We start from the raw sequence: 111,270 nt of genomic DNA on the forward strand, positions 1-111,270 counted from the left end.
GCCGGAGCAGCAGCAGCGCCGCCGCCGGCATCGATCGTCACCAGTAGCGCGCCGACCTGGACGGTATCGCCCACCTGGACGGCATGTTGGCCCATCACGCCCGCGACCGGCGAGGGCACCTCGACCGAGACCTTGTCGGTCTCGAGGCTGGCGATCGGCTCATCGGCCTTCACCGGGTCGCCGGGCTGCTTCAGCCACTCGCCGACGGTGGCTTCGGTGATCGATTCGCCCAGAACGGGGACGGTGACTTCGGTTGCCATCTCTCAATCCTTCTACCCCGATACCAGGGGTTCAGTCGGGTAGGTGTGTTAGCTGCTCGGCCCTTGGACAGGGCGAGCCGTGGTGGTCGAGCCCTCGCTGCGGGTGCGGCGGATCTCTTCTCGGACGTTGTGGCCGAGCGCATCGGCGACGAGCGCCCCCTGCTCGGCGGTGTGACGCTTCATCAGCCCGGTCGCGGGTGATGCCGCGGCCGACCGGCCGGCGTAGCGCGCACGCTTCACCATGCACTCCGCCGCGTGGAGCGATTCCTCGATCAGCGGCTCGACGAAGAACCAATAGCCGTTGTTCTTCGGCTCTTCCTGCGCCCAGACCACATCCTCGAGGTTTGACATCCGCGCGATCCGGCGCGCGAGCGCGTCGCCGGGGAAGGGATAGAGCTGCTCGACACGCACGATCTGCGTACCGGTATCGCCTGCCGCGTTGCGCGCCTCGATCAGGTCGTAGGCGACCTTGCCGGTGCACAGCACCAGCCGCTTCGTGTCCGCGTCGGCCGCACCGTTGGTGTCGGAGAGCAGGCGCTTGAAGTGGCTGTCGCCCTGGAACTCCGCCGCCGTCGACACCGCCAGCTTGTGGCGGAGCAGCGACTTGGGCGTCATCACGATCAGGGGTTTACGGAAGTTGCGGTGCATCTGCCGGCGCAGCAGGTGGAAGTAGTTCGCCGGAGTGGTGCAATTGGCGACCTGGATATTGTCCTGCGCGCACGACTGGAGGAAGCGCTCGGGGCGGGCCGAGCTATGCTCGGGGCCCTGACCTTCGTAGCCGTGCGGCAGCAGCATCACCAGGCCGTTGGCGCGCAGCCACTTGGACTCGCCCGAGGTGATGAACTGATCGATCATGATCTGCGCGCCGTTGACGAAGTCGCCGAACTGCGCCTCCCACATCACCAGCGTCTTGGGATCCGCCAGCGCATAGCCATATTCAAAGCCGAGCACGCCATATTCGGACAGCGGGCTGTCGAGCACCTCGAAGCGGCCATGCTCCACCGTGGTCAGCGGCACATACTTATGCTCGTCGGTCTGGTCGACCCACACCGCATGGCGCTGCGAGAAGGTGCCGCGGCCCGAATCCTGGCCCGACAGGCGGACGCCATAGCCTTCGGAGAGCAACGAGCCGAACGCCAGCGCCTCGCCGGTCGCCCAGTCGAAGTTCTCGCCGGACTTGAACATCTGCCGCTTGGCATCGATCACCCGATTGAGCGTCTTGTGGATCTGGATGCTGTCGGGCACCGTGGTCAGCGTGCGGCCGAGCGCGTCGAACAGCTTGAGCTCGATGCCGGTCTCGACGTTGCGGCGCTCGGTGCCGCCATCGGTCGGCGCCGACAGGCCGGACCAGCGACCGGCGAACCAGTCCGCCTTGTTGGGCTTGTAGCTCGCGCCGGCCTCGAACTCGCCTTCGAGCAGCGTGTTGAACTGGTGGATCTTGTCGTCCAGCCACGCCTGATCGATCACGCCTTCGGTGATCAGCCGCTTGCTGTAGATCTCGGCGACACCGGGGTGCGAGCGGATCTTGTTGTACATCAGTGGCTGAGTGAAGCCGGGCTCGTCGCCCTCATTGTGGCCGAAGCGGCGATAGCACCACATGTCGATCACGATGTCGCGATGGAACTTCTGGCGGAACTCGATCGCCATCTTGGTGGCGAAGGTCACCGCTTCGGGATCGTCGCCGTTGACGTGGAACACCGGTGCCTGGACGCCCTTGGCGACATCCGACGGGTAAGGCGACGAGCGCGCGAACTGCGGGCTGGTGGTGAAGCCGACCTGGTTGTTGATGATGAAGTGGACGCAGCCGCCGGTGTTATAGCCGCGGATGCCCGAGAAGCCGAGGCACTCCCAGACGATCCCCTGCCCCGCGAACGCCGCATCGCCGTGGATCAGCACCGGCAGCGAGCCGGTGTGCTCGGTGAGATCGTTGGCGATGGTCTGGATCGCGCGGGTCTTGCCGAGCACCACCGGGTCCGCCGCCTCGAGGTGCGACGGGTTGGCGACCAACGACATGTGGACCTTGTGACCGTCGAACTCGCGATCGGTCGAGGTGCCGAGATGGTATTTGACGTCGCCCGAGCCGCCGATGTCATCGGGGTTGGCCGAGCCGCCGGCGAATTCGTGGAAGATCACGCGCAGCGGCTTGTTCATGACGTTGGCGAGCACGTTAAGGCGGCCGCGATGGGCCATGCCGTAGACGATCTCGCGCACGCCATCCTGGCCGCCGTACTTGATCACGCTCTCGAGCGCCGGGATCATCGATTCGCCGCCGTCGAGGCCGAAGCGCTTGGTCCCGACATATTTCTTGCCGAGGAACTTCTCCCACTGCTCGGCCTCGATGACCTTGGTGAGGATCGCCTTCTTGCCGTCGACGCTGAACTCGATCGCCTTGTCCTTGCCCTCCATGCGCTCCTGCAGGAAGCGGCGCTCCTCGACATCGACGATGTGCATGTATTCGAGGCCGACGTTGCCGCAGTAGTTGCGGCGCAGCGTGTCGACGAGCTCGCGCACGGTCGCCCATTCGAAGCCCATCGTTCCGGCGAGGTAGATCGGGCGATCGAGATCGGCGTTGGTGAAGCCGTAATATTCGGTGCGCAGGTCGTCGGGCATCTCGCGGCGCGACAGGCCGAGCGGATCGAGGTTGGCGGCCAGGTGGCCGCGGACGCGATAGGTGCGGATCAGCAGCTGGGCGCGGATCGCGTCGCCGGCGGCCTTGATGATATCGTCCTTAGACGGCGCAGCGGCGGCCGCGGCGGCGGGCTTGCCGCCACCCTTGGCGGGCTTGGGCGCGGGCTCCATCTGGGTGGGGTCGAGCGCGGCGGTGAGGTCGTCGGTGCTGGTCAGCGGCCAGCGCTTGTTGGTCCAGCTCGGGCCACCGGTGCCGGCTTCCAGCCCCTCGAATAACCCGCGCCAGCCGAGATCGACCGACGACTGGTCCGCCTGGTATTTGGCGTAGAGCGCTTCAATGAACGCCGGGCTGACGCCCGACGCGATGTCGCTGAAATCCTGACCTTCGTAGCCCATTATTCGTCTCCGGCCGCTCGTCTTCGTTCAGGCGTCACCCCGGCCTCGAGCCGGGGTCCAGAGCAGCGAGCGACCCGCCGGCCGCTCTGGATCCCGGGTCGAGCCCGGGATGACGGTACAGGTCAGCCCTTCAACACTTCCAGCAGCGTCGAGCCGAGCTCGCTCGGGCTCGCCGCGACCTTGATCCCGGCCGCTTCCATCGCCGCGATCTTGTCCTCGGCGCCGCCTTGGCCGCCCGACACGATCGCGCCGGCATGGCCCATGCGGCGCCCCGGCGGTGCGGTGCGGCCGGCGATGAAGCCCGCCATCGGCTTGCTGCGGCCGCGCTTGGCCTCGCCGCGCAGGAACTGGGCGGCTTCCTCTTCGGCCGAACCGCCGATTTCGCCGATCATGATGATGCTCTCGGTGGCATCGTCGGCGAGGAACAGCTCGAGCACGTCGATGAAGTTGGTGCCGTTGACCGGATCGCCGCCGATGCCGACCGCGGTGGTCTGGCCGAGGCCGGCGTTGGAGGTCTGGAACACCGCCTCATAGGTCAGCGTGCCGGAGCGCGAGACGACGCCGACCGAGCCCTTCTTGAAGATCGAGCCGGGCATGATGCCGATCTTGCACTCGCCCGGGGTCAGCACGCCCGGGCAGTTCGGGCCGATCAGGCGGCTCTTGGAGCCCGACAGCGCGCGCTTGACCTTGACCATGTCGAGCACCGGAATGCCCTCGGTGATCGCGACGATCAGCGGGATCTCGGCATCGATCGCCTCGAGGATCGAATCGGCGGCGAAGGGGGGCGGCACGTAGATCACCGAGGCATTGGCGCCGGTCTTGCTGATCGCTTCGGCGACGGTGTCGAAGTTGGGCAGGCCCAGCTCCTCATGCGTGGTGCCGCCCTTGCCCGGGGTGACGCCGCCGACCATCTGGGTGCCGTAATCGAGCGCCGCCCGGGTGTGGAAGGTGCCGGTCTTGCCGGTCATCCCCTGGGTGATGACCTTGGTGTTCTTGTCGACGAGGATGCTCATGGGGGCTCCCGAGTGGATTACCCCGCACGGCGGGGTGGAAAACTAGCGCGCGGGCCTGGGCCCGCGCAGCGACACATGGATCAGGCGAGGCTCTCGTCGATGCCCTTGCAGGCTTCCAGCAGCTCCTTGACCGCGTCGACCGAGACCTGGAGGTTGGCCTTGGCTTCGTCGTCGAGCTTGATCTCGACGATCTTCTCGACCCCGCCGGCGCCGATCACGACCGGCACGCCAACGTAGAGATCGTTGAGGCCATATTCGCCCGAGACATAGGCGGCGGCCGGCAGCACGCGCTTCTGGTCGTAGAGATAGGCCTCGGCCATCGCGATGCCGCTGGTCGCCGGGGCATAATAGGCCGAGCCGGTCTTGAGCAATGCGACGATCTCGCCGCCGCCGCCGCGGGTGCGCTTGACGATCGCGTCGATCTTCTCCTGGGTGGAGAAGCCCATCTCGATCAGATCGGGCACCGGGATGCCGGACACGGTGGAATAGCTGATCACCGGCACCATGGTATCGCCATGGCCGCCGAGCACGAAGGAGGTGACGTCCTGCACCGAAACGTTGAACTCGTCGGCAAGGAAGTGGCTGAAGCGCGCCGAATCGAGCACGCCGGCCATGCCGACCACATTGTGATGGGGCAGACCGGAGAATTCGCGAAGCGCCCAGACCATCGCGTCGAGCGGGTTGGTGATGCAGATCACGAACGCGTCGGGGGCGTTGTTCTTGATGCCCTCGCCGACCGCCTTCATCACCTTGAGGTTGATGCCGAGCAGGTCGTCGCGGCTCATGCCGGGCTTGCGCGCGACACCGGCGGTGACGATGATCACGTCGGCGCCGGCGATGTCGGCATAATCGTTGGACCCGACGATCTTGGCATCGAAGCCCTCGACCGGCGCGCACTGCGACAGATCGAGTGCCTTGCCCTGCGGCACGCCCTCAACGACGTCGAACAGAACGATGTCACCCAAGCCCTTGAGTGCCGCGAGGTGCGCGAGCGTGCCGCCGATATTGCCGGCGCCGATCAGCGCGATCTTCTTGCGAGCCATTCCAATCCGTCTCCGTCTCAAAACATTCGGTGATTGGTCATGCCGCATAAGCTCATCCTCGGGCCGGCACAACCGCAAAAGGCCACCCTCGACGTTTCTTATTGCATGTTGTTCGCAATAGCGTTAAGCAGGTGCAGGTGCTCCGCCGGAGTATGGCCGCCGCGGATGACGACGAGCCAGCTTCATCATCGGCCGCTCGACGAGGCTTGAGATCGAAGCACCGACCATGATGCAGATCACCGCGGCCAGCGGCGCTATCGCTCCCTGCGGAACCCCGAAGAACGGTAGCAGCGGCCGTGCAACGGCCGCGATGCTGGCATGCCAGATGTACAGTGGATAGGCGATGAGCCCCAGCCAAGCGAGGCATCTAGCTGGATGCAGCAACAGGCGGGGAATGCGGCAATCTTCCAAGGCCAGGATGAGGGCGCCGGAGGAAAGATAGGCAATGGTAAAGCCGGGTCCGTGCCGAAATGCCCCGTCGCCAAACACGGCAAGAACCGAATAGCCGCCAAGGGCAATGCCGATCAGCGCTGCCCGATGCCGCGAGAGTGCCACGTAGAGCGACGGTCGGTGGCGCGCGATAGACGCCATCAGCACGCCAAACGCGAGCGAGTCGAGTCGGTACTGCGTTTGCCATTGAAGATGGAGCAGCGGCTCCCCCCACTCCAACGCGGCCAGGCGGAGCAGCAGGCACGCCACCATTGTCGCTATCAGCAATCGCTCGATAGCACGATGACCGCCCGCGCGCATCACGGCCGGCAACACCATGACCATCAGCAAGTAGAAATGCTCCTCAACCGCCAATGACCATAAGTGACTCGGCGCCCGATCATCGTAATTCTGAATGTGGAGCAGGACCGGCCAGATACTGCGCCAGCTGTCGGCGCCGCTGATCAGCATCATCGTCGCGAGATATACGAAGAGCACTGGCCAAAGGCGCAACACCCTGCGCGCGAAGAAAGCTCGGCGATCGAGTCCCGTCGGCGTTGCGACAGCAGTCAGGATGATCCGACCGATCAGGAAGCCGCTGAGTACGAAGAACAGATCCACCCCGACCCAGCCGACCGCGAATATCGGTGCTACGATGGCGTCAAAGGATGCCGCGCCCGTGGGCATGCGCAGGTGGAAGCCGAGAACGAGCAGGATCGCGATCCCGCGCACGACGTCCAGCGTCATCCGTCTGCGATAATCCTCACGCGGCATATCCGTGCCTACCGTGACGGTGATTAAGATTGCCCTGCCGGAGGCAACCTCAGATCATCAGCAATTGGTGTTGTGGCCGGCCGACAGATAGTCTTCCGAGCGCATTTCCTCCAGCCGGCTGACCGTGCGCTCGAACTCGAAACGGCCATCACCGGTTTCATACAGATGGTCCGGCTGGGCATCCGCCGCGGCGAGCAGCTTGACCTTGTGCTCGTACAGGGCGTCGATCAGCGCGACGAACCGCGCCGCCTCGTTGCGGTTCTCCGGGCCGAGTTTGGGAATGCCGACCAGGATCACGGTGTGAAAACGCCGGGCGATCGCCAGATAGTCCGCCACCCCGCGTGCCTCGCCGCACAATCGTTTGAACGAGAAGACCGCGACGCCCTTCAGGCTCTTGGGCACGTGAAGTGTGCGGCCCTGCACCGTCAGCTCCTCGGACGGCACATGCGCCCGATCCTCGACCGGATAGTCGGTCAGCCGGAAGAAGGCGGCAGAGAGCTGCGCGGTTGCCTCGGCACCGTTGGGCACCAGCCAGGTATCCTGGCTGCCGAGCCGGTCTCGGCGATAGTCGACCGGGCCGTTGAGCGCGAGCACGTCGAGGCGGCGCTCGATCAGCGCGATGAAGGGCAGGAAATGCTCGCGGTTGAGCCCGTTCTTGTAGAGATCGGCCGGCGCGCGGTTGGAGGTGGTGACGATCGTCACCCCGGCCTCGATCAGCGCGGTGAACAGGCGCGACAGGATCATCGCATCCGGGCTGTTGGTGACCATCATCTCGTCGAATGCGAGCAGCCGTGCTTCCGCCGCGATCGCGGCGGCGACCGGCGCGATCGGGTCGCCGGCCTCCTTGCGCCGCTCGATGGCGATACGGCCATGGACCTCGAGCATGAATTCGGAGAAGTGGACCCGCCGCTTGGGGCTGGCCGCGATATGGGCGTAGAACAGGTCCATCAGCATCGACTTGCCGCGGCCGACGTCGCCCCACAGATAGATGCCGCGCGGCGCGGCCCGCTTGCCGCCGGTCAGCCGCGCGAACAAGCCGGTCTTCGCCGGCTGGTCGAGCACGCTGGCCAGCCGATCGAGCTGCTCGGCCGCGGCGCGCTGTTCCGGGTCCGGGCGAAGCTCCCCGGCCGCTACCAGCGCTTCATAGGCAGTCAGAACCTTGGTCATTGATGATGCTCCTGAGCAGGCAGGAGCCCAAGGCCAGGGCGATGCACTGCGTGACCCGGTGCTGCGCCCATCACGGCCGCACCGGAAGATATCAAGCCGGGCGCGGCGTCGCCTTGCGCAGCGTGCCGGTGAAACTGGCAACGGTCGGCGCGCCCTCCTGAACGATCAGCCCGCGCATGAACAGCATCCGCCCGGTCTCGCGCAGCAGCTCGACCCGCGCCTCGAGCGGGAGGGCCAGATTGCCGGCACCGATGAACTGCGCGGACAGGTCCAGCGTCACGCCCCCACCCGCCCCCAGCGCGCCGAACCCGCGTGCGGCGGCAAACAGGGCGACGTCCATGAAGCCGAGCAGCGCGCCGCCGTGGATCGCATCATGGGTGTTGGCATGCTCGGGACGGGGCGTGATCCGCACCCGCGCGATGCCATCCTCGAGCCTGACATGGTAAGGCTCGAGGAACGCGTTGAACCGGGCACGCCCGGCCTGCCGCCACACCTTCCATCCCGGCGCGGTAGGATCGTCGTCATAGGACGCGAACGGATCGGCGGAAGGGTCGCTCAACGCTGCGGCGCCGGCGAGCGGATCAGAGGACCCGCTCGACTTCCATCTTCTTGATCTCGGCGATCGCCTTGGCCGGGTTAAGACCCTTGGGGCAGGTGTTCGCGCAATTCATGATCGTGTGGCAGCGGTACAGGCGGAACGGATCCTCGAGCTCGTCGAGCCGCTCGCCGGTCATCTCGTCGCGGCTGTCGGCCAGCCAGCGATATGCCTGGAGTAGGATCGCCGGCCCCAGGAACTTGTCGGCGTTCCACCAATAGCTCGGACAGGACGTCGAGCAGCAGGCGCACAGGATGCACTCGTAGAGACCGTCCAGCTTGGCGCGATCTTCCGGCGACTGCCGCCGCTCCTTGCCCGAGGGCGGCGGCGACACCGTCTGCATCCACGGCTTGATCGAGCTGTACTGCGCGTAGAAGTGGGTGAAATCGGGGACGAGATCCTTGATCACGTCCATCGACGGCAGCGGCGTGATCTTCACGTCGCCCTTCACGTCTTCGATGGCGGTGGTGCAGGCGAGGCCGTTGCGCCCGTCGATGTTCATCGAACACGACCCGCAAATGCCCTCGCGGCACGACCGACGGAAGGTCAGCGAGCTGTCTTGCTCGCCCTTCATCTTGATCAGCGCATCGAGCACCATCGGGCCGCAATCGTCGAGGTTGATCTCGAACGTGTCGTAGCGTGGGTTCTCGCCGCTGTCGGGATCGTAGCGGTAGACCTGGAACTTCTTGATCCGCTTGGGCCCGCCCTCGGGCGTGCTCGTCGCCTGGTGGACCTTGCCCTTGCTCTTGATCTTGCTGTTCTTGGGCAGGCTGAACTCGGCCATTGCCGCTTCGCTCCTCGTGATATGCTGCGAGTGCGGCTATGCCTTTCGCCGCCCCTGCGCAACCCCTGCAGCGATCAGATCACGTCCAGCACCAGCCCGAGCCGCTTGGCTTCCTCGGCCTCGATGTACCAATTGGACGGTGCCTTCTGCTTGAGCTCGTCGAGCGACACCTGGGTGCCGGCGACGAGATCGCGGAAGCCCTCGTCCTGGATGCGGATCGAATCCTCGATCTCGTGGAGCTTGGCCTTGAGCGTATAGCCGAGCGTGATCAGCGGCCCGTTGAGGTGGATGGTGCTGTTCATCAGCCGTTCGTGGATCATGATCCGCGACTCCCGCGTCAGGAACCGCTTCTCGGCGGGAAAGCCGGCCATGAAGGTCGCGCCGGCCGAATAGACTGCGACCTTGCCGAGGAACAGCGTCTCGCGCCCGGTATATTCGCGCAGCAGCCGGATATCGTCCGCCATCGCCCGCGCCATCTCGGGGTCGCCGCCGAGCGTGGTGATCGACACCACCAGCGGGCCATCCTGCGGCGCGTTGATCAGCTGGCCCTTGAAGTTGGTGTACATCGCCTCGTCCACCGTGCCGTGGAGCTGGATGTGGGGATGGGCCAGCAGGGGATAGCTGGCGGCGCCGGCGCGCTGGGCGATGGTGTCTGCAGTCATGACGCCGCCAACCGCGCGGCCGCCGACCCGTTCCCGGCGGCGCAAATAAAAGTAGCTGCTGCGCGCCCCCGCCGCGCGCGAACACCCCGGAACAAGCGCGGCCATCCGCGCGCTTGGCCACCGACTCGCGAGAAAGCTGCCCCGATGAAATTGACCCTGAAGCCATTGAATGAACAAGTGATCGTCATCACCGGCGCCAGTTCCGGCATCGGCCTCGTCACCGCCCGCGCCGCCGCCGCCAAGGGCGCCAAGGTGGTGCTGGTGTCGCGCAGCGATGACCAGTTGCGCAGCCTGGTGGCCGAGATCACCGCCGTCGGCGGCGTGGCGGATTCGTTTGCCGCCGATGTCGGCGATGCCGAGGCGGTGAAGGCCGCCGCCGCGCACGCCGTGGAGCGGTTCGGCCGGATCGACACCTGGGTGAACAATGCCGGGGTGACGATCTACGCCAAGCTGATGGACACGCCTAACGAAGAGCATGAGCGGCTGTTTCGCACCGACTATTTCGGCGCGGTCAACGGCGCGCTGGCGGCGGTGCCGCACCTCAAGGGCGGCGGCGCGCTGATCACCGTCGCCTCGATCGTCTCGGACATGCCGAGCCCGCAGATGGGTGCCTATGCCGCCGCCAAGCATGCGGTGAAGGCCTATATGCAGTCGCTGCGCATGGAGCTGCACAACGATGGCGTGCCGATCGCGGTGACGCTGGTGAAGCCATCCGGGATCGACACCCCTATCGGCCAGCATGCCACCAACCACGTCCGCGGCGAGGGCCAGATCCCGCTGCCGCCCTATGATCCCAAGCTCGTCGCCGACGCCATCCTGTTCTGCGCCGAGCACCCCAAGCGCGACATCACCGTCGGCGGCGCCGGCCGCGCCCAGGTGCTGTTCGCGACCCATTTCCCCGCGTTGCTCGAGCGGCTTGCGCCCAAGGCCGCGGCGGCCTTCACCGATCCGACCAAGCGCCAGCCCAAGCCGAGCAACCTGTTCGAGGGCGGCATCCGCACCGGGCAGGAGCGCTCGGGCGAGATCCCTGCGCGTCAATCGAGCCTCTACACCGCCGCGTCCAAGCACCCCAAGACGGTTGCCGCGATCAGCACCGGCCTTACTGCGAGCGCGATCGCGCTGCTGCTGATGAAGAGCCGTCGGCAGTCGTGATGGTGACGCCCCCCTCTCCCCTCGCCTTCGGAGATCCCATGGCAGACATCGACTGGAAGATGAGCGCGGCGCTCGAGAACGTCAGCCGCGGCGGCAACGAACTGCCCGAGGTCACCAACCTCGCCGCAGCGGTGCGCGCGTGGACGACGCTCGACAATGAACTGCAGAATGCGGCGGTGTTGACGCCCGAGCATGCGGTGACCGTGGATGGCGAAGCGACCGCGGCGTTCAGCGGCCAGGCGATCCGGCAGTTGGCCGCGCTGCTGCCGGCGTAACCGGGCCGCTTTTGCGGCACGCCCGGCACAGCGACGGCACGGGGGCGAGCGACCGCCCGCCCCCCGTTTGCTCAATAGACCCGCTTCTTGGGCTTGATGTACTCGACGTCGTCGGTGAGCGTATAATCGTGCACCGGGCGATAATCGATCGCGGTCGCGCCACCGACGCCACCCCAGCCGGTGAAGGTGGTAATGGTGTGCTTCATCCACTCGCCGTCGTCGCGATCAGGATAATCCTCGTTGACGTGGGCGCCGCGCGATTCCTTGCGGTTGGCCGCCGAGTCGACCGTCACCACCGCCTGGGCGATGAGGTTGTCGAGCTCGAGCGTCTCGACGAGATCGGTGTTCCAGATCATCGAGCGATCGTTGATGCCGATCTCGGCCATCTTGCCGTAGGTCGCCTTGATCAGCGTCTGCCCCTCGGTGAGCAGCGCATTGTCGCGGAACACTGCGCAATGCTTCTGCATGGTGCGCTGCATCTCGAGGCGGACCTCGGCGGTGGTCAGGCTGCCGCTCGAGTGGCGGACCTTGTCAAGCCGGCCCAGCGCCAGCTCTTCCGATCCCTTGGGCAGCGGATTGTGCGTGGTGTTGGGCTTGGTGATGTCGGCGATGCGCTTGCCGGTGGCGCGGCCGAACACGACCAGATCGATCAGGCTGTTCGAACCGAGGCGGTTGGCGCCGTGGACCGAGACGCAGGCCGCCTCGCCCACCGCGAACAGGCCGGGCACCACCGTGTCCGGATTGCCGTCCTTGAGGTGGACGACCTCGCCGTGGAAGTTGGTCGGGATGCCGCCCATGTTGTAATGCACCGTCGGCGTGACGGGCAGCGGCTGGCGGGTGAGGTCAACGCCGGCGAAGATCTTGCCGGTCTCGGTGATCCCCGGCAGGCGCTCGTGGAGCACCTTGGGATCAATGTGATCGAGGTGCAGGAAGATGTGGTCGCCGTTCTTGCCGACACCGCGGCCTTCACGCATCTCCATCGCCATCGAGCGGCTGACGACGTCGCGCGAGGCGAGGTCCTTGGCGCTCGGGGCATAGCGCTCCATGAAGCGCTCGCCCTCGGAATTGGTGAGATAGCCGCCCTCGCCGCGCGCGCCCTCGGTGATCAGCACGCCGGCGCCGTAGATGCCGGTCGGGTGGAACTGGACGAACTCCATGTCCTGTAACGGCAGGCCGGCGCGCAGCACCATGCCGCCGCCGTCACCGGTGCAGGTGTGCGCCGAGGTCGCCGAGAAATAGCAGCGGCCGTAGCCGCCGGTGGCGAGCACGGTGTTGTGCGCGCGGAAGCGGTGGATCGAGCCGTCTTCCATGCACAACGCAATCACGCCGCGGCACTCGCCATTCTCCATGATCAGGTCGAGCGCGAAATATTCCACGTAGAAGTCGGCATCGTAGCGCAAGCTCTGCTGGTACAGCGTGTGCAGCATAGCATGGCCGGTGCGATCCGCGGCGGCGCAGGTGCGCTGCGCGGGCGGGCCCTCGCCCATGTTCTGCATCATGCCGCCGAACGGGCGCTGGTAGATCCGGCCCTCGTCGGTGCGGCTGAACGGCATGCCGGCATGCTCGAGCTCATAGACCGCGGCCGGCGCCTCGCGAACCATGTACTCGATCGCGTCCTGGTCACCGAGCCAGTCGGAGCCCTTGACGGTATCGAACATGTGCCAGGTCCAATGGTCCGGGCCCATGTTGCCGAGGCTGGCGGCGATGCCGCCCTGCGCCGCCACGGTGTGGCTGCGGGTGGGGAACACCTTGGTGATGCAGGCGGTCTTGAGCCCGTTCTGCGCGCATTCCATGACGGCGCGCAGGCCCGAGCCACCCGCGCCGACGACCACGGCGTCATAGGTGTGATCGATGATCTTATACGCGGCGTCAGCAGAAGAGGCGGGCATTATGCGGCGGCTCCGAAGGCGATCTTGAGAATGGAGAAGATGGCGATGCCGGCGGTGCCGACCGTGAAGAAGTTGAGCAGCAGGATCGCGGCGACGCGGCGCTGCTCATGCTCGTAATCCTCGATCACCACCTGAAGACCGAGGCGGAAATGCCAGAACACCGAGGCGATCAGCAGGATCATCGGGATGGCGACCCAGGCCGACTGCATCCAGGCGTGGGTGTTGGCGTAATCATAGCCTGGCCGGCGCGCGATCGAGATCACGAACCACAGCATCAGGAACAGGTTGGAGCCCGCGGTGACGCGCTGGCGCCACCAGTGATGCGCGCCTTCCTTGGCGCTGCCGAGACCGCGGACGCGGCCGATGCTGGTGCCCGAACCCATCACTTCACCCCCATGACGAAGATCCAGAACAGCGCGGTGAGCACCACCGCGCCGATCATCACGCCGAGCGCGAACATCTTGTTGCGCTTGAGCTCGAACGCCGCGCCGGCGTCCATCACCAGATGGCGGATGCCGTTGAGCGCATGGACGAAGAACGACAGCGTCAGCCCCACCGCGACGATCCAGCCGAGGATGTTGAGATGGCCGGCATCGGTGGTGAACACGTCGACGAAGGTCGCATAGGCCTGGGCGCCGGCGGCGAGTGCGGCGAGCCACCAGACGAGCAGGATCGTCCCCACCGTCGCCATGCCGCTGCCGGTGGCGCGATGCAGGATCGAGACCAGCATGTGCGGGCCCCAGCTGTAGTGAAGCTTGAGTGGGCCGGCGAAAAGATGCGGGCTGCGCGGGCGCGCCGGATTGCGGGATGCCATGAATGGTCCTCGGGGAGCTTTGAATTGCTCTGCCTATTAGGCTGACGAGCCTTGGATGCAAGCGATTGCCCGCATGCTGGAGACCAACACCCTGTTAACCAATGCGGGTTAGATCGGGGATCACCACCGGTCGGGGAGCTGGTGACAGGGTAAAGGGAATGCTGTGCCGCAGAAGCAGTTGCCGCCGCCGGAGAGCGTAAGCAAGACGATCAATCTTGCCGAGCGACTGCGCTTGTTCGACCTCTCGCCCGCCGATGTCGAACTATCGCGCGAGCTGTGGACGGTGATCGAGCAGGACGCGCGCTCGGTTTCCGAGGCGCATTGGAAGCAGCGCCAGCGCCTGTACGGCGATGGCGGCAATTGGGCGCCGCACGAAGCGGACCGGATGATCGACCTCGGCGTCAATTACCTGCGTAACCGCTTCACCAACCTGGCCGGCATCTCCTGGGTCGAATCGGCCGAGCGGACGGTCGCCAGCGCCTATTCGCTCGACGTCGGGCTCACCCCGATCCTGGCGATGACCGATGCCGGCGCGCGCCGCACCTTCGACATCCTGCGCCGCCGCCTCGACGCCACCGACGAACGCTATGTGCAGCTGACCGACCTACTGCTGCGGTTGCGCTCGCTGGAATGCGACATCTATTGCACGCTCTATTCGGCCTATCAGCGCCACAACGACAAGTTCCAGCGCGACCAGCTCGCCGAGGAGTTCCGCGAGGGCATCGCCACTGCGGTCGAGACCGCAACCGATGAGGGCCAGGTGCTCCGCGGCCAGGCGGCGCGCAGCTCGGGTTCCGCACGCGGCATGCTCGGCAAGGCGAGCGAAGTCGCCGCCGCCGCCGAACAATCGGCCGTCGCGATGCGCGAGGCGGCGCAGACCGCCGCCGGGCTGATCCGCGCCATCGAGGACGCCCGCACCGAAGTGGAGGCCGCCGCCGAGATCGCTCAGCGCGCCAGCGTCCAGGCGAGCAACGCGGTCGGCATGTCCGAGGCGCTGTCCGATCACGCCAAATCGATCGAATCGATCCTCGGGCTGATCCGCGACATCGCCGGCCAGACCAATTTGCTCGCGCTCAACGCGACCATCGAGGCCGCCCGCGCCGGCGATGCCGGCCGCGGCTTCGCGGTGGTCGCCCAGGAGGTGAAGAGCCTCGCCAACCAGACCGCGCGCGCCACCGACGACATCGCCGCCAAGATCGCCTCGATCCAGTCGGCGACGCGTTCGACGGTGGAGACCAACGCCAGCATCAAGACCACCGTCACCGAGGTGCAGGAATCCGCCGAGCGGATCCGCTTCGCGATGGAGGCCCAGGCGCAGACCGTCACCGCGATCACCGCGGCGGTGGACGAGACCGCGCTTGCCGCCGATTCGATGTCGTCGACCATCGCCGCGATCCGCGAGGATACCGAGACGGTGGCCGCCGAGATCGACGGCGTCGGCCGCGGCTTCGACCTGCTCGATGGCCGGTTGAACAATCTCAAGAACAGCGCCGGCGATTTCATCGCCAAGGTCGCTGCATAAGCCGCAGAGGATGACCGTGTGGGTAAGGTGGCCGCTGTAAGCGACGGCATGCAGGCGCGACGCGGGATCGTCGAGCATCTGGGCGATTACGACTGGGATCATACGATCGCGGCCGCGTGCGCCGATATCTGCGCGCTGTTCTCGGCCGACGACTTCCGCAGGATCTCCGAGCATTTCTGGCAGCATTATCTGGCGCTGCCGGCGACCCAGCCGATCCGCCACTTCTTCCATGGCGAGCGGCTCGAGCGGCGGCTGCGCGAAAGCGCTGACTATGCGCAGCTCAAGTACAGCGAACCGTTTGGTGATCGTTGGGTGAGGATCGCCACCCGTCATGCCGAGCAGGCCCGCGCCTCCAACATCCCGCTGCCGACGCTGCAGGCGGCGCTTGCCTATTCGCACAGCATCACGCTGGCGATGATCGAGCGCCATGTCGCCGGCGATACCGCGCGGATGCTGCGCCTGGTGGATACGGTGCAGCGGATCTCGCTCGTCGAATCCGATCTGATGACCGGCCACCTAGCCGCACGGCAGGCGGCCGCCACCAGCGTCGAGCGTCAGCAGCGCTCCACCGCGTTTCGCGACAGCATCGCCGGCTCAATCGAGGGCGCGGCGACGCTCGGCGCGCGAATCCAGGTGCAGGCGAGCGGGGCTTCCGCCTCGACGCGCGACGTACTCGGCAAAGCGAGCCAGATGGCCGCCGCCGCCGAGCAATCCGCCTTCGCGATGCGCGAGGCGGCGCAAACCGCCGCCGGGCTGATCCGCGCCATCGACGAGACGCGCATGGAGGTGGACGCCGCGGCGGCCATCGCCAACCGCGCCAGCGACCAGGCGAGCGACGCCGTCCAGGTCAGCGAGGCGCTCAGCGAACATGCCAAGTCGATCGAATCGATCCTTGGCCTGATCCGCGACATCGCCGGCCAGACCAACCTGCTCGCGCTTAACGCCACCATCGAGGCGGCGCGGGCCGGCGACGCCGGCCGCGGCTTTGCCGTCGTGGCGCAGGAGGTGAAGAGCCTCGCCAACCAGACGGCGCGCGCCACCGACGACATCGCCGCCAAGATCGCCGCGATCCAGCAGGCGACCCACAGCACCGTCTCCACCAACGCCTCGATCCGCGCCACCGTGGCGGAGGTGCAGGGATCGGCCGATCGCATCCGGCTGGCAATGGAGGCACAGGCGCAGACCGTCACCTCGATCACCGCAGCAGTCGACGAGACCGCGCTTGCCGCCGATTCCATGTCGTCGACGATCGAGACGATCCGCACCGATACCGACGCGGTCGCCAAGGAGATCGACGCGCTTGGCGCAGGCTTCGACGAGGTCGGCGACCGTCTCGGCCAGCTGCGCCAATCGGCCGAGAGCTTCTCCGCCAGCGTCGGCTAGGCGCGCAGCATCCAGTTTCCGCTGTAATCAGGGCGGACGACGTGGCCTTTCAGTCACCCGCCTTCCTGTTCTAAGGCGGGGGTCATGACCATTCTTCTCACTGGATCGAGCCGCGGCATCGGCGCGGCCATCCACCAGACGCTGGCCGCTACCGGCGCCACCGTGATCGGCCATGGCACCCGCAGCGGGATCGCCGCCGATTTCGCCGATCCCGCCGCCCCTGCCGCTTTGTGGGAAACAGCGCTGGCGCAGGCGAACGGCACCATCGACGTGCTGATCAACAATGCCGGCGTGTTCGAGGCGAGCCCGCTCGATCAGCCGCACGGCGACTGGGTCGCGGATTGGGAGCGTACCCAGCGGATCAACCTCACCGCCGCCGCCGAACTCTGCCGCCTGGCCGTGCTTCACTGGCAGCAGCGTGGCTCGGGCGGCCGCATCGTCAACGTCGCCAGCCGCGCCGCCTATCGCGGCGACAGCCCGGCGCACTGGCATTATGCCGCCGCCAAGGCCGGCATGGTGGCGATGACCAAGACCATTGCCCGCGGCTATGCCCGCGACAACATCCTCGCCTTTGCAGTCTGCCCCGGCTTCACCATGACCGGGATGGCCGAGGATTACCTCTCCAGCCGCGGCGGCGAGCAATTGCTCGCCGACATCCCGCTCGGCCGGGTCGCCGCGCCGGAGGAGATCGCCGATGTCGCCCGCTTCCTCGCGCTCGACGCACCGCCGTCGATGACCGGAGCGGTGCTCGACGTGAACGGAGCAAGCTATGTCCGCTGATTCATGGAAGGTCACCCTGCCCTGCACCCGTGCCGAGGCCGAGGCAATCGATGCCGCGGACGATCTCGCGATCGACGCGGTGCTGATGACCACCGAGGAGGTGGAGGATGACGTCGAGCACTGGCGGCTCGACGCCTATCTGGAGGCCGAACCCGATGCGCTGACCATCGCGTTGATCCATGCGCTGGTGCCGAGCGCTTCGGGTCACGAGCCGGTCGTCGAGCATCTCGCCGCCGCGGATTGGGTGGCGATGAGCCAGGCCGGGCTGGAGCCGATCCAGGAAGGCCGCTTTGTCGTCCATACCGCTACCCACCAGCGCGAGGCACCGGCGAGGGGCCGCGCCTTTCTGATCGATGCGGGCCAGGCGTTCGGCACCGGTCATCATGGCACCACCGCCGGTTGCCTGGCGATGCTCGACGGGCTGGCCGACCGGCCGATCGCCAATGCCATCGATCTCGGCACCGGCACCGGCCTGCTTGCCTTCGCAGCGCGCCATCTGTGGCCGACCGCGCAGGTGATGGCGACCGATATCGATCCGATCGCGATCGACGTCACCCGCGACAATGCCGCGATCAACCAGGTCGAGGCGGTCGATCTGGTCGTCGCCGATGGCGCATTGTCGGATGCGATCACCGCGCGCGCGCCGTATGACCTGATCATCGCCAACATCCTTGCCGGGCCGCTGGTGTCGATGGCGCCCGAGGTGGCGGCGATCGCGGCCCCGGGGGCGACGATCGTGCTCGCCGGGCTGCTCGACACCCAGCGGCAGATGGTGGTCGATGCCTATGCCGCCTGCGGCTGTTCGCTCGTCGCGATCGATCGGCGCGGCGACTGGACGGTGCTGCGGCTGGCCGCCGGCGCGACCCGTCATGTGCCGAACGCGCCGGTCGATCCGAAGGGTCGTGACGGCTGGGCATTGGATCTGTAAGGGGCCGGCGTCTTCATTTCTGTTCGCACCTGCAAAATATCGTTACGCAGGTAGAACTTTCCAAGCGCCGGCTGGTTGGCGCGATCGAGACGCCAACGAGCGATAGGGGCCGATGACAATGTCTGTGTTGCGTAAAAGCATGTTGCCCGCGCTGTTGGTGTACGCCGCGCTGCCTAGCGCGGTCCAAGCCCAGGCGGTGGATCTCGGCGCGCCTGCCCCCGCTCCCGACGCCGCGGCCGAGCAGACGCCGGATACCAGCCAGGGCGACACTCAGCACCGCCCACGCACCCCGATCCGCAGCACCCGCGACACCTCGCCTTCGGCACTGATCGGCGACACCCAGAGTTCGCCGCCGCCCGGCCTGTTTGGCGACTGGCAGAAGATTCGTACTCGGCTGGGTGAGCGCGGCATTGGCCTCACCGCCCGTTATGCATCGGAAAGCGGCTACAATTTCGCTGGGGGCGAACGTAAACTGTTCCGCGAGACGGGACAGTTCGACGTCGGCGCGCTGCTCGACCTCGACAAGCTGGTAGGGCTGAAGGGCGGCGCCTTCCAGGCGACGCTCACCTGGCGGCGGGGTCTCAACCTGTCGGACGCGGCCGGGCTCGGCACGCTGCAGCAGGTGCAGGAAGTCTATGGCCGCGGCCAGACCGCACGCGTCACCCAGCTCTGGTACGAGCAGCGGATCGGCGACAAGGTTGAAATCAAGGTCGGCCGCACCAACCCCGGCGAGGATTTCGCGGTCTTCTCCTGCCACTTCCAGAACTTGAGCTTCTGCGGCGCGCAGCCGGGCAATCTGGTCGGCGATTACTGGCAGAACTGGCCGGTCGGCCAATGGGGCGGGCGCGTCCGCGTCGACCTCAACGACCATCTCTACGTCCAGACCGCGGCCTATGAGATCAATCCGCGCAACCTCGACGACCATTTCTTCGTCGCTCATTTTCACGGCGCAACCGGCGCGCTGGTGCCGATCGAGGCCGGCTATTCACGCGGCGGCGATGATGGTCATGTCGGCTCGTACAAGGTTGGCGGCTGGGTCTCCACCGCCGATCGCGCCGACGTATTGCTCGACATCAACCGCCAGCCGATCGTGATCACCGGGCTCGATCCGCTCCAGCGCTCCAGTGCATACGGCGTCTACATCGCCGTCCAGCAGCAGCTCACCGGCACCTCAAAGGACGGCAAGTCGGTCACCGGGCTCGGCATGTTCGCCAACATCACTCAGGCCGACCGCAAGACCTCGGTTACCGACAATCAGGTCTCGATCGGCCTGTTCTACAAGGGGCTGGTGCCCGCGGTGCCCGGCGACGTGCTCGGCTTCGCGGTGGCCCGCACCAACGTCAACGGGCGCGCCGCCGAGGCCGACCGGCTGGTTCCGGGCACGCCGGTGCGCGACGCCGAATATGCCTCGGAAATCTATTACAGCATCCATCCGGCCGACTGGCTGGAGCTGCGCCCGAACGTCCAGTTCATCCACCATCCCGGTGGCGTGAAATCGGCGAACGACGTCGGCGTGCTCGGGCTGAAGGCGGCGATCACGCTGTAACGGGTGCGGGCTCCTGCGCCGTCAGAAGCCCCGGTTGCGCCGGACACGGGCCGGCCTTCACCGTGCCAGATCAGGCGCTCGCCTTGCCTCGCGCATAGGCCTGCGTGCCCTCGGTGATGATCTCGTCACCCGGCACGATCTGCGCCACGGGGATGTCGGGCCGTGCCTTGAGCTCGGTATAGAGCGGCGCGAAATCGGTCTCGACCGTGATCCGCAGCAGCTCGTCGAAGCTCGGGATGACGAAGTAGTTCTGCTGGAAGTCGTCGATCCGATATTCGGTGCGCATCACCCGCGCGATATCGAAGCCGATCCGGTTGGGGCTGGGGTCGTCGAGCGCGAAGCGGGTCTCGGCGAAGCTGGAGACGATCCCCGAGCCATAGATGCGCAGGCCCTCGGGCTCGGCGATTAGCCCGAACTCGACCGTGTACCAGTAGAGCCGGCCGAGATACTTCAACGCGTCCATGCTGAGCGCACGCTGGCCGCCGCGGCCATAGGCCGCGAGATAATCGGCGAACACCGGATCGGCGAGCATCGGCACGTGGCCGAACACGTCGTGGAATACGTCCGGCTCCTCAAGATAGTCGAGCTGGTCCGGCCGGCGGATGAAATTGCCCGCGACGAAGCGGCGGTTGGCCATATGGTCGAAGAACACGTCATCGGGCACCAGCCCGGGCACCGCCACCACCTGCCAGCCGGTGAGCTTCATCAGCCGGTCGGACAGCTCGGCAAAATCGGGAATGCCGGGCTTGGAGAGCTTGAGCACGTCGAGCCCACGCAGATAGGCCTCGGAGGCGCGCCCCGGCAGCAGCGCCGATTGCCGTGCGAACAGCGTGTCCCAAGTGGCATGTTCCTCGGGGGCGTAATGCTGCCAATCCTGCGCCACCGTCCAGTCGGCGCCGGCGCCTTCGGGAGGCGACTCGTGCACGTGCGTTTCCTCAACCATGTCTGCCGTCTAGCATGACGCGGCTATGACACGATACGCCACAATCCTACGCGCCGCCCTGCGCCGTACCGCGCTGGCGCTGGCCGTGCTGGCCTGCGGCTATGCGTTGCTCGGGCTGGCCGGCGGGGCGATCCCCGCCAACCGGGGCTGGACGCCGCCCTCGAACGGCGTCCGCATCTTCGTCGAATCCAACGGCATCCATGTTGGGCTGGTGGTGCCCAAGGTGGCCGCCGGGGTGGACTGGCGCGGCTGGGCACCCGCGCGCGACCTCGCCGATCCACGCTATGCAGGCTACGATCATCTCGCGATCGGCTGGGGCGAGCAGGACTTCTTCCTCGGCACGCCGCGCTGGTCCGACGTCAGGCCCGGCACGATCATCGCCGCCGCGACCGGCAGCGACCGGACGCTGATCCACCTCGAGCATGTTCCGGTGCCGGAGGCCGGCGGCACCGTCCGCGCGATCGTGCTGCGCCCCGCGGAATACCGCCGCCTCGCCGCTTATGTGCAGGCAAGCTTTGCGCCCGGCGGCGCCCGCTACCGGGGCTATGACATGAACGACGCCTTCTACCAGGCACGCGGCCATTATGACGCGTTGCGCACCTGCAACGCCTGGACCGGCGACGCACTCCGCCACGCCGGTGTTCGGGTGGGCTGGTGGACGCCCTTCCCGCTCGGTGTCATGGCCTGGTTCTGAGCGCCCGCCCGGCGACGGCATCCAGCCGCGCGACCAGCGCGGGATCGCGCGCGCCGGGCGCGGTGATGATCGCGCTGTCGAGGCAGCGGTCGATCGGCGACGCGGTCCGCACGGCCGGCAGCGCGGTGAGCAGCTGCATCACCAGCGCACGGGCATGCGCTGCGTTGGCGGCAAGCTGCCCGATCACCTGCGCGACATCGACCGCCTCTTCGCCCTCGCGCCAGCAGTCATAGTCGGTGACCATGCCGACCAGCGCATAGGGCAGCTCCGCCTCGCGCGCGAGCTTGGCCTCGGGCATCGCGGTCATCCCGATCACCGCGCAGCCCCATTGCCGGTAGAGCAGGCTTTCCGCGCGGGTGGAGAATTGCGGCCCCTCCATCGCCAGATAGGTGCCGCCGCGGGTGATCGCCGCCCCCGCCGCCTCGCCCGCCGCGGCCGCGAGCGCGGATAGCCGCGGGCACACCGGATCGGCCATCGACACATGGGCGACGAGGCCGGTGCCGAAGAAACTGGCAGGCCGTTCCTTCGTGCGGTCGATGAACTGGTCGACGATCGTGAAGCTGCCCGGCGGCCGCTCCTCGACCAGCGAGCCGACCGACGAGATCGCGAGCAGATCGGTAACGCCAACGCGCTTCAGCGCATCGATGTTGGCGCGCGCGTTGAGCTCGCCCGGCGCGATGCGGTGGCCGCGGCCGTGGCGCGGCAGGAACGACACGCGGGCGGCTCCGACCCTGCCGGTGAAGATCGCGTCGGACGGCGTGCCCCAGGGGCTCGCCACCTCGACCCACTCGCCGTCTTTGATCCCGGCGACATCGTACAGGCCCGAGCCGCCGATGATGCCGAGGTGCCATCCGCTCACGCGCGGTTTTCCCAGATCCGCCGATCGGCCATGCCACGCGCAAACAGGAAGTAGATGATCAGGCCGAGCGCGTTCCAGCCGAAGAAGGCGACCTGCGTCACCACCTGCAGGCTGGTGAACAGATAGCAGCAGCCGATGATGCCGAGCGGCGCGACGATCCAGGCGAGCGGGGTGCGGAACGGCCGCCGCGCCGCCGGATCGCGTCGGCGCATCACCAGCACGCACGCCGCCACCGCAACGAACGCGCACAAGGTGCCGGCATTGGCGAGGCTGGCGATCACGTCGAGCGGGGCGAGGCCGGCGATCACCGCGACCAGCACCGCCGTCACCGCGGTGATCCGCGCCGGCGTGCCGCGCCGCGACACCTTGGCGAGACTCTTCGGCAGGAAGCCGTCGCGCGCCATGACGAGGAAGATCCGGCTCTGCCCGTAGAGGAAGGCGAGCAGCACCGTCGGCAGCGCGATCGCCGCGGCGGCGGCGACGATCGTCGCGATCCGCCCCTGCCCGATCTCGCGCAGGATCAGCGCCAGCGGCTCGGGACTGTCGGAAAAACGGGTGAAGCCGATCGCGCCGACCGCGGTCGCGGCAACGATCATGTAGATGGCGGTGCACGCCACCATCGAGCCGACGATGCCGATCGCCAGGTCACGGTCGGGGTTCTTGGCTTCCTCGGCCGCGGTGGAGATGGCGTCAAACCCGTAGAAGGCGAAGAAGATGATCGCCGCGGCGCCCATCACGCCATATTTGATCCCGCCGGCATGCTCCTCGCTGCCATAACCATAAGGCGCGAACGGGTGAAGATTGGCCGCGTCGAAGTGCGGCAGCGCGACCGCGACGAACAGCGCCAGCGTGACGATCTTGAGCACCACCAGGGCCGTGTTGATCCGCGCGCTCTCGCGCGTCCCGAGCATCAGCAGCCCCGCCACCACCGCGATGATCAGCACCGCCGGGAGGTTGATCACGCCGCCGAGCGCGGGGCCGTTGGCGAGCGCCGGCGGCACGACGATCCCCAACCCCTTGAGGAAGCCGACCGCATAGCCCGACCAGCCGACCGCCACCGTTGCCACCACCAGCGAATATTCGAGGATCAGGCTCCAGCCCACCACCCAGGCGAACACCTCGCCGAGCACCGCATAGCTATAGGTATAGGCCGATCCCGAGGCGGGGATCATCGTCGCCATCTCGGCATAGCAGAGTGCGGCGCAGGCGCAGATCGCACCGGCGATGACGAAGGAGAGGATCACCGCCGGGCCGGCGCGATCGGCGCCGACCCCGATCAACGTCAGGATCCCGGTGCCGACGATCGCGCCGACGCCGAGCGCGACGAGATGCGGCCACGACAGCGTCCGCGCGAGCTGCTGCCCGGGCGGCTGCGCGGTGATCGTCTTGCGGCGAAACAAACTCATCGATCGGGCTCCCCTTTGCCCCACGGTTACGGGGTGGGGAACGGCGGTGTAAAGGGGCCGGGCTGCTGTACGTTACGGCTTCATTCCACGCTGCGAAGCCGTCATCCCGGTGGAAGCCGGGATCTCGGGCGGCGGCGCAGGACAAGGGCCGCTACAGACTTCAGGTCCCGACGTCACAGGCAGCTTGGGCGTTTCGCCCGAGCGGAAAGCTCAGAACCGCTTGGCAATTCCCGCGACCAGCTCGACATCGGGCGCTGCATGGTTGAGCCCGGCATTGCCCTGGACGTCGAACTGGAGATCGTCCTTCGCCTGCCAGGCTACCGACAAGGCGGCGAGCGCCTGGGTGGCATGGTCCTCGGGATCGTTGTCGCGGATCACCTGCCCTTCGCCGGTCAGCGTCACCGCCTTGCTGAGCTTGTACGAGAGCCCGCCGACCGCGGAATATTGCAGGTGCCGGCCATCACCGTCCTCGTCCACCGCGGCGTCGACCTCGGGCACTGCCTCGAGCGACAGCGCGTCCGTCAGCTCGTAGGTGACCGGCAGCACCAGACCCGCGCCCCAGTCGCCCGCGCCGATCGGGCTTCGCCCCACCGGCAGCGTCGCATAGGGCAGCACCGCGATCGACAATTTGTCACCATCGGGGTTGAGCAGGTTGATCTTGGCGCCGAAGCTGACGTCACCCACCCGGTCGCGGCTGTCGATCGCGCCGGTGATGCGGTCGCGGGTGCGCTCATGGCCGAACGGCGTCCAGCCGACCCTCAGCTCGACATTGTCGGCGACGCCGACGCGCACGGTCGTGTCGCCGATCAGCAGCGTGTCGGTGCGGCTGTCCGCCTGCTTGTCGAGCGTCCAGTCGGCCACCGAGGTCTCGACCGAGACATGGCCCTTGTCGATCGTGCAGGCCGGCGTGCCGAGCCCGGGACGGTCCGGGCAATAGTCGCGCAGATCCTGCGCCGCAGCAGGCGTGGCGACGACCAGCGCCGCGGCGGCGATCGGCCATTTCATCGCAGCCGCACCCAGGTCGGCGCATGGTCGCTCGCCTTCTCACGCCCACGATATTCCTTGTCCACGCCGGCCTCCTGCAATCGATCCGCCACCGCGGGGCTGAGCAGCAGGTGATCGATCCGGAACCCAGCATCGCGCTGCCAGCTGCCTGCCTGATAATCCCAGAAGGTCCACACGCCGCCGGTGGGGTGGCGCGTGCGCAGCGCATCGGTCCAGCCCTGCGCCAGCAGCCGGCGATAGGCCTCGCGGCTCTCCGGCTGCATCAGCGCATCGTCCTGCATCGCGCGCACCGAGAAGGTGTCGTCGTCGTTGGCGATGACATTGTAGTCGCCGCACAGCACCGCCGGCACCTCGGCCTCGAGCAACGCGCGCGCGCGCTCCGCCAGCCGCTCCATCCATCGCAATTTATAGTCGAACTTGGGGCCGGGCTGAGGATTGCCGTTGGGCAGGTAGATTGACGCGACCACCAGCCCGTCGACCTCGCATTCGAGATAGCGGCTGTGCTCGTCCTCGATCTCGCCCGCGAGCCCGCGCTGGCGCTCGACCGGGGTCTGCCCCTTGGCGAGCACGGCGACGCCGTTGAAGCCCTTCTGCCCGTGCCACACCGCACCATAGCCCGCTGCCTCGATATCGGCGGCCGGGAACGTCTCGTCGCTGGACTTCAGCTCCTGCAGGCACACCACGTCGGGCTGCTGCTCGGCGAGATACTCAAGGAGCCGCGGCAGCCGCGCCTTGATGCCGTTCACATTGTAGGTGACGATCTTCAAGCGTCAGATCGCAAAGCTGGAACCGCAGCCGCAACCGCTCGCCGCATTGGGATTCTCGACGCGGAACGCCGCGCCACCCAGCGACTCGACATAATCGACCTGGCAGCCGCGGACGAGATCGAGGCTGACGCTGTCGACCACCAGCCGCACCCCATCGGTCTCGGTGATCGAATCATCGCCCTCCGGTGCGTCGGCCATGCCGAACTTATACTGGAACCCCGAACAGCCACCGCCATCCACCGACAAGCGCAGGATCGCCGGCTTGTTCTGCTTGGCCGCGATCGCCGCGACGCGCGCGGCGGCGGAGGGAGTGAGGGCAATGTCTTGAACTAGGGTCGCCATCAGGGGGAGATAGGCGCTCGGCGGGGCGGCGGCAACAGAGCTACACCGTCATCCCAGCGAAAGCTGGGATCTTCCTGAGGCGCGCGCTTCGCCTGTCTACAACGAAACCCCAGCGTTCGCGGGGTGACGCTTGGTTTACGATCAGAGTTCAATCCTGCGCGGCGGGCCCGTCGGTGGACACTGGGATCGCATGCACCGAGCGGTCCTGCGCGGCGAGCAGATAGTCGGCGGTGGTCAGGAACGGGATCGGGTTGACCGCATGGCCGTCGATGCGGACCTCGTAATGGAGGTGCGGGCCGGTCGAGCGGCCGGTGGAGCCCATCAGCGCGATCAGCTGGCCACGGGTCACCTTGGCGCCATCGGCGACGAGGATCTTGGACAGGTGACCGTAGCGGGTGGCGATGCCCTTGCCATGGTTGATCTCGACCATGTTGCCATAGCCGCCGAGCCGCGAGGCGTGATCGATGATGCCGTCGGCGGTGGCGTAGACCGGGGTACCGACCGGGCCGGGGATATCGACGCCAGCATGCATCGCCGCGGTGCCGCGGAACGGATCGGAGCGGATGCCGAAGTTGCTAGTGAAGTTCAGCTTCTGCACCGGCTGGACCGACGGGATGGCGATGCCGCCACCGACGCGGGTGTCGAGCTTCTTCCAGCTCTGGAACAGGGTGCGGAACTGGGCGTCGGCCTTGAGGTCGGAGGTCGCCTCGACGCTGCCGGTGGGGATCATCGGGCCGCCAACGGCGGCGGTGGCGGCGGCAGGTGCGCCTTCGGCCAGTGGAGCGGCCATGGCGCCCGAGACGGTGAGCATCACAACCATAATCGCAGCGAGTGCAAGGTCTGCAGCAGTACGGGCAAGCTTGTTCATCGGACCCCGGATGATGCGCCGCCCTCGCCCTTGGACGAAGCCGGCATCGTGCTCTTCCCTGATACGCAGCCCCTCCGCGCCCCAGTGGATAAGTGTGTGCCCTTATCTCATCCCCCGCGACAAGGGCGCCGCCGCCGACTCGCGGCAAACCGCCATTGGGCCGCGCCAAGCCGTTGAACCGAGGGGACCACGGCGGCGATTGGGCGCCTTAGTCACGGCAAGTTGCGCATGACGCGCCACACCGCGCGGCCTATAGCTGCGGCTTCACAGACGGACACAGATCATGCTCGACACCCCCGCCGCCCAGGTCCCCACCCTCAGCCTCGCCCAGGCCGATACCGACCCCGCCGGCTTCGCCGCCGCCTTCGGCGGATCGTTCGAGCGATTCGGCTTTGCGGTGATCGCCGATCATGGTGTGCCGCAGGAGCTGATCGCGCGCGCCTGGGCCGAGACCGAGGCGTTGTTCGCGCTGCCCGACGCCGAGAAGCGCGGCTATTTCATCGAGGGCGCGGGCGGTGCGCGCGGCTACACGCCCTTCAAAACCGAGATCGCCAAGGACGCCAAGCACGTCGACCTCAAGGAATTCTGGCATGTCGGCCGCGAGCTGCCGGCGGGGCATCGCTTCGCCAAGGACATGGCGCCGAACGTCTGGCCGACCCGCCCCGAGGGCTTCAAGGACACGTTCGTCGAGCTGTTCGCCGCCTTCGACCGCGCCGGCGACAAGCTGCTCTCGGCGATTGCCCGCCACCTCGGGCTCGACCCGCACTGGTTCGATCCCGCGGTGAAGGACGGCAATTCGATCCTCCGCCTGCTTCATTATCCGCCGATCCCGGTGGATGCCGAGGGCGTGCGCGCCGGCGCGCACGAGGACATCAACCTCATCACCCTGCTGCTCGGCGCCGAAGAAGCCGGGCTCGAACTGCTCGACCGCGCTACCGGCGAGTGGCTGGCGATCAAGCCGCCGGAAGGCGCGATGGTGGTCAATGTCGGCGACATGCTCCAGCGCCTCACCAACCACCTGCTGCCCTCGACCACGCACCGCGTCGTCAACCCCGCGCCCGAGCGCCGCGGCCATTCGCGCTACTCGATGCCCTTCTTCCTCCACCCCGCGCCCGATTTCCTGATCGAGACGCTGCCGCAGACCATCACCGCGGCCAATCCGAACCGCTACCCCGAGCCGATCACCGCGCACGACTATCTCCACCAGCGGCTGGTGGAGATCGGCCTGATCAAGAAGTAAGGGCCGGCCCTGCCTACCCCCTTCGCCTAGGCGAAGGGGTTGGTTTACCCCAGCCCCTGCTCCAGGAACCGCGTCGCCACAGCGCAGTGCAGAGCGATGCCGCGCGCCATGATCGATTCCTCGATCGTCATCCGCGTGTTGTGCAGCGGCGGGTTGGTCGCCGGGTTGCTGCCCGCGGGCGCGGCGCCGAGGAACGCCATCGCGCCCGGCATCGTGCGCAGCACATAGGAAAAATCCTCCGCACCCATCATCGGCGCCGGCATCAGCTGGAAGCCGCCGGCGCCGCCGAGATCGACCGCACACGCCTCCATCAGCGCCACCGCGCGCGCGTCGTTGACAGTCACCGGATAGCCGTCCTCGATCCACGCCTCGCCGGTGAGGCCATGCGCCGCCGCGATGCCCTCGACGATCCGCGCAAACGCCGCGCGCATCAGCTGGCGGGTCGGTTCGGACAGCGTGCGCAGCGTGCCGAGCATCTTCACCTCGCCCGGGACGATGTTGTGCGCGGAGCCGGCCTCGATCTTGGTGATCGACAGCACCGCCGGATCGGTGACCGGCACCCGCCGCGCGACAAAGGTCTGCAGCGCGGTGACGATCTCGCAGGCGACGGGAATCGGATCGAGGCAATCGTGCGGCATCGCCGCATGGCCGCCGGCGCCGCGGATCACCGCGTGGAGTGTGTCGGCAGACGCCATCAGCGGCCCTGCCCGGGTCACCAGCACGTTGGCCGGCGCGTTGGGCAGGATGTGCAGCGCGAACGCCGCCTCGGGCGCGGCGATGTCGAGCAGCCCGTCGTCGATCATGTAGCGGGCGCCGTGATAGCCCTCCTCGCCGGGCTGGAACATGAACACCACCGTGCCGGCCAGCTGGTCACGCCGCGCCGAGAGCGCCTTGGCCGCGCCGACCAGCATCGCAGTGTGCGAATCATGCCCGCAGGCGTGCATCGCGCCATCGATCAGCGAGGCGAACGGCAGCCCGGTCTCCTCGTGCATCGGCAGCGCGTCATGATCGCCGCGCAACAGCACGGTGCGGCCGTTCCCCTGCCCCGCGCTGCCGCCGCCGCGCAGGACCGCGACAAAGCCGGTGGTCGAGCGGCTGTCGTGGATCTCGAGCGGCAGCCCGGCGAGCGCCGCCTTGATCTTGTCCGCAGTGCGCGGGCAGTGCAGCCCGATCTCGGGATCGGCATGGATCGCCCGGCGCAGCTCGATCGCCTCATCGAGCCCCGCCTCGCCCACCGCACTCCACGCGCCAGCGCCGTCGTCATCCAGGCTCATCGCATCCATTTCCTATCTACCGCGCAACAGATTGCCGAGCACGCTGCGCATCACCGTACCGACCAGCCCGCCACTCGAGGCCGACGAACGTCGCGTGCCGCCGCCGAACACCTGCTTGCCGATCTCGTTCGCCACCTGGCGGCCGATCGACGAACTCGCCGCCCGCGTCGCCGAGGTCAATGCCTTGCTCCATGGCGAGTTCGCCGCCTCGCGTTCCGCCGCGGCCTGCGCCTGCGCCGCCACCTTGGCGTCGCGATCGGCATCGCGCTGCGCCGCGATCCGCGCGCGCTCGGCCTCCTTGGCGGCCTGCGCGCCCTGCTTGGCCTCGACCGCGGCGGCCTTGTCGGCCGCGTCCTTGGCCTGGCTCGCCGCCACGGCCGCCGCGGCCTCCTGGGTCTTGGCGGCGAGCAGCTCCTCGGCGGATTCGCGATCGACCACCGTGTCGTACTTGGCGCCGACCGGGTCGGTGTCGATCAGCACCTTGCGCTCGTCGGGCGTCACCGGGCCGACCCGCGATGCCGGCGGCTTGATCAGCGTCCGCTCGACCGGCGCTGGCGATCCGTCGGGCAGCAGCAGCGATACCAGCGCCTCGCCGACCTTGAGCTCGGTGATCGCGGAGGCGACATCCACCCCGGGGTTGGCGCGAAAGGTGGTCGCCGCGGCCTTGACCGCGGCTTGGTCGCGCGGGGTGAAGGCGCGCAGCGCGTGCTGCACGCGGTTGCCGAGCTGCCCTGCAACCGTGTCGGGAATATCGATCGGATTTTGCGTGATGAAGTAAATGCCGACGCCCTTGGAGCGGATCAGCCGCACCACCTGCTCGATCTTGTCGAGCAGCGCCTTGGGCGCCTCGTCGAACAGCAGATGCGCCTCGTCGAAGAAGAAGACGAGCTTGGGTTTGTCGGGATCGCCGACCTCGGGAAGGTGCTCGAACAGCTCGCTCATCAGCCACAGCAGGAAGGTGGAATAGAGCTTGGGGGCGGCCATCAACTTGTCGGCGGCGAGGATGTTGACGATGCCGCGACCACGGTCGTCGGTGACCAGGAAGTCGTCCATGTCGAGCGCGGGCTCGCCGAAGAAATGCTCGGCGCCCTGGCTGCGCAGCTGCAACAGCGAGCGCTGGATGGCGCCGATCGACTGTTTGGAGACGTTGCCATATTGCGTCGTCAGCTCGGCCGCGCGGGTCCCGCAATGCGCGAGCATCGCCTGCAGATCGTCGAGGTCGATCAGCAGCAGCCCCTCCTGATCGGCGACGTGGAAGGCGATGGTCAGCACGCCTTCCTGCACCTCGTTGAGGTCCATCAGCCGCGCGAGCAGCAACGGCCCCATCTCGCTGACGGTGGTGCGGATCGGGTGCCCCTGCTCGCCGTACAGGTCCCAGAATTGCACGGGATTGTCGGCATAGGCCCACTCTGTGTCGCCGATCTCGGCGGCGCGCGCGGCGAAGGTCGCGTGATTCTTGCCCTGCGGCGATCCGGCCATCGCGAGCCCGGCGAGATCGCCCTTCACGTCGGCGACGAAGCTCGGCACGCCCGCCCTGGAGAAGCCCTCGATGATGCCCTGCAGCGTCACCGTCTTGCCGGTGCCGGTGGCGCCCGCGATCAGCCCGTGGCGGTTGGCGCGCTTGAGATCGAGCATCTGACGGCTGCCGACGCCCCCTGCCCCGACGCTGGCGCCGATGAAGATTCCGTCGCTCATTCAAACTCCTGATCTTCCCGGGCGATGAGTCTAGCCCGCGCGCGACGCAAAAGAAAAGGGCCGCCGCTTCTACAAGCGACGGCCCTTCATTCAGATCGATGCTCCGGCTTGCACAGGAGCGCCGAGGCTTACCCCTTGATCTTGACCGGAATGAAGGCCTTGGCGCCACGGCCACGCTGCACCAGCAGCAGCACCTGCGGGCGACCCGCCGCCTTGGCCTGGTTGACCGCGGCGCTGAGCGCGGCAGCGGTGGTCACCGGGGTGCTGTTGACCGCGAGCACCACGTCGCCGCGCTTGAGCTTCTGCGCCGCATCGCTCGACTGGTCGACCGCCGCGATGACGACGCCTCGGGTGGTCGGATCGACCCCCACTGCCCGGGCGATGCCAGCGGTGAGCGGCTGCACGGTCAGTCCGAGCGCACCGCCATTGACAGGAACGACGGCGCTGTCGTCATCGTCGTCCGATCCGAAACCCTCATCGTCACCACCTGCCTGGGCAAGCAATTGATCGTTGGAAGGCCGCGCAGCCACCGTGACGTTGACGGAAGCCGGCTTGTTGTTGCGGATCACGTCAAGCCGGGCAGTCTCACCTGGCTTCACGTTCGACACGAGCCGCGACAGCGACTGGTCGGGGTTCACCTCAGCGCCGTTCACCTTGATGACGACATCGCCGACCTTGAGGCCACCCTTGGCGGCAGGGCCCGTCGGCTCGACGCCGGCGATCAGCTCGCCCTGATTTTTCGGAATGCCCAACGCTTCGGCACGATCGTCATCGATCGGACCGCCCAGCGACACGCCGAGATAGCCGCGCTGGATCTTGCCGCCGGTGCGGAAGGTCTCGATGATCGGCTTGGCTTCCTCAGCGGGGATAGCGAAGCCGATGCCAATGTTGCCGCCCGACTGCGAGAAGATCTGGCTGTTGATGCCGATCACGTTGCCGTTGAGGTCGAACATCGGGCCGCCGGAATTGCCCTGGTTGATCGAGGCGTCGGTCTGGATGAACCGGTCATAGGCGCCGCCCTGGCCGGTGACGCGGTTGATCGCCGAGATAATGCCGGCGGTGACGGTGCCGCCGAGGCCGAACGGCTCGCCGATCGCGACCACCCAGTCACCGACGCGGGCGCGCGACGAATCGCCGAACTTGACGAACGGCAGGTTGGTCGCGTCGATCTTGAGCAGCGCCAGATCGGAATCCTGATCCTTGCCGATCACCTTGGCGACATATTCCTTGTGGTCGGACAAGGTCACGGTGATCGAATTCACCGTCGCGCCCTGCGCGCCCGGCGAGATCACATGGTTGTTGGTGACGACATAGCCGTCCGGCGAGATCAGGAAGCCCGAGCCCAGGGACTGGCCTTCGCGCTTGACCGGCGCGCCGCCCTGGCCGCCCATGCCGCCGAACAGATCACCGAAGGGCGTGCCCGAGAAGGGATTGGCCGGCTGCTTCTGGACGATGGTCTGCTTGGTCGAGATGTTGACCACGGCGGGCTGCAGCCGCGCGACCATGTCGGCGAAGCTCATCGGCGCGCCGCCCTTGGGCGCGGCAGCCTGGATCGCGCCCGGCTCGTTCTGCGCGACCTGCGCGACGCTCGGCTGGAGGGCGAGGGTGGCGGTGGCACCGCCGAGGAGCAGCGCACCGGTGATGGCGTAGGCGTAACGCACTAGTGGAAAGTCCTCTCATAGGGGGTCAGACCGATAATCGGAGCCGCAATGGCCCCAACCGGCTGAACGCCGCTTGAATATTCACGTACCCGCAAGCTGGTGGCGATCGTGCCCGCAATCAACGCCCGCGACCCTCGAACTCGCGAAGATAGCTGTTGTTGGGCGACAGGATGATCGAGGTCGAGCCCTTGGGCGCCTCGCCGCCATTGGTGCCGAACGTCACCCGGTACGACTGCATCGCCCGGTAGAAGTCGTAGAAGTCGGCATCCTTGGTGAAGCTCTGCGCATAGATCTGCGCGGCCTGGGCGTCGGCCCCGGCGCGGATGATCTGCGCATCCTTCTGGCCCTGCGCGCGGATCGTGGTCGCCTGCTGCTGCCGCGCGGTCCGCATCGAGTTGAGCGCGCTCTCCAGCGGGCTGCCGTCCGGCAGGTCGGCATGCTTGATCCGCACGTCGACGATCTCGACGCCATATTGCGACGCCAGCCGCTGCAGCCGGGCCTGGATATTGTCCATCACCCGGTCACGCTCGGGGCTGAGCAACGTCGCGAACGGCTGGTTGCCGAGCTCGTTGCGGATCGAGGTGCCGAGCAGCGGCGCCAGCGCATCGGTGATCCGGCTCTCGGTCGAACCCGTGCTGCCGGTGGCGTTCACCGCCTTCAGCGGATTGACAATCCGGTAGCGCGCATAGGCGTCCACCTCGAGCCGCAACTGATCGGAGGAGAGCACCTGCTGGTTCTCATATTCGACGTCGAGCACGCGCTTGTTGATCCACACCAGGCGGTCGACGAACGGGATACGCGCGATCAGCCCGGCGCCGGTGTGGCCGAACACCTCGTTCTTGCGATAGGCGTTTACCGTGCGCACCGGCTGCTCGAAGCGGAGCACCACCACCTGCTGGGTCTCGGGAACAATGGTGATCGTCGCCGCGAGCAGGATCACCAGCGCGAGCAGGGCGAGGCCGATGGTCACGGGGTTGCGGAGGAGCGCGGGGTTCACTGGCCGCCTCCCTGCGTCGCCTGGGGCTGCGCCGCGGCCGGCACATCCGGCAGTCGCTTGACGCGATCAAGTGGCAGATAGGGCACAACCCCGCCGGTCTCGACGATGGTCTTGTCGGACTTGGCCAGCACCTGCTCCATGGTCTCGTAATACATCCGGCGGCGGGTCACCTCGGGGGCGAGCCGATACTGTTCGTACACCTTGTCGAACTGCGCAGCCTCGCCCTGCGCCAGCGCGACGATCTGCTGGGCATAAGACTGCGCCTTGTTGCGCGCCGCCTGGGCGTCCTGCTGCGCGGCGGTGACGTCCTTGAACGCGTCGTTGACCTGGCTGGGCGGATCGGCCTGCTTGATCGCGACGCCCTGGATGCGGATCCCGGACTTATATTCGGTGAGCACCCGCTGCATCCGCTCCTGCACCTGGTTCTCGATCAGCGTGCGGCCCGGCCCGAGCGCTTGGTTGAGGCTGACGTTCGCCACCACCTCGCGCATCGCGCTTTCCGCGGTGGCGCGCACCGTCTCGCGCGGCTTGTCGATCTGGAAGACGTAATCCTCAGGGCTCGAGATCGTCCAGCGCACCGAATAGGCAAGATCGATGATATTGCGGTCGGCCGTCAGCATCAGATTCTCGGCACCCGTTTCCGGGAAATCCTCGGTGCGGATGTTCTGCACGTCCACCTTCACCACCCGCGCGATCGGCGCCGGCAGCGTCACTGCGATGCCGGGATCGAGCGTGCTGGAGTAGCGGCCGAAATAGGTCACGACGCCGCGCTCCTGCGGCGCGATCGGGTGGATCGAGGTGTAGAGCACCCACACCAGCAGGATGATCCCCGCGCCGATCAGCCACAGCGCCCGCGGGTTGGGCGCGGTCGGCAGGCCGTTGAAGCCGCCACCGCCACCGCCGCCGTTGCCGCCGCGCGCCTTCTTGAGGAACTCGTCGAGCGCGCTCGGCTTGCCGCCGGGCTTGCGGCCGCCGGGCGGGGTCGCCCAGGGGTTGCGGGGCCCGCCGGCGCCGCCGGCATCGTCGCCCTGGCCCCACGGGCCCTTGGGTGGTTCGACGGCGAGAATGGTAGGGCGCGTGGACCGGCCCGGCAGGATTGTCATCCCACCTTTATAAGAGGGCGGCAGCTAAAAAACAGTGCCAAGCCTGCGCAGGCCCCCTATCTGGCTGCGCATGATCCAGGACACAGTGGCAGCAGCCGTCCGCGCAGTAGCGGGCAACCGGGCGACGGTGCGGATGGACGGCGCCCGCGTCGGCATCGTCGTCGACGCGACCGGCCTTGCCGAGGCGGACCGCGACGCGCTCGAACGCGACGTCCGCGCCGCCGCTGCCGCCGTACCGGAGGTCGGCGAGGTCCGCGTCGTGCTCACCGCCGAGCGCGTCAACCGCCGGCTGATCGCGGTCGCCAGCGGCAAGGGCGGGGTCGGCAAGTCCACCGTCGCCGCCAATCTCGCGATCGCGCTCCACGGGCGTGGCCGCCGCGTCGGGCTAGTCGATGCCGACATCTACGGCCCGTCGCAGCCGCGGCTGATGCAGGCCGAAGGGACGCGGCCGACCGCCAAGGACAAGGTGCTCGATCCCGTTCCCACCCGCTACGGCGTGCCGCTATTGTCGATGGGCCAGCTGATCGAGCCCGGCAAGGCGATCGCCTGGCGCGGGCCGATGATCGCCGGCGCGCTGACCCAATTGGTCGACGCCGACTGGGGCGCGACCGACACGCTGGTGGTCGATCTGCCGCCCGGCACCGGCGACGTCCAGCTGACCATGGTGCAGAAGCACAAGCCGGCGGGCGCGGTGATCGTCTCAACGCCGCAGGATCTGTCGCTGATCGACGCCACCCGCGCGATTGACCTGTTCGACAAGGCCGGCGTGCCGATCATTGGCCTGGTCGAGAACATGGCGGGCTATGCGTGCCCGCATTGCGGCGAGGTCTCCGATCCATTCGGCAACGGCGGCGCCGAGGCTACCGCCACCCGGCTCGGCCTGCCCTTCCTCGGCCGCATCCCGCTCGCGATCGGCATCCGCACTGCGTCCGACGCCGGCGAGCCGCCGGCCGCGGGGAACGGCGCCGACGGCGCGGCGTTCCACCAGATAGCCGGCCGCGTCGCCGACTGGCTCGATGCACATTGATCGAGAAGGAGCCGCAATGCCGCTGACTGCCGACGCCGACATTAAGGCGCTGCTCGAGAACGCGCGCACCATCGCGCTGGTCGGCGCCTCCGATCGCCCGAACCGCCCGTCCTATGGGGTGATGGCGATGCTCCAGCGCCACGGCTATCGCGTGATCCCGATCAATCCGCAGATCACCGGCGAGCATGTCCATGGCGAGTTCGTGTTCCGCGACCTCCACCAACTGGGCGATCCGATCGACATCGTCGACATCTTCCGCCGCCCGGAAGCGGCTGGCGAGGCGGTCGACGAGGCGATCGCGATCGGCGCCAAGGCGGTGTGGATGCAATTGGGCGTGATCAACCATGACGCCGCCGCGCGCGCCGAGGCCGCCGGGCTGCAGGTGGTCATGGACCGGTGCCCGGCGATCGACATCCCGCGCCTGGGCGTTGCCCCGATCGCGACTTGATCGGGTCACAATTGTCGGTGATCATTCCGGCAACCTCCCCGCCGGAGTAACGCCCGATGATCGCGCTGCTGCTGATGCTCCAAGCCGTCCCCGCCGACACCAAGCTACTCGCCCGCGCCAGCACGCTCACCGCCGCCGAGCGGCCCTGCGTGATCAACCGCGAATCAACCGACATCACCGTCTGCGGTCGCCGCGACGCCGATCGCTTCCGCGTCCCGTTCATCGTCCATGACGCCGGCGACCCGCGCCACGAGAGCGTCGGCGCCGAGCGCGAGCGGCTGCTCCACCGCACCAACCCGGTCGAGGACCTCAGCCCCTTCCTGGTCGGCGGCGGCATGGCCGGGGTCACCGCCAGCACCAGCGGCGGCGTCGGCGGCATGCGCGATCGGCCGATCGCGCCATGATCCTCATTGTCCTGCTGCTGCAGGCAGCGACCCCCGCGGCGGCGCCTGCGACCAGCGCCAGCGCCGCGCCGCCCGCGCGCTTCTCGATCCTCACCCCGCAATGCACCCAGCGCAACGACCATGGCGATATCGTCGTCTGCGCCGGCGCGCCCGGCAACGATCGCCTGCCGCTGCCCGATGATCGTGGCCCGCCCGATCACGCCGTCCCCAGCAACCCCGAGCTGACCGGCATCGGCGCGCTCGCCGCCGCGGACACGCCCTGCGCCACCGTCCAAGGCGGGTGCCAGGTCGGCTTCGGGCCGCCGTTGGCGCCGATCATCAAGGGGGCCGTCGGCGCGATCAAGAGCGCCTTCGCCAAGAAGCCCGACAAGCGCGGCCGCGTCGCGATCCCGCTCGATCCCTGACGCAGCCGATCGCTCACCCCAGCCCGTCATCCCAGCGCAAGCTGGGATCTCATGAGGCAGATGCAGGGGCGGAGCCGCCACAGACCCCAGCGTGCGCTGGGGTGACGCCGCGGCCCGCGCTCACCCGAGAATATGCATCCACAATGGCGCTCCGGCGAGGCTCGCCGATCCGCGCAACCGCTCCAGCGCCTGCGCCACTGCGCGTTCCGGCCCTTCGTGCGTGACGATGGCGACGAGCACGCCGCCGTCGGCCATCGCGCCGCGCTGGATCAGGCTCTCGATCGACACGCCTGCATCGCGCATCGCCGCGGCGATCTCGGCGAGCACGCCGACCTTGTCCTGCACGGTGAAGCGCAGGTAGGCGCGCCCGCGCCGCTCGCCGCTGTCCGCCTTGGGCTCGGCGACCAGCGACGCCGCCGGCATCGCATAGGCTGCGCCATATTCGCCGCGGGCGATGTCGATGAGGTCGGCGACCACCGCGCTCGCAGTCGGTCCGTCGCCGGCACCGCGGCCCTGGAAAAACAGCCGGCCGACGAAATTGCCCTCGGCGACCACCGCGTTGAGCGATCCGGTGACGTGCGCCAGCGGATGGTCGATCGGCACCAGATGCGGATGCACCCGCTGGAACAGCCCGTGCGGCCCTGCCTCAGCGACGCCGACCAGCCGCACCCGATAACCGAGCGCCGCCGCCTCGGCGATATCGGCGGCGATGACATGGCGGATGCCCTGCGTCTCGACATCGGCGAAGGCCGGCCGGGTGCCGAATGCCAGGCTGGCCAGGATCGACAGCTTGTGCGCCGCGTCCACTCCGTCGATATCGAAGCTCGGATCCGCCTCGGCAAAGCCCAGCGCCTGCGCCTCGGCCAGCACCTCGGCGAAGTCTCGCCCCCCACCCTGCTCTCGTGGCGCCTCCATCTTGGAGAGGATGAAATTGCAGGTGCCGTTGAGGATGCCGTAGACCTGGGTGATCGCATTGGCCGCCGCGCCCTCGCGGATGCCCTTGATCACCGGGATGCCGCCCGCCACCGCCGCTTCGAACTTGAGCGGCACGCCGGCCTGCTCGGCAAGCTCCGCCAGCTCGAGGCCGTGATGCGCCAGCATCGCCTTGTTGGCGGTGACGAAGCCCTTGCCTGCCCCGAGCGTCGCGCGCGCCAGCGTCAGCGCCGGCCCGTCCGAGCCGCCGATCAGCTCCACCACCACGTCGGCGCCGTCATGCGTCGCGAGCTCGCGGGTGTCGTCCACCCAGGCGAAGCGGCTGAGGTCGACGCCGCGGTCCTTGGTGCGATCGCGCGCGGAGACGGCGACCACCTCGATCGGCCGCCCCGCGCGCCGCGTGATCAGCTCGCGATTGGCATCGAGCAACCGGATCACGCCGCCGCCCACCGTGCCAAGACCTGCCAATGCGATGCGTAACGTGGAGATAGTGTTCATGCCGCCTGCCTAGCGGAGCCGGGCCGCGAATGTCGAGGCACGCCAGCGCAGGCAGGCCTGGCCACCGGACGCGACTTACGCGGCAGACCGCCGCTCAGCCGCCGAAATAGGCCGGATCATCAAGATCCTGCAGCAATCCCGGCCCGGTCGGCGCCCAGCCGAGCAGCGCTTGTGTGCGCTCGGACGATGCCGGCATGTCGAGTGCGGCGAAACTGCCGAACCAGCCGAAATGCGCCTGGTCGCGCGGCTCCACCGGCACCCCGAGCCGGCGACCGATCACCTCGGCGATGTCACGGAAGGCGATCCCTTCCTCGGCGGTGGCATGATAGGCCGGTTCGGTCGCGCCATGCTCCAGCACCAGCCGATACAGCCGCGCCGCATCGAGCCGGTGCACCGCCGGCCAGCGGTTGGCGCCATCGCCGACATAGGCCGAGACACCGGTCTGCCGCGCGATATCGATCAGGATCGGCACGAAGCCGTGATCGCCGTGACCGTGGGTGGATGGCGCCAGCCGCACCGTGGTCGTGCGCCCGCCCTGCGCCGCCAGCGCCCGCGCGGCAATCTCGGACCGCCGGGGGAACGGATGATCATCGGGCAGCCGGTCTGCCTCGGTGGCAACCCGCCCCGGTGCCAGCAGCGCCACGCCAGAGGTCACGATCAGCGGTCGCTCCGATCCGGCGAGTGCCTCGCCCAGCACCTCGATCGCGCGCTGGTCTTGCGCCGCATTCTCGGCGAATTTGGCGAAATCGTGATTGAACGCGGTGTGGATCACCGCATCGGCGCTCGCCGCCGCTTTGCGCAGCAGCGCATGGTCATCCAGCGTTCCTAGCAGCACGCTCGCACCGGCGTCGGCCAATGGCCCGGCCTTGGCCTCGGATCGCGACAGCCCGGTCACCCGATGCCCCGCCGCGATCAGTTCCTCTGTTACCGCCGATCCAACCCACCCGGTCGCGCCGGTTACGAATACATGCATGGACGATGATCCTCTTCAACGAGCTACCTCTATCGTCCCGCATCCCATGCTGTTAAAGTAGTGAGCTTATCCGGGTATAAGGTTTAACAGGCTTATCGTGCCCAGCGCCACATCACTCGCCGCCTATCTCAAGGATCGCCGCGGCCGGCTCGATCCCGCCGCCCTGGGCTTTGCCGCGACGCGGCGGCGCACGCCGGGGCTGCGCCGCGAGGAGGTCGCGCAGCGCGCCAACATCAGCGCTACCTGGTATACCTGGCTGGAGCAGGGACGCGGCGGGGCGCCCTCGGCGGACGTGCTCGATCGCATTGCCCATGCGCTGATGCTCACCGAAGTAGAGCGCGAGCACATCTTCCTGCTCGGGCTCGGTCGGTCGCCCGACATCCGCTATCAGGCCAGCGAAGGCGTCACCCCCCGGCTGCAGCGCGTGCTGGATGCGATGGATGCGAGCCCTGCGATGGTGCGAACCTTGACCTGGGACGTGATCGCCTGGAACGCCGCAGCGGCCGCCGTGCTCACCGACTATGGCGCGCTGCCGCCCCGCGAGCGCAATGTGCTGCGGCTGATCTTCCTCAATCCGCATACGCGCGCCGCCCAGGCCGATTGGGAGGGCGTCGCCCGCTTCGTCGTCGCGGTATTCAGGGCCGATGCCGCCCGCGCCGGCGCCGCCACGGTGCAGCCGCTGGTCGATGAACTCTCCCAGGCCAGCCCCGATTTCGCGGCAATGTGGCGCGATCACGACGTCCGCGGGTTCGGCGAGGGATTGAAGCGCCTGCGCCACCCGGTGCTCGGCGACCTGCCGATGGAATATTCCGCCTTCGCGATCGATGGCCGGCCGGATCTGGCGATGCTGGTCTACAACCCGGTCACGCCCGCCGACGCGGAACGGATCCGATCACTGGTCGCGAGCAAGCGGACGGGCTGACGCTGCCGCCTTCGACACCCCTGTCCCCCGCCGGCAAGCCGTGCCACAACGCTGCCTTTCATGTCCCTTTCCCACGCGGCGAGATCATCAATGGCCACAATACCCTCCGCCCCTCCTGCCCGGCCGGTCGCCGAACTGACCCTCCGCGGCATCCTGCTGGGCGGATTGATCACGCTGCTGTTCACCGCCGCCAACGTCTATCTCGGCCTCAAGGTCGGGCTGACCTTCGCCACGTCGATCCCCGCCGCGGTGATCTCGATGGCGGTGCTGCGCTACGTGCCGGGCGCGACCGTGCTCGAGAACAACATCGTCCAGACCGTGGCGTCGGCGGCCGGCACCCTCGCGGCGATCATCTTCGTGCTGCCGGGGCTGGTGATGATCGGCTGGTGGACGGGCTTCCCCTATCTGCTCACCGCCGGCATCACCGCCACCGGCGGCATTCTCGGGGTGATGTTCTCCGTGCCGCTGCGCCGCGCGTTGGTGGTGGATACCGATCTGCCCTTCCCCGAGGGCCGCGCCGCCGCCGAGGTGCTGCTGGTCGGCGCCGGCAGCCGCGCCGGCGAGGCCGAGAGCGGCCGCGGGCTCAAGCTGATCGTCGTCAACGCCCTGGTCTCGGCCGGCTTCGCGATCCTCACCCAGACCAAGATCGCCGTCGCCGAAGCCGCTTATTACTTCCGCGCCGGCGCCGGCGCGACCGGCATCTCGAGCGGCCTGTCGTTCGCGCTGGTCGGTGCCGGGCATCTGATCGGCCTGTCGGCGGGCATCGCCATCTTCGCCGGGCTGGTGATCGGCTGGTGGGTGGCGCTGCCGATCCTCACCGCGCTCGCTCCCGCGGTGGCGGGCACCAGCGCCGAGGCCTGGGCCGGTGCGGTGTTCCGCACCGACGTGCGCTTCCTCGGCGCCGGCGTGATCGGCGTCGCGGCGATCTGGACGCTGGTCAAGATCATCGGCCCGGTGGTCTCGGGCATCCAGTCTTCGATCGCGGCGAGCCGCGCCAAGCGCAGCGGAGCCGTGCTGGAACTCGGTGAGCGCGATCTGTCGATCGGCGTCGTCGTCACCGTCAGCCTTGCCATGCTGGTGCCGATCGCCGGGCTGCTCTGGTCGGTAATCGCCGGTGGGCCGCTCCAGGGCTCGGCCCTTGTCCTGATCGCCGGCGCGTTGATCTTCATCCTCGTCCTCGGCCTCGTCATCGCCGCGGTGTGCGGCTACATGGCCGGGCTGATCGGCGCCTCCAACAGCCCCGTCTCGGGCATCGGCATCCTCTCGGTGCTCGCCGCCTCGCTGATGCTGGTCGGCCTGTTCGGCCGCGGCACGCCGCCCGAAACCAGCCAGGCGCTGATTGCCTATGCACTGATCGTCACCGGCATCGTGTTCGGCGTTGCGACCATCTCCAACGACAACCTCCAGGATCTCAAGACCGGCCAGCTGGTCGGCGCGACGCCGTGGAAGCAGCAGGTGGCGCTCGTGATCGGCGTGATCTTCGGCAGCCTGGTGGTGCCGCCGGTGCTCGAGCTGCTCGCGACCACGCTCGGCTTCCAGGGCGCGCCGGGCGCCGGCCCCAATGCGCTTGCCGCGCCCCAGGCGGCGCTGATCTCGGCCTTGGCCAAGGGCGTGCTCGGCGGCGATCTCAATTGGGCAATGATCGGCGTCGGCGCACTGGTTGGCGCCGCGATCATCATCGCCGACGAGATCCTCGGCAAGCTCGGCAAGTTTCGCCTGCCCCCACTCGGCGTCGGCCTCGGCGTCTATCTGCCGATGGCGGTGACGCTGCCGGTGGTGATCGGCGCGGTGATCGGCGCCTTCTACGATCGTTGGGCCGAGCGCACCGGCGATCCCGAAGCCGCCAAGCGGATGGGCGTGCTCACCGCCACCGGCATGATCGTCGGCGAGAGCTTGTGGGGCGTCGCCTTCGCGGTGATCGTCTATCTTACCAATTCGGATGCGCCGCTGGCGCTGGCCGGCGATGGCTTTGCCACCCCGGCGCTGATCGGCGGCACGATCGCCTTCCTGGCGCTGCTCGTCGGGCTTTATCGCTATACGCGCCGGATCGCGATTGCATGACGGGTGCGAGGCAACCGTTGGCCTCGCTCTGCGTTGCGCCATTCGTCAAAGGAGATACGAATGCGTAACAAGTTAGCGATTGCTGCCCTGGCCGCCCTGGTCAGCACCTCGATGGTGGCCCCGGATGTCGCCCAGGCCCGCAAGCATCACCGCGTCTATCACGACAACCGCGGCCGCGCTCGTTGCGGTGGCGGCAATGGCGCAACCGGCACGATCGCTGGTGGCGTCGGCGGTGCGGTGCTCGGCAACGTGCTGGGCGGCGGTACGGTCGGCACGATCGCCGGTGGCGTCGGCGGCGGCCTGCTCGGCCGTCATATCGACAAGAACCGCACCCGCGCTCGCCGCGGTTGCTGATAGGTCCGGCCCTGCCGACGATCGGCAGGGCTGACATCGAGCTGTGGGGGCCTTGGCGCGAGCCGGGGCCCCTTCTGGTTTGACGCTGCCCTGGTGGCGCTTGTGCCGGCTTACGCGGCACCCCGACAGCCAGCAAAGCCGGTACTCAGGCAGGCGCTGTGCAGCGGCCGCGCTGAACCGCCACGCGGAGGCAGGGCGCGCCTCGCCTCACACCATCGCGGCGAGCATGTCCTTGATCGGCACGAACGCGAAGCCCACCGAGCTGTCGGCGATGCCGTACGGCAGGAACAGCTTGTCGCCATGCTTGATGGCGCCGCACGAATAGACGACGTTGGGCACATAGCCCTCGCGGTCCTGGTCCTTGGCGGCGAGGATCGGCAGCTCGGTACGGCCGAGCACCTTGGATGGGTCGTCCTTGTCGAGCAGCGCCGCACCGATCGAATATTTGCGCATCGCGCCGACGCCATGGGTCAGCAGCAGCCAGCCCTCGTCGAGCTCGATCGGCGGCCCGCAATTGCCGATCTGGACCAGCTCCCACGGATAATGCGGCGCGAGGATCTTCTCGCCCTCGTCCCAATGCTCGAGCGTGTCGGACTTGAGCAGGAACAGGTTCTCGCCGTCCTGACGCCCGATCATCATATACTGGCCCGCCACCTTGCGCGGGAACAGCGCCATGCCCTTGTTGCGCGCCGCCGGGCCGCTCATCGGCACCAGGTCGAACGCGCGGAAGTCGCGGGTCCGCATCAGCTCGGACTGGATCACCGACCCGTTATAGGCCGTATAGGTGCCGATCCATTCGTAGCTGCCGTCCTCATGCTGGAAGTGGACGATCCGCAGATCCTCCAGCCCCTTGGACTGCGCCTGGGTGATCGGGAAGATCACCGTGCCCGACAGCGTCGAATCGCGATGGCGGTACACCGTCACCGGGCCGACCGGCATCTCCTCCTCGCCCCCGCTGACCACGTCGGTCGCGGTCGCGAAGGGCGGCTCGGTGGCGAGGCGCAGCTGGTTCTGATCGGTGATGATGCCCTCGCGGAAGGCGACGGACGAGATGTGCCCCTCCCCCACCGCGCGCAGCGACATCAGGATCCGCATCGATCCCTCCGGCATGCCGGACTGGTCGAAATGCGGCACCGCGCTGGGGTTCATCAGTGCGGCGGCGGCATAGCTATATTCGTGGCAGAAATAGGCGCCGATCAGCTGGCGCTTCTCGTCGCCGATCTCGGCGCCGTTCAGCTCGAGCAGATCCTCGATCTCGTCATAGCGTGTCATGAACACGCGGCGCGTCTGCCAGTGGCGCGCCTCGAAGTCCTTGAGCACGACCTCGAGCTGCTCGCGGGCTTCCTCGGGGGTCATCGCCAGCACTTCGCCGACCAGCCGCTCGGTGCGGCCGGGCGCCCCGCCCTTGCCGCCCCAGGCGATGTGGAACGGCCGGACGACGACACGTGAAGGATCGGCATGAAGCCGCAGGCGGTGGGTAAACAGGTCCATCGCTGGAAAAGCCTCGCCGAACTTGATCAAGGGTGACGCCGTCGCAGCCGATCAGGCTACGACGCGCGACGCCCCTGCCACGGCTTGGGCCGCCTTTGAAAGCCCCGAAATCGCACAACTGGCGAGTTGCAGGGCCAAAATCGATTCGGCGCCCTGATTGCGGTTCAATCCGGTCGGCATCAGGCCGTCGAAACAGCCGCCATCGGCCGGGCTGGCGAGCGGCAGATCGAGGTCGTTGAGCCCCAGATACCAGCCATAGGCCTTCTCGGCCTCTTCCACCCAGCGCATGTCGCCGGTCGCGTCGAATGCGGTGGCACAGGCATCCACCGTCGCCTGCGCCTCGAGCGGCTGCTGGTCGAACTGCAGCGGCTCGGCATAAGGCCGATGGAAGCTCTCGGTGCCGACGGCGCGGAAGCGGCCCTCGGGCGAGGTCTGCTTGCCGACGATCCAGTCCAGCGTCTCGAGCCCGCACTGCACCAGCTCGGGCCGGTCGAGCGCCTGGCCGGCGCGGATCAGCGCCTGCGGCAGGCGGGCGTTGTCATAGGCGAGCACGATCTCGAACCACTGCCACTCGGGGCGCCGTGCCTGTGCGAGCAGCGCGAGCTGGTCGTCGGGGAAGCGGTTGAGGATGTCGAGCGAGAGGCCATGCCCGGGCCGCGCCTCGAGCATCGCCGCCGCGCCGAGCATCGCGAACGATTGCGCGCGCAGCGAGCCGATCCCGAAGGCGAGGCTGGCGGTGGCATCGTACATGTTCGCCGCCCAGTCGCGATGCTTGGGATCCTGCGCATCGCGCGCGGTGACCCCGAGCGCCCACAACGCGCGGCCGTTCGAATCCTCCGAGCCGACGTCCTCGCACCAGGTCCGGTCGAAGTTCATGAAGTTGCGGAAGCGCTGCTCGTCGGGGTTCCAAGCATATTGGACGAACGAGGCGAACACCGTCATCCACTTGTCGCGCTGGACGGGATCGAGATCCTCCATCGCGCTCACCAGCATCAGCGCCCGGGCATTGTCGTCGATGCAATAGCCGTGGCGGCGATCGGGCACCGAATAGATCGAATGCTGGAGCATGCCGGTAAGATCGCTCATCCGCTCGACCGCGGCGAAGTTGGGCTTGAGCGCTCGAACCGAAGGCCTAGTCTGGGCGAGCCGGGTAGGGTGCGCGGCGACCACCGCCTCCGTCTCGGCCAGCGTCGCCTCGGCAAGACGCGGCCAGATCATCGTCCGGCCGCGATCATAGGCACGCTGCGCCAGCCGGCCGCGATCGCGCTCGCTCGACAGCAGCCGGTCGATCTCGCGCGCGAAGGCGCTGACGTCGCGGAAGTCCACCAGCACGCCATGGCCATCGGCGAGGATCTCGGTGGCATGGACGTAGGGCGTGGACACCACGGCCTTGCCGACCCCGACCGCATAGGACAGCGTCCCGCTCGTGATCTGCGCCGGGTTGAGATACGGCGTCGCATAAATGTCCGCCGCCTGGAGATAATCGATCAATTCGTCATGCTCGACGAAGGCATCGACGAACGCGACATTGTCGCCGACGCCGCGCTCCTCGGCGAGCGCCTTGAGCCGATCGCGATAGGCCTCGCCCTCGTGCGCCACCAGGTTCGGGTGGGTAGCGCCGAGCACCACATAGAGCAGATTGGGATGACGCTCGGCGACCTGGGACAACGCCTCGATGATCGTCTCGATGCCCTTGTTGGGCGCGAGCAGACCGAAGGTGAGCACGACCTCGCGGCCTTCCCAGCCGAACCGCGGCTTGAGCGCGTCGGGCTCGATGAACGCACGATCCGGCACGCCATGCGGGATCATCACGATCTGGCGCGGGTTGGCGGCGTACACGCGGCGCAGGATCTCGCGGCCACGCTCGGCCATCACCACCACCCGCGCGGCACGGCGCAGCAGCCGCTCGAGCACGCGGCGCTCGTCGGCGCTCGGCTTTTCCAAGACGGTGTGGAGGGTGACGATCACCGGCAGCGTGGTGCGGTCCAGCAGTGCCAGCAGATGCTCGCCGGCCGGGCCGCCATAGATGCCATATTCATGCTGCACCCAGATGGCCTGGGCGCCGCTGGTCTCGATCGCGCGCGCCGTGGCGATATAGGCCGCAAGCTCCTGCTCAGGGATCGCGGCGACGACGGCGGAGGGATAATCGTATCGTCCCGGGTGATCGTCCATCGCATAGACGTCCACCGTCACGTTGGGGAAACGATCGCGCATCGCCTGGTAGACATCGGTGGTGAAGGTAGCGAGGCCGCACTGGCGCGGCAGAAAGTTGCCGATCATCGCCAGATGCTTGATGGATCCAACACCCGCCGACTTCGCCATACTCTAACCCTCGCTGATGCAATAATGCGGTCGCACCACATCCTTGCCAGAGGATGAACACGCTTGAAGCGAATAGGTTGCATCCCGGGTGGTATTGATGTTGCATCGCAGCACATGCCCGATGCGATGCGTCAGCCGCGCCCGCGATAGGGCGCCACGCCTTGGTCCGGCACCCACAGGCCCTCGGGCGCGGCACCGGACTGCCAGAACACGTCGATCGGGATGCCGCCGCGCGGATACCAATAGCCGCCGATCCGCAACCACCGTGGTTTCATCTCGGCGCACAAGCGCTCGCCGATCCCCACCGTGCAATCCTCGTGGAACCCGGCATGATTGCGAAACGAGCCGAGGAACAGCTTGAGCGACTTGGACTCGACGATGGTCTCGCCCGGTGCATAATCGATCACCAGATGGGCGAAATCGGGCTGGCCGGTGACTGGGCACAGCGAGGTGAATTCCGGTGCCGCGAAGCGCACCAGATACAGGCTGCCGAGCCGCGGGTTGGGGACATAATCGAGCACCGCCTCTTCTGGTGAAGCCGGAAGCGCGCTGGTCTGGCCGAGATGCATAGGGGTCATTGCCGCCATGTAGGGGCGGCGGACGGCGTTGAAAACCACTGGTCGGCCGTGCTCCCGCGCCAGCAGGAGCACGGGATGATGCTACCATTCCACGCCGATTTTCCCGAAATGCCCGCCGTCCATCTCATGCTGGAACGCCGCGGCGAGATCCTCCAGCGCAAATCGGCGATCGACCACCGGCTTGATCCCGCTCGCCTCGAGCGCGCGGACGAAATCCTGCTGCTGCCGCCGGTTGCCGACGATCAGGCCCTGCAGCCGCGCTTGCTTGGCCATCAATGCCGCGGTCGGCACCTCGCCGCCGACGCCGGTCAGCACCCCGATCAGCGAGATATGCCCGCCGACCCGCACCGCCTCGATCGATTGCGCCAGCGTCCCCGGGCCACCGACCTCGACGACATGGTCGACGCCGCGGCCACCGGTCCAGTCGCGCACGGCAGCGCCCCACTCCGCCGTCGTCTTGTAGTTGACGGTGAACTCGGCGCCCATCGCCCGCGCCCGCGCCAGCTTGTCGTCGGAGGACGAGGTGATCGCCACCCGCGCGCCCATCGCCCGCGCGATCTGGAGGGCCCAGATCGAGACGCCGCCGGTGCCGAGCAGCAGCACCGTGTCGCCGGCCTTGAGCCGGTCGTCGGCGACCAGCGCGCGCCAGGCGGTCAGCCCTGCCGTGGTGATCGTCGCGGCTTCCACCGCATCATAGCCGCGCGGCGCATGCGTGAATGCACTTGCCGGCAGCACGACATATTCCTGCGCAAAGCCGTCGATGCCGTCGCCGGGCGTCCGGGCGAAATCACCGACGGTGGCGCCGCCATCCTGCCAATCGGGAAAGAAGCAGGAGACGACGAGATCGCCGACCGCGAACTCGTCCACGCCCTCGCCTACCGCCTCGACCAGCCCGGCGCCATCGGCGAGCGGTACCCGTCCGTCGGCGCTCGGCATGTGGCCGGTGACGATCCCGAGATCGTGGAAGTTGAGCGAGCTGCCACGCAGCGCCACCCTGATCTCGCGGCGGCCGGGCGCGCCCGGATCGGGACGCTCGTCCAGCCGCAGTTGATCCAGCCCGCCCGGGGCCCTCACTGTCATCGCCTTCATGCGCAAGCTCCTGTTTGTCGACGCGCTCAACGCACGGGATCGGACAAGGTGGCTTACCAAGCGGCACACCCTCTCGACGCCGAGCGCCACCCTGGGCTATTGCCTCCCTCGCGGGCCCTCCCCAGGCACCCCGCCCCGCCGGGCAAATGCACAGCATGGAGACGGACATGGACGCGTTGGTAACCACCGAATGGCTGGCTGGGGAGTTGGGCGCGAGCGATCTCAGGATCGTCGACGCCACCTATGTGGACGCCGCGCTCGGCCGCGATCCCGCGGTGGAATTCGAGGCGGCGCATATTCCCGGCGCGGTGTTCATGAACCTCGCCGAGCTGCGCGACACGGGCACCGACCTTCCCAACATGCTGCCCACCGCGGAGAAGTTCGCCAGCCGCATGCAGAGCCTGGGGCTCGGCGACGGTAGCCGCATCGTCCTCTACGATAATTCCCCCTGGCACACCGCGGCGCGCGCCTGGTGGATGCTGCGCACCTTTGGCGCTCATGACGTCGCCATCCTCGATGGCGGCATTGCCGCCTGGCAGGCCGAGGGGCGCGAGACGGCGAGCGGCAACGAACAGGTCCGCCACCGCCACTTCACTGCCTGGGCCGACCTCACGGCGGTACGCACGCTCGATCAGATCAAGGCCAACCTCGATAGCGGCGCGGAACAGGTGGTCGATGCCCGCTCCGCCCCCCGCTTCACCGGCGCCGAGCCCGATCCGCGCCCCGCCACGCACGCCGGCCATATCCCCGGCTCGCGCAACCTGCCCTATGCGGGCTTGTTCCGGGCGGACGGCCGCTGGAAACAGGGGGTGGAGCTGCAGGATGCCTTCACGGCCGCCGGTGTTCACCTCGATCGCCCGGTGATCACCACCTGCGGCTCGGGCATCACCGCCGCCGTCCTCGCCTTCGGGCTGCACCTGCTCGGCCATGATGCCGCGCTCTACGATGGCAGCTGGTCCGAATACGGCGCCAACCTCGACACCCCCAAAGCAACCGGAGCTGCGAAAACCGTTGAGCAAACATGATGACAGCCGCCCCCAGGGCGACGCCACCCGCGTCGTGCTGGCGGGCCGGCGCAAGGAATGGACCGGCGGGATCGTCAACCCGCCGGTATGGCGTGCCTCCACCATTCTCTACGATTCGATCGCGGATCTGCGCGCCAACGCCGGGCGCGATACCCATCACAAATTGTTCTATGGCCGCCGCGGCACGCCGACGCAGTGGAGCCTCGCCGACGCGTTGACCAGCCTCGAGCCGGGCGCTGAGGCGACCTTCCTCTACCCCTCGGGCGTCGCGGCGATCGCCGCGGCGCTGCTCTCGGTGCTGTCGCCGGGCGACGAGCTGTTGCTGGTCGACAGCGCCTATGATCCAACGCGGAACATGGCGGTGACGCTGCTCCAGCGCTTCGGGATCAAGACACGCTTCTACGATCCGCTGATCGGTGCCGGCATCGCCGAGCTGATCGGGCCAGACACCAAGGCGATCTTCATGGAAAGCCCCGGCAGCCTCACCTTCGAGGTCCAGGATATTCCGGCGATCGTCGCGGTGGCAAAGCAGCACGGTCTCGTCACCCTGCTCGACAACACTTGGGCAACGCCGCTCTTTTTCCCCGCGATCGAGCGCGGGATCGATCTCACCATCCTCGCCGCGACCAAATATATCGTCGGCCATTCGGACGTGATGCTCGGCGCCGTCACTGCCGCGCCCGGCCGTTTCGATGCGCTGCGCGAGGTCAGCTTCCAGCTTGGTCAGGTCACCAGCCCCGACGATGCGTGGCTCGGCAGCCGCGGCTTGCGCACAATGGCGGTCCGCCTCGCCCATCATCAGGCGAGCGCGCTCAAGATCGCCCGCTGGCTGGCGGATCGCCCGGAGGTTGCGCAGGTGCTGCATCCTGCGCTGCCCTCCTGCCCCGGCCACGAATTGTTCGTGCGCGACTTCAAGGGCTCGTCGGGCCTGTTCGCCTTCGTGCTCGAAGGGGGCAGCGAGGCCTCGCGTGCGGCGCTGATCGATACGCTCGAGCTGTTCGGGATAGGCTACAGCTGGGGCGGGTTCGAGAGCCTCGCCACCCCGGTCGATCCGGCACGGATCCGCACCGTCTCGCGCCGCGACTATCCCGGCATGATCGTCCGCCTCCAGATCGGGCTCGAGGATCCCGACGATCTGATCGCCGATCTTGAGCGTGGGCTGGCTGCCTTCACCGCTGCAGAAGCCTGATACTGCGGCCTCACAGCAACATTGTTTTACAAATGAGCAGCGCCGCGTTCACAATGTCTTGTGCGACGCGGCAGCCGCTGGCATCCGAAGCGCGTCCCGGCAAGACCGCGCCTGCGCCCTGTGCGGAGAGATGCGCCACCCGGGGCCATGCAGGCGGGGACATCGACCTCTCGAATCCGAAAGGGATGCGATGCGCTTCACCCCTATACTGATCAGCGCCCTGGCCCTGATCGCCGCCACCCCTGCCCTCGCGCAGGAAGACACTGCTCCCGCCAAGGGCGACCCCGCGTCCGCGCCGGATCCGAACGGCGTCGCTGCCGCAGAGACGGCGCCGACGCCGATGCTCAAGCTTACCGGCAGCACCACCCTGATCAGCGATTATCGGTTCCGCGGCGTCACCCAGACCAATGGCGATGCGGCACTGCAGACCACGCTCAACCTCAACACCCGGCCGGGCTTCTACGTCGGCACCTTCATCTCGACCATCGACGGCTCGGGCAAGACGCCCGCGCTCACCGGCTATGGCGACGCCGAGGTCGATCTCTACGGCGGCTTCACCAAGACGCTGTCCAACGGCATCGGCACCGATGTCGGCCTGCTCTATTATTACTATCCGGGCGGCCGCGACGGGCAGAACACCGACTTCTTCGAGCCCTATGCCTCGATCAGCTACACGATCGGTCCGGTCGGCACCAAGCTCGGCGCCGCTTATGCCTGGGGCGGCCAGAAGGGCCTGTCGGGCTTTGACGTCCATGGCGGCAACGACGACAATATCTACGTCTATGGCGAAGCCTCGGCGGCGATCCCGACCACGCCGGTGACGCTCAAGGGGCACCTCGGCTATTCCAAGGGCTCGCTGGGCTCGCTCAACATCCCCGACAGCAACGACAACAGCTATTTCGACTGGTCGGTCACCGCCGAGGCGGTCGGCGGGCCGTTCAAGGTGGGGGTGAGCTACGTCGATACCGACATCAGCCACCGCTTCGATTTCGACCGCCAGCTCGGCCGCGGCTCGACGGTGCTGGCCTATATCGGCACCAGTTTCTGATCACCTAGACCCGCGCTCCTGCGCCAGCGGGAGCGCGGGGCTAGGCGGTGCTGATGCGTCATCCCGGGTTCCCGCTGCGCCGGAACCCGGCTTCTCCCCGGCTTACTGCGCCTGCGCGCGGGCGTCCTGCCCGTCGCCCTGGGGGGCGGCGACGATGTCGCGGGTGGTGGCGCCCTTGTCGACCACATTGGTGTCCGGATCGCCCGCCGACGAGCGAATCCCGGCATCGGCGGTATCGCCGCCGGCCTGATCGATCACCGCATTCTCCGACGTGCTGCGCGCGGCATTGCCGCCGAACAGCGCCTGCAGCGTCTGCGCGTTGGTGGCGCTGTCCTGCGGACGGGCGGCGCCCGGCTGCGGCGGCACCAGCGCATAATCGGGCGGGATCACCAGCGGTGCCTGGCGCGCGACCGCGAACTCGTCGGGACGGGCGCGATCGTAGCCGCGCTTGCCGCAGCCGGAGAGCAGGGCAACGCAGGCAAGACCAACGGCGACGGGCACAATCTTACGCATGGGGAATCTCCGAAACATCGTCGCGCTTGTCGCGCATCAGGAGCGCGCGGACAAGCAGCACGAGCACACCAAGGGTAATCGCCGCATCGGCGATGTTGAACACCAGAAACGGGCGCCATTCGCCGAAATGAAGGTCGGCGAAATCGACCACATAGCCGAGCCGAACCCGGTCGACGATGTTGCCGAGCGCGCCGCCGAGGATCGCGCCGAGCGCAACCTGGTCAGCCCGGTGGGTTTCGCGCGTCATCCACACCGCGACGCCAAGCGCGATCGCGCCGGTCATCGCCACCAGCGCCCAGCGCATGGCGTTGGTATCGGCGTGGAGCAGCCCCAGCGACACGCCGTGGTTGGCGACGAAGCGCAGGTTGAAGAAGCCGGTGACGACCCGCTCCGCGGTGAGCTCGTTGAGCTGCAGCCCGTCGGTAATCGCGACCTTGCTCGCCTGGTCGGCAAGGAACAGCACCGCGGCGCTGATCACGCCGATCAACGGTGGCTTACGCATGGGGAGCCTCCTCGCCGACCACCGCGGTGCAGCGATCGCACAGCGTGCCGTCCTCGGTTACCTCGGGCAAATGCCGCCAGCAGCGCCCGCACTTGAGGTAATCGGTCCGGCTCACCGCGACCGCGTCCCCGGCATCCACCCGCGCGACGATGAACGTCTCGGTCAGCGCCGCGGCGTCGAGCGGCAGCGACGGCACGCTCACCACCGCCTCGAGGCTCGAGCGCACCGTCTTGGCGCGCCGCAGCGGCTCGATCGCCTCGGTCACCGTTGCGCGCAGCTTGCGCACCTCCGCCCATTCGCTGCCGAGCGGCGTGTCGCCCGCGAGCGCCGGCAGTTCGGGCCATTCGAGATAATGCACCGAGCCGTCCTCGCTCGGGAAGCGCGCCTGCCACACTTCCTCGGCGGTGAAGCACAGCACCGGCGCCGCATAGCGCACCAGCGCGTGGAACAGCAGGTCGAGCACCGTCCGATACGCCCGCCGCTTCACGTCGCCGGGCGCGTCGCAATAAAGACTGTCCTTGCGGATATCGAAGAAGAACGCCGACAGATCCTCGTTGGCAAAATCGGTCAGCCGCCGCAGGTAGCGGTTGAGCTCGAACGCCTCGGCCGCCTCGCGCAGCTCGACATCGAGCGCGCCGAGCAGCGTCAGCACGTAGCGCTCCAGCTCGGGCATCTCATCGTCCGCCACCTTCTCGGCGTCGCTGAACCCGTCGAGCGCGCCGAGCAGGTAGCGGAAGGTGTTCCTGAGCTTGCGATAGCCGTCGGATGCCGTGCCGAGCACTTCCTTGCCGATCCGCACATCGTCGAAATAGTCGGTCGACGCGACCCACATCCGCAGGATGTCGGCGCCGCTCTCGCCGATCACCTTCAACGGATCGACGACATTGCCAAGGCTCTTGGACATCTTGCGCCCCTGGCCGTCGAGCGCGAAGCCATGGGTCAGCACGGCCTCGTAAGGCGCCCGCCCGCGGGTGCCGCAGCTCTCGAGCAGCGACGACTGGAACCAGCCGCGATGCTGGTCCGAGCCCTCGAGGTACAGGTTGGCGCGCACGCCCTCGCCGTAGCGCGCCTCGACCGTGAACACATGGGTCGAGCCGCTGTCGAACCAGACGTCGAGGATGTCGTTCTGCGGCTCGTAATCGGCCAGCGCATGATCGGGCCCGAGCAGCGCCTGATGATCCGCGGTGAACCACGCATCCGCGCCGCCTTCGCCGAACGCGGCGATGATCCGGGCGTTGACCGCGGGATCGTTGAGATACTCGCCGGTGGCACGGTTGACGTAGAGCGCGATCGGCACGCCCCAGGCGCGCTGGCGGCTGATCACCCAGTCCGGGCGGCCCTCCACCATCGAGCGGATCCGGTTCTGCGACCGCGCCGGCACCCAGCGGGTGTGCTCGATCGCGTCGAGCGCCGTTTCGCGCAGCGTCGCGCCGTTGCTTGCCGCGCCATCGGCACCGGCGGCGGTCGATCGGTCCATCGGGATGAACCATTGCGGCGTGGCGCGGAAGATCACCTTGGCCTTGGACCGCCACGAATGCGGATAGCTGTGGGCGAAATCGTCGGACGCGCCGAGCAGCGCGCCGACGCTGCGCAGGTCCGCGCAGATCGGCCCGTCCGAGGCGACGAACTTCTTGTTGATGACGCTGCCCTGGCCGCCCAGCCAGCCCCAGTCGGGACGGTAGAAGCCGGCGCCATCGACCGCGAACACCGGATCGATGCCATGGGCTTTGCACAGCAGGAAGTCGTCCTCGCCATGATCGGGCGACATGTGGACGAGGCCGGTGCCGGCCTCGGTGGTGACGAAATCGCCCGCCAGCAGCGGCCGCGGCTTGGCGAAGAAGCCGCCGAGCGCGTGCATCGGATGACGCGCGGTGGCGCCTTCCAGCGCACTGCCCTTCACCAGCGCGATGAACTCCTCCATCGCGATCCCGGTGCGCTTGGTGAACGCGGGCAGCAGCGCCTCGGCGACGAGGTAGCGGGCGCCGCCGCTGGCAAACAGCAGGTAATCGAACGCCGGGCCATAGGCGAGCGCCTGGTTGACCGGGATCGTCCACGGCGTCGTCGTCCAGATCACCGCCTGCGCGCCGATCGCGATCTCCGCCTCGGGTGCGGTGGCGATCTCGAAGCCGACGTCGATCTGGGTGGAGACGACGTCCTCATATTCCACCTCGGCCTCGGCGAGCGCGGTCTTCTCCACCGGTGACCACATCACCGGCTTGGCGCCGCGATACAGCTGGCCGCTCTCGGCGAACTTGAGCAATTCGCCGACGATCGCTGCCTCGGCGTCATATTTCATGGTCAGATAGGGATCGTCCCAATCGCCCATCACGCCCAGCCGCTTGAACTCCTCGCGCTGCACGTCGACCCATTTGGCGGCATAGGCGCGGCATTCGGCACGGAACTGGGCGACCGGCACCTCGTCCTTGTTCTGCTTCTTGGCGCGATAGGCTTCCTCGACCTTCCACTCGATCGGCAGCCCATGGCAGTCCCAGCCCGGCACGAACGGCGCATCCTTGCCCATCAACGATTGGCTGCGGACGATGATGTCCTTCAACACCTTGTTCATCGCATGGCCCATGTGGATGTCGCCATTCGCATAAGGCGGGCCATCGTGGAGGATGAACCGCTCGCGCCCGGCGCGCTGCTCGCGCAGCCGCTGGTAGAGGCCGATCGTCGCCCACCGCTCCAGGATCGCCGGCTCCTTGGCGGCAAGGCCCGCCTTCATCGGAAAGTCGGTCTTCGGCAGGAAGACGGTATCGCGATAGTCGCGGGCGGTTGGGGTATCGTCGCTCATGGGTCCGCGCGCCTTAGCCGAGAGGGAAACGCGTTGCCATAGCGTCGTTCTTTCCCTCGACAACGCCCCTAGCTCAGCACCACCCGCGCCCGCGCGCAGTCCGCGTCCATTTGCGCGGTCAGCGCCTCGAGGCTGTCGAACTTCGCCTCAGGCCGCAGATAGTCGATCAGCGCCACCTCGATGGTCTGCCCGTACAGATCCTCGGCGAAGTCGAAGAAAAAGGGCTCGAGCAACTCCTTGGGCGGATCGAAGCTCGGCCGGATGCCGAGGTTGGCCGCGCCTTTGAGCAGCCGCCCGTCGGCGAGCCGCCCGGTGACGGCGTAGATGCCATAGGCAGGCCGCAGGTAATTGCCCATGTCGAGGTTCGCGGTCGGATAGCCGATCGTCCGCCCGAGCTTGTCGCCATGCTGCACGATGCCGCGGATCGCGAACGGCCGGGTCAGCAACCGCGCCGCCGTTCGCGGGTCACCGGCGCGCAAGGCATCGCGGATCAGCGTCGACGACACCGTCTCGCCGTTGAGCGTCACCGGCCCTACTGCATCTGCGGCAAACCCATGCGCCGCGCCAAGCGCGGCAAGCGTCGCCACGCTGCCGCTCTTGCGATGGCCGAAGGTAAAGTCCGCGCCGGTCACCACGCCGCCCACCTGCAGCCCGCTCACCAGCCGCTCTTCGACGAACGCCTCGGCGGTCAGCGCCGCGAGCGCGCCGTCGAAGTGGAACACCACCATCGCGTCCACCCCGGCCGCCGCGAACAGCGCCTCGCGCTGGTCGAGCGTGGTCAGCCGGAACGGCGACGTTGCGGGGCGGAAATGGCGCACCGGATGCGGATCGAAGGTGCCGACCAGCGCCGGCCGGCCCTCGGCACGCGCGCGCGCCACCGCCTCGCCGACCACCGCCTGGTGACCGAGGTGAAAGCCATCGAAGTTTCCGAGCGCGACGATCCCGCCGGCAAGATGCGGCGGAATGGTCGAGCCGCCGTCAAGCCGCTCCATCGGCGGCGCTATAGGCGGACGGCGTGGCAAACGCGAGATGGTGCGGGCGGCGCTGGGCAGCCGATAGCGTCGTCATCCCGGCGAAGGCTGGGATCTTGCGCGGCAACGACACGCAGACGTCGATTAACACACCAGCTTCCGCTGGGGTGACGGGCATATAGCTGGTGATCCAGCCCAGGCCCGGAACCATCGCCCCGGCCGGACCGCTACCGCGCCAGCGTCACGAAACTATATGCCGGCCGGCCCTCCGCTGCGGCATGATCTTCCCGCGCCACCTCGCGCCACCCGGTGAACGCCGGCACCACCGCATCGCCGTCCGGCGACGCATGCACCTCGGTGAGCTCGATCCGCTCGGCGCGGTCGAGCAGCAGCGCGTAGATCTCGGCCCCGCCGATCACCGCTGCATCGGGACCCGCCAGCGCCAGCGCCGCGTCGGGCGAGGGTGCGACCTCGGCACCGGCCGCCGACCAGCCCGCGTCGCGCGTCAGCACGATGTGCCGCCGCCCGGGTAGCGGCGCCGGAAAGCTGTCGAAGGTCTTGCGCCCCATTACCATCGGCCGCCCCATGGTCAGCGCCTTGAACCGCTTGAGGTCGGCGGGCAGTCGCCATGGCAGCTGGCCGTCACGGCCGATCACGCCATTGTCGGCGCGGGCGAGGATGAAGGTGATCATCCCCGTCCTATGCCGCGGAACCACCGGCCGCGCGAGGCATCACGCCGGGGCGTGGTCCTTCACCCATTGCTTGGGATCCTTGTCGACCACCGCGATGCCGTTGAGGTGGCTCGCCTCATAGGCGGCAAAGCGCACGCCGAGCTCGTGGCGCTCCTCGAGGCTCGCATGCTTGCGAAAATCGGTCAGGCCTTGGCGCTCCTCCTCCGCGAGGTGATCGCTATTGGCCTTGTTGCACGCGCCGACCGCCTCGAACCAAGCGTCCGAGCCGACCGGATGCTGGTCGACCGCCTCGCCGGTGTCGCGGATCTCGTTGTGATCCTCGATCGCGTCCTCGGTCTCCTCCGCCGCCGAGTCGGCATCGTTGCCGCCGGTGCCGATCTGCATCAGCCGCGGATAGAAGAAGCGCTCCTCCGCTTCGGCATGCGCATCGAGCAAATTCTTGAGCCGCGTCCACAAGGCCGACAGCGCCTCGGTGTCATGCGCGTCGATGCTGTCGATCTGCGCGAACAGCGCGCGCTGCTGGGCGTGTTCGTCGAGAATGAGCTGCGTGATGTCCATGATCGTCCCTCGGGCAAGATAGTGGACGATCAACCACGGCCGGTATGGCGCGGTTCCTATTGCGGATGGCTCTCACTCAGACGGCGACGGCGGCCTTGATATGCGCTTGGGCCTCATAGCCGTGGAGTACGAAATCCTCCTGCTCATAGCTGTCGATGGCCGGTGGCGTGCGCAGGATCTCGAGCCGCGGCAGCGGCCCCGGGTTGCGGGTCAGCTGGGTGCGCGCCTGCTCGAGGTGGTTGAGGTAGAGGTGGCAGTCGCCCCCCGTCCAGATGAACTCGCCGACCTCGAGCCCGCATTGCTGGGCGAGCATGTGGGTGAGCAAGGCATAGCTCGCGATATTGAACGGCACGCCGAGAAAAATGTCGGCCGAACGCTGGTAGAGCTGGAGCGACAACTTGCCGTCGGCGACATGGGTCTGGAACAGGCAATGGCACGGCGCCAGCGCCATGGCGTGAAGATCGCCCGGGTTCCACGCGGAGACGATCTGGCGGCGCGAAGCCGGGTTGGTCTTGATCTGCTCGATCAGCTCGGCGATCTGGTCGATGTGGCGGCCGTTGGCGGCGACCCAGTCGCGCCACTGCTTGCCATACACCGGGCCGAGATCGCCCGCCGCATCGGCCCATTCGTCCCAGATCTTGACGCTGCGCTCCTGCAGCCAGCGCACGTTGGTGTCGCCGCGCAGGAACCAGAGCAGCTCGACGATGATCGAGCGCAGGTGCAGCTTCTTGGTGGTCAGCACCGGAAAACCCTGGGCGAGATCGAAGCGCATCTGCGCCCCGAAGACCGAGAGGGTCCCCGTCCCCGTGCGGTCCATCTGCCTGGAGCCGCTGGTCAGGATACGGTCCATGAGGTCGAGATACTGGCGCATGGCGGGGGCGTACCGCGGCCGACGGCCTGCGATCAAGCCGCAGAATCGGATGCGTCTCCGATCGTGCTGCCGCGCCGATGCGGGCAAGGCGATACGTGGACGCCCTCCCCCGCCTCGATACGGTCGCCGCCGCCAGCGCCCTGTTCGCGCCGCTGGCCGACAGCCGCGTCGAGCGCGCCGCGGCGGCGTTTCTTGATCCGCAATGGAGGTTGCTCGGCCGCCACGACACGCTCGGTGGCGACGATGCGGTGATGCCGTCGATCCGCGATCTCGTCCGTCAGGCGCTCCGCCTCGATGCCGCCAGGCTGATCCTCGCCCACAACCATCCGAGCGGCAACCCGGAGCCGAGCCCCGCCGATCTCGCCTTCACCCGCACGCTCGCCAGGGTCCTCGCGCCGCTGGAGATCGCCCTGGTGGATCACCTGATCGTCACCCCGTCCGCGATCACCAGCCTGCGCGACCGCGGCCTGCTCTAGCGCAGCCGGCAGGCCTTGATCGCCGCCGGGTCCGGCCGCGGGCCGACCGCGCGGAAGGTCGCCATATAGCCACCGGCCGATGGCATTTCCGACACCGACTCCTGCCGATAACCCACTGCGGCGAATTCACAGGTGAGCAGCGCCGGCGGGGTGCCGTGATATTGCGGCAGGCGGTTGGCATCCACCACCACCACCAGCCCGTCGGGCTTCAGCGACGGGCGCATCCGCCACAGGAACTCATAAGGCTGGGCGATCTCATGGTACATGTGCACCATCAGCACCCGGTCGAAGCTCGCCGCCGGCAGCCGCGGATCGGCCGGCGCGCCGAGCCGGACGCTGACATTGTCCAGGCTCTCGCGCGCCACCCGCTCGGCCAGCGCGTCGCGGACCTGCGCCACGATGTCCTCGGCGAGCACCCGGCCGTCCTTGCCCACCCGCTGCGCCAGCCGGATGGTGTAATAGCCCTCGCCCGCGCCGATATCGGCGACGGTCATGCCCTTGGCGATGCCCGCCTTGCCCATCACCTCGCCGGCTTCGTTGAGGCGATCGCGCGCCTCCTCGTTAGACCAGCGCGACGACACGATCGAGGCCACCGGCCGGTCCGCCGCCGGAAACGGCCCCGGCTTGTCGGCGTCATGCTTGATCAGCGGCTTGGAACCGTCGCACGCGGCGAGCAGCAACAGCGTTCCGAGGGCGATCTGCCCGATACGCAAGGAGGGACTCGGCGTCACTTAGTCAACGTCCTCGACCTCTACCGCCTCGCCAGTCACCCGCTGCGACAGCGCCGCCGCCATGAACGGATCAAGCTCGCCGTCGAGGACGTCGGAGGGGCTTGAGGAGGTGACGCCGGTGCGGAGGTCCTTCACCATCTGATAGGGCTGCAACACATAGCTGCGGATCTGATGACCCCAGCCGATATCGGTCTTGCTGGCGTTTTCGGCGTTGGCCGCTTCCTCGCGGATCTGCAGCTCGCGCTCGTAGAGCCGGGCGCGCAGCTGGTTATAGGCTTCCGCCTTGTTCTTGTGCTGCGAGCGCTGGTTCTGGCACTGCACCACGATCCCCGTGGGAATGTGGGTGATGCGCACCGCCGAATCGGTGGTGTTGATGTGCTGGCCGCCCGCACCCGAGGCGCGATAGGTGTCGATCCGGAGGTCGCTCTCATTGTAGTTGACGTCAATATTGTCGTCGACCACCGGATAGACCCAGACGCTGGCGAAGCTGGTATGCCGCCGTGCCGCGCTGTCATACGGGCTGATCCGCACCAGCCGATGCACCCCGCTCTCGGTCTTGGCGAAGCCATAGGCGTTCTCGCCCTTCAGCAGCAGCGTCGCCGACTTGATCCCGGCCTGTTCGCCCGAATGCTGATCGATCAGTTCCACCTTCATGCCGCGACGCTCGGCCCAGCGGGTGTACATGCGCTGGAGCATGCCCGCCCAATCCTGGCTCTCGGTGCCGCCGGCGCCGGCATTGACCTCGACATAGGTGTCGTTGCCATCGGCCTCACCGGCGAGCAGCGCCTGAACCTTGTCATGCTCGGCGCGGCGGGCGAGCGCGGCGAGGCTCTCCACCCCGTCCGCCTCCATCGCGGTGTCGCCTTCGGCCTCGGCCATCTCGATCAGCTCGACGGTGTCGTCGAGCTCGCTCTGGATCGCCCTGGTGGCGGTGATCGCCTCGTCGAGCCGGCGGCGCTCGCGCATCACCTCTTGCGCGGCCTTGGGATCGTTCCACAACGCCTGGTCCTCGACCCGGGCGTTGAGCTCGTCGAGCCGGCGGAGCGCGCGATCCCAATCGAGGAACCGGCGCAGCAGCGCCAGTGCATCGTTGATCTTGTCGACATGGGCTTGCGCTTCGGCGCGCATCGAAACTCTCCAATCAGGGTCGTCAGGCCAGCAACGACTGGCGGCAGGCCCGGCACAGGCCGGCTGACGTATATGGGAATGCGGCTAGTAGATTCCGCCTTCCTTTTGCAAGAATTCGCTGTCGCGCGGCTCCGGTGCCTTGCGCACCGGCGCGGCAGTCACCGTCGGCGCGGGACCGGCATGGCGCGCGGCGCGGCGCGGTTCGCTTTCCGGCTTGAACGCTTCCCAGATCACCGCCGCCTTAGGATCGCTGTCGGTGGGGAAAGTGCCGTACACCGGTCGGCCCGACGCGCGATCAATCCGCACCATGCGGATACCCGCCGGCGCGCGGAACGGCAGCTTCTCCAGCCCGTCATAGGCCTTGGCCGCGAACTCCTTGAAGATCGGCGCCGAGATCCGGCCGCCCTGGGCGTAGCCGCCGAGATTGGAGGGCGTATCATAGCCGAGGTACAGCCCGCCGATGAACTGCGGCGTGCCGCCGACGAACCACACGTCGGTGGGGCCGTTGGTGGTGCCGGTCTTGCCCATCATCGGCCGGTCGAGATCACGCAGCACCACTGCGGTGCCGCGCTGGATCACACCCTCGGTGATGTGGACCATCTGATAGGCGGTCAGCGGGTTGATCACCTGGCGCATCCGCGATCCCGGCCGCGGCATCGCCTTGCCGTTCCAGTCGGCGGCATTGCAACCGTCACAGGCGCGCCAATTCTCCGGCCAGATCACCTTGCCGTGACGATCCTGGACGAAGTCGATCAGCGTCGGCGCATTGCCGCGCCCCTGGTTCTCGAGGATTGAATAAGCGTTGACCATCCGGCTCACGGTGGTTTCGCCGGCGCCGAGCGCGAACGACAAATAGGGCGGGTAATTGCCCACCCCCATCCGCTTGATCACGTCCACCACCTTGGGCATGCCGACGGTGGACGCCGCGCGCACCGTCATCAGGTTACGCGATTGCTCGATGCCCCAGCGCATCGTGTGCGCGCCCGAGCCGCCCTCATTGCCGAAGTTGACGAAGCACTTCTGCCCCAGATGCGCGCCCTGGTAGACGCAGAACGGCGCGTCCTGGATGATCGTCGCCGGGGTCATGCCATTCTCGAGCGCCGCCGAATAGACGATCGGCTTGATCGTCGAGCCCGGCTGGCGAAGCGCCTGGGTAGCACGGTTGAACGACTGGATGCGGCTGTCGAACCCGCCCTGCATCGCCAGCACCCGACCAGTGCCCGGCTCCTCGACGACGAAGCCGCCCGAGATCTTGGGGATCGCCCGCAAGGCAAAGTCGCTGCCGTCGGGCGCCACCGCGATGATGTCGCCGACCTGGATCGCGCCAAATGCGTTGCCGCCCTTGCCACGCACCGGCATCTGCGCGCCCGAGCGCGGCAGGCTGCCGGTTTTGCCGTCGGCAAAGCCGAGGTCGATCGATGCCGACGAGCGCGCGGTGACGATCGCCGCGCGCCAGTCCTTGTAATCGAGACCGACGTTGGTGTTGAGCAGCGCCTGCTGCCAATTGTCGCCATCGATCTCGACATGCCGCATCGGCCCATTCCAGCCGCGACCGCTGTCGAAGCGGATCAGCCCGTCGCGCAACGCCTCGGCGGCGAGATCCTGCAACCGGGTGTCGAGCGAGGTGCGCACCCACAGCCCGCCGGCATAGACGCTGTACGGTCCGTCGCGATCGGTCTCGCCGAACTTGTCGACCAGCTGCCGGCGCACCTCCTCGACGAAATAGCCGCCGACGCGCTCGAACTTCGGGGTGCGTCGCAGCACCGCGCCGAGCGGCTCGGCGACCGCGCCGTCATGCTGGGCCTGGTTGATGAAGCCGTTGCGCAGCATCTCGCCGAGCACATAGTTGCGTCGCTGCAGCGCGCGCTCGGTGTGGCGGAACGGATCGTAGTTGCTCGGCCCCTTGGGCAGGATCGCCAGATAGGCGAGCTGGGCGAGATCGAGCTCGTCCAGTTCCTTGTCGAAATAGGCATGGCCCGCTGCCTCGACGCCGAACGCGTTGCGGCCCAGCGCGATCTGGTTGAGGTACAATTCGAGGATCTGCTGCTTGGTCAGCGTATCCTCGATCTTCCACGCGAGGATCGCTTCCTTGAGCTTGCGGCTCGGCGAATAGGCGTTGCCGATCAGCAGATTCTTGGCGACCTGCTGGGTGATGGTCGAGCCGCCCTTGGCGCGCCGACCGGTGCCGAACTTCGCCGCATAATCGATCACCGCGCCGGCGAGGCCCGGATAGTCGACGCCGTGATGCTCGAAGAAGGTCTTGTCTTCCGCCGCGAGGAAGGCGCGGACCAGCAGTGGCGGATATTCGGCGTAGGACAATTCGACCCGGCGCTCGCGGGCATAGGATTGGATCGGCACGCCATCGATGCCGCGCACGTTGGTCGGCAGCGGCGGCTCGTAATTGCGCAACTGGTCCACCGATGGCAGCGCGCGCAGCACCGTCAGCCACAGGATCGCATAAGCGACCAGCGCCAGCACCGCGAGCGCGGCCAGTGCCTTGACCCACCAGCGCCCCCAGGCACGACTGGCCAGGCCCGGCGTGCCATCGGGGTCGCGGGTCAGCCTGAAGCGGTTGGTGCGGGGAGGATCGGACGCCATAAATCAGGGGCGGCGTGTAGCAGGTTCGCGTTGGCTTGCCACCCCGCGCACGCGGCAGACCGGATGGTCGTCGCGGCCAATGGGGACGTTGTTCTAGCCGTCGTCCCAGCGAACGCTGGGATCTTCCGCGGCTCCTGCCCGTCCTCGCCAGAGATCCCAGCTTTCGCTGGGATGACGGTTATGGCGGGAGGACGCTGCTGGCGGGAGGACGCTGGTGGCGGGAGGACGCTGGTGGCGGGAGGACGCTGGTGGCGGGAGGACGCTGGTGGCGGGAGGACGCTGGTGGCCCAGTCCTTACCGGCTCGCCATCTGCCGTGCGAAGTGCACCTCGACCGCTTTGGTGACGCTGTCCGCGATGCGCTGGCGCCCCTCGTCGCTGTCGAGGAAGGCGGAATCGATCGGGTTGGAGATATAGCCGGTCTCGAACAGGATCGAGGGCATGTCCGGCGCCTTAAGCACCATCAGCGAGGCCATGCGGTGGAAGTTGGGCTTGGTCGGGATCAATGGCTTGGCCTCGCGCCCGAGCAGCCGGGCGAAACTGGCCGAGGCGTTCATCGTCTCGCGCTGGGCGAGATCGATCAGGATCGACGACACGTCGGCGCCGGCATCGCCGAGATTGACCCCCGCGATGATGTCCGCTTTGTTCTCGCGGGTCGCGAGCCGCGCCGCTTCCTTGTCCGAGGCGACTTCGGACAGCGTGTACACCGACGCGCCGCTCGCGTCCGCCGAGCCGACGCTGTCGCAATGAACCGAGATGAACAGGCTGGCGTGAAGCCGTCGGGCGATGCCGAAACGTTCGCGCAACACCAGGAAGCGATCGTCGCTGCGGGTCAGCGCGACGCGAACCCGCCCGCTGGCGAGCAGATCGTCGCGGATCGCCTTGGCGATCTTCAGCGTGACATCCTTTTCGCGCAGCCCGGTCACCGGGTTGATCGCGCCGGGATCCATCCCGCCATGGCCGGCGTCGATCACCACCAGCGGCCGGCCGTCCTCCCCCGCCACCTTGGGCAGGCGCATGCCCCGCGCCGGCGGCGGCACCGGTACCGACACCTTGTAGCGGGGCTTGGCCGCCCAGGCGCCGAGGTTGAACGGGAAGAAGCTCAACGGGCCGGCCGCGGTCGCCGCCGCGACGCCTGCGGCGGTCGCCGGCTTGAGCGACAGGGTGAACTCGCGCCCATCGGGATCGAAGGCACCATCGCCGATCACCGCCGGCCGGGCGAGATCGAACACCACTCGGGTGCCTGTCGGCTGCCGGATCTGATGGATCGCGGTGACCATGCCGTCGATCCGCGCGCGCACGCCGGGCTCGGCGTCCACCACGTCGAGCACGATCTGCCGGGTCGCGCCGAGCACCGTCCCCTGCGCGTCGCCGACGCGGCCGTCGAAGCGGATCACCACCGTATCGCCGGTCATGGCGATGCTCTTGATCACCGTCGCCGCCCAGGCGGGCGATCCCGTCAGCCAGCCGGCCACAAGAACAAGGAGCGCGAACACTCCACGTCCTTGCCGCGCAACGCTGCCGCCGGTCCAGTGAAAACCCATGTCATTCCCTCTGCGCGACCGTCGAGGTCGTGCAGACAGGTAAGCCTTCCCGCCCCAACAGCGGGTTGCCCGGCACGGTTAACGCCCCGTTCGGCACGTTTTTGCCGCCGCGACCGGCAAAAGCCTGCCAGTTGCGGTATGGTGCGGGCAATGCTACCTGTTCAATCGCACCCGTGTATCGCACGCGTAACAATGTTGCGACGCATCGGTCTCAGCGCCTTGTCGGCGCTGGTTTTAACCAGGTTGAAACTCGCATGATGCACTTGTCCAACGTCCAGCTCCGCCCGGCCCTTGCCGGCGGGTGCGCGGGCGTGCGGGAGGGCGATGCCCCCCGACGTGCATGGCGAGCAGACGCATCTTTGCCACCCCAGCGCGCCCGGCCGAGTTCCGGCGCTGCTCATCGTCGCGCGCCTGCCGAGGCTGCCAAGCCAGCCTCCTGCCGGCGCGCGTGGAGACTATTACATGACCACGCGTATGCTGATCGACGCACGCCACCGGGAGGAGACCCGGGTCGCCGTCGTCAAGGGTAACCGGATTGAAGAGTTCGATTTCGAGTCCGCCGAGCGCAAGCAGCTCAAGGGCAACATCTATCTAGCCAAGGTCACGCGGGTCGAGCCGTCGCTGCAGGCGGCGTTCATCGATTACGGCGGCAATCGCCATGGCTTTCTCGCCTTCTCGGAAATCCACCCCGATTATTACCAGATCCCCAAGGAGGATCGCGACGCGCTGCTGCGCGAAGAGGCCGAGCATGCCGCCGAAGAGGCAGCGTTGCGCGCCGAGCAGGACGATGACGACGACGCCGAGGATTTCGACGACGCCGACGACGATGCGCACGACGCCGGCGATCATGACGATCACGGCAGCGACGACGAGGGCGATGGCGAGGCCGCGAGCGGCACGTCCAAGAAGCCGCGCGGCAACGACGATCAGGTGGAAGCGCTGCGCCAGCGGCGGATGAACCTGCGCCGCCGCTACAAGATCCAGGACGTGATCCACCGCCGCCAGGTGCTGCTGGTCCAGGTCGTCAAGGAGGAGCGCGGCAACAAGGGCGCGGCGCTGACCACCTATCTCAGCCTCGCCGGCCGTTATTGCGTGCTGATGCCCAACACCTCGCATGGTGGCGGGATCAGCCGCAAGATCAGCAATGCGGGCGACCGCAAGCGGCTGAAGTCGATCATGGCGGACATGAAGCTGCCGCCGTCGATGGGCTGCATCGTCCGCACCGCCGGGCTGCAGCGCACCAAGACCGAGATCAAGCGCGACTTCGACTATCTCGCCCGGCTGTGGGACGGGATCCGCGAGAACACGCTCGGCTCGTCGGCGCCGGCGCTGATCTATGGCGATAGCGACCTGATCAAGCGCGCGATCCGCGACATCTACAATCGCGAGATCGACGAGGTGATCGTCGAGGGCGAGGAGGGCTTCCTCCAGGCCAAGGACTTCATGAAGCTCCTGATGCCGAGCCACGCCCGCCGGGTGAAGCAATATGCGGATGCGGTGCCGCTCTACCAGCGCGCCGGGGTCGAGGACCAGCTCGCCGCCATGTACCATCCGGTGGTGCAGTTGAAGTCGGGCGGCTATCTGGTGATCAACCCGACCGAGGCGCTGGTCTCGATCGACATCAACTCCGGCCGCTCCACCCGCGAGCACAATATCGAGCAGACCGCGACCGCGACCAATCTCGAGGCCGCCAAGGAAATCGCCCGCCAGCTGCGCCTGCGCGACATGGCGGGGCTGGTCGTGATCGACTTTATCGACATGGACAACGGCTCCAACGTCCGCAAGGTCGAGAAGGCGATGAAGGAAGCGCTCAAGGACGATCGCGCGCGCATCCAGGTTGGCCGCATCTCGTCGTTCGGGTTGATGGAGATGAGCCGCCAGCGGCTGCGCACCGGCGTGCTCGAAGCCTCCACCCGCGGTTGCCCGCATTGCGAGGGCACCGGCCTCGTCCGCACCGCCTCGTCGGCCGGCCTGTCGGCGCTGCGCCTGCTCGAAGACGAGGCCGCCCGCGGCCGCGGCTCGGTGCTGACGCTGCGCGCCAGCCATGAAGCGACCATCTATGTGCTTAACAAGAAGCGCGCGGACATCGCCGAGATCGAGGATCGCTACGGCGTGATCGTCGAGATCGTGCCCGATCGCGAGGAAGAGGGCGCGCGGATGTCGGTCGAGGCGTCGGGCCCGCCGCCGGCCTATGCGCCAAAGATCGAGGCGCTGGTCGAGATCGAGGACGACGATCTTGTCGACGACGTCGAGGACGAGATCGACGAGGAGATCGAGGAAGAGGCCGAGACAGTCGAGGAGCCGCGCCGCGAGCGTCAGCGCGACGAGGGCGACGAGGCCAAGGGCGAAGGCCGCGGCAAGCGCCGTCGCCGTCGCGGTCGCCGCGGTCGCAATCGCGACGACCAGGCAGAGGGTGGCGAACAGGCCGATGCGGTCGAGGGTGAGCCCGAGGAAGGCGCCGATGCCGAAACCGTCGCTGATGGCGAGTCGGAAGCCGAGCCCGGGCATGACGCCGGCGAGCAGCCGCAAGGTGACGGTCGCCGTCGGCGCGGGCGTCGCGGTCGTCGCGGCGGCCGTCGCAACACCGAAGGCAGCGTGGCCGACAATGCCGAGCCGCAGGCCGATGGTGGCGAGGAGGAGCCGCTTGCGGTTGCCGCAGCCGTCGAGGCCGAGCCGGATGGCGAAGCCGGCGATACCGGGCCGGTCACCACCGGGCTCGAGCTGCCGATCGCGGAAGCCGTCGCGCCGGTCGCCGAGCCGGCGCCGCGCACCCGCCGCCGGCCCAAGGCTCGCAGCGCGGCGCCGGCTACCGCCGACGCGCCGGCGGTGGCCGAGCCCGAAGCGCCGGCTGCCGCTGCTGAGACGCCGGTAGAGGCCGAAGCAGAGCCTGCCCCGGCCAAGCCGAAGCGCACCCGCAAGAAGGCGCCTGCCGCCGACGCCGCGGCGCCCGCACCGGTCGAAGCGGCCCCCGAGGCCGCAGCCGCGCCGGCCGCCAAGCCGCGCCGCCGCACCCGCAAGCCGGCCGCGGAAGCGGCGCCGGTCGAGGAGGCTCCGGTGATCGAGGCTGCCGAGGCCGACGCGCTCCCTGCCGCCGAAGCAGCGCCGGCGAACGACCGCACCGACGGCGACGATCAGTCCGGCGATACGCCCCGCCGCGGCTGGTGGCAGCGTACCTTCGGCGCCTGATGACGCGCTCCCCTCTCCCGCAAGGGAGAGGGGAGCCGTTCAGCCGGCCTGGGCCGCGCGTGCGATCAGCGCGCTCACCGGCCCGGCCTGCGAGATCAGCGACAGATGGCTCGCCGGCAACGTGATCGTGTCGGCCCCCATCCGCTTGGCCATGAAGCGCTCGAGATCGGGATCGATCGTCCGGTCCTGCGCTGACACAGCATAGAAACTCGGCTTGGTACGCCAGGCTGCCACCGTCACACGGGCGGTCAGCAGGGCACGGTGGAACGGCTGCTGGGTAGCGAACAGCACCCGCGCCTGGGCTCGCGGCAGATCACCGGCGAAGTCGCGCAGGAACGCCGTTTCGCTGAGCATGCCTTCATCGCCGTCATAGACGATTCCCGCCGAGGCCGGCGGAGTCGGAAAGCGCTTGGCCAGCACTGCATAATCCTCGCCAGCATCCGGTGCCCTAGCGGCGACATAGACCAGCGCCGACACCAGCGGGTCGGCGCCCACCTCGGTAACGATCATCCCGGCGAACGAATGACCGGCCAGCACGGTCGGGCCATCCTGCCGGGCGAGCACCCGCCTAGTCTCGGCAACGGCGTCGTCGAACGTGGTCAGCGGGTTCTGGACGGCGGTGACGTTCAGCCCCTGCGCCTGCAATCGCGCGATCACCGGTGCCCAGCACGAACCATCGGCGAACAGGCCATGGACGAGCACGACGTTGCGCGCCGCGACGCGCGACGGCCCCGCGGCGAGCAACGGGCCGCCAGTCAGCAGCGCCGTCGCGGCGAGCGATCCCTTCAGCAAGTCCCGACGATCCATGGTTGCTCCTTCCGACTACAGGCGATGCCATCGACGATCAACTCGATTGATGCAGATTAGCTCCCAGCGCCCGTGCCCTCCTCGTCATCGTCAAGCGCCGCCTGCACCTCTTCCACGCTGACGCCGAACGCGCCGGCGAGGCCGGTCAGCGACGCGCCGCGCCGCGCGAGTTCGCGGATCCGGTCCGCGTCGACGACGGTGCGATAGCTGCGGGTGTCGCGGGGCTTTTGCACCTTGCCCTGCTCGTCGCCGCCGGTGCGCGCGGCGCCGGGGCCCCTGCGCCGAGCCACCGCCGCGGTTTCGCCGGCCGCGTCGCGCGCGCGCCGCCGTTCGACATCGTCGAGCCGCCGCGCCTCGCGCGCGCGCTCGCGCTCCTGCGCAAGGCTGTCGCGCGCCGCGTCGCGCGCACCGGCCCGCTGCTGCGCAGCCTCCACGCGCTCGGCCACCCGCCGCTCGCGTTGCTCGGCCCTGATCCGCTCGCGATCGGCGGCCCCGCTGCCGCCACTCCAGCCATCGCCGGTAGCCGCGGCCCCGCTCGTTCGTCCCCAGCCTCGATCGTCTGCCACGCCGTTACTTTCCCGCTATCAACGTTGCCCGCCGGTCACCGGCGCCCGTGCCGGCAGCCCCGACCCTGCCCGTGCGAGCGGCGTGCATGCCACGCGTCGCGCCATCGTCAATGCGGGATCGCGGCGTTGGCGGCATCATGAGGGATTGGCCTGGTGGCGCAATGCGCTAGGATGCAGCGATGATCGACAGCTTCGACGCTTTATGGCCTCAGCAGGACGCCGCCACCTGGTCTCGCCTGGTCAAGGATCATGACCTGATCGCCGATCGCTGTGCGCGCCTTGCCGACGTCGCCGGACGACCCGTCGCCGACAGTGCCGCGGCGTTGACGCTGCTGCTCGAGCTTGCCGTGTTGCTGGCCGATCATCTCGGCGTCGAGGATGAGGTGGTCGATCTTACGGAGACGGCGCTGGCGGCAGGGCGGTCGGCGGGTGAAGCAGGCGCGATGCGGGCCCGGCTGGAGACCTTGCGAAGCGACTGGGCTGTGTTCGTCGGCAAATGGACGTCGCAAGGCATCGCCGATGGCTGGGTTACGTTCGGCCGGGAAACCAAGCTCATGATGGAACGGCTGTCGCAGCAGATCGGTGCCGAGAACGACCTGCTCTACTCGCCCGCGCTCGGCCACAGCGTCATCCGCCTCGGCGCCAAGCGTATTCAATAGGCTGCGTCAGCGCAGGCCGCGGCACAACTGGCGACCTGGTGTTGGCCGCCAGCGCCTAGCGCGCCGGAGCCATCTTCGCTACGGCCCGAGTATCGCGCGCGACCAGCGCATAGTTGTCGGCCATGTCGAGGTGGATCGCCCTGATCTCAGGCAGAACGGCCGTTGCGGCTAATGCCCGCTCGACGCGCGCGCGGCGCTCGTAGAAATCGGCGTCGTTCGGCATGTTCATACCCTCACTCCCAACCGAATCGTCATGTATGTCCAGCGGTTAGGCTGACGCCGTCGCCGTTGGAGGACAATGACCTAGGTTAGACTCCTGCCGCCACCGGCGGGGGGATCCGGCCATCGGTGGCGTCGCTGCGCCCAATCGACATGCGTCACCCGGGGCGATCGGACAGATCCATGAAGTCGCGCGCCGCGTCGCGATCGGCGGCATCCTTGAACACCGTCTCGAGATCCGGCCCGGCGCCAAGCATGTACATCAGCGCCCATAGCGCGAACCGCCGCGACCGATCGGTTTCGAGCGCGAGATCGACCCGCATGTGATCGAGCCCGGCGGTCAGCGCACCGGGCGCGATCGTCGCCACGTCGTCGGTGCCGAAATAGCGGCGGATCTGGTCATCGAGGTTCATGCCTACCCTTCTAGCCGCAAACCGCCGGCATCGCGACGGCGCCCGGCACCCTCGTCACCGCAGCGAAACGCGCCGTCACATTGTGCCACCCGCCTGCCGACTGGTCATGTTGCCGACAGCGACGGTGCACGACGAACTTTCGCGTTTCTTCCAACATGCGGACACATCACGGAAAAGAATCGGGTCCATGGCGGCGGCGACATCCAGTGCGTGATGCCTTCAGTTGCGTGACATCAAAGGACCTCGCTTATGATCAGCTACCCCCCAGTCGGCGCCGACATCCGTCCGTCAGGCGCCCCGGCGGGCCTCGCCGCCATTGAGGAGGCGTCCAGGATCGTGATCGTCGACGACGATCCGGGAATTCGCGAACTGCTCACCGAATTTCTGGTCGACAATGGCCTCGGCGCCGAGGCCGTCGCGAGCGGTGCGGCGCTGCGTGACCGGCTGCGCCAGCGCGGCTGCGATCTGATCATCCTCGATCTGATGATGCCCGGAGAGGACGGCTTGTCCGTGCTGCGCTCGCTGATGCAGACCGAGGATCGGCCGGGCATCATCATGCTCTCGGCCGTGGCGAGCGAAGTCGACCGGATCGTCGCGCTCGAGATGGGCGCGGACGATTATGTGATCAAGCCGGCTAGCCCGCGCGAGATCCTGGCGCGGATTCGCTCGGTCCTGCGTCGCCGCGCCCTGCAGGGCGCCGGCACCGACGAAAGCACCGAAGAAGAGGCGGACGTGCTCCCGTTCAACAACCGCTACAGCTTCGCCGGGTGGCTGCTCGACTGCCGGATGCGGACGCTGACGGCGCCGGACGGGAGCGCGGTGCTGATCACCGATGGCGAGTTCAACCTGTTGATGACCTTCGTCACCGACCCGCAGACAGTCCACACCCGCGAGCAGCTGGCGGCACTGGCCGGCAAGCCCAAGCCGGATGCCAATGACCGGACGATCGACGTCAGCGTCAGCCGACTCCGGCGCAAGCTCGCCGGCCCCAATAACGAAGAATTGGTGCGCACCGTCCGCGGGCAGGGCTATCTGTTCCTGCCGGAGGTGCGCAGCGAGCGACGCTGAGCGCTGCCTGCCCTGTTCGACCGCTCCCGCGCGGGGCGGTTCGAACAGCGCGGCAACGGCTCTCCGACACGACCAGGCGCGTCGAGCGCGACCGCGGCGATTGGGTTCCGGCGCCGTGCGACCTGGCACCGGCTCAAATGCCGGCATTGCGCGTTAGGGAACAGCTTACTTCTGGTAGCTGCTAGGATTCCCGCGACGCCGCCGTTCAGACCCCATCAACGACATATCCGGCATATACAGCCCGTGGGATCGCGCGCGATTGCTCACACCTCTGTTACTACCCGATTCAGTCGCCTAAGCAGCGTCATCGTCCATTCTGCCCGATCCGCCGCGGTCCGCATCCAATCAAGGTCCCTCCATGCAGCCTGATGCCGCGTCCCAGCCCACCACCGCTTCGACGGGGATTGCCGGCCTGGACGATATCCTCAACGGCGGGCTGACGCCGGAACGACTGTATCTGGTGGAGGGCACGCCGGGCACCGGCAAGACCACGCTCGGCCTCGGGTTCCTGCTCACCGGGGCCAAGGTCGGCGAAAGCGGCCTGTACATCACGCTTGCCGAGACGGAGAACGAGCTGCGCGCGGTCGGCAAGACCCACGGCTGGTCGCTCGACCCGATCACCGTGTTCGAGATGGTGCCGGCCGACGGGCTGAGCGACGATCAAGAGCAGACGTTGCTGCACCCCAGCGAGGTGGAGCTTGGCGAGACGATCCGTGCAATCATGGCCAAGGTCGACGAGTGCCGACCGGCGCGGGTGGTGATCGACAGCCTCTCCGAATTGCGGCTGCTCGCGCAAAGCGCGATCCGCTACCGGCGGCAGATCCTCGCGCTCAAGCATTTCTTCTCGACCCGCGCCTGCACCGTGCTGGTGCTCGACGACAAAAGCGCGTCCGGCAGCGACCTCCAGCTGCACAGCATCGCCCATGGCGTGATCGCGCTGGAACAGATCCTCTCGGGGTTCGGCGCGCAGCGGCGGCGGATGCATGTCGTGAAGTTGCGCGGGGTGCGTTATCGCGGCGGCTACCATGACTTCGAGATCGAGCGCGGCGGCCTCAAGATCTACCCGCGCCTGGTCGCCGCCGAACATGGTCGCAGCTATGTCGACGCGCCCGTCTCCACCGGCTCGGCCGGATTCGACGCCTTGCTCGGCGGCGGCCTCTTCCCCGGCACCGCGACGCTGCTGACCGGTCCTGCCGGCGTCGGCAAAACCACTGCGACGATCCAGTGCATGGTCGCCTTGCTGAGGCGCGGCGAGAAGGCCTGCTACTTCCTGTTCGACGAGCGCTTGCCGACGCTGCTCAAGCGATCGGCGGCGCTTGGCATGGACCTGCAACCCTTCATCGACAACGGCCTGCTGCAGATGCGCGCAATCGATCCGGCGGAACTGTCGCCAGGCGAGTTCGCCGGCGCGGTGCGCGCCGCGGTGGAGGAAGACGGAGCGCGGTTAGTCGCGATCGACAGCCTCAACGCCTATCTGCAGTCGATGCCGAACGAACAGTTCCTGGTGCTGCAGATGCACGAACTGCTCACCTACCTCGGCCAGCATGGCGTGGTGTCGATGCTGATCCTCGGCATGCACGGGATCATGGGCGACATCCGCGCCGACGTCGATCTCAGCTACCTTGCCGATACCGCAGTGCAGCTGCGCTATTTCGAGGCATTCGGCGAGGTCCGCCAGGCGATCTCGGTGATCAAGACGCGCACCGCGATGCACGAGCGCGTCATTCGCGAGTTCCAGATCACCGCCGGCGGCCTGGTGCTAGGCGAGCCGCTGCGGGCCTTTCAAGGCGTGCTGACCGGCATCCCCGCCTATATGGGCGAAAGCAGCACCCTGCTCGCCAGCCAGAGCACCGACGGCGGCGGCGGCTGAGATGCAGAACCGCGTTCTGATCCTGGCGCCGCGAGGCCGCGACGCGGCGATAGCCGCCGATCTGCTGCGTCGAAGCGGGATCGAGGCGGTGGTATTCGACGCGTTGGCGCCGATGGTGACGGCGCTCGACGACGGTGCCGGCGCGGTGATGATCACCGAGGAGGCGCTCGCCTCGGCTGATCGCACCGCCCTGTCGGCCTGGGTCGCGGCGCAGCCGACCTGGTCGGACCTGCCATTCGTCGTGCTGGCCAACGGCGGCACCTCGCCGCGGACGTCGACCGCCACCGAGCGCCTGGGCGATCTCGGCAACGTCGTGCTGCTTCAGCGGCCGCTCCATGCCGAGGCGATGGTCGGCGCGGTGCGCTCCGCGATCAAAGCGCGGCAGCGGCAGTTTGAGGTGCGTGCCGCGGCGGAAACGCTCGAGCAAGCCGTCGCCCAGCGTACCGCCGAGCTTCAGGCGGCGCGCGACAGCCTGGCGTTTGCGCTTGAGGCAGGCGGCATGGCGAGCTGGGACATGGATCTGGCGACCGGCGACACGCAGCGCTCGCCGAGCCATGATGCCTTGTTCGGCTATCCGGCACCCCAGCCGCGCTGGACGATTGCGCATCTGCTACACCACGTTAACGCCAAGGACCGGCCCGCGATCGCCGCCGCCTTCGACCAGGCGCTGACCACCGGGACGCTCGAGTTCGAATATCCTATCACGGGCGCGGACGGCAGCGCGCGCTGGATCGCGGTCAAGGGGCGGGCCCGCTACGATGACGACGGCACGCCGCGACGCCTGGCTGGCGTGATCTCCGATACCACCGCGCGCCGCGACGCCGATGCCCAGTTGGCGCAGTCACAGAAGATGGACGCGATCGGCCAGCTGACCGGCGGTGTCGCGCATGATTTCAACAATCTCCTCACGCCGATCGTCGGCAGCCTCGATCTGGTGCGGCGGCGACACAAGGATGACGAGCGCACCCAGCGGATGGTGGGCGGCGCGCTCCAGGCGGCGGAACGCGCGGCGACGCTGACCCAGCGATTGCTCGCCTTTGCGCGTCGCCAGGCGCTCCAGCCCCAAGCGGTCGACATCGGCGCGCTGATCGACGGAATCGTCGAACTGGTCAGGCGCACGCTCGGGCCGACGATCGAGGTGGTCCCCGAGATCCCCGATTCGCTGCCGTCCGCCCGCGTCGATCCCAACCAGCTCGAACTGGCGCTGCTCAACCTCGCGATCAACGCGCGCGACGCGATGCCGGAGGGTGGCCGGCTGACCCTCACCGCCGCGGCCGAGACGGTCGCCGATCACGACGGCCGCGGGCTGGCGGCCGGGCGCTACATCCGGCTGGTGGCGCGCGACACCGGCACCGGCATGGACGAGGCGACGCTGGCGCGCGCCACCGAGCCGTTCTTCTCCACCAAGGGCGTCGGCAAGGGCACCGGGCTCGGCCTGTCGATGATCCACGGGCTGGCGGCGCAGTCCGGCGGCACATTGCGGCTGGACAGCCGGCTCGGCGCGGGTACCGCGGTGGAACTATGGCTGCCGGCGACCGACGAGCGTGCGCGCGTTGCCGATGGTGTCGGCGCCGAGCCGATCCCGGCCCAGCGCGCGGCAACGGTGCTGCTGGTCGATGACGAGGACATCGTCCGCTTCGCCACCGCCGACATGCTGCGCGATATCGGCTATCGGGTGGTGGAGGCGTCCTCGGCCAGCCAGGCGCTGATCGTCCTCCAGGGGAGCAGCGCCATCGACTTGCTGGTCACCGATTATCTGATGCCCGGGATGACCGGTGCGGCGCTGATCAGCGAGATGCGCGCGGCCGGCATTCCGATGCCGGCGCTGCTGATCACCGGCTATGCCGCGCGCGGCGAGGATGTCGCCGCCGACGTGCCGCGGCTCACCAAACCGTTTCGCCAGGTCGACCTCGCCGCCAAGGTCCATGACCTGCTCCACCGCACGGCGCCCGACGAAGCGCGTCGCGACGCCGCCGAATAGGCTGGCCGCGTCGGCGCGGCATCACCGTCGCCAGACGTCCGCCCGCCTGTCGATAACGCCCGCCAGCTTGGCCGCGATGGTGGCATCATCGGCGAGCGACGGGTGGCCATGGCAGCCGGTGAAGCCCAGGCCGTCGACCGGCAGAAAGGCGACGCGCCGGTCCCCGGCCGCGGCAAGCGCGGCGGCGACCTTGCCGGCCTCGGCCTCGATCTCGCCGTTCGCCATGTCGGTCGCCCAGAGGACGATCAGGGCATGCGGGTGGCGCGCGCGCAGCGAGCGTACGAACCGGGCGTAGGTCGCCTCGTAATCGGCGTGGAGCGCGTCGCGGTTGGGCCACTTCTCGCCATCGTGCAGCGCCGTGGTGAAATCGTTGGTGCCGAGCGCGATGACGATGAGCTGCGGGTTCGAGCCTTGCGGCTGCACCGGCGTCTGGTGATCGAACAGCGCGTACGAATAGGCCTCGATCAGCGTATCCGCCTTGAAGCCATTGTAGTTGCGGACGACGCCGCGCCCGGAGATCGCGTTGATCTGGAAGTCGGCGCCGTAGCGACTGGCGAGGATCGGGCCGAACGCGCGGGTGGTGTCGGTGGTCGCCCACACCTCGTCCTGGCTGCACTCGCCCTTGCTCGAGCTGTTGCCATAGCCGACGGTGTGCGAGTCGCCGATGAACTCGATCTGGCGCCCGCGGTGCGGCAGCGCCGCCGCCGCGGTGCCCGGGGCAGCGAAGAAGCCGCCGAACACCGTCGCGCCGGCCTGGCTTTCCGATGCCACCGCGACGCGCAGGCTGTGCTGTCCGGCACCGAGCCCGCGGACCCGATAGAAGCCCGGACGCGGCTTGGTCAGCGCCGCGACGGGTTGGCCATCCACCAGGATGCGGAGCGCGACGTCGCCCGCGCCGAGCTTGAAGAAGACGTCGGCACCGCGGAACGCCGTGTCGAAATAGCTGCCCGGCCATTGCCGGCGGAGATCCGTGCCGTCGGCCACGACCCGCCCGTGCGCCGCCATCGGCAGCGGCCTGGTGCCGACGGCGTCGGCTGGTTCGACGGTGATGGTTTCAGCGGCCAACGCGGCCTGTGCGGCGATGCCGATGCCGACGGCTGCGATCGCGGCGAGCAGGCCCCTGCCCCGCCCCGCGCGCCGGGTGAGCCGGCTCAACCCGGGATCCCCCAATTGGCATCGACGTCCGCCGCGGCGGCGGTGCGCACCAGATGCTCCACATAATGCTGGAAGATCGGCACGGTGAAGGTGACGATCACCGCATCGCCGTGCGGCTCCTTATATTTCAGCACCACGAAGCGGCCGCCGTCATCGTCCAGCACCAGGCCCGCCTCCATCGCGCCAGGGCCGCTGGGGGTAATGATGAGATCGGCCATGGACATCCTTTGGGCATCGGCGGTGGAACCGCGCGGGATCATGCCGCGCGCCGCCACGCCTATCAGCGCGGCGTGAGCTCCACCAGCGCGGCGTTGGCGCCATCGCGCAGCACCCACAGCGAGCCGCTGGGCCCTTCCTCCACCTCGCGGGTACGCGACCCGAGGCTAATCCGCGCCACTTCGCTGGCCTGGTTGCCGGTCACCCGCACCCGGACGATGCCCTGCTGCACCAGCCCGGCAAGGATGAAGTCGCCGGTCCAGCCGACGAACGCCGAGCCATGATATTGGATCATCCCGCCCGGCGCGATCACCGGCGTCCAGCTCACCAGCGGCGGCGTGTAGGCGGGGTTGGTGGCGTGGCGCGGGATCGGCGTACCGTCGTAATTGTCGCCCTCCGACACGCGCGGCCAGCCATAGTTGCGCCCGGCATCGATCAGGTTGAACTCGTCGCCACCCATCGGCCCCATCTCGGATTCGAACAAACGGCCGTCGCTGGCGAACACCAGCCCGTAGGGATTGCGGTGACCCAGCGTCCAGATCTCGGGGCGGGCGCCGGCGGTGGCGGCGAACGGATTGCCCGCCGCCGGCGTGCCGTCGAGATTGATCCGCACGATCTTGCCGAGCGTGCCGGACAGATCCTGCGCCGGCGTGCCCTGCTGGCGCTCGCCGGTGCTGACGAACAGCGTCCGGCCATCGGGCGCGAAGGCAAGGCGGCCGCCGAGCTGGCCACCGGTGGTCGCCGGCGTCGCACGCCAGATCACGGTGACGTCGCTCAGCCGCGGCGCCGCATCCAGATTGAGTGTCGCGCGGGCGACGGCGAGCTGCTGGCCGCCGGTGGCGGGCTCGGCATAGGTGATCCACACCCGCGCATTGGCCGCAAAGGCGGGATCGAGCGCAACATCCTGCAGCCCAAGCTGTCCCTGGAAGGTGACCTGCGGGACGTTGGCCACCGGCGTCTTGCCACCCGCCTGCGTGACGAGCTGCAGTTGCCCCGACTTCTCGGTGACGAGCAGGCGGCCATCGGGCAGGAAGACCATCGCCCAAGGATTGTCGAAGGTGGCGACGACCCGCTGGTTGACCATCGCGGTGGGCGTCGGGGTCGGCGTGGGTGACGGGGTCGGTGTGGGCGTTGGTGCGGGCGTCGGCGTCGGCGTGGGGGTAGCGACCGGCGGAACCGTGTCACCGCCATCGGAGCCGCCACAGCCCGCCAAGGCGATCGCGAGCGAGATCGGGACGAAGCGACGTTGGCGCATGGCACGCTCCCCTGTTCCTCTTGATCGAGGATATGATGTTGAAACGTTCGCGTCGCCGAGAGGATGCGCGGGAAGAGGGTAACCGCGGCCTTGACGCTGTTTCGCCCGGCATGATCCCCGCGAACGCCGCTTGAACGCCGACGCCACTTTGGTCAGGAGACAAGCTCGAGCCGCAGCCGACAGGCACGATGCGGCTCCCGATCCGCTGGAGACGTCATGGCCAAGACTGCATTCATCACCGGCGCCACCGCCGGCATCGGCGCCGCCGCGACAGAGGCGTTCGTCGCAGCGGGCTGGCGGGTAATCGCCACCGGCCGGCGCGCGGCGCGGCTGGCGGCGTTGCGCGAGCGGCTCGGGCCGGACCAGGTCCATACCCTCGCCTTCGACGTCGCCGACGACGCTGCCGCCCAGGCCGCGCTCGCCGGATTGCCGGCCGAGTGGCGCGAGATCGACCTGCTGATCAACAATGCCGGCCTCGCGCTCGGCACCAAGCCGGCGCAGGAGGCCAGCCTCGCCGATTGGCAGACGATGATCGCGACCAACGTCACCGCGTTGGTTTCGCTCACCCACCATCTGCTGCCCGGCCTCGTTGCCCGGCGTGGTGCGATCATCAACCTGTCGTCGGTCGCGGCGACATATCCGTACAGCGGCGGCAACGTCTATGGCGGCACCAAGGCGTTCGTCGAGCAATTCTCGCTCGGGCTGCGCGCCGATCTGCACGGCAAGGGGGTGCGCGTCACCTCGATCGAACCAGGCATGGTCGAAACCGAGTTCACGGTGATCCGTACCGGCGGCAACCAGGCCGCATCCGATGCCTTGTATCAGGGCGCCAATCCGATGACCGCCGAGGACATCGCCGCGACCATGCTGTGGGTGGCCGACCTGCCGGCGCATCTCAACATCAACCGGCTGGAGCTGATGCCGGTCAGCCAGTCGTTCGCCGGTTTCCAGGTAGCGCGCGGCGGTTGACCGGCGGTCAGCGCCCGACCGCATCGGCGTCGTTCAGCCCGCGGCCAGCTTGCTGCGCCTAGAGCTGCAAGCCGTGGGGCAGCTTCTCTGGCGCGGATTGATCGGTGTGGCCCTGGCGCTGGCGGGGACGATGCCGGCGTCGGCGCAGATCGCGCCGCCGGTGGCGCTACAATCCGCCGATGACGCGCTCGCGCAGGATGCCGCCGGGATCGCGGAGCGACTCGGCACCACGCCGGAGGAAGCCGGCCGGCAGTTGCGCCTGCAACAGGCGAGCGTCGCCGCCACCGATGCGATCGCCGACCGCTTCGGCAGCAGGCTGGCCGGCATCACGATCGAGCACAACCCCACGTTCGCGATCGTCGTCCGCCTGACCGGCGACGCTCCGGTGGCAAACAACACGCTGGACCTCGCGGGCGAGCCGGTGAGCGTGACCTACATCACCGGCGCGCGCACCAGCCACACCGGGCTGATCCAGGCGATCACCGCCTATCAGGCGCAGATCCGCGCTAGCCTGCTCTCGCCCCCCGGCCTCGGCGTCGATCAGCGCACCGGCGAGCTCGTCGCGGTGGTATCCGTGCGCGACGTCGCGCGCGAGGGCAGCGACGGGCTGCGCGATCGGCTTGAGGCGCTCACCCAGGTGCCGGTGCGGCTGCGCGTCGTCGACCAGCCCGCGCTCGATGCCGCGGGGGTCGAGGGCGGCACCCGCATGGTCGGCAGCATCGCCGGCGACCCACGGCAATATCTGTGCACCGCCGGCTTCGTCGTCACCGACGAGGTCCGCACCGGGCTGGCGACGGCGGCGCATTGCCCGGATGCGCTGAGCGTCCGCGATGCCGACGGAGTCGCCATCCCGCTGCCCTTCGTTGGCCAATGGGGCTGGGGCAACCAGGATGTGCAGATCAACGCCAGTCCCCAGCCGCTGGCGCCGGTGTTCTTCGCCGACACCCGCCGCTCGGTCAGTCGCCCCGTCACGGGTGCGCGTCCCCGCGCCGGGATGCGCGCTGGCGACGTCGTCTGCCATCGCGGCGAGCGCACCGGCTACAGCTGTTCGGAGGTGGAACTCACCGATTTCGCCCCCGCCGGCGACCTGTGCGGCGGCGCCTGCCTGCCGACCTGGACCAGCGTCGCCGGGCCGACCTGCAAGGGCGGCGACAGCGGCAGCCCGGTGTTCCTCGGCACCACCGCATATGGCATCCTCAAGGGCGCAAGCTACCGCTCGGACGGCAGCTGCGCCTTCTACTTCTACATGTCGACAGACTATCTGCCGCAGGGCTGGCGGCTGTTGACCGCCGATCCCGCCGGGGCATTACTCACAGCGCCTTGAACCGGAAATCCCGGAACCGCGCCTCGCCGGCGCCTGCCGCATAGAGCCCCGGGCGCAGCATCAGGAAGCCACCGCGGACGTTGTGGTGATAGCCCGACACCTCCATGCCGCGATCGAAACGCTGCCATGTCGCGCCATGGTCGGCGGAGGTGTGGATGGCGACGATGTGCCGCTTGTTGGCGATGCGCACGGTCATGCGCCGGCCGTGGTCATGCGCCGGCCGGCCCCGCTCGATGCCATATTGATGCGTCACGAAGCGATGCTCGTCGAAGCCGAGACCGCAATAGAGCTTGTCGTCGTAGAACAGCACCAGCCCGGCGGTGCCACCCGGGGCGATCTCAATGTCGCACTGAAACTCATAGGCCTGGTCGCCGGCGATCAGCAGCAGCGGCGAAGAATCGCTCGGCGCCGTGCCGCTCGCCTTGAGGATCAGCGCATCCTGCTCGACGCGAACACGTGCGCGCTCGTTGGCACCAGGGCGGAAGAAATTCCATTTGGCACCGAGCGCCAGCGGACCGGCGAACGCATCCGAGAGCGGCTGTCCGTGCGGCCCCTCCTGCCCGCCCTTGGGCTTGGATAGCGGCCGCGACAGATCGCCGCCGGTCATCCGGAACCAGCCATCGGCGGTCCAGCGGATCGGATCGAGCAATACCTGCCTTCCCAAGGTCCAATAGCCGTGTTCGAAACCATGATAGACCGACCACCAGCTGCCATCCGGCGCCTCGACCAGGCTGGCATGGCCGCGCGACCACCATTTTTCGTCGTCCGAGACGGTGCGCACCAGCGGGTTGGCCGGGTCGTTGACCCAGGGACCGTGGATCGATCGCGACCGGGCGACGATCACCATATGCCCGGTCGGTGGCCCCGCCGTGCCGCCGACCGCGGTGATCATGTAGAACCAGTCGCCATGGCGCTGGATCTTGGGGCCCTCCGGGCTGAATCCCTCGACGTCCCATTCGTCGGGATAGCGCCACGGATCATAGACATGCTCGACCGCGCCCACTGTCGACAGCCCGTCGTCGGCGAGGCGGATGCGATCGCCGCCGGACAGGAACAGCCAGCGCGAGCCGTCCTCTCCCACCGCGTGGCAGGGATCGATGTGGTCGTGCAGCCCGAGCGAGACGGGATCGGACCAGGGGCCGTCGATGTGAGCGGCGGTGATGACGTAAATGTCGTTGGGTTCGGCCTTGACCGGGATATAGAGGAAGTAGCGGTTTGCATGCTTGGCGAGGCTCACCGCCCATACCGAGCCGATGTTGCGGGTGAGCGCGGCCGAGCGCGGCCGCCAGTTGACCAGATCGCGGCTGTGCCAGATCGTCAGCCCGGGATAGCTGTCGAAGCTCGAGAAGGTCATGTAATAGTCGGCACCGTCCTTGAGGATGGCAGGATCGGGCCGATCGCCGCCGATCAGCGGGTTGAGGAAGCGGCCGTCGCCGAGATCGGCGACGCGCTGGCCATTGAAGCCGCGACGCCATTGATCGTCGAACGGCGCGGCGCAGGGCGTCGCCGCATCTGACCGTGCCGCTGCTGGCGATCCCAGCAGTCCGGCGCCCCCTGCCAGTGCCAACCCGAACGCATCACGCCTGTTCACCTCGGTCATTCCTGCTCCTCCACGGCTTGTGGAAGCGATGATGACACCGGTTTCCTGATCTGATCAACCGCCGTCCGCGGGTCGCAGGCGCCGCTCCGATCAGCGTGGTGCGAGATCGATCATCACCACATCCTGTTCGTGCATCGGCAGCGAGAGGCTGAGCCTGCCATCGGCGCCGACGCTCACCGCGCGCGTCTCCGGCGCATCCGTCGTCAACGACGCCAGTTGCTGCACCTGTGCCGGCGTCAACGTCGCCGGCCGCCCCATCTCGAGATAGGCCGTATACGCATCATTGTGCCGGAAGCCAGTGCGACGGATGCGGGCCTGGTAGCGGCCGGGCTTCATGCCGGTCACGTTCAGGTCCAGCGGCGCGGCTTCGCCGGGCGCACGCACCTTGGTGAAGAACGGCCGGTTGCTCACCGGTTGCTCGGGCAGCGCCTCGCGCCAGGCGAGAAGCTGCACGGCGCCGCCCTTGATCGTGGCGATGCTCTGCGCGTCGCCGGTCGGCAGTTCGCGGTCGCCGAGGTCATGGAGATACTTATAGGCGAACCATGCGGGCTTGCGGATGCCCTGCGGCGTCATCAGCCCGAAGCCGCCCTCGAACGGCCGGGCTTGCGGGCCCGGCTCCTCGAACAGGTCGCTGAACGTCCAATAGCTCATGCCCTGCGCGAGGCGCTCGGTGCTCTTGAGCTTGGCGAGGATGTAGGCGGCGCCGAGGTAATCATCGTGGATCGGATCGCGCGGATTGTAGCTCGTGCTCCATTCGGTGAAGAACAGCGGCAGCCCGCGCCGGCCGGAGGCATCGATCTGCGCGCGCACCTTGCGCACGTCCTGGATCACCGCATCGGGGTTGCGCGACAGCTTGTTGTCGCCCTCGCCCTTCTCGTCGAGGAAGCCGCCCTCGACGCCATAGGTGTGGGTGGAGATGAAATCGACCGGGAACTTGTGCGCGGTCGCATAGGCGAGCAGCTCTGGCACCCAGGCGGCGCCTGCGGTGGAGGGCCCGCCGACCCGCAGCGCGGGATCGATCGCCTTGATCGCCCGGGCGCTGCGGCCATAGAGGTCGAAATAGGCCTGCTGATCGGCGCCTTCCCAGAAGCCGGCGAGATTGGGCTCGTTCCACACCTCGAAATACCAGCTGCGCACCTCAGCCGCACCATAGCGCGCGACGAGATGGCGGACGAACGCGTCCACCAGCGCCGTCCATTTCTGCGGCTGGGGATGCGAGGTGTTGCCCTTCCAGTAGAAGATGGTCTGGTCGGAGGTCTTCATCGCATCGGGGGTGAAGCCGAGCTCGACGAACGGCTTGATCTTCATGCGCAGCAGCTGGTCGTAGAGGTAATCGACCTTGCGCCAGTCGTAGACCGGCTTGCCGCCGACCTCGCGATAGGTGCCGAGCTGGTCGGCGAAGATGTTGTGGAAGCGGATGTAGCGGAAGCCCAGCTCCTGCTGGACGGTGCGCAATTGGGCGAGGCTGTCGTCGCGGATCAGCGTCCCCGGGAAGTCGGAGCCGATCGACATCATCGCCGTCGCGCTGCGCGGCGTGGTCGGCGCATGCACGTCGATCGTGATCGCGTGGGTGGGCGCGGCGGCCGCGGCCAGGCTCGGCGACAGCGCCATGCAGCCGAGCGCAAGCCGCGCCATCATCCTCGAAGCCAGGGTCATCATCAGCCGTCCTCTCCCGCGCCTGCCGTTATCGCCTTGCTGGCTTTGTTAGCGCTATCCGGGAGAGAATAGGCAGATCGGTGACCATCGGCAACCTGCTGCCGACGCCAACCATCACGCGTTGATCGAGGCGCAACTGTCGGCTTGCCAAGGCGCCGCTGTTAGCGATACCCCAGCCGCATCGAACGCTCGGCGACGAACGCCTGGGCGAAGGCGGAGAGGCCGGGAATGATCAAGCGCTGGGCAGCTGCTGCCACCATGTCGCTGCTGGCGCCGCTCGGCATGGCCGGCCGGGCCTCCACCCCGGCCACTGTTCCCTATGAGTGGCAGAACGTCGCGGTCGGCGGCGGCGGCTTTGCCCCGGGGATCGTGTTCAGCCCGGTCGAGCGCGGCCTGGCCTATCTGCGCACCGACATGGGCGGGGCGTATCGCTGGGACGCGCGGGACCGGCAATGGCATCAACTGCTCGATGGCACGGCGGTCGGCAGCTACATGGGCATCGAGAGCATCGCGCCCGATCGGGTCGACGCCGACATCGTCTATCTCGCAGCCGGCATGGGCGCCACCGCCCCCGCCGCAATCTTCCGCTCGGCGGATCGCGGCGCGCATTGGACGATCACCAGGGTGCCGTTCGCGATGGGCGGCAACGAAGACGGCCGCGGCATGGGCGAGCGGCTCGCGATCGATCCGCATCGCCCTGCAACCCTGTTCTTCGGCTCGCGCCATGACGGGCTGTGGCGCAGCGACGATTCCGGCCGGCGCTGGGCCAAGGTGGCGGGCTTTCCCCTGCCCGGCCTCGGCCTGCCGCGCGCGCGCCGCACCACGCATGGCGGCCTGTCGTTCGTGCTGTTCGATCCGCAGCAGCGCGGCCGGATGTACGTCGGCAGCGCCGATCCGGGGCCGCGCCACCTGTTCCGCTCGGACGATGGCGGCGCGAGCTGGACCGCGATCGACGCCGCACCGGCCGGGCTGTTGCCCACCAAGGCGGCGATCGGCAGCGATGGCATCGTCACGATCAGCTACGCCGACGCGATCGGCCCCAATGGCGTCACTGACGGCGCGGTGTGGCGCTACGATCCCGCCACGGCCCACGCCACCGACGTAACGCCGCCACGCAGCCCGGGCGAGGTGCCCGGCGGCTTCTTCGGTGTCGCGGTCTCGCGCCAGGATCCGCAGGTGATCGCGGTCAGCACGGTCAACCGTTACAAGCCGATCGACACCGTCTGGCGCTCCGCCGACGGCGGCCGCCACTGGGACGAACTGCAGCGCCGCAGCATCCGCGACGTCTCGGCGACGCCGTTCCTCGATCTCGATGGCAAGGCGAACTTCGGCCATTGGATCGCCGGGCTGGCGATCGATCCGTTCGACGCCGGCCATGCCGCCTATGTCACCGGCGCGACCATGTATGCCACCGAGGGTTTCGCCGCCCCCGGCACGATGCGCTGGACCCCCTGGACCCGCGGCATCGAGCAGACCGCGATCATCACCCTCACCAGCCCGACCGGCGGCGCCCCCTTGGTCTCGGGGTTCGGCGACATCGGTGGCTTCCGCCACGACGATCTCGCGATCTCGCCCGCGCACGTCCATCTCGGGCCGTATCTCACCAACTCCAACACGCTCGATTATGCCGGCACCGCCCCAGCGATCATGGTGCGCAGCGGCAGCACCCACACCCGCATCGTGCCCGGACCGTCGCTCGCCTGGTCACACGACGGCGGCGAGAGCTGGACGCCGCTCGCCGCACCCCCAGCTGCGCCACACGCGGACGGTTCGCCGCTGCCCGAGCAGACCGGCGACGCCGCCATCACCGTCGCCGCCGACGGCGGCGCCTTCCTCGCCGAGTTCGACGCGCCGGCGCTGAGCCGCGATCACGGTGCGCATTGGCTCGCGGTCACGGGCCTGCCGTCGCGCACCCGCGTCGCCGCCGACAAGGTCGATCCGCATCGCTTCTACGCGCTCGATTTTGCCGCCAACCGCCTCGTCCGCAGCGACGACGGCGGGCTGCACTTCCATCCCGTCGCCACCACCGGCCTGCCGGCCGACCTCGCGCGTGCGCGGGTCGTCTGGCGCGAGGCGCAGAACCCGCTGATGGCGACGCCTGGCCACGCCGGGATGCTATGGCTCAACGTCGGTGGTCGCCTGTACCGCTCGGCCGATTTTGGTGCGCGGTGGAGCGCAACGCCGGGGCCGCTCGAGATCGCCTACTACGGGCTCGGCAAGGCGGCGCCCGGCAGTCCCTGGCCGACAGTGTTCGCGATCGGCCGGCGTCAGGGAGTGGAGGCGGTGTGGCGCTCGCTCGATGGCGGCGCCACCTGGCAGCGGATCAACGACGACGCGCACCAATGGGGCCTGCGCTTCCGCGTCATCTCCGGGGATCCGCGCCGGTTCGGCCGGGTCTATATCGGCACCGACGGCCGCGGGATCCTCTATGGCGATCCCCGCCCTGCCTCATAGACCCAGCCGCGCGATTACTTCGGCGGCGTGAAGGAAAACAGCTGCGTGCGGATCGACGCCGGCGCACCGGGGGTGAACCAGTTGGTATCCTGGATGTGGCTGGCGGTAACGTAGATCGTCCCGTCGCTCCCTTCCGAGAAGGTATCGGGCCAGCGCAGGCGACGGTCGGTCAGCACCGTCTCCACGGTGGCGCCGTTCAGTCGCTTGATCGCGTAATCCGACGGCGAGGTGAGGTAAAGCGTCCCCGCCCGGCTCATCCACAGGCCGTCTGCGACATGGGTCCGCGCCACGATCTTCACCGCCGCGGCGCGATCGGCCTCGCTCACCTCGGGGCGCAGCTTGGCGGTGTCGATCGCGTAGAGCGTCTTGCCGGTCAGCGCCTGATAATAGAGCGTCGAACCATCGTTGGCGATGGCGATGCCGTCGGCGGCGAACGCCGGCTGGCGGCCATCGGGGCGGACCAGCGGCTTGCCATCGAGCGTCACCGTCACCGTCTTGTCGACCTGGGTAGACGGATGGCCATCGAGCGCGCGGAAGCTCCTGCCGCTGTCGAGATCGACGACGATGATCGCACCGCGCGTGCCGCTGTCGGTGATATAGCCGGTCTTGCCATCGGGCGAGAAGCGGATGTCGTTGAGGTAGGTGCCTTGCAGCGCCACGTCGCCGGGCACCGGGATCACCTTGCTCACCTGGTTGGTGGCGAGATCGATCCGCACCAGCTTGGGCGCGCCTTCCAGGATCTTCTCATTGCCCGGTGCGCCCGGATCGAGCACCCACAGGTGGCCGTGGCCGTCGGGCACGATCGACTGGACGCAGACGAAATGGTCGGCGACGGACAGCTCGTTGGCGCGCGCGTTGCGCCAGCTGTTCCACTGCGCGTTGGGATAGGGACGCAGCGATCCGTCCTTCATCAGCTCGGCGACCGAGATCGGCGCGTCGTCAGTCCAGCGCGGGAAGTTGACGAAGCGGCGGCCATCCGCGGTGACGGCGACGCCGGTCACCTGGTGATCGAAGGCGGCGACCTCGGTGAGCTTGCCGCTGCGGCCCTGCGCCTGGGCCACGCCGGCCACCGCTGCCGCAGCGAGGCCGAGCGCGGCAATACCGGCAACGATCGGGGCGGCTTTCTTCATGGTCAGGCTCCTGTCGGTGGTGTCGGCGAGCAAGGTCGGATCGCCGATGAAGAGATCGATGAGGTAGCGCGCCACGGCGCGCGGGTGCTCGCGCTGCGCGAAATGGCCGACGCCGGTCAGCACGATGCGCGCGAACGGCCCGGTGAACTTGGCGGCGACATCGCTGCTCGCGCTCGGCGGATTGACGCCGTCGGCGTCGCCCTGGATGTAGATCGCCGGCAGCGACAGCGTGCTGGTCGCCTTGACCTTGTCCTCGAGCCATTGGCTGCTCGGATCCGGTGCCGCTTCGTCCCACCGCGTGCGATAGCTGTGCAGCGTCACGTCCACCCAGTCCGGGTTGTCGAACGAGCGGGCGACGCGCTCGAAGGTCACTTCGTCGAACCAACCCGGCGGCGACCAATTAACCCAGTGAATATGCGCAAATCCCTTGCGATCGTCGCGCACCGCCTGCGCGCCGCGGCCGGTCGCCATGAACCAATGGTACCATTGCCGCTGCGTCTGTTCGAACGGCGGCGTCGGCATGCCGCCGAGCCGCGGCGGCGTGCTGAGCATCGCCATCCGCTCGACGCGATCGGGCCAGCCGACCGCCAGCGCCTCGGCGATGTTCGCGCCCCAATCATGCCCCGCGACCATGAAGCGCTCGATGCCGAGCCCATCCATCAGCGCGATCGCATCCATCGCCAGCACCGCGCTGTTGCCCGTGCGCGGCTGGTCGTCGTCCAGGAACCTGGTCTTGCCGAAGCCGCGCAGGGTGGGCACGATCGTGCGCAGGCCCGCTGCATGGAGCAGCGGCATGACCGCATTCCAGCTGGAGGCATCATCGGGCCAGCCATGTAGCAGCAGCACGACGGATGCGGCCAACGGCCCGGCATCGACATAGGCGATGTCGAGCGTCGCGGTTTTCAACATGGGCATCAGGCGTCATCCAGGAAAAGCTAAACTCGCGCCGGCGACGCTGCGACTGCCGCAGGCAGTGGCAGATCGGGGGTTGCTTCCGGCGATGGGCACGCTCAGCACAATCCTTCGGCGCCAGCTTGTTTCCCTTGGCGGCGCCGCGTTCGCCGAATTCATGCTGCCGTGCGGACCCGCGATTCCAACGATGATCTTCTCGCGGCGCCGTCGAGATCACGCCGTCGGCGACAGGCAGCTCCATGGTGCTATGGAAAACAGCGTGGCGGTGTGCCAGGCTGTGTCACTTCCTGGTGCCAGCAGCTATCGACGCGGGATCGATGATCCGTCAGGAGAGCGCATGAACGCCGTAGATGCCCTGCACGCCGCACCCGGCGACGTCCGCGACGCCGCGCTGGCCCTCCTCGACCAAGTGTCGGCGCCGCTGACCGAGCGCCAGCTCGCAGCGGCGCTGCGCGCCCAGGGCGTCAGGCGCATGGACGCCCGCAAGCTTGCGCGGGCGTTGAAGACCCTTGCGATCATTGCCATCATGCCGCGCGCCTGATGCCGTGACCGGCCGCCTCGGCTCGACCTGACCAGGCTCCATCAGCAGGAGGATCGCATGGACACCGGCAGGCTGGCTGCCTTTACCGATGGCGTTGTCGCCATCATCATCACCATCATGGTGCTGGAACTGCACGTTCCCGCCAGCGGCAGTCTCAGGGATCTTTCCGCCAGCATGCCGGTGCTGCTCGCTTATGCGCTGAGCTTCATCAACGTCGGGCTCTACTGGAACAACCATCATCACCTGATCCACGCGACCGAGAAGGTGGATGGCCGGGTATTGTGGGCAAATTTGTTCCTGCTGTTCTGGCTCAGCCTGGTGCCGTTCGTGATCCGCTGGCTCGACAGCAGCGGCTTTGCGGCAGGGCCCACCGCCACCTACGGAATCGTCCTGGGGCTCGCAGCGATCGGCTATACGCTGACCGAGCGGGCGATCATCGCCTGCAACGGTCGCACCTCCGCCGTCGCGCGCGCGATCGGCCACGATTGGAAAGGCTGGCTGAGCATCCTGCTCTACGGGGTCGGCATCCCGCTCGCCTTCGTCAGCCGCTGGCTGGCGCTTGGCGCCTATGTTGCGGTGATCCTGATGTGGCTGATCCCCGATCGACGCATCGCACGAGTGCGCGCGGAGGCGTGATCGGGGCTGGCTGTGTCCCACGCCCTCGGGACGGGGCGCAGGACACAGCGTCAGGCTCAGACGCCGGTGGTGTAGCGCGAACGCTCTTCGCGGACCTGCGCATCGGTGTAAGCGGGTGCGGTGTCGTCGAACGACGTCCAGCCGCTCTCGCGATAGACCTGGCCGCGGGTCTGCGCATCGACCGACTTGTTGCGGTGAAGCACGGCTTCGGCCTCGCTGACGCGATCGTCCGGCACCTTGGCGCTCACCAGCGAGCCGCCGCGCCGCACGCCCTCGGCGTAGACATGAGCGTCATTCTCGTCGGTCCCGGCGTTCTTCAGCGCGCCGACGATGCTGCCCGTGGCCGCGCCACCGGCGGCGCCGATGCCGGCACCGGCGGCGGTTGCCGCAAGCCAGCCGGCCGCGACGATCGGGCCAAGGCCGGGGATCGCGAGCAGGCCTAGGCCCGCGAGCAGGCCGCCGGCGCCGCCGAGCACCGCACCGGTCGACACGCCGCGGCTGACGTCGCCATGGTCGTTGACGCTGTCGTGATCGGCGGCGTCATGGTCGCCATGATGCTTGTCGGCATTGTTAGCGACGATGCTGAGATCGTCGTGGGCAATGCCGAGTGCTTCCAGCTCGCGCACCGCATTGGCGGCGTCGGTGTAATTGTCGAACAAGCGTGTGATGGTCTGTGACATGGTATCTCTCCTGAAACCGGTGTTATCGTGTTAGCGAGCGGTGACGTTGCCCTTGTAATCGAGCATCACGGTCGCCCGCTTGCCGTGCTTCATCGCGGTGCCCTGCCACAGCCCGTCGTGCTTGGTCAGCTTGGTGACGCCGGTGTAGCCGGCCTTGGCGAAACGACCGCGCGCCTGGCTCTCGGTGAAGGAATTGGCGCCCTTGGCCGGTGCGGCGATCGCGTGCGGCGCGCCGTTCTTGATCGCCGGATTGTGCGAGCCGGCCTGCGGGCTTTGCGCGCCGGCGCCGGTCGCGAGCAGGGCAGCGGCGGACACGGCAGCGAAATGACGAAACATAAGCTCTCTCCTGATGGAAGACCCGCTCAACGTTCGGAGTCGCGGAAAGGCCCAGCGCCGGCAGAGCCCAGCGCAAAAAACGGTTTCGCTTGAATGCGAGGCAGGCTCGCGTAGGTTCGCGAGCCGCGGAACGGAGATCATGGTAACCAAGCCTCGCTATCAGGCGCCCGCCCTCAAGAAGGGCCTCGAGATCCTCGAACTGTTGGCATCGGCCGACGGCGCGATCTCGATGTCCGACATCTCGGCGGCGCTCGGCCGCTCGGTCAGCGAGATCTTCCGCATGCTCCAGGTGCTCGAAGAGCATCATTACATCGTGCGCGACGACAGCGGCTACCGGTTGACCAACCGGTTGTTCGCGCTCGGCATGCGCCAGCCGCCGGTGCGCGACCTCGTCTCCACCGCCTTGCCGGTGATGCACGATCTCGCCTGGAAGACCGGCCAGAGCTGCCATCTCGCCGTCGCCTCGGGCGCGGAGATGGTGGTGATCACCAATGTCGAGGCGCCGGGGCTGGTTGGCTTCGCCGTGCGGGTCGGCTACCGGCGTCCCCTGCATCTTTCCACTTCCGGGCAGGTGTTGCTCGCCTTTCAGCCGGCCGCTCGACACGCGGCGATGCTGGCCGATGCCCGCGAAACGGGCGAGATCATCGACGAGGCGGCATTGGCGCAGATCCTCGCGCAGATCGTCGCCGACGCCGGCGCGACCTCGCCCAGCCCGATGTTGACCGGGATTGTCGATCTCGCCGCGCCGATCCTCGCCAGCCATGCCGCGATCGCCGCGCTGACGGTGCCGTTCGTCGATGGTCCCGGCGCGCGGGTTGCGCTCGCCGACACGCGCGATGCCTTGCACCATGCCGCCGACGAGATCAGCCACCACATGGCGCCGAGCGTCAGGAGCGGGGCGACCGCCCCGCCCGGCTAAGCGACGAGCACCGATCGATCGATTTCGGCGATGGTGCGCACGCCGGTCAGCGCCATCGCCACCCGCATTTCGCGCTCGATCAGCGTCATCAGCAGGTCAATCCCGGCCTCGCCGCGCGCCGCAAGGGCATAGACCCAGGCGCGCCCCAGCAGCACGCCGTGCGCGCCCAGCGCGAGCATCCGCACCACGTCGAGCCCCGATCGCACGCCCGAATCCGCAAGCACCGTCACCTGGTCGCGCACCGCATCGGCGATCGCCGGCAGCGCGCGTGCCGACGACAGCACGCCATCGAGCTGCCGCCCGCCATGGTTGGAAACGACGAGACCGTCGGCACCGATGCCGACCGCGGCGCGCGCATCCTCGACGTCGAGGATGCCCTTGATGATCAGCGGCCCGTCCCAGGCGGCGCGGATCCATTCGAGATCAGCCCAGGCGATTGACGGATCAAAATTGGCGCCGAGCCAGCCCATATAGTCGTTGAGCCCGCTCTTGCTGCCGAGCACCGGCTCGAGGTTGCCGAGCTGGTGCGGCCGGCCACGGATGCCGACGTCCCACGCCCAGCCGGGCCGCCCCATCGCCTGGAGCAGCCGCTTGAATGGCGCGCCCGGCCCCGACATCCCCGAATGCGCGTCACGGTAACGCGCCCCGGGCACCGGCATGTCGACGGTGAACACCAGCGCCTCGGCGCCCTGCTCCTTCGCGGTCGCGATCAGGTCGCGCATGAAGGCGCGATCGCGGATCACGTAGAGCTGGAACCACAAGGGGCCGGTGCCGCTCGCGCGCTTGACCTCGGCGAGCGGGCAGATCGACACCGTCGATAGGCAGAAGGGCACCCCCGCCTTGGCCGCCGCGCGTGCCGCCTGGGTCTCGCCGCGGCGGTGATACATGCCGCTGATGCCGACCGGCCCCAGCCCCACCGGCATCGCCATCCGCCGCCCGAACAAGGTCGTGCCGAGATCGATCTCCGCCACGTCGCGCAGCACCCGCTGGCGCAGCGCGATGTCGGCGAGGTCCGACACGTTGCGCGCCATGGTGCGCTCGGCATAGGCGCCGCCATCCGCATAATCGAACAGGAAGCGCGGCAACCGCCGCCGCGCCGCCTCGCGGAAGTCGAGCGTGGAGGAGACGATCATCGCGGTTCAGTAGCGCACTTCGGGCGACACCGCATATTGTTCGATCGACCCGGGCTTCATCTCGATCGAATAGCCCGGGCGAGTCGGCGGCATATAGGCGGCATCCTTGATCACGCACGGATCGATGAAATGCTCGTGGAGATGGTCGACATATTCGATCACTCGGCCCTCGCGCGTCCCCGAGAAGCACAGATAGTCGATCATCGACAGATGCTGGACATATTCGCACAGGCCGACGCCGCCGGCGTGCGGGCACACCGGCAGGCCCTGCTTGGCCGCCATCAGCAGCACCGCGAGCACCTCGTTGACGCCGCCCAGCCGGCAGGCGTCGATCTGCACCACGTCGATCGCGCCGGCGGCCATGAACTGCTTGAAGAGGATGCGGTTCTGGCACATCTCGCCGGTCGCGACCTTGACGTCACCGATGCCGCGGCGGATCGCGGCGTGGCCGAGCACGTCGTCGGGGCTGGTCGGCTCCTCGATGAACCACGGCTTGGCGAAGGCGAGCGCATTGACCCATTCGATCGCCTGGCCGACCTCCCAGATCTGGTTGGCGTCGATCATCAACTTGGCGTCGGGACCGATCGCCTCGCGGGCGATGCGGAGGCGACGGATGTCGTCTTCCAGGTCACGCCCGACCTTGAGCTTGATATGGTCGAAGCCCGCATCGACCGCCTCGCGCGCCAGCCGAAACAGTTTCTCGTCCGAATAGCCGAGCCAGCCCGCCGAGGTCGTGTAGCAGGGGAACCCTTCCGCCTTCAGCGTCGCGACCCGCTCCGCCTTGCCGACCGCGCGCTCGGTAAGCAGCGCCAGCGCTTCCTCGGGCGTGATGAAGTCGGTGATGTAGCGGAAGTCGATGGTGCGCACGAGCTCCTCGGGGCTCATGTCCGCGACCAGCTGCCACACCGGCTTGCCCGCCGCCTTGGCCCACAGATCCCACACCGCGTTGACGACGGCGCCGGTGGCAAGATGGATCGCGCCCTTGTCGGGCCCGATCCAGCGCAACTGGCTGTCGTTGGTGACGTGGCGCCAGAAGCGACCCATGTCCGCGGCGATCCAGTCGAGGTCGAGGCCGATCACGCGTTCCCGCAGCGCGCCGATCGCGGCAACGCAGATCTCGTTGCCGCGGCCGATGGTGAAGGTCAGGCCATGGCCCTCGAGCCCTGCCGCATCGGTCTCGAGCACCACATAGGCGGCCGAATAATCGGGATCGGGATTCATCGCATCCGAACCGTCCAGCGACAGGCTGGTCGGGAAGCGGATGTCGCGGATGCGCAGGCCGGTGATCCGGGTCACGCGCGCGCCTCCACGACCTGCTGGCGCTGCTCGCCGAGCCCGTCGATCCCGAGCCGCATCACCTCGCCGACCGCGAGGAACTTGGGCGGCTTCTGGCCGAGGCCGACGCCCGGCGGCGTTCCGGTGGAGATCACGTCGCCTGCCTGCAGGCTCATGAACCGGCTGAGATAGGCGATGATCGTCGGCACGTCGAACACCATGGTCGCGGTGGTGCCGTCCTGGTAGCGCTTGCCATCCACCTCGAGCCACAGGTGCATCTTGTCATGCGCCGGCGCCTCGTCGGCGGTCACCAGCCACGGCCCGATCGGGCCGAAGGTGTCGCAGCCCTTGCCCTTGTCCCAGGTGCCGCCGCGTTCCATCTGGAAGGCGCGCTCGGAGACGTCGTTGATCACGCAATAGCCCGCGACATGGTCCATCGCATCGGCCTCGTCGATGTAGCGGCCGGGCTTGCCGATCACCACGCCGAGCTCGACCTCCCAGTCGAGCTTGGTGGCGTCGCGCGGCATCTCCACCGCGTCGTTCGGCCCGCAGATCGCGCTCGTCCACTTGTTGAAGATCACCGGCTCCTTGGGCACGTCCATCCCGCTCTCGGCGGCATGATCGCTATAGTTGAGGCCGATGCAGATGAACTTGCCGACCTGGCCGACGCAGGCGCCGATCCGCGGGCTGCCTTCGACGGCGGGCAGCGTGGCGAGATCGATCCCGGCGAGCGCGGCGAGGCCATCGGGCTCGAGCACGCTGCCGGCAATGTCGGGAACGATCCCCGAAAGGTCGCGGATCAAGCCCGCATCGTCGAGGATACCGGGCTTTTCCTGGCCGAGCGGGCCGTAACGCAGAAGTTTCATGTACTTGACCTTTGTAGCGTGAAGCGGGGCGGCTGGCGGGTCAGTTGACCCAGCCGCCGTCGATGACCTGGGTGGTGCCGGTGGTGAAGCCGGACTCGTCGGCGGCGAGATAGACGGCGAGTGCCGCGATCTCCTCGGGGCGGCCGAGTCGGCCGACCGGCTGACGCGCGACGAACGCCGCGGTGGCGTCGGCAAGGTCGATGCCCGATGCCGCCGCCTGCTCGGCGACGCGCTGGCGCAGCGACGGCGAGTCGATCGTGCCGGGGCAGATCGCGTTGCAGCGCACGCCGCGCAGCACGTAATCGGCCGCGATCGCCTTGGTCATGCCGATCACCGCGGCCTTGGTGGTGCCATAAGCGAAGCGGTTGGGGATGCCCTTCACGCTCGACGCGATCGAGGCGATGTTGACGATCGAGCCCTGCCCCTGCTCGAGCATCCCCGGCAAAAAGGCGCGGCACAGCCGGTACATCGCGGTGACGTTGATGCTCATCGAGAAAACAAAGGCGTCCTCGTCGCAGGCGAGGATATCGCCGGCGTGGACGAACCCTGCCCCGTTCACCAGGATGTCGATGCCGCCGATCTTGCCGGGCAGCGCCGCGACCGCGTCGCGATCGGTGACGTCGAGCACGATCGGCGTCACCGACGGCAGCTGGCCGAGCAGCTCGCCGTTGAGATCGGCGGCGAACACCGTTGCGCCCTCCGCCACGAACGCCTCGGCGATCGCCCGGCCGATGCCCTGTGCCGCCGCCGTCACCAGCGCGCGCTTGCCGTTCAGTCTCATACAAGATCCTCAGTTCTGGATTGGGTGATCACGGTCGATCGATCGGATCGGAAGGCAAAGGCGGCGACCGCGGCGAAGCAGATCAGCGGCAGCAGCAGCGCGACGTGGAGGCCACCGGCGCGGCCGGCGATCACGCCCATCAGCGGCGGCACGATCGCCCCGCCGATGATCGACATGATGATCAGCGACGAGCCGATCGCGGCGCGCGGGCCAAGGCCGCGGATGCCGAGCGCGAAGATGGTCGGGAACATGATCGACATGAACAGGCTGGTCAGCCCGAATGCCGCCACCGCCACCCAGCCCGATGCGGTCGCGGCGACCGCGCACAAGGCGACGTTGATGCAGGCGAAGGTCAGCAGCAGCCGCGTCGCCGCGATTCGCTGCATCAGCCCGGCGCCGATGAAGCGGCCGGCCATGAACAGGAACAGGCTGACCGAGAGCAGATAGGCCGCGGTCCGCTCGGGCGTGGTCGGCACGCTGTCCTTCACGAAGTCGACAAAGAAGCTCCAGATGCCAACCTGCGCGCCGACGTAGAAGAATTGCGCGATCACCGCGGGCACCAGCCCCGGCGTGCGCAGCACCTGGCGCAGTCCGTCATGACGCTCGGCGGTGCGGGTCTGCACGTCGGGCAGCCGCGCCATGGCGATGGCAAGACCGATGACGATGACGACACAGGCGAGCACCAGATAGGGCAGCTGGACCATGCGCGCCTCGCCGAGGCGGTAACCGGCGAGCTGGCTTGCCGTCATGGCCGCCAGCGTCCCCTTGTCGTGCTCGACGCCCGAGAAGATGAACAGGCCGCCGATTGCGGGGGCGAGCACCGCGCCGACGCCGTTGAACCCCTGGGCAAGGTTGAGCCGCTGCGGCGCGCGCGCCGGATCGCCGAAGGCGACGATATAGGGGTTGGCCGCGGTCTCGAGGAATGCCGCGCCCGACGCGAGCACGAACAATGCACCGAGGAAGGCGCCATATTCGCGTACCTCGGCGGCGGGCCAGAACAGCAACGCGCCGATCGCATAGAGCGCCAGCCCCACCAGGATGCCGGCGCGATAGCCCCAGCGCCGCATCACCAGCCCCGCGGGCAACGCCATCACGAAATAGCCGATGTAAAATACGAACTGGATCAACCCGGCCTGCGCGCGGTTGAGATCCAGCGCCTTCTGAAATTGGCGGATCAGGATGTCGTTGAAGTTGCCGGCGATCGCCCACAGGAAGAACAGGCTGACGACCAGCATGAATCCCAGCCGGTAGCCCGGCATGATCAGCGGTGTCTTGGCCGTTACAGCAGATGGCGATGACGCGTCGGGCATGGTTCCTGGTATCAAACGTCCGCTCCTGGCTTACCGTCCGTGTTCGGCTCGGTGGGTGTCAGATCGGGCTGCAGGCCTGACCCTTTGCATATATGAAATTTCATGTCACAGGTGATCGAAGACGGCAAGAGAGGCAGAGGCCTTCGCGATGAAGAGGATAGATGCGCACCAGCATTTCTGGCGCTACTCACCGGCCCGCTACGGCTGGATCGCGCCGGGCAGCACGCTGGCCCGCGATCGGATGCCAGAGGACGTCAAAGCCTTGCTCGACTCCGCCGCTGTTGATGGCTGTATCGCGGTACAGGCCGAACAGGACGAGGTCGAGACCGATTGGCTGCTCGCGCTCGCGGCCGAGCGGCCATGGATGCTGGGCGTGGTCGGTTGGGCCGATCTTACCGCGCCGACCCTCGCCGACCGGCTCGCGCGGTGGCGCGGCACCGCGTTGGTCGGCATCCGCCACATGGTGCAGGACGAGCCCGATCCGCAGTGGCTGCTGCGCGCTGACGCCCAGGCCGGGGTGCGGACGCTGCTCGGCGAAGGCCTCGCCTATGACATCCTGGTGCGGGCGCCGCAGTTGCCGCAGGTGCCGGCCTTCCTCGATGCGGTGGGCGAGGGCGCGCTGGTGCTCGACCATGCCGGCAAGCCCGATATCGCCGGCGGCGGCTGGCAGCCCTGGGCTGACACGATCCGCGCCATTGCCGAACGACCCAGCGTCGTCTGCAAGCTCTCCGGCCTCGTCACCGAGGCCGATCATGTCGCCTGGACGGCGGACGATATCGCCCGCTATCTCGATCACCTGCTCGCCTGCTTCGGCCCCGAACGCTTGATGTTCGGCTCCGACTGGCCGGTGTGCACGCTCGCCGCCGATTATCCTCGCGTGCTCGCGTTGATCGAGGATTTCGTGCAGCGCGCCTGCCCTGCATATCGCGATGCCGTGTTTGGCGGCACGGCGATGCGCGCCTATATTCTTTCGGAGCCTATCGCATGAATCTCGACCTGGACGGCAAGCTGGTGATCGTCACCGGCGGTGGCGCGGGGATCGGCGGCGCCATTTCCACCGTGCTCGCCGAAGAAGGCGCCATCCCCGCCATCCTCGGCCGCAGCCCACTGGCGCCGGCCTTCGAGGCGCAGCTGCGCGCGATCCAGCCTGCCACGCTGTTCCGCCAGGTCGAGCTCGGCGACGATGCCGCCTGCGCCGCCGCAGTCGCCGACATCGTCGCGCAGGGCCATGGCATCCAAGGCCTGGTCAACAACGCCGGCGCCAATGACGGTATTGGGCTCGAGGCAGGCACCGCGGCGTTCCTCGCCTCGCTCACCGCCAATCTCGGCCATTATTACGGCATGGCCCACCATTGCCTCCCCGATCTCAAGGCGAGCCGCGGCGCGATCGTCAACATCTCGTCCAAGACCGCGCTGACCGGCCAGGGCAGCACCAGCGGTTACGTCGCCGCCAAGGCGGCGCAGCTCGGCCTCACCCGCGAATGGGCGGCGGCGCTGGTGAATGACGGCGTGCGCGTCAACGCCGTGCTGCCCGCCGAGGTGATGACCCCGCTATACCGCAACTGGATCGACAGCTTCGCCGACCCTAAAGCCAAGCTCGCCGAGATCACCCGGCGCATCCCGCTTGGCCATCGCATGACCACCGATCGCGAGATCGCCGACACGGTGGTGTTCCTGCTGTCGGATCGCTCGTCGCACACTACCGGCCAGTGGATCGTTCCCGACGGCGGCTACACCCACCTCGACCGCATGCTGACCTGAGCGGCTAGGCATCGCCGGGCAGCGGCTGCTCCGCGAGCGCGAAGATGCGCTCGGCGGGGAGCCACTTGTCGGACGGCGCCGACCCCGGCAGCGGCTGCTGCATGGTCGACATCAGCGTTTCCCAGGCGACGATCTCGGGATCGGCGGCGTCGGCCGCCGCCTTGGCGGCGGGATCGAAGCGCGGCCCGGTCTTCATCATCATCACCAGCCGGTCGCCGCGCTGGTAGATCTCCATCGCCTCGACGCCGCTGGCATGGATCGAGGCCACCACCTTCGCGGGCACCGCGCCGGGCCGATGCCACTGGCGGTACGCCTCGATCAGCGCGGCGTCGTTCTTGAGATCGAGCAGTAAGCAATGCCACATGTCGTCAGCCTGTCGTTCGGTCGTACCCGGCGCCGATAGACCGCCGGTGACGCGGCTCCAATACCATGAGCGCCGATGCGCTGATCAAGCGGCACGGCGCAGCGTGATCCGCGTGATCTCGGGCGGCCGCCCCAGCCGCAGCGCAAAGCCGGGCCACAAGCCGGTGCCGTTGCTGACATAGAGCGTCATCGCCCCGACGGCGTAGCGACCCGAGACGAAGCCACCGTTGGGGGCACGGAACAGCCGGTCCAGCCCGACGATCAGCCCGCCATGGGTATGACCTGACAGCTGGAGCCCGACCCCGCGTGCGGCGGCGGCGGGCGCGTTGCGCGGCTGGTGATCGAGCAGCACGATCGCCGCCCCCGGCGGCGCGCTGTCAAGCGCGGCGGCGAGATCGGGGCCGGCCTCGCCGGCGCTGCGTGCGGAGAGATCGGTGACGCCGGCGATCACCAGCTCATCGGTGCCGCGCTTGATCACCGCATGCGCATTGGGCAGCATCCGGATGCCGAGCCCGCCGAGGTGCCGCATCCACGCCGCATAGTCGAAGAAATATTCGTGGTTGCCGGGTATCGCGACGACGCCGTCGGGCGCGCGCAGATCCGCGAGCGGCGCGACATCCGCGCGGCGCATTGCCACCGATCCATCGATGAAATCGCCGGTGATCACGATCAGGTCGGCGTCACTCGCGTCGGCGCGGTCGACGACGGCGCGCGCCCAGCGTGCCGGGAACAGCCGGCTGATGTGGAGATCGGTGAGCTGGAGCAGGCGGTAGCCGTCGAACGCCGGCGCCAGCCCGGGGATCGCGACCTCGACGTCCCGCACCGCCGGCACGCGGACCGCGCCGGCCACGCCGATCGCCGCGAGCAGCGCCGCTAGCGCCGCGGCGGCATAGCGCACGCCGTCGGGCAGCCCGATGGTGTCGCGATGGATGAGCATCGTCGACAGGGTGGCGAGATCGATCAGGATCTGGAGCAGCGCGAGCAGCATCATCGCGCCGAACGCCCAGTTTGCCAGCATCACGATCGGCCGCGGAAATTCGGGCGCGAACACCGAGCCCGACGACAGCCGGCTCCAGAAGTGGAATTGCGACGCCGCCAGCAGCAGCACCGCGATTCCTCCCTTGCTACACAGCGGTAGGGACAACGGCAACAGCCAGCGGACGATGACGTAGAGGCACGGCGTCGCAAAGATCAGGTGGAAGATCGTTATTCTCCTCGCGGTCGCGATACTGCCGCTGGCACCGCGCTGGATCGGCGGGGTGGAGATAGCCACGAGCGGGCTCCTTTCACACCGCCGCCGTTGAATAATCGGGATCGCAGCGCCTGCCGGAACAAAAGGCTCGGCGGGCGATTGGAAGTAGTCGGCCTGCGGGCCGATGAAAAAACAGGGGTAATCACCAATGAAGAAGATGTTCGCTATCGGTATCGCGGCCGGTCTGGCCAGCCTGTCGGCCTGCCACTCCACCCCGCGCGAGCAAACCGCCGACAACATCGAGGCGAACAGCGAAGCGGTGGCCGACAATCTCGAGGACGCCGCCGACAATTCCACCGGCGCGGGTGCCGCAGCGCTCGAGAATCGTGCCGACGCGGTCCGTGCGACCGGCCAGAACCAGGCCGAAGATATGCGCACCAACGACCCCGACACCAATCTCGCCAACGGCATGTAACTCCCACGCGATTTCGAGGTCAGGCTGAGCTGCTCCCAAGCGCGGCTCGCCTGGAGGGGGCGTTCGGGGCAACCCGGACGCCCTTTTTACGCCTGATCGACACCGATCGAGCGGTGCGGCGATCCACTCTTTGGCAAAAACTGCTATCGCACCCAAGGGAGAGGCAGGCAGGAGACGGCATGACCAGGCGTATCGGCGATGATGATCACGCTGCCGGCGTCCGGGATCTGGCCGAAGACCTGCGCCGGGCGATCGGCTCGTTGGTGCGCGCGATCCGCGAGACGACCGACACCGATCGATCCGCGCAGTCCGAAACGCTTGGCCTGCTCGAGCGCGACGGCGCGATGAACGTCGCGGCGCTGGCCCAGCGGCGCGGCGTCACCCACCAGACGATGCGGATCGTCGTTGCGCCGATGGTCGCGGCGGGGTTGGTCGCCCGCGCCGTCGATCCGGACGATGGCCGCAGTCAGTTGCTGTCGCTGTCTGACAGTGGTCGTCGCCTGATCGCCCGTGAGCGACTGGCTCGGGCATCGAGCCTCGGCACGATCATCGAGCAGACCCTGTCCGTCGCCGAGCAAGACCATCTGCGCCGATCGATCGACCTTCTCGACCGCATCAGCGCCGCAGGGGATTAGGGGCCCGGTCAGCCCTTGAGCTGCGCCAGCACCGCCGCCAGCGTGTTCACCCCCCAATGTTCGGCATAACGGCCATCGGCGACGCGCACGACATCGATGACGTCGATCGCCAGCGGCCGTCCGGTGGCCTCCACCCCCAACAACGGGCCGGCATGGGTGCCGCTGATCGTCTTGCGGGTCGTGACCTTGTCGCCCTCGGCGATCTGGTCGTGGATGGTCACCGACAGGTCCGCCAGCGCAGGTCGCAGGACGGTGGCGAAGGTATTCCACATGCTCTCGGGCCCGTTAGGCGCGCCGGCGGGCGCCGACCTGTTGACGAAATCCGGCGCGATCAGTGCCTCGAACGAGGCCCAGTCACCCCGCTCGATGACCTGCCGGTTGAACCGCCGCACCACTGCCTTGTTCGCATCCGCCGACATCGAGAACTCCTGCTGTTCGATGCAGCCCATATATACAGTAACACTGTATATGTCGATGGCGGGTCGTACCTAGCGGAGGCTCTCCGCCCGCAGCGGCGGCAAGCAATTGAGCGCCGGGCGCGCATACCAGAATCCCTGATGGTAGCGAACGCCGAGGTCGCGCAGCGCCGCCGCCTCGCCTGCCGTCTCGATCCCTTCGGCAATCACCAGCGTGTCGAGCTCCCGGCACATGCTCACCACCGCGCGGACGATCGCGCGGCGCCGGGGGTCACGGTCGATGCCGCGGACCAGTTCCATGTCGAGCTTGATCTCGTCGGGCACGAACCGCGCGAACATGTCCAGGCCGGAATGCCCGGCACCGAAATCGTCGATCGCCACGGAAAAGCCGATCTGCTTGTAGGTGTCGATGATCGAGGCGACGTGCTCGGGCGAGCCCATCTGCTCGTTTTCGGTAAATTCAAAGATCAGCCGGTCGATCGGCAGGCCGACGGCCCGGGCGGTCCGCAAGGTCAGCTGGATGCAGGCCAGCGGCGAATAGACCGCGTTGGGCAGGAAGTTGATCGACAGGCGGGCGTCGCCATCCATCAATCCGGCCGCAAGCGCGCTCTCGATCGCCTTGACCCGGCAGGCCTGATCGAACGAGTAACGGTTGGCCTCGGTAACGCGCGACAGCACGCTGGCCGCACCAGCGCCGTCAGTGCCGCGGATCAGCGCCTCATAAGCGAAGGGCGTGCCGGTCTCGGCGTCGACGATCGGCTGGAACGCCATCGCAAACGGCATCTCGAAATCCGCCCCGTCACGGCATCCGCTGCAAATTTTCTGCATCTCCATGTCTCGACAATGGCGGCGAATCTTTAAGATTTGTCGCTTTGCAAATACTTACGTAGATCAACATGCAGCCTGCGGGACTGCCGCAAAGCCGCTCGGTTCCAGCCGATCGCTGGTGTAGAGATGCCGGCCGCGTCGCCTACAATGGGCGTCGCACAGGGAAATTCAGGCAGACGCATGGCGCGCAAGCATCCGAAACACGGTCCCTATGACGACGTCCAGCCTGAGGACGAGGCACCGGCCCCCGCCGCGCCCTGCTGGCTGTGCGGTCGCCCGACCGGCAAGACCATCGTCTGGCACCATCCCGTGCCCAAGAGCCGTGGCGGCCGCAATGTCGTGCCGATGCATCCGATCTGCCAGCAGACGGTGACGGCCAGCTTCACCAATTCCGAGCTGCAGCGCCACGGCATGGATGTGGAGGGTCTGCTCGCCGACCCGGCGGTGCGCAAGTTCGTCGACTGGGTGGCGAAGAAGGACCCCGATTTCACCGCCACGATCACCAAGAAGCAGCGCTGACTCCTACAGGTAGATAGATGACCACCACCAATAAAGCGGTGCCGGCCTGGAATGGCGCGATCGTGCGTAAATGGCTGGAAGCCCGCATCGCCGCGTCACAATCCGCGCAGGTCGCGGCGCAACGCGGCGGCTACCGCGAGCAGGATGATTGCGACAAGGCGACCGCAGAGGAGATGGTCTGCACGATCCTGCGGGGCAAGAATGCGACGGACGAGCCGACTGCCTTTACCGCGGAACTGCGCGCGCTGCTCGATCGAGACGACTATATCTGGCGCGGCGTCTACGACGACACGCGCTTCGACCGTCATGTCCGCACCTATCTGCGCAAGCTGATCAAGATGACCAAGACCAACGAGGGGTTCGAAAAGACCGGCCGCTTCCAATAAGCGGATTCACCGGAAGGCATGCTTGATTGCCGCGCCGCAACATGGTCTCTGCTGCGCTGATGACGCCCCTGGCCCTCGCCACCCCTAGTCCATGCTGGTGAAGGGCACACCTTGCTCATGAAAGTCGGTCCGATGCGCTATCTGCCCTGCCTCTCGCTCGCGCTGCTGCTCGCCGCGGCACCTGCCGAGGCCAAGACCGTGGTCGTCACGGCCGCGCACCTGATCGACGTGCTCGCCGGCAAGCGCGTTGACGATGCCGAGGTGGTGATCACCGACGGCCGCATCGTCAGCGTCGGCCGCCGCGGCGCGACCGTTCCCGCCGGCGCCGAGCGGATCGACCTTGGCAACCGCACGCTCGTCCCCGGGCTGATCGACATGCACGTCCATCTCACCAGCAATCCGACGCTGAGCGGCTACAAGTCGCTGGAATTCACCGACAGCTATTGGATGGTGGTGGGCGTCGCCAATGCGCGGCGGACGCTGGATGCGGGCTTCACCACGGTGCGCAACGTAGGCTCGGCCAATTACGACGATGTCGGCATCAAGCAGGGCATCGAGCGCGGCGACATCCCCGGGCCGCGGATCGTGCCCGCCACCTATGCGCTCGGCGCCACCGGCGGCCATTGCGATGCCACCGAATTCCCGCCGTCGATCTCGGTGCCGGCACCGCAGATCGCCAATTCGCCGGACGGTTTCCGCGCCGCAGTGCGCACCGTGCGCAAATATGGCGCGCAGGTGATCAAGGTGTGCATGACCGGCGGCGTGCTCTCCAAGACCGACGCGGTCGGCGCCCAGCAGCTGAGCTATGACGAAATCAAGGCCATCGTCGACGAGGCGCACATGCTCGGCATGCGCGTCGCGGTCCATGCCCATGGCACCGAGGGGATCAACGTCGCGCTGCGCGCCGGCGTCGACACCATCGAGCACGCCAGCCTCGCCGATGCGACCTCGTTCAAGCTCGCCAAGGAGCACGGCGCCTGGTTCGACATGGACATCTATGACGACGACTATATCCTCGCCGAGGGCGCCAAGAACGGCGTCTTCGCCGAAAGCCTCGAGAAGGAACGCGTGGTCGGCCGCCAGCAGCGCGAAACGTTCCGCGCCGCCCATGCCGCGGGGGTGAAGATGCTGTTCGGCACCGATGCCGGCGTCTACCCCAATGGCAATAACGCCCTGCAATTCGCCAAGATGGTGGAATGGGGGATGACGCCGATGGAGGCGATCCAAGCCGCGACCAGCAGCGCCGCGCAGGCGCTCGACCGCACCGCCGATGTCGGCGCGATCGCTCCGGGCCGCTATGGCGATCTGGTCGCGGTCGACGGTGACCCGCTGGGCGACATCCGCCTGCTCGAACATGTCGCCTTCGTGATGAAGGGCGGCGAGGTGGTGAAGGCACCCGCATCGACCCGCTGATCCACACCGCGTCATCCGGTCCTCACGGGCCGAATTGCCCACCGACGGCTCATCCAAATTGACAATCAACTTTGTTTTTTAAATAATGCCGTCGCGGGCAGCGAGACGCTTGATCAAGCGCAATGCCCGCGGAGGAGTGGATATGACGCCAGGGCCAGCAGCTGATCGACGCACAGGCGCCGATGCCCGCGGATCGCACCGCCGCTGGGTGGTGACCGCCGCCATTGTGGCGCTGTCGCTGCCGGTCCACGCACAAACCACCGCGCCGACGATCGCCAAGGCCCCGATCGATGAAGCCAATCCGCTGGTCGGCACCGCGCCGCTCGACCGCCCCGAGCTGATCGGCAACGCGCCGCCGCCCGGCGAACCGGTCTATTCGGGCATCACCTCCGCCGGCGCGCGATTGCCGCACAGCGCGACCGAGGCGGCGCCGGTCAACGTCAACCTCGATCTCAGCTATCCCAACGGCGTTCCCGCGCCGTACAATTATCCCAACCCGACGATGATCGGCTTCACCGGCGGCGGCGGCCCCTCCTATGGCGGCCGCGCACAGCCGATGATCATGCCCGTGGTCGGCGACTGGACGGTGCCGCCCGCCTACAGCCAGGCCTATTACGACAAAAATCGCGAGATCGCGTCGCCGGGCTATTATTCGGTGTTCCTCAACACCTTCCACACCCAGGTGGAGCTGACCGCGACCCGTTCGGCCAGCCTGATGCAATTCACCTATCCGGCCAGCGAGCGATCAAGCCTGATCGTCAATCTGCGCCGGGCCGGCGGCGAGGTGGAGGTGGTGGGCGATCACACCGTGCGCGGCATCGCGCAGGAAGACAGCGATCGCGAGCGCGGCCGCTATTTCGTCGCCGAATTCTCCCGCCCGTTCGCGCGGTTCGGCACCTTCCGCGGGCTTACCGACCGGCCCGGCTGGGGCATCGGCGACGCCGATGTCGAGGCGGGCCGGCGCACCGTCAGCGGTGCCTTTGCGGGGAGCTATCTGACCTTCGCGACCAGGCAGGGCGACAAGGTGCTGATGCGCATCGCCCATGGCACCAGCTATGCCGATGCGGCCGCGCGGCTCCACGCCGAACTGCCCAACTGGAACTTCGATGCCGTCCACCAGGCCGCGCGCGGCAGCTGGACGGCGCTGCTCGACAAGGTGCAGGTCACCGGCGGTACCGCCAAGCAGCGGATGCTGTTCTATTCGACGCTGTTCCAGTCGTTCGGCAGCCCGCGGCTGGTCGCCGCCAAGGGCGAGACCTTCACCGATCGCAACGGCAAGCTGCGGACGGCGAGCTACGATCGCTACGGCCCGGTGCCGTTCTGGGATACCGGCCGCAACCAGATCGTGCTGCTCCAGCTGATGGAGCCGGCGGTGATCCAGGATGTGATGCGCTCCGAGCTCGATATGGCGCGCGAGCGCGGCTACATGAACACCTCGTTCCACGGCGACAATGCCGTGTTCCTCTACCTTGGCGCATGGAAGCGCGGCATCGCGTTCGATTATCCCGCGGTCTACGAGTATCTCCGCCGCAACGCGACCGATCCCAAGGGCCCGCGCGGCTATCTTGCCGAGTATCAGCGCCAGGGCTGGATCAGCGACGAAGTGCCCGCCGGCAACCCCAGCCCGCCCTATGCCGGCGGCAAGGCCGGCGCCGCGACGACGCTGGAATATGCCTGGGACGATGCGGCGATGGCCGAATATGCCGAGCGGCTCGGCAAGATCGACGACGCCCGCCTGTTCCGTGCCCGCGCCGCCAATTACCGCAACGTCTTCGACAAGAGCATCGGCTTCGTCCGCGGCCGCACCGCCGACGGCAAATGGATCGCGCCGTTCGACCCGCAGGAGCCCTATTACAACTTCATGATGAAGGAGGCGTCTGGCTGGTCGACGCTGTGGCTGGTGCCGCAGGACGTCGCCGGTCTCGAGACGTTGCTCGGCGGCCGCGCCCGGTTCAACGCCAAGCTCGATCGCTTCTTCGCCACGCCCTACAATCCCAAGGGCATCTGCCGCGACTGCACCGGCATGGTCGGCCAATATGTCCAGGGCAACCAGCCTGACCAGCATGCCGCCTATCTCTATGCCTGGAGCGGCCAGCCGTGGAAGACCCAGGCACTCACCCGGCGCATCCTCGATACGCTCTATGGCAGCGATTTTTCCGGCTACGGCTATCCCGGGATGGATGATCAGGGCGCGACCTCGTCCTGGTACACGATGAGCGCGATGGGCTTCTATCCGGTCGATCCGTCGAGCGACGTCTATGTCCTCGGCAGCCCGCTGTTCGACCGGGTCAGGCTCGCGCTCGGCAACGGCAAGACCTTCGAGATCGTCGCGCGCGGCAATTCACCCACCAACGTCTATATCCAGTCGGCGACGCTCAACGGCCGGCCATGGACGCAGCCATGGTTCCGCCATGCCGACATCGCCAATGGCGCGACGCTCGAGCTGGTGATGGGCGCCAAGCCCAACCCGGCCTGGGGCAGTGCCCCCGGCGACGCGCCGCCATCGCTTTCCGGTTCCGTCCACTGACGGGAAGCCCCGCGGGGACTTTCCTCCCCTGCTTTCCAGCCTCGCGGGAAGAATAACGCCCCGGGATCCGCATCCCGGGGCGTCTTTTTATCGGCAGCTGATCAGGCCGCGCCATGCCCGTAGGATGGCGGCCGGTCCTGCTTGGCGGCGCCAAACCGCGACGGTTTGTCGCCCATCACGAACACCAGCTCGCCGCCGCGCACCAGATCGGCATGCGCGATCCAGTTCTTGGTCCAGGGCTTGCCGTTCCACCGCACCGATTGGACATAGGGGCGGTCGGGCGCATTGCCTTCCGCGCGCACCCGCAGGCTCTTGCCCTCGCCCACCCGCAGCTCGGCAACGTCGAACAGCGGCGAGCCGAACACATAGACGCCGCTGACCGGATCGACCGGGTAGAAGCCCAGCGCCGAGAGCACGAACCAGGCGCTCATCTGGCCGCAATCGTCATTGCCGATCACCCCATCGGGTGCCGCCTTGTACATCTCGACGAGCAGCCGACGTACCATCGCCTGCGTCTTCCAGGGCGCGCCGGCAAAGGCATAAAGATAGGCGACATGCTGATCCGGCTCGTTGCCATGGGCATATTGGCCGAGCAGCCCCGAGATATCGGGCGGCGCGTTCTTGGGTAGCGTCGAAGGCGCCGAGAACAGCGCATCGAGCTTCTTCTCGAACGCCGCATCGCCGCCGAAATGCTGGATCAGCCCATAGGTGTCGTGCTGGTTGAGGAAGGTCGCCTGCCAGCCGTTGGCCTCGGTATAGTCGCGCTGCTTCTCGACATTGTGGCCGAGCTCGATCGGATCATAATCCTTCCACCAGCTGCCATCGGCAAAGCGCGGCCGCGCGAAGCCGATCGCGGGATCGATGACGTTGCGATAGTTGAGGCTGCGCTTGCGCAGCGCCACTGCATCGTCATGCGCCCCCGCCGCTTCGGCGAGCACCGCCATCGCCCAATCGTCATAGGCATATTCCTGGGTGCGGCTGACCGACTCCCAGACCTTGTCGGCGGGAATGTAGCCGAGGTCGTAATAGAAGCCGCGGCCGAGCGTGCTGTCGATGTCGGGGAAGTCGCGATCAAAGGCGCGGCGGCGGATCTGCGGCCAGGCGGCGGCATAATCGGCCTTGATGCCCTTGGCGCACGCCTCGGCCATCACCGACACGCCGTGCCAGCCGATCATGCACGCCGTCTCGACGCCTTGCAGCGGCCAGACCGGCGGCCCTGCCGGGCTCTGCACCGTCTGGCGCACCAGGTCGCGCACCAGCAGGCCGGCCTGCTGCGGCTGGACCAGCGTCAGCAGCGGGTGCAGCGCGCGATAGGTGTCCCACAGCGAATAGGTGCTGAACGCCGCCTCGCCCGCCGGTACCTGGTGAACCTGCCTATCGAGCCCCACATAGCGCCCGTCGCGGTCGGTGAAGAGCGTCGGCGACAGGAAGGCGTGGTAGAGCGCGCTCGCCATGATCGTGCGCTGGTCGGCGGTGCCGCCCTCGACGCGCACCGCATCGAGATAGGTCGCCCAGCGCCGCGCCGCCGCGGTGCGGGCGCCGTCGAAGTCCCAGCCCGGCGCTTCCGCCGCCAGCGCCGCCTTGGCGCCCTCGACGCTCACCGCCGAGATGCCGGTCTTGATCAGGATCGGCGCGCCACCGGCGGCATCGAAGAAGAAGGCGACCTTGACGCGATCGCCCTGCACCGCGGACGCGCCCTTGGCGGCGGGCTTGTCGCCGTCGCCGAAGAAGGCGATCCGGTCGGGCTTGCGCGACAGCCGCATCGCGAAGTGGATGCGGCGCCCCTTCGCCCAGCGATGGACGCGCCGGCTGCCGATGAGCAGGCCATCGGCATCGAGGCTGAGCGAGGATTCGTCGATCAGCTTGCCCTTGTCCCACGGGTCCTGGACCATGTGCGCGAGATCGATGAGGATATGCCCCTCACCGGCCGGGAAATGGTAGCGGTGCAGCCCCGTCCGCTCCGTCACCGTCAGCTCGGCCAGCACCCCGGATTCGAGCTTCACCCGATAATAGCCGGGCTCGGCCAGTTCCTCCGAGAAGCGCTGGCGATACCCCTCTTCGGGATGTTCGAGCGAACCCGGCACCAGTTTGAGCGGCCCGCGCGTCGGCACCACCAGCACGTCGAGCATGTCGCCGATCCCGGTGCCCGACAGATGGGTGTGCGAGAAGCCCATGATCGAGGTGTCGTCGCGATGATAGCCCGAGCAGGCATCCCAGCGCGCGACATCGGTATCGGGGCCGAGCTGGACCATGCCGAACGGCAGCGTCGGCCCGGGAAAGGTGTGGCCATGGCCGCCGGTGCCGACGAACAGGTCCGGCCGGCTCGCGGCCGGGCGCTGCGCCCAGCTTGCCGCGGGCAGCGTGGACGACAGCGTCGCGAGGCCGGTACCGACCAGAAGCTGCCGGCGGGTGGCGGTGGTCATCACGTGGTTCCTTGAAGCTTGATACAGGTAGGAAGGCCGCTCGCCCGGTGGCGCCGGCACGATGCGTCAATAGCGCTGGGCGAGCAGGGCCGGCTTACGCCTGGCGAGATCGACGATCAGCTCGCCGAACAGGCCGTTGGTCCAGGCGAACCAGGTCCGCGTGAACGTGCTCGGATCGTCCTTGTCGAAGCTTTCGTGCATGAAGCCGGTATGCGCGTGGGTTGCCTTGAGCCAGCGCAGACATTGCGCGATCGTCGCATCGTCGTCGCTGTTGCGCGCGTGGATGATGATCGACATCGGCCAGATCTGCCCCTCGCCGACATGCGGCCCGCCGATGCCCTTGGCGGCGCTGCCCTCGAAGAAATAGGGATTGCGCGTGCTCCACGCCGCCGCGGCGGTGCGGCGGAACAGCGGATCGTTGCGGTCCGCGGCGCCAAGCTCGGCGAGGCCCGACAGGCTCGGCACGTTGGCGTCGTCCATGAAGATCGCATTGCCGAAGCCGTCCACCTCATAGGCCCAGACCTCGCCGCCCTGCCCGTCCGCCATCTTGCCATGGGCGTTGAGCGCGGCTTCCACCTCGCTCGCCAGCGCCAGGCAGTCCTGCGCCGCGGCGGCGTCGCCGCGCGCTTCGCGATGCACCTGCGCGATCTTGCGCAGCGCCGAGACCGCGAACATATTGGACGGGATCAGGAACGGCAGCGTCGTCGCATCGTCCGACGGGCGGAAGCTCGAATGGATCAGCCCCACCTTGCGGGTCGGCGCGCCATAGCCGTCCTGCAGCGTCTCGCTCGGCTGCGGCGCGCTGCGCTGGAAGCGATAGGGGCCGCGACCGTCCTTGCGCTGCTGCTCGCGGAACGTCGCCACCGCGCGCGCCATCGCCTTGGCCCAGGTGTCGTCGAACGGCGCCTTGTCGCGCGTCGCCGTCCAATAGCCGTGCGCGAGCCGCATCGGATAGCAGAGCGAATCCACCTCCCACTTCCGCTCGGCAACGCCCGGCTTCATCTCGGTCTTGTCGGTCTGCGACCAGTCGAGATCGGTCTTGGCGGCGGGATCCTCCATGAACGCATTTGCGTATGAATCGATCAGGATGCACCGAGCCTGGCGCTGGATCAGCCCGTGGAACAGCCGCCTCAGCGGCGCATCCTGCGGCGCGAGATGGACATAGGTCTGCATCTGCGCCGAGCTGTCGCGCAGCCACAGCGCCTTGATGTCGCCGGTGATCACGAAGGCATCGGGCTTGCCGTCGATCTCGCCGACCTTGACCACGGTGGTGTCGAGCGTGTTCGGGTAGCAATTCTCGAACAGCCAGGCGATCTCGGGATCGGCGATCTTGGCCTTTACCGCCCTGATCTCGGCCTCCACCGCCTTGCTGACGAAGC

General features: G+C 67.9%; 103 protein-coding genes. 39 read left to right on the forward strand and 64 right to left on the reverse strand.

The annotated features are described in order from the left end of the window. The 9 genes from OXR60_RS11540 to OXR60_RS11580 form a co-directional block, all read right to left on the reverse strand. On the reverse strand, positions 1-260 hold a 260-nt coding region (locus OXR60_RS11540), incomplete at its 3' end, for a biotin/lipoyl-containing protein (protein WP_346732027.1). A gap of 48 nt (positions 261-308) precedes the next feature. Beyond that, a complete protein-coding gene (locus OXR60_RS11545; protein ID WP_267396057.1) occupies positions 309-3,284 on the reverse strand; it encodes a 2-oxoglutarate dehydrogenase E1 component in 2,976 nt (991 codons plus the stop codon). A gap of 122 nt (positions 3,285-3,406) precedes the next feature. Continuing rightward, entirely contained in the window at positions 3,407-4,297 is an 891-nt protein-coding gene (gene sucD / locus OXR60_RS11550) for a succinate--CoA ligase subunit alpha (RefSeq protein WP_267396058.1), read from the reverse strand. 80 nt (positions 4,298-4,377) lie between these two features. Continuing rightward, complete coding sequence (gene mdh, locus OXR60_RS11555) at positions 4,378-5,340, reverse strand: malate dehydrogenase (RefSeq protein WP_267396059.1); 963 nt, start codon at positions 5,338-5,340, stop codon at positions 4,378-4,380. A 123-nt stretch (positions 5,341-5,463) separates the two neighbouring features. Then, the gene (locus tag OXR60_RS11560) at positions 5,464-6,516 is read right to left on the reverse strand and encodes an acyltransferase (RefSeq protein ID WP_267396060.1); all 1,053 of its coding nucleotides are present in this window, start codon (positions 6,514-6,516) and stop codon (positions 5,464-5,466) included. 84 nt (positions 6,517-6,600) lie between these two features. Beyond that, on the reverse strand, positions 6,601-7,710 hold the full coding sequence (gene zapE / locus OXR60_RS11565) for a cell division protein ZapE (protein ID WP_267396061.1): 1,110 nt from the start codon (positions 7,708-7,710) through the stop codon (positions 6,601-6,603). 91 nt (positions 7,711-7,801) lie between these two features. Then, positions 7,802-8,269 carry a PaaI family thioesterase gene (locus tag OXR60_RS11570; protein ID WP_267396062.1) on the reverse strand — a complete coding sequence of 156 codons (468 nt, stop codon included), beginning with the start codon at positions 8,267-8,269 and terminating at the stop codon, positions 7,802-7,804. Positions 8,270-8,291: 22 nt separating this feature from the next. After that, on the reverse strand, positions 8,292-9,089 hold the full coding sequence (locus OXR60_RS11575) for a succinate dehydrogenase iron-sulfur subunit (RefSeq protein ID WP_267396063.1): 798 nt from the start codon (positions 9,087-9,089) through the stop codon (positions 8,292-8,294). A gap of 74 nt (positions 9,090-9,163) precedes the next feature. Beyond that, positions 9,164-9,751, reverse strand: a complete 588-nt coding sequence (locus OXR60_RS11580; RefSeq protein WP_267396064.1) for an ATP-dependent Clp protease proteolytic subunit — start codon at positions 9,749-9,751, stop codon at positions 9,164-9,166. Between the two features lie 144 nt (positions 9,752-9,895). On the opposite strand from OXR60_RS11580, the gene OXR60_RS11585 reads away from it, so the two are divergent. Together OXR60_RS11585 and OXR60_RS11590 are read left to right on the forward strand one after the other, a co-directional pair. Then, on the forward strand, positions 9,896-10,903 hold the full coding sequence (locus tag OXR60_RS11585) for an SDR family oxidoreductase (RefSeq protein WP_267396065.1): 1,008 nt from the start codon (positions 9,896-9,898) through the stop codon (positions 10,901-10,903). Positions 10,904-10,941: 38 nt separating this feature from the next. Then, a complete protein-coding gene (locus OXR60_RS11590) occupies positions 10,942-11,178 on the forward strand; it encodes a hypothetical protein (RefSeq protein ID WP_267396066.1) in 237 nt (78 codons plus the stop codon). 71 nt (positions 11,179-11,249) lie between these two features. On the opposite strand, the gene sdhA is transcribed toward OXR60_RS11590, so the two are convergent. The 3 genes from sdhA to sdhC are packed head-to-tail and all read right to left on the reverse strand — an operon-like array spanning position 11,250 to position 13,881. Beyond that, positions 11,250-13,067 (reverse strand): succinate dehydrogenase flavoprotein subunit, encoded by a 1,818-nt coding sequence (gene sdhA, locus OXR60_RS11595; protein ID WP_267396067.1) that lies wholly within the window; start codon positions 13,065-13,067, stop codon positions 11,250-11,252. Next, positions 13,067-13,450: a succinate dehydrogenase, hydrophobic membrane anchor protein gene (gene sdhD / locus OXR60_RS11600; protein WP_267396068.1), complete on the reverse strand. Its 384-nt coding sequence runs from the start codon at positions 13,448-13,450 to the stop codon at positions 13,067-13,069. Before sdhD ends, sdhA begins: the two co-directional genes overlap by 1 nt. Next, on the reverse strand, positions 13,450-13,881 hold the full coding sequence (gene sdhC / locus OXR60_RS11605) for a succinate dehydrogenase, cytochrome b556 subunit (protein ID WP_267396069.1): 432 nt from the start codon (positions 13,879-13,881) through the stop codon (positions 13,450-13,452). The genes sdhD and sdhC overlap by 1 nt, the downstream gene beginning before the upstream one ends. Before the next feature lie 163 nt (positions 13,882-14,044). Between sdhC and OXR60_RS11610 the strand changes: the two genes are divergently transcribed. The 5 genes from OXR60_RS11610 (at position 14,045) to OXR60_RS11630 (ending at position 20,040) form a co-directional block, all read left to right on the forward strand. Beyond that, a complete protein-coding gene (locus tag OXR60_RS11610) occupies positions 14,045-15,403 on the forward strand; it encodes a methyl-accepting chemotaxis protein (RefSeq protein WP_267396070.1) in 1,359 nt (452 codons plus the stop codon). Between the two features lie 48 nt (positions 15,404-15,451). After that, on the forward strand, positions 15,452-16,786 hold the full coding sequence (locus tag OXR60_RS11615; RefSeq protein WP_267396153.1) for a methyl-accepting chemotaxis protein: 1,335 nt from the start codon (positions 15,452-15,454) through the stop codon (positions 16,784-16,786). An 84-nt stretch (positions 16,787-16,870) separates the two neighbouring features. Beyond that, entirely contained in the window at positions 16,871-17,566 is a 696-nt protein-coding gene (locus OXR60_RS11620; protein ID WP_267396071.1) for an SDR family oxidoreductase, read from the forward strand. After that, positions 17,556-18,494, forward strand: a complete 939-nt coding sequence (locus tag OXR60_RS11625; protein ID WP_267396072.1) for a 50S ribosomal protein L11 methyltransferase — start codon at positions 17,556-17,558, stop codon at positions 18,492-18,494. The genes OXR60_RS11620 and OXR60_RS11625 overlap by 11 nt, the downstream gene beginning before the upstream one ends. A 127-nt stretch (positions 18,495-18,621) precedes the next feature. After that, positions 18,622-20,040 (forward strand): carbohydrate porin, encoded by a 1,419-nt coding sequence (locus OXR60_RS11630; RefSeq protein WP_267396073.1) that lies wholly within the window; start codon positions 18,622-18,624, stop codon positions 20,038-20,040. A gap of 70 nt (positions 20,041-20,110) precedes the next feature. Here the strand turns inward: OXR60_RS11630 and phhA are convergent, their stop codons facing one another. Beyond that, on the reverse strand, positions 20,111-20,983 hold the full coding sequence (gene phhA / locus OXR60_RS11635) for a phenylalanine 4-monooxygenase (protein ID WP_267396074.1): 873 nt from the start codon (positions 20,981-20,983) through the stop codon (positions 20,111-20,113). A 25-nt stretch (positions 20,984-21,008) separates the two neighbouring features. Between phhA and OXR60_RS11640 the strand changes: the two genes are divergently transcribed. After that, positions 21,009-21,677 carry a TIGR02117 family protein gene (locus tag OXR60_RS11640; protein ID WP_267396075.1) on the forward strand — a complete coding sequence of 223 codons (669 nt, stop codon included), beginning with the start codon at positions 21,009-21,011 and terminating at the stop codon, positions 21,675-21,677. Here the strand turns inward: OXR60_RS11640 and mtnP are convergent. From mtnP to OXR60_RS11670, 6 genes are all read right to left on the reverse strand, one after another. Then, positions 21,661-22,536, reverse strand: a complete 876-nt coding sequence (mtnP, locus tag OXR60_RS11645; protein WP_267396076.1) for an S-methyl-5'-thioadenosine phosphorylase — start codon at positions 22,534-22,536, stop codon at positions 21,661-21,663. The genes OXR60_RS11640 and mtnP overlap by 17 nt on opposite strands. Beyond that, positions 22,533-23,942 (reverse strand): amino acid permease, encoded by a 1,410-nt coding sequence (locus OXR60_RS11650; RefSeq protein WP_267396077.1) that lies wholly within the window; start codon positions 23,940-23,942, stop codon positions 22,533-22,535. Before OXR60_RS11650 ends, mtnP begins: the two co-directional genes overlap by 4 nt. A gap of 210 nt (positions 23,943-24,152) precedes the next feature. After that, positions 24,153-24,947: a transporter gene (locus tag OXR60_RS11655; RefSeq protein WP_267396078.1), complete on the reverse strand. Its 795-nt coding sequence runs from the start codon at positions 24,945-24,947 to the stop codon at positions 24,153-24,155. Then, entirely contained in the window at positions 24,944-25,714 is a 771-nt protein-coding gene (xth, locus tag OXR60_RS11660) for an exodeoxyribonuclease III (RefSeq protein ID WP_267396079.1), read from the reverse strand. Before xth ends, OXR60_RS11655 begins: the two co-directional genes overlap by 4 nt. 3 nt (positions 25,715-25,717) lie before the next feature. Further along, positions 25,718-26,056, reverse strand: coding sequence for an iron-sulfur cluster insertion protein ErpA (erpA, locus tag OXR60_RS11665; RefSeq protein WP_267396080.1), 339 nt, complete (start codon positions 26,054-26,056; stop codon positions 25,718-25,720). 148 nt (positions 26,057-26,204) lie between these two features. Further along, a complete protein-coding gene (locus tag OXR60_RS11670) occupies positions 26,205-26,924 on the reverse strand; it encodes a M23 family metallopeptidase (RefSeq protein WP_267396081.1) in 720 nt (239 codons plus the stop codon). A 283-nt stretch (positions 26,925-27,207) separates the two neighbouring features. Here OXR60_RS11670 and OXR60_RS11675 point away from each other — a divergent pair, with 283 nt between their 5' ends. Further along, the gene (locus tag OXR60_RS11675; RefSeq protein ID WP_267396082.1) at positions 27,208-28,164 is read left to right on the forward strand and encodes a 2-oxoglutarate and iron-dependent oxygenase domain-containing protein; all 957 of its coding nucleotides are present in this window, start codon (positions 27,208-27,210) and stop codon (positions 28,162-28,164) included. A 44-nt stretch (positions 28,165-28,208) separates the two neighbouring features. On the opposite strand, the gene OXR60_RS11680 is transcribed toward OXR60_RS11675, so the two are convergent. From OXR60_RS11680 to hflK, 5 genes are all read right to left on the reverse strand, one after another. Beyond that, positions 28,209-29,438: a M20 family metallopeptidase gene (locus tag OXR60_RS11680; RefSeq protein ID WP_267396083.1), complete on the reverse strand. Its 1,230-nt coding sequence runs from the start codon at positions 29,436-29,438 to the stop codon at positions 28,209-28,211. A 12-nt stretch (positions 29,439-29,450) separates the two neighbouring features. After that, positions 29,451-31,133, reverse strand: coding sequence for a helicase HerA-like domain-containing protein (locus OXR60_RS11685; RefSeq protein WP_267396084.1), 1,683 nt, complete (start codon positions 31,131-31,133; stop codon positions 29,451-29,453). Between the two features lie 128 nt (positions 31,134-31,261). Continuing rightward, positions 31,262-32,794 (reverse strand): Do family serine endopeptidase, encoded by a 1,533-nt coding sequence (locus OXR60_RS11690; RefSeq protein ID WP_267396085.1) that lies wholly within the window; start codon positions 32,792-32,794, stop codon positions 31,262-31,264. 118 nt (positions 32,795-32,912) lie between these two features. After that, entirely contained in the window at positions 32,913-33,791 is an 879-nt protein-coding gene (locus OXR60_RS11695) for a protease modulator HflC (RefSeq protein WP_267396086.1), read from the reverse strand. Beyond that, complete coding sequence (gene hflK, locus OXR60_RS11700; RefSeq protein WP_267396087.1) at positions 33,788-34,894, reverse strand: FtsH protease activity modulator HflK; 1,107 nt, start codon at positions 34,892-34,894, stop codon at positions 33,788-33,790. Before hflK ends, OXR60_RS11695 begins: the two co-directional genes overlap by 4 nt. A 70-nt stretch (positions 34,895-34,964) precedes the next feature. On the opposite strand from hflK, the gene OXR60_RS11705 reads away from it, so the two are divergent. The 4 genes from OXR60_RS11705 to OXR60_RS11720 are packed head-to-tail and all read left to right on the forward strand — an operon-like array spanning position 34,965 to position 37,177. Beyond that, positions 34,965-35,921: an Mrp/NBP35 family ATP-binding protein gene (locus tag OXR60_RS11705; RefSeq protein WP_267396088.1), complete on the forward strand. Its 957-nt coding sequence runs from the start codon at positions 34,965-34,967 to the stop codon at positions 35,919-35,921. Positions 35,922-35,937: 16 nt separating this feature from the next. Beyond that, entirely contained in the window at positions 35,938-36,369 is a 432-nt protein-coding gene (locus tag OXR60_RS11710) for a CoA-binding protein (RefSeq protein WP_267396089.1), read from the forward strand. Between the two features lie 56 nt (positions 36,370-36,425). Next, the gene (locus OXR60_RS11715) at positions 36,426-36,773 is read left to right on the forward strand and encodes a hypothetical protein (RefSeq protein ID WP_267396090.1); all 348 of its coding nucleotides are present in this window, start codon (positions 36,426-36,428) and stop codon (positions 36,771-36,773) included. Continuing rightward, on the forward strand, positions 36,770-37,177 hold the full coding sequence (locus tag OXR60_RS11720) for a hypothetical protein (RefSeq protein ID WP_267396091.1): 408 nt from the start codon (positions 36,770-36,772) through the stop codon (positions 37,175-37,177). The genes OXR60_RS11715 and OXR60_RS11720 overlap by 4 nt, the downstream gene beginning before the upstream one ends. 120 nt (positions 37,178-37,297) lie before the next feature. On the opposite strand, the gene OXR60_RS11725 is transcribed toward OXR60_RS11720, so the two are convergent. Together OXR60_RS11725 and OXR60_RS11730 are read right to left on the reverse strand one after the other, a co-directional pair. Continuing rightward, on the reverse strand, positions 37,298-38,608 hold the full coding sequence (locus OXR60_RS11725) for a homoserine dehydrogenase (RefSeq protein ID WP_267396092.1): 1,311 nt from the start codon (positions 38,606-38,608) through the stop codon (positions 37,298-37,300). Between the two features lie 94 nt (positions 38,609-38,702). Continuing rightward, positions 38,703-39,581, reverse strand: a complete 879-nt coding sequence (locus OXR60_RS11730) for an SDR family oxidoreductase (RefSeq protein ID WP_267396093.1) — start codon at positions 39,579-39,581, stop codon at positions 38,703-38,705. Positions 39,582-39,675: 94 nt separating this feature from the next. Between OXR60_RS11730 and OXR60_RS11735 the strand changes: the two genes are divergently transcribed. The 3 genes from OXR60_RS11735 to OXR60_RS11745 all read left to right on the forward strand — a co-directional run bounded on the left by OXR60_RS11735 (position 39,676) and on the right by OXR60_RS11745 (position 42,918). After that, positions 39,676-40,503, forward strand: coding sequence for a helix-turn-helix transcriptional regulator (locus OXR60_RS11735; protein ID WP_267396154.1), 828 nt, complete (start codon positions 39,676-39,678; stop codon positions 40,501-40,503). 90 nt (positions 40,504-40,593) lie between these two features. After that, entirely contained in the window at positions 40,594-42,564 is a 1,971-nt protein-coding gene (locus OXR60_RS11740) for an oligopeptide transporter, OPT family (RefSeq protein ID WP_267396094.1), read from the forward strand. A 60-nt stretch (positions 42,565-42,624) separates the two neighbouring features. Next, on the forward strand, positions 42,625-42,918 hold the full coding sequence (locus tag OXR60_RS11745; protein WP_267396095.1) for a hypothetical protein: 294 nt from the start codon (positions 42,625-42,627) through the stop codon (positions 42,916-42,918). A gap of 207 nt (positions 42,919-43,125) precedes the next feature. Here the strand turns inward: OXR60_RS11745 and OXR60_RS11750 are convergent, their stop codons facing one another. From OXR60_RS11750 to OXR60_RS11765, 4 genes are all read right to left on the reverse strand, one after another. Then, a complete protein-coding gene (locus OXR60_RS11750; protein ID WP_267396155.1) occupies positions 43,126-44,409 on the reverse strand; it encodes a glycoside hydrolase family 130 protein in 1,284 nt (427 codons plus the stop codon). Positions 44,410-44,460: 51 nt separating this feature from the next. Next, positions 44,461-46,731, reverse strand: coding sequence for a glycosyltransferase family 4 protein (locus OXR60_RS11755; protein ID WP_267396096.1), 2,271 nt, complete (start codon positions 46,729-46,731; stop codon positions 44,461-44,463). A gap of 131 nt (positions 46,732-46,862) precedes the next feature. Continuing rightward, a complete protein-coding gene (queF, locus tag OXR60_RS11760) occupies positions 46,863-47,309 on the reverse strand; it encodes a preQ(1) synthase (RefSeq protein WP_267396097.1) in 447 nt (148 codons plus the stop codon). A gap of 81 nt (positions 47,310-47,390) precedes the next feature. Continuing rightward, positions 47,391-48,398, reverse strand: coding sequence for an NAD(P)-dependent alcohol dehydrogenase (locus OXR60_RS11765; protein WP_267396098.1), 1,008 nt, complete (start codon positions 48,396-48,398; stop codon positions 47,391-47,393). Between the two features lie 167 nt (positions 48,399-48,565). Here OXR60_RS11765 and sseA point away from each other — a divergent pair, with 167 nt between their 5' ends. From sseA to OXR60_RS11780, 3 genes are all read left to right on the forward strand, one after another. Continuing rightward, on the forward strand, positions 48,566-49,423 hold the full coding sequence (gene sseA, locus OXR60_RS11770) for a 3-mercaptopyruvate sulfurtransferase (RefSeq protein WP_267396099.1): 858 nt from the start codon (positions 48,566-48,568) through the stop codon (positions 49,421-49,423). Next, entirely contained in the window at positions 49,410-50,612 is a 1,203-nt protein-coding gene (gene metC / locus OXR60_RS11775; RefSeq protein WP_267396100.1) for a cystathionine beta-lyase, read from the forward strand. The genes sseA and metC overlap by 14 nt, the downstream gene beginning before the upstream one ends. Positions 50,613-50,802: 190 nt before the next feature. After that, positions 50,803-51,660 (forward strand): TorF family putative porin, encoded by an 858-nt coding sequence (locus OXR60_RS11780; protein WP_267396101.1) that lies wholly within the window; start codon positions 50,803-50,805, stop codon positions 51,658-51,660. Positions 51,661-51,762: 102 nt separating this feature from the next. On the opposite strand, the gene OXR60_RS11785 is transcribed toward OXR60_RS11780, so the two are convergent. From OXR60_RS11785 to OXR60_RS11815, 7 genes are all read right to left on the reverse strand, one after another. Then, positions 51,763-52,173, reverse strand: coding sequence for a DUF3035 domain-containing protein (locus OXR60_RS11785; RefSeq protein ID WP_267396102.1), 411 nt, complete (start codon positions 52,171-52,173; stop codon positions 51,763-51,765). After that, complete coding sequence (gene lspA, locus OXR60_RS11790; RefSeq protein WP_267396103.1) at positions 52,166-52,675, reverse strand: signal peptidase II; 510 nt, start codon at positions 52,673-52,675, stop codon at positions 52,166-52,168. The genes OXR60_RS11785 and lspA overlap by 8 nt, the downstream gene beginning before the upstream one ends. Continuing rightward, positions 52,668-55,469 (reverse strand): isoleucine--tRNA ligase, encoded by a 2,802-nt coding sequence (ileS, locus tag OXR60_RS11795; protein ID WP_267396104.1) that lies wholly within the window; start codon positions 55,467-55,469, stop codon positions 52,668-52,670. The genes lspA and ileS overlap by 8 nt, the downstream gene beginning before the upstream one ends. 68 nt (positions 55,470-55,537) lie before the next feature. Beyond that, positions 55,538-56,461: a bifunctional riboflavin kinase/FAD synthetase gene (locus tag OXR60_RS11800; protein ID WP_267396105.1), complete on the reverse strand. Its 924-nt coding sequence runs from the start codon at positions 56,459-56,461 to the stop codon at positions 55,538-55,540. A 206-nt stretch (positions 56,462-56,667) separates the two neighbouring features. Continuing rightward, entirely contained in the window at positions 56,668-57,132 is a 465-nt protein-coding gene (locus OXR60_RS11805) for a dihydrofolate reductase (protein WP_267396106.1), read from the reverse strand. Between the two features lie 39 nt (positions 57,133-57,171). Further along, a complete protein-coding gene (locus tag OXR60_RS11810; RefSeq protein ID WP_267396107.1) occupies positions 57,172-57,690 on the reverse strand; it encodes a hemerythrin domain-containing protein in 519 nt (172 codons plus the stop codon). Positions 57,691-57,766: 76 nt separating this feature from the next. Beyond that, positions 57,767-58,561: a thymidylate synthase gene (locus OXR60_RS11815; protein WP_267396108.1), complete on the reverse strand. Its 795-nt coding sequence runs from the start codon at positions 58,559-58,561 to the stop codon at positions 57,767-57,769. A gap of 95 nt (positions 58,562-58,656) precedes the next feature. Between OXR60_RS11815 and OXR60_RS11820 the strand changes: the two genes are divergently transcribed. Further along, the gene (locus tag OXR60_RS11820; RefSeq protein WP_267396109.1) at positions 58,657-59,037 is read left to right on the forward strand and encodes a JAB domain-containing protein; all 381 of its coding nucleotides are present in this window, start codon (positions 58,657-58,659) and stop codon (positions 59,035-59,037) included. Here the strand turns inward: OXR60_RS11820 and OXR60_RS11825 are convergent. The 4 genes from OXR60_RS11825 to OXR60_RS11840 form a co-directional block, all read right to left on the reverse strand. Further along, positions 59,034-59,750: a class I SAM-dependent methyltransferase gene (locus OXR60_RS11825; RefSeq protein WP_267396110.1), complete on the reverse strand. Its 717-nt coding sequence runs from the start codon at positions 59,748-59,750 to the stop codon at positions 59,034-59,036. The genes OXR60_RS11820 and OXR60_RS11825 overlap by 4 nt on opposite strands. An 18-nt stretch (positions 59,751-59,768) precedes the next feature. Continuing rightward, the gene (gene prfB, locus OXR60_RS11830) at positions 59,769-60,896 is read right to left on the reverse strand and encodes a peptide chain release factor 2 (RefSeq protein ID WP_267396111.1); all 1,128 of its coding nucleotides are present in this window, start codon (positions 60,894-60,896) and stop codon (positions 59,769-59,771) included. An 84-nt stretch (positions 60,897-60,980) separates the two neighbouring features. Next, positions 60,981-63,494 carry a transglycosylase domain-containing protein gene (locus OXR60_RS11835; RefSeq protein WP_267396112.1) on the reverse strand — a complete coding sequence of 838 codons (2,514 nt, stop codon included), beginning with the start codon at positions 63,492-63,494 and terminating at the stop codon, positions 60,981-60,983. A gap of 294 nt (positions 63,495-63,788) precedes the next feature. Next, the gene (locus tag OXR60_RS11840; RefSeq protein WP_267396113.1) at positions 63,789-64,988 is read right to left on the reverse strand and encodes an N-acetylmuramoyl-L-alanine amidase; all 1,200 of its coding nucleotides are present in this window, start codon (positions 64,986-64,988) and stop codon (positions 63,789-63,791) included. 522 nt (positions 64,989-65,510) lie between these two features. Here OXR60_RS11840 and OXR60_RS11845 point away from each other — a divergent pair. After that, complete coding sequence (locus OXR60_RS11845) at positions 65,511-68,222, forward strand: ribonuclease E/G (protein ID WP_267396156.1); 2,712 nt, start codon at positions 65,511-65,513, stop codon at positions 68,220-68,222. A gap of 39 nt (positions 68,223-68,261) precedes the next feature. Here the strand turns inward: OXR60_RS11845 and OXR60_RS11850 are convergent, their stop codons facing one another. Beyond that, on the reverse strand, positions 68,262-69,029 hold the full coding sequence (locus OXR60_RS11850) for an alpha/beta hydrolase (RefSeq protein ID WP_267396114.1): 768 nt from the start codon (positions 69,027-69,029) through the stop codon (positions 68,262-68,264). Positions 69,030-69,085: 56 nt separating this feature from the next. Next, a complete protein-coding gene (locus tag OXR60_RS11855) occupies positions 69,086-69,595 on the reverse strand; it encodes a hypothetical protein (RefSeq protein ID WP_267396115.1) in 510 nt (169 codons plus the stop codon). A 179-nt stretch (positions 69,596-69,774) separates the two neighbouring features. Here OXR60_RS11855 and OXR60_RS11860 point away from each other — a divergent pair, with 179 nt between their 5' ends. Next, the gene (locus OXR60_RS11860) at positions 69,775-70,254 is read left to right on the forward strand and encodes a hemerythrin domain-containing protein (protein WP_267396116.1); all 480 of its coding nucleotides are present in this window, start codon (positions 69,775-69,777) and stop codon (positions 70,252-70,254) included. Positions 70,255-70,309: 55 nt separating this feature from the next. Here OXR60_RS11860 and OXR60_RS11865 read toward each other — a convergent pair whose 3' ends face one another. Beyond that, a complete protein-coding gene (locus OXR60_RS11865; RefSeq protein WP_267396117.1) occupies positions 70,310-70,477 on the reverse strand; it encodes a hypothetical protein in 168 nt (55 codons plus the stop codon). A gap of 154 nt (positions 70,478-70,631) precedes the next feature. After that, the gene (locus OXR60_RS11870) at positions 70,632-70,886 is read right to left on the reverse strand and encodes a hypothetical protein (RefSeq protein ID WP_267396118.1); all 255 of its coding nucleotides are present in this window, start codon (positions 70,884-70,886) and stop codon (positions 70,632-70,634) included. 249 nt (positions 70,887-71,135) lie between these two features. Between OXR60_RS11870 and OXR60_RS11875 the strand changes: the two genes are divergently transcribed. The 3 genes from OXR60_RS11875 to OXR60_RS11885 all read left to right on the forward strand — a co-directional run bounded on the left by OXR60_RS11875 (position 71,136) and on the right by OXR60_RS11885 (position 75,805). Next, positions 71,136-71,954: a response regulator gene (locus tag OXR60_RS11875; protein WP_267396119.1), complete on the forward strand. Its 819-nt coding sequence runs from the start codon at positions 71,136-71,138 to the stop codon at positions 71,952-71,954. A gap of 358 nt (positions 71,955-72,312) precedes the next feature. Further along, positions 72,313-73,824 (forward strand): ATPase domain-containing protein, encoded by a 1,512-nt coding sequence (locus tag OXR60_RS11880; RefSeq protein WP_267396120.1) that lies wholly within the window; start codon positions 72,313-72,315, stop codon positions 73,822-73,824. Position 73,825: 1 nt separating this feature from the next. Next, a complete protein-coding gene (locus tag OXR60_RS11885; protein ID WP_267396121.1) occupies positions 73,826-75,805 on the forward strand; it encodes a PAS domain-containing hybrid sensor histidine kinase/response regulator in 1,980 nt (659 codons plus the stop codon). 21 nt (positions 75,806-75,826) lie between these two features. Here the strand turns inward: OXR60_RS11885 and OXR60_RS11890 are convergent, their stop codons facing one another. From OXR60_RS11890 to OXR60_RS11900, 3 genes are all read right to left on the reverse strand, one after another. Then, positions 75,827-76,960 (reverse strand): SGNH/GDSL hydrolase family protein, encoded by a 1,134-nt coding sequence (locus OXR60_RS11890; protein WP_267396122.1) that lies wholly within the window; start codon positions 76,958-76,960, stop codon positions 75,827-75,829. Beyond that, positions 76,957-77,178: a hypothetical protein gene (locus OXR60_RS11895; protein ID WP_267396123.1), complete on the reverse strand. Its 222-nt coding sequence runs from the start codon at positions 77,176-77,178 to the stop codon at positions 76,957-76,959. Before OXR60_RS11895 ends, OXR60_RS11890 begins: the two co-directional genes overlap by 4 nt. Before the next feature lie 62 nt (positions 77,179-77,240). Continuing rightward, a complete protein-coding gene (locus OXR60_RS11900; protein WP_267396124.1) occupies positions 77,241-78,431 on the reverse strand; it encodes a PQQ-dependent sugar dehydrogenase in 1,191 nt (396 codons plus the stop codon). Positions 78,432-78,647: 216 nt separating this feature from the next. On the opposite strand from OXR60_RS11900, the gene OXR60_RS11905 reads away from it, so the two are divergent. Together OXR60_RS11905 and OXR60_RS11910 are read left to right on the forward strand one after the other, a co-directional pair. Further along, on the forward strand, positions 78,648-79,400 hold the full coding sequence (locus OXR60_RS11905) for an SDR family NAD(P)-dependent oxidoreductase (protein WP_267396125.1): 753 nt from the start codon (positions 78,648-78,650) through the stop codon (positions 79,398-79,400). 73 nt (positions 79,401-79,473) lie between these two features. Further along, on the forward strand, positions 79,474-80,724 hold the full coding sequence (locus OXR60_RS11910) for a hypothetical protein (protein WP_267396126.1): 1,251 nt from the start codon (positions 79,474-79,476) through the stop codon (positions 80,722-80,724). On the opposite strand, the gene OXR60_RS11915 is transcribed toward OXR60_RS11910, so the two are convergent. Together OXR60_RS11915 and OXR60_RS11920 are read right to left on the reverse strand one after the other, a co-directional pair. Next, positions 80,711-82,324 (reverse strand): family 43 glycosylhydrolase, encoded by a 1,614-nt coding sequence (locus OXR60_RS11915; protein ID WP_267396127.1) that lies wholly within the window; start codon positions 82,322-82,324, stop codon positions 80,711-80,713. The two genes, OXR60_RS11910 and OXR60_RS11915, sit on opposite strands and share 14 nt — an antisense overlap. 90 nt (positions 82,325-82,414) lie before the next feature. Next, a complete protein-coding gene (locus OXR60_RS11920; RefSeq protein WP_346015422.1) occupies positions 82,415-83,983 on the reverse strand; it encodes a beta-xylosidase in 1,569 nt (522 codons plus the stop codon). Positions 83,984-84,208: 225 nt separating this feature from the next. On the opposite strand from OXR60_RS11920, the gene OXR60_RS11925 reads away from it, so the two are divergent. Next, positions 84,209-86,434 (forward strand): hypothetical protein, encoded by a 2,226-nt coding sequence (locus OXR60_RS11925; RefSeq protein WP_267396128.1) that lies wholly within the window; start codon positions 84,209-84,211, stop codon positions 86,432-86,434. Positions 86,435-86,448: 14 nt separating this feature from the next. Here the strand turns inward: OXR60_RS11925 and OXR60_RS11930 are convergent, their stop codons facing one another. Then, positions 86,449-88,479, reverse strand: coding sequence for an L-dopachrome tautomerase-related protein (locus tag OXR60_RS11930; protein ID WP_267396129.1), 2,031 nt, complete (start codon positions 88,477-88,479; stop codon positions 86,449-86,451). On the opposite strand from OXR60_RS11930, the gene OXR60_RS11935 reads away from it, so the two are divergent. Further along, a complete protein-coding gene (locus OXR60_RS11935; protein ID WP_267396130.1) occupies positions 88,448-89,017 on the forward strand; it encodes a hypothetical protein in 570 nt (189 codons plus the stop codon). The two genes, OXR60_RS11930 and OXR60_RS11935, sit on opposite strands and share 32 nt — an antisense overlap. A gap of 57 nt (positions 89,018-89,074) precedes the next feature. After that, positions 89,075-89,653 carry a TMEM175 family protein gene (locus OXR60_RS11940; protein WP_267396131.1) on the forward strand — a complete coding sequence of 193 codons (579 nt, stop codon included), beginning with the start codon at positions 89,075-89,077 and terminating at the stop codon, positions 89,651-89,653. A gap of 56 nt (positions 89,654-89,709) precedes the next feature. Here the strand turns inward: OXR60_RS11940 and OXR60_RS11945 are convergent, their stop codons facing one another. Further along, positions 89,710-90,333: a hypothetical protein gene (locus OXR60_RS11945; RefSeq protein ID WP_267396132.1), complete on the reverse strand. Its 624-nt coding sequence runs from the start codon at positions 90,331-90,333 to the stop codon at positions 89,710-89,712. A 30-nt stretch (positions 90,334-90,363) separates the two neighbouring features. Then, the gene (locus tag OXR60_RS11950; RefSeq protein ID WP_267396133.1) at positions 90,364-90,669 is read right to left on the reverse strand and encodes a hypothetical protein; all 306 of its coding nucleotides are present in this window, start codon (positions 90,667-90,669) and stop codon (positions 90,364-90,366) included. A 139-nt stretch (positions 90,670-90,808) separates the two neighbouring features. Here OXR60_RS11950 and OXR60_RS11955 point away from each other — a divergent pair, with 139 nt between their 5' ends. Next, positions 90,809-91,588, forward strand: coding sequence for an IclR family transcriptional regulator (locus OXR60_RS11955; RefSeq protein WP_267396134.1), 780 nt, complete (start codon positions 90,809-90,811; stop codon positions 91,586-91,588). Here OXR60_RS11955 and lldD read toward each other — a convergent pair. From lldD to fucP, 5 genes are read right to left on the reverse strand one after another with little or no spacing between them, the layout of a single operon-like run. After that, positions 91,585-92,721 (reverse strand): FMN-dependent L-lactate dehydrogenase LldD, encoded by a 1,137-nt coding sequence (gene lldD / locus OXR60_RS11960; RefSeq protein WP_267396135.1) that lies wholly within the window; start codon positions 92,719-92,721, stop codon positions 91,585-91,587. The genes OXR60_RS11955 and lldD overlap by 4 nt on opposite strands. A 6-nt stretch (positions 92,722-92,727) precedes the next feature. Then, positions 92,728-94,017, reverse strand: a complete 1,290-nt coding sequence (locus OXR60_RS11965; RefSeq protein WP_267396136.1) for an L-fuconate dehydratase — start codon at positions 94,015-94,017, stop codon at positions 92,728-92,730. Beyond that, complete coding sequence (locus tag OXR60_RS11970) at positions 94,014-94,862, reverse strand: fumarylacetoacetate hydrolase family protein (protein ID WP_267396137.1); 849 nt, start codon at positions 94,860-94,862, stop codon at positions 94,014-94,016. The genes OXR60_RS11965 and OXR60_RS11970 overlap by 4 nt, the downstream gene beginning before the upstream one ends. Before the next feature lie 40 nt (positions 94,863-94,902). Then, positions 94,903-95,643 (reverse strand): SDR family oxidoreductase, encoded by a 741-nt coding sequence (locus OXR60_RS11975; RefSeq protein WP_267396138.1) that lies wholly within the window; start codon positions 95,641-95,643, stop codon positions 94,903-94,905. Next, positions 95,640-96,953, reverse strand: coding sequence for an L-fucose:H+ symporter permease (gene fucP / locus OXR60_RS11980; RefSeq protein ID WP_267396139.1), 1,314 nt, complete (start codon positions 96,951-96,953; stop codon positions 95,640-95,642). Before fucP ends, OXR60_RS11975 begins: the two co-directional genes overlap by 4 nt. 148 nt (positions 96,954-97,101) lie before the next feature. On the opposite strand from fucP, the gene OXR60_RS11985 reads away from it, so the two are divergent. Both OXR60_RS11985 and OXR60_RS11990 read left to right on the forward strand, forming a co-directional pair. Further along, positions 97,102-97,941, forward strand: coding sequence for an amidohydrolase family protein (locus OXR60_RS11985; protein ID WP_267396140.1), 840 nt, complete (start codon positions 97,102-97,104; stop codon positions 97,939-97,941). Then, entirely contained in the window at positions 97,938-98,714 is a 777-nt protein-coding gene (locus OXR60_RS11990; RefSeq protein WP_267396141.1) for an SDR family oxidoreductase, read from the forward strand. Before OXR60_RS11985 ends, OXR60_RS11990 begins: the two co-directional genes overlap by 4 nt. Before the next feature lie 4 nt (positions 98,715-98,718). Here the strand turns inward: OXR60_RS11990 and OXR60_RS11995 are convergent, their stop codons facing one another. Both OXR60_RS11995 and OXR60_RS12000 read right to left on the reverse strand, forming a co-directional pair. After that, a complete protein-coding gene (locus OXR60_RS11995) occupies positions 98,719-99,078 on the reverse strand; it encodes an L-rhamnose mutarotase (RefSeq protein ID WP_267396142.1) in 360 nt (119 codons plus the stop codon). Positions 99,079-99,162: 84 nt separating this feature from the next. Beyond that, positions 99,163-100,350, reverse strand: coding sequence for a metallophosphoesterase (locus OXR60_RS12000; RefSeq protein WP_267396143.1), 1,188 nt, complete (start codon positions 100,348-100,350; stop codon positions 99,163-99,165). Between the two features lie 127 nt (positions 100,351-100,477). Between OXR60_RS12000 and OXR60_RS12005 the strand changes: the two genes are divergently transcribed. After that, positions 100,478-100,744 carry a hypothetical protein gene (locus OXR60_RS12005; RefSeq protein WP_267396144.1) on the forward strand — a complete coding sequence of 89 codons (267 nt, stop codon included), beginning with the start codon at positions 100,478-100,480 and terminating at the stop codon, positions 100,742-100,744. Positions 100,745-100,923: 179 nt separating this feature from the next. After that, positions 100,924-101,379, forward strand: coding sequence for a MarR family transcriptional regulator (locus OXR60_RS12010; RefSeq protein WP_267396145.1), 456 nt, complete (start codon positions 100,924-100,926; stop codon positions 101,377-101,379). 8 nt (positions 101,380-101,387) lie between these two features. On the opposite strand, the gene OXR60_RS12015 is transcribed toward OXR60_RS12010, so the two are convergent. Both OXR60_RS12015 and OXR60_RS12020 read right to left on the reverse strand, forming a co-directional pair. Further along, positions 101,388-101,798 (reverse strand): ester cyclase, encoded by a 411-nt coding sequence (locus OXR60_RS12015; RefSeq protein WP_267396146.1) that lies wholly within the window; start codon positions 101,796-101,798, stop codon positions 101,388-101,390. A gap of 69 nt (positions 101,799-101,867) precedes the next feature. After that, positions 101,868-102,623 (reverse strand): EAL domain-containing protein, encoded by a 756-nt coding sequence (locus tag OXR60_RS12020; RefSeq protein WP_267396158.1) that lies wholly within the window; start codon positions 102,621-102,623, stop codon positions 101,868-101,870. Positions 102,624-102,803: 180 nt separating this feature from the next. On the opposite strand from OXR60_RS12020, the gene OXR60_RS12025 reads away from it, so the two are divergent. The 4 genes from OXR60_RS12025 (at position 102,804) to OXR60_RS12040 (ending at position 107,468) form a co-directional block, all read left to right on the forward strand. Beyond that, positions 102,804-103,142 carry a hypothetical protein gene (locus OXR60_RS12025; protein WP_267396147.1) on the forward strand — a complete coding sequence of 113 codons (339 nt, stop codon included), beginning with the start codon at positions 102,804-102,806 and terminating at the stop codon, positions 103,140-103,142. A gap of 17 nt (positions 103,143-103,159) precedes the next feature. Then, positions 103,160-103,528 (forward strand): hypothetical protein, encoded by a 369-nt coding sequence (locus tag OXR60_RS12030; RefSeq protein WP_267396148.1) that lies wholly within the window; start codon positions 103,160-103,162, stop codon positions 103,526-103,528. Between the two features lie 132 nt (positions 103,529-103,660). After that, on the forward strand, positions 103,661-104,941 hold the full coding sequence (locus OXR60_RS12035; protein WP_267396149.1) for an amidohydrolase family protein: 1,281 nt from the start codon (positions 103,661-103,663) through the stop codon (positions 104,939-104,941). A gap of 211 nt (positions 104,942-105,152) precedes the next feature. After that, positions 105,153-107,468 (forward strand): GH92 family glycosyl hydrolase, encoded by a 2,316-nt coding sequence (locus OXR60_RS12040; RefSeq protein WP_267396150.1) that lies wholly within the window; start codon positions 105,153-105,155, stop codon positions 107,466-107,468. Between the two features lie 101 nt (positions 107,469-107,569). Here the strand turns inward: OXR60_RS12040 and OXR60_RS12045 are convergent, their stop codons facing one another. Together OXR60_RS12045 and OXR60_RS12050 are read right to left on the reverse strand one after the other, a co-directional pair. Then, entirely contained in the window at positions 107,570-109,891 is a 2,322-nt protein-coding gene (locus OXR60_RS12045; RefSeq protein ID WP_267396151.1) for a GH92 family glycosyl hydrolase, read from the reverse strand. 66 nt (positions 109,892-109,957) lie between these two features. Beyond that, on the reverse strand, positions 109,958-111,270 hold a 1,313-nt coding region (locus tag OXR60_RS12050), incomplete at its 5' end, for a glycoside hydrolase family 125 protein (protein ID WP_267396152.1).

This window comes from Sphingomonas sp. GC_Shp_5 (genome assembly GCF_026540855.1).
Taxonomy (GTDB): domain Bacteria; phylum Pseudomonadota; class Alphaproteobacteria; order Sphingomonadales; family Sphingomonadaceae; genus Sphingomonas.

What these genes read in the sequence shown, in the direction of transcription:
- OXR60_RS11545 (WP_267396057.1), bottom strand. Translation starts at nt 3,284, where the DNA reads ATGGGCTACGAAGGTCAGGATTTCAGCGACATCGCGTCGGGCGTCAGC.
- sucD (WP_267396058.1), bottom strand. Translation starts at nt 4,297, where the DNA reads ATGAGCATCCTCGTCGACAAGAACACCAAGGTCATCACCCAGGGGATG.
- mdh (WP_267396059.1), bottom strand. Translation starts at nt 5,340, where the DNA reads ATGGCTCGCAAGAAGATCGCGCTGATCGGCGCCGGCAATATCGGCGGC.
- OXR60_RS11560 (WP_267396060.1), bottom strand. Translation starts at nt 6,516, where the DNA reads ATGACGCTGGACGTCGTGCGCGGGATCGCGATCCTGCTCGTTCTCGGC.
- zapE (WP_267396061.1), bottom strand. Translation starts at nt 7,710, where the DNA reads ATGACCAAGGTTCTGACTGCCTATGAAGCGCTGGTAGCGGCCGGGGAG.
- OXR60_RS11575 (WP_267396063.1), bottom strand. Translation starts at nt 9,089, where the DNA reads ATGGCCGAGTTCAGCCTGCCCAAGAACAGCAAGATCAAGAGCAAGGGC.
- OXR60_RS11580 (WP_267396064.1), bottom strand. Translation starts at nt 9,751, where the DNA reads ATGACTGCAGACACCATCGCCCAGCGCGCCGGCGCCGCCAGCTATCCC.
- OXR60_RS11585 (WP_267396065.1), top strand. Translation starts at nt 9,896, where the DNA reads ATGAAATTGACCCTGAAGCCATTGAATGAACAAGTGATCGTCATCACC.
- OXR60_RS11590 (WP_267396066.1), top strand. Translation starts at nt 10,942, where the DNA reads ATGGCAGACATCGACTGGAAGATGAGCGCGGCGCTCGAGAACGTCAGC.
- sdhA (WP_267396067.1), bottom strand. Translation starts at nt 13,067, where the DNA reads ATGCCCGCCTCTTCTGCTGACGCCGCGTATAAGATCATCGATCACACC.
- sdhD (WP_267396068.1), bottom strand. Translation starts at nt 13,450, where the DNA reads ATGGGTTCGGGCACCAGCATCGGCCGCGTCCGCGGTCTCGGCAGCGCC.
- sdhC (WP_267396069.1), bottom strand. Translation starts at nt 13,881, where the DNA reads ATGGCATCCCGCAATCCGGCGCGCCCGCGCAGCCCGCATCTTTTCGCC.
- OXR60_RS11615 (WP_267396153.1), top strand. Translation starts at nt 15,452, where the DNA reads ATGCAGGCGCGACGCGGGATCGTCGAGCATCTGGGCGATTACGACTGG.
- OXR60_RS11620 (WP_267396071.1), top strand. Translation starts at nt 16,871, where the DNA reads ATGACCATTCTTCTCACTGGATCGAGCCGCGGCATCGGCGCGGCCATC.
- OXR60_RS11625 (WP_267396072.1), top strand. Translation starts at nt 17,556, where the DNA reads ATGTCCGCTGATTCATGGAAGGTCACCCTGCCCTGCACCCGTGCCGAG.
- phhA (WP_267396074.1), bottom strand. Translation starts at nt 20,983, where the DNA reads ATGGTTGAGGAAACGCACGTGCACGAGTCGCCTCCCGAAGGCGCCGGC.
- OXR60_RS11640 (WP_267396075.1), top strand. Translation starts at nt 21,009, where the DNA reads ATGACACGATACGCCACAATCCTACGCGCCGCCCTGCGCCGTACCGCG.
- OXR60_RS11650 (WP_267396077.1), bottom strand. Translation starts at nt 23,942, where the DNA reads ATGAGTTTGTTTCGCCGCAAGACGATCACCGCGCAGCCGCCCGGGCAG.
- OXR60_RS11655 (WP_267396078.1), bottom strand. Translation starts at nt 24,947, where the DNA reads ATGAAATGGCCGATCGCCGCCGCGGCGCTGGTCGTCGCCACGCCTGCT.
- erpA (WP_267396080.1), bottom strand. Translation starts at nt 26,056, where the DNA reads ATGGCGACCCTAGTTCAAGACATTGCCCTCACTCCCTCCGCCGCCGCG.
- OXR60_RS11670 (WP_267396081.1), bottom strand. Translation starts at nt 26,924, where the DNA reads ATGAACAAGCTTGCCCGTACTGCTGCAGACCTTGCACTCGCTGCGATT.
- OXR60_RS11675 (WP_267396082.1), top strand. Translation starts at nt 27,208, where the DNA reads ATGCTCGACACCCCCGCCGCCCAGGTCCCCACCCTCAGCCTCGCCCAG.
- OXR60_RS11680 (WP_267396083.1), bottom strand. Translation starts at nt 29,438, where the DNA reads ATGAGCCTGGATGACGACGGCGCTGGCGCGTGGAGTGCGGTGGGCGAG.
- OXR60_RS11685 (WP_267396084.1), bottom strand. Translation starts at nt 31,133, where the DNA reads ATGAGCGACGGAATCTTCATCGGCGCCAGCGTCGGGGCAGGGGGCGTC.
- hflK (WP_267396087.1), bottom strand. Translation starts at nt 34,894, where the DNA reads ATGACAATCCTGCCGGGCCGGTCCACGCGCCCTACCATTCTCGCCGTC.
- OXR60_RS11705 (WP_267396088.1), top strand. Translation starts at nt 34,965, where the DNA reads ATGATCCAGGACACAGTGGCAGCAGCCGTCCGCGCAGTAGCGGGCAAC.
- OXR60_RS11710 (WP_267396089.1), top strand. Translation starts at nt 35,938, where the DNA reads ATGCCGCTGACTGCCGACGCCGACATTAAGGCGCTGCTCGAGAACGCG.
- OXR60_RS11715 (WP_267396090.1), top strand. Translation starts at nt 36,426, where the DNA reads ATGATCGCGCTGCTGCTGATGCTCCAAGCCGTCCCCGCCGACACCAAG.
- OXR60_RS11720 (WP_267396091.1), top strand. Translation starts at nt 36,770, where the DNA reads ATGATCCTCATTGTCCTGCTGCTGCAGGCAGCGACCCCCGCGGCGGCG.
- OXR60_RS11725 (WP_267396092.1), bottom strand. Translation starts at nt 38,608, where the DNA reads ATGAACACTATCTCCACGTTACGCATCGCATTGGCAGGTCTTGGCACG.
- OXR60_RS11730 (WP_267396093.1), bottom strand. Translation starts at nt 39,581, where the DNA reads ATGCATGTATTCGTAACCGGCGCGACCGGGTGGGTTGGATCGGCGGTA.
- OXR60_RS11740 (WP_267396094.1), top strand. Translation starts at nt 40,594, where the DNA reads ATGGCCACAATACCCTCCGCCCCTCCTGCCCGGCCGGTCGCCGAACTG.
- OXR60_RS11745 (WP_267396095.1), top strand. Translation starts at nt 42,625, where the DNA reads ATGCGTAACAAGTTAGCGATTGCTGCCCTGGCCGCCCTGGTCAGCACC.
- OXR60_RS11750 (WP_267396155.1), bottom strand. Translation starts at nt 44,409, where the DNA reads ATGGACCTGTTTACCCACCGCCTGCGGCTTCATGCCGATCCTTCACGT.
- OXR60_RS11755 (WP_267396096.1), bottom strand. Translation starts at nt 46,731, where the DNA reads ATGGCGAAGTCGGCGGGTGTTGGATCCATCAAGCATCTGGCGATGATC.
- queF (WP_267396097.1), bottom strand. Translation starts at nt 47,309, where the DNA reads ATGACCCCTATGCATCTCGGCCAGACCAGCGCGCTTCCGGCTTCACCA.
- OXR60_RS11765 (WP_267396098.1), bottom strand. Translation starts at nt 48,398, where the DNA reads ATGAAGGCGATGACAGTGAGGGCCCCGGGCGGGCTGGATCAACTGCGG.
- sseA (WP_267396099.1), top strand. Translation starts at nt 48,566, where the DNA reads ATGGACGCGTTGGTAACCACCGAATGGCTGGCTGGGGAGTTGGGCGCG.
- OXR60_RS11780 (WP_267396101.1), top strand. Translation starts at nt 50,803, where the DNA reads ATGCGCTTCACCCCTATACTGATCAGCGCCCTGGCCCTGATCGCCGCC.
- OXR60_RS11785 (WP_267396102.1), bottom strand. Translation starts at nt 52,173, where the DNA reads ATGCGTAAGATTGTGCCCGTCGCCGTTGGTCTTGCCTGCGTTGCCCTG.
- lspA (WP_267396103.1), bottom strand. Translation starts at nt 52,675, where the DNA reads ATGCGTAAGCCACCGTTGATCGGCGTGATCAGCGCCGCGGTGCTGTTC.
- ileS (WP_267396104.1), bottom strand. Translation starts at nt 55,469, where the DNA reads ATGAGCGACGATACCCCAACCGCCCGCGACTATCGCGATACCGTCTTC.
- OXR60_RS11800 (WP_267396105.1), bottom strand. Translation starts at nt 56,461, where the DNA reads ATGGAGCGGCTTGACGGCGGCTCGACCATTCCGCCGCATCTTGCCGGC.
- OXR60_RS11805 (WP_267396106.1), bottom strand. Translation starts at nt 57,132, where the DNA reads ATGATCACCTTCATCCTCGCCCGCGCCGACAATGGCGTGATCGGCCGT.
- OXR60_RS11810 (WP_267396107.1), bottom strand. Translation starts at nt 57,690, where the DNA reads ATGGACATCACGCAGCTCATTCTCGACGAACACGCCCAGCAGCGCGCG.
- OXR60_RS11815 (WP_267396108.1), bottom strand. Translation starts at nt 58,561, where the DNA reads ATGCGCCAGTATCTCGACCTCATGGACCGTATCCTGACCAGCGGCTCC.
- prfB (WP_267396111.1), bottom strand. Translation starts at nt 60,896, where the DNA reads ATGCGCGCCGAAGCGCAAGCCCATGTCGACAAGATCAACGATGCACTG.
- OXR60_RS11835 (WP_267396112.1), bottom strand. Translation starts at nt 63,494, where the DNA reads ATGGCGTCCGATCCTCCCCGCACCAACCGCTTCAGGCTGACCCGCGAC.
- OXR60_RS11845 (WP_267396156.1), top strand. Translation starts at nt 65,511, where the DNA reads ATGCTGATCGACGCACGCCACCGGGAGGAGACCCGGGTCGCCGTCGTC.
- OXR60_RS11850 (WP_267396114.1), bottom strand. Translation starts at nt 69,029, where the DNA reads ATGGATCGTCGGGACTTGCTGAAGGGATCGCTCGCCGCGACGGCGCTG.
- OXR60_RS11860 (WP_267396116.1), top strand. Translation starts at nt 69,775, where the DNA reads ATGATCGACAGCTTCGACGCTTTATGGCCTCAGCAGGACGCCGCCACC.
- OXR60_RS11865 (WP_267396117.1), bottom strand. Translation starts at nt 70,477, where the DNA reads ATGCCGAACGACGCCGATTTCTACGAGCGCCGCGCGCGCGTCGAGCGG.
- OXR60_RS11870 (WP_267396118.1), bottom strand. Translation starts at nt 70,886, where the DNA reads ATGAACCTCGATGACCAGATCCGCCGCTATTTCGGCACCGACGACGTG.
- OXR60_RS11875 (WP_267396119.1), top strand. Translation starts at nt 71,136, where the DNA reads ATGATCAGCTACCCCCCAGTCGGCGCCGACATCCGTCCGTCAGGCGCC.
- OXR60_RS11880 (WP_267396120.1), top strand. Translation starts at nt 72,313, where the DNA reads ATGCAGCCTGATGCCGCGTCCCAGCCCACCACCGCTTCGACGGGGATT.
- OXR60_RS11885 (WP_267396121.1), top strand. Translation starts at nt 73,826, where the DNA reads ATGCAGAACCGCGTTCTGATCCTGGCGCCGCGAGGCCGCGACGCGGCG.
- OXR60_RS11895 (WP_267396123.1), bottom strand. Translation starts at nt 77,178, where the DNA reads ATGGCCGATCTCATCATTACCCCCAGCGGCCCTGGCGCGATGGAGGCG.
- OXR60_RS11900 (WP_267396124.1), bottom strand. Translation starts at nt 78,431, where the DNA reads ATGCGCCAACGTCGCTTCGTCCCGATCTCGCTCGCGATCGCCTTGGCG.
- OXR60_RS11905 (WP_267396125.1), top strand. Translation starts at nt 78,648, where the DNA reads ATGGCCAAGACTGCATTCATCACCGGCGCCACCGCCGGCATCGGCGCC.
- OXR60_RS11915 (WP_267396127.1), bottom strand. Translation starts at nt 82,324, where the DNA reads ATGACCGAGGTGAACAGGCGTGATGCGTTCGGGTTGGCACTGGCAGGG.
- OXR60_RS11920 (WP_346015422.1), bottom strand. Translation starts at nt 83,983, where the DNA reads ATGATGACCCTGGCTTCGAGGATGATGGCGCGGCTTGCGCTCGGCTGC.
- OXR60_RS11925 (WP_267396128.1), top strand. Translation starts at nt 84,209, where the DNA reads ATGATCAAGCGCTGGGCAGCTGCTGCCACCATGTCGCTGCTGGCGCCG.
- OXR60_RS11935 (WP_267396130.1), top strand. Translation starts at nt 88,448, where the DNA reads ATGTCGAGCGTCGCGGTTTTCAACATGGGCATCAGGCGTCATCCAGGA.
- OXR60_RS11930 (WP_267396129.1), bottom strand. Translation starts at nt 88,479, where the DNA reads ATGCCCATGTTGAAAACCGCGACGCTCGACATCGCCTATGTCGATGCC.
- OXR60_RS11940 (WP_267396131.1), top strand. Translation starts at nt 89,075, where the DNA reads ATGGACACCGGCAGGCTGGCTGCCTTTACCGATGGCGTTGTCGCCATC.
- OXR60_RS11945 (WP_267396132.1), bottom strand. Translation starts at nt 90,333, where the DNA reads ATGTCACAGACCATCACACGCTTGTTCGACAATTACACCGACGCCGCC.
- OXR60_RS11950 (WP_267396133.1), bottom strand. Translation starts at nt 90,669, where the DNA reads ATGTTTCGTCATTTCGCTGCCGTGTCCGCCGCTGCCCTGCTCGCGACC.
- OXR60_RS11955 (WP_267396134.1), top strand. Translation starts at nt 90,809, where the DNA reads ATGGTAACCAAGCCTCGCTATCAGGCGCCCGCCCTCAAGAAGGGCCTC.
- lldD (WP_267396135.1), bottom strand. Translation starts at nt 92,721, where the DNA reads ATGATCGTCTCCTCCACGCTCGACTTCCGCGAGGCGGCGCGGCGGCGG.
- OXR60_RS11970 (WP_267396137.1), bottom strand. Translation starts at nt 94,862, where the DNA reads ATGAAACTTCTGCGTTACGGCCCGCTCGGCCAGGAAAAGCCCGGTATC.
- OXR60_RS11975 (WP_267396138.1), bottom strand. Translation starts at nt 95,643, where the DNA reads ATGAGACTGAACGGCAAGCGCGCGCTGGTGACGGCGGCGGCACAGGGC.
- fucP (WP_267396139.1), bottom strand. Translation starts at nt 96,953, where the DNA reads ATGCCCGACGCGTCATCGCCATCTGCTGTAACGGCCAAGACACCGCTG.
- OXR60_RS11985 (WP_267396140.1), top strand. Translation starts at nt 97,102, where the DNA reads ATGAAGAGGATAGATGCGCACCAGCATTTCTGGCGCTACTCACCGGCC.
- OXR60_RS11990 (WP_267396141.1), top strand. Translation starts at nt 97,938, where the DNA reads ATGAATCTCGACCTGGACGGCAAGCTGGTGATCGTCACCGGCGGTGGC.
- OXR60_RS11995 (WP_267396142.1), bottom strand. Translation starts at nt 99,078, where the DNA reads ATGTGGCATTGCTTACTGCTCGATCTCAAGAACGACGCCGCGCTGATC.
- OXR60_RS12005 (WP_267396144.1), top strand. Translation starts at nt 100,478, where the DNA reads ATGAAGAAGATGTTCGCTATCGGTATCGCGGCCGGTCTGGCCAGCCTG.
- OXR60_RS12010 (WP_267396145.1), top strand. Translation starts at nt 100,924, where the DNA reads ATGACCAGGCGTATCGGCGATGATGATCACGCTGCCGGCGTCCGGGAT.
- OXR60_RS12015 (WP_267396146.1), bottom strand. Translation starts at nt 101,798, where the DNA reads ATGTCGGCGGATGCGAACAAGGCAGTGGTGCGGCGGTTCAACCGGCAG.
- OXR60_RS12020 (WP_267396158.1), bottom strand. Translation starts at nt 102,623, where the DNA reads ATGCAGAAAATTTGCAGCGGATGCCGTGACGGGGCGGATTTCGAGATG.
- OXR60_RS12025 (WP_267396147.1), top strand. Translation starts at nt 102,804, where the DNA reads ATGGCGCGCAAGCATCCGAAACACGGTCCCTATGACGACGTCCAGCCT.
- OXR60_RS12030 (WP_267396148.1), top strand. Translation starts at nt 103,160, where the DNA reads ATGACCACCACCAATAAAGCGGTGCCGGCCTGGAATGGCGCGATCGTG.
- OXR60_RS12035 (WP_267396149.1), top strand. Translation starts at nt 103,661, where the DNA reads ATGCGCTATCTGCCCTGCCTCTCGCTCGCGCTGCTGCTCGCCGCGGCA.
- OXR60_RS12045 (WP_267396151.1), bottom strand. Translation starts at nt 109,891, where the DNA reads ATGACCACCGCCACCCGCCGGCAGCTTCTGGTCGGTACCGGCCTCGCG.